Genomic DNA, 115,343 nt, shown 5'->3' with positions numbered 1-115,343 from the left:
ACGACGCGAGGCATGAACTTTACCGTCCGCGCACAACATGAACCGAGCGGTTCGTGGGGCTATGGACCAGGCCAACCGGGTGACACAACGATTACGGGTTGGCAGGTATTGTCCTTGATCGCGACTCGCCGCAACAAGATTCCTTTGCCCTACTACACGCTTCGCAACGCTCATCGATTTCTATTGAAAATGGCACGTGAAGGAACGTACGAATTTGGCTACCGCTCTCCGTCCCCCGAACCGACGATGACGGCGATTGGTGTGACGATGATGTTGTATTTGGGGCATTCGCCATACGAAATTGCGATGCAAAACGCACTCGATGGGATTGCGGCCCGCGGCCCATTGCCGAACAACTTGTACCACAACTATTACGCCACGCTTGCTTTGCATCATTCTCGTCACCATGGTTGGAATGCATGGAACACACGGCTTCGCGACGGATTGGTGGCTACCCAAGCGACGAACGGTCATGAAGCCGGCAGTTGGCATTTCAAGGATCGCTATGGTGATCAGGGTGGCCGACTCTACTCGACGGCGATGGCCGCGATGATTTTGGAAGTCTATTACCGCTACATGCCGTTATACGGTGAAGTCGAACAATTTCCTTTGTAACGCGACGTTGTCCGAAGGTGGTGACTCGTTTGGCCGGCATCTCCAAGGGATCACGCTCTGATGAGAGTTTGCCTTGGACGATTTCAACGGCCTGTGATCCAACGGCCAGTGATCCAACAACCAGTGATCCAACAACCTGTGATCCAACGGCCAGTGATCCAACAACCTGTGATCGACAAACCTATCCGATCTGTCCTCGGTCGGCAGTGACTGCTGCAGCGATATCCGCCGAATAGCATTCGATCAATGTCGCCTGATTCGCGCTGCGATCGACTTCTCGAAGTGCTCGGATTGATCGATCCAAGCGGTTCATGGATCGTGCCGCCAATTGTCGGTCGAGCAATTCGGTCTTCAATTGCTTCCGGTAGAATTGAATCGCAAACGAAAACACATCTCGCATTGCCGCTCGTCGCTTGGACGCATCTTTGCCCGACTGTTCCACATGCGAATTGATAATCCGGCCAAGCGCGACTGGGTCCGGATTCTTGGCTCCAAATTCAGACTGTAACGCATTGCTGAGTTCATCCGCTTCGCCACTTAGAAGGTGAACTGCAACGTGCATGTCACCGCCGGCGACCTCGACCGCTTGGGCAATTTTTTCATCCGTCGCCTCGACTTCGTGAACCTCGCGAATCAATCTTGCTGCATCCGCGGGGGAAAGCGATTGAAAACGCATCGTTTGGCACCGCGATCGAATGGTCGGCAATTGTTTTTGCTCACTCGTTGCGATCAAGATAAGTACCGCCCCCGAAGGTGGTTCTTCGAGTGTCTTGAGCAGACAATTTGCACCTTCTTCATTCAAGAAGTCCGCATCTTCGATGATGCCGACGCGTCGTCGTCCGCGGAAGGGACGCATTCGAATATCGCGACAAAATCCCTCTTGCATTCGCGATTCCGGTGGACCAATCAACAATTCAAGCGGAATCAACGACTTGTCATTTGGTTTTCCGACTCGGGTCACATCGGGATGCGTCCTTGCAGTTACCTGCAAGCATGCTTCGCAAGCCCCACAGGGAGCCATTTCCGATGGATCGTTTTTTTCGCACAACAGCGTTTGAGCGAGCAACAGCGCGGTGGTCCGTTTGCCGATTCCGTTTTGGCCAACGAAAAGAAAACTACCTCCAAGTCGCTGTTTGCGGATCGCCACTTCGAACCATTTTTCAATCCGAGAGTGTCCGATCAGAGATTGCCAAGATGTCGATGTTTTAGCCATCGGCTTTACGATCCGAAGGAGTCCGTTGGATGGTGGTTAGACTAAGATTTTTCGCAAGGAGGATCATGACGCAGATTTGATTTTTCGATCTCGCAGATCTTGCTGACCCGACTGCCGTGCCGACCACCATCAAATTCGGTCCTCAACCATAACAAGACGATCTCGTCGACCGGGCGATCGCCGATCGCATCCCCTGGGAGACAGAGGACGTTCACGTCATTGTGACGACGACTCATTTCCACCATCACTTCCCCCAAACAGGAAGCCGCACGCACGCCAGGGAACTTGTTTGCCGTGATCGCCATTCCGATGCCCGTTCCACAAATCAGGATGCCACGATCTGCTTCACCGCAACTGACTTTGCGTGCCACTTTTTTTGCGAAATCCGGATAGTCAACTGCCGTTTCGCCATCGGTTCCTTCGTCGAAAACCGTGAACCCAGCCGCTTTGAGCGACTGAACGAGCCGTGATTTTATTTGAACACCGCGGTGATCACTTGCAATGCATACTCTAAACATTCCATTATCTCCGTTATTCCGATACTGATTCGCACTCAGGGAAAAAGTCATCGCCGAGAGAGTCCAACCATTTTCCTAATTCGGCATCAATCTGGTCGGCGCAAGCTTGGTAAACCTCGATTGTCATTCCCACCGGATCCGAAATGTCTCCTCCGTCGCGACGAAGTGTAAAAACGCGATCGTGCATTTCGGGCCATGCGGCAAGAATAGCAGCGCGGTGGCCAGCCGTCATGGTTAAGACCAAATCGGCGACATTCATCACGGATTCGTCGAGGGGACGACTACTGTGCCCGGTCAGATCCAGTCCGCGCCGCCCCATCACCGCGACGGCTTGTGGGCTCGCTCCGGATCCGGCACCCGCTGCGACCCCCGCCGATACAACGCGAACAGCGTCCTCGCTGCCGGTTCGTTTCCGCAGTGCTTCCCTCAGTAACGCCTCGCCCATTGGGCTTCGGCACGTATTTCCAGTGCAAACCAATGCGATAACTGGCTTCACAAATTGATTCATCGCTGCCCGCTCAATCACGCCTTCTCGGACTAATTTCCATCGGTGGCCATTCACTCGGGCCACCGTCGTCCTACCACCATAACGAGTTGGGCCGTTGTCGAGCAGCAGTGGTAATTTGTCTTGGTACTGAGAAAGGACCGAATCGGCCGTCGCAACCACCTCATTGGTCGCTCCCCCAGGGGGATTGAGCAAAACCAAAGGTGCCGATAAGTAGCGGTGAATTTGGTCCAAAATGTCGTTATTGACCACGCGAAACCGAAACCAATGATGGTCCGAGGCCAAATTGTCGTCGGATCCGCTACACAGCAGCTTCTGGACGGCCTGAGGTAGTTGGCTGAGTGCGGAAAATGGCTGATCACAGCGGGTTTCCATCGTCAACGGACCCGGCCAACATCGCTGGGCCAATCGTCGAGCGGTATCGCAGTTGTTACCCAAAAAATCAAATGCAGCTTCGCGACTGCGTAGCGAAAGTTCGAATGTCGCGATTTCCCTCGAGTCTGACTCCGTGTGGTTCACGGTTGGCTCGGCTAGTTCGTACAATTGGGCTACCGAGGCTTCGCATAGAGCGTGCGCAGCCAAAACGTAGCTTGTTTCCGTAGGAACGCCAACGACTTGGCCTTCGACCAACGCTTGGACCGTTCGATGCACGATATCACGCGAATCTTCGGCGGCTTGCAGGTCTATTATTTTCAACATGAAATCGGTGGCCCAGCAGTCTAGGTACTGTCCCGGAAATATCAGACGCAACGCGTTCGCGTCTGGTTTTCTTCGCGAAACGTGTGAAAACCGCCAGCTAACGCCCAACGGCTGACAAAATGTTCGTCAAAATTTGAATGGCGGGATGGTGACTCGTTCCATTTTTCAATCAAGCCAACTCAATCGGCTCGGTTGTCGATCCCAATCCCCCAATTGTACGGTCTGTTAAAACGACTTCACAAGTCCGCCATTTTCGTGTTTCCATTTTGTTTTCCTCTCTACAAATCTTATCAATGCCAAACACAGGTTGCGAAGTTACAAACACCGAGCGAAGCATGAACCGGCGGTCTTGGATGACTAGAACGCTTACCTCGTCGCTATCATTTGCGATCGCCACCGCATCGGGATGCGTGTCGTCCGTGGCGGCGAGCGAGCCTGAGTTAGTGTGGGGGCGACGTGGTTTCAGCGATGGACGCTTTTTGAAACCAAGAGCAATCACAATCGATGACGATGACCAACTTTACATTGTGGACACCACCGGACGCATCCAAGTGTTCAATAGTGACGGCGTCTTCCTTCGGGGATGGAGCACGCCGCAAACCGCAAACGGACGTCCAACTGGTTTGGCGATTCGCAGAGCCAACACGCCAGTTCCTCCTAACGCAGCCCAAATCCCTGACCTAGCCCAGCTTCCTAACGCAGCCCAGCTTCAAGAGCCAATCTTATTGGTGGCCGATACGCATTACTATCGCATGCTTGTCTACACGCTTGACGGCACGCTTTGCGATGACCAACAAATTGGTGGCACGGCGGGCCACTCCCCGGGCGAGTTTGCGTTTGTGACCGACGCGGTTTGTGACAATGAGGGTTGTTATTACATTGGTGAATACGGCGACTCGGATAGAATTCAAAAGTTCGATCCGGAAGGCAAGTTCATGACCCAGTGGGGTGGAACGGGAAGCGAGCGTGGTCAATTCGTTCGCCCCCAAAGCTTAGTCGTTCAAGGAGACGTTCTATGGGTCGTCGATGCGTGCAATCATCGAATTCAACGGTTTGATTTGTCGACGAAAACACCGTCACTGATCGAAGTGATCGGAAAAGAAGGTGTCGGAGAAGGTGAATTTTACTATCCGTACGACATGGCATTTACGGCCGACGGAACGATGATTGTTTGTGAATATGGCAACCAACGACTTCAACATCTTGCAGCCGACGGTCGGTGGATCGCAACATGGGGCGGCCCCGGATTTCAGCCCGGTCAATTGTACCAACCATGGGGCGTCGTCGTGGACACCATGAACCGCGTGCATGTTTTAGACAGCAACAACCACCGCGTGCAGCGGTTAATAATCTAGCGAACGAGTGAACTTCATTCGCTGACCCCGCCTAAGTTTCGCCACTTTGGGTTGCAGCACAACACAATAGGCCCCACTATTCGCGGGGCATAGCATTGTACGGGGCTTTTTGCTTTCGTCCCGCGTTTCTGGTTTTCTTAAAACGTCACTCCCGCATACCCGACCACGCGTGTTCGGTCCCCCGAGACGTCCGCTGAAGTCGCATAGTTAATTTCGTTGTAGTGAAGTTCTCGGTTCATAGCCTTGAGTGTGAGCAACACCAATGCCGCCGGAACTTGGCCGCACATGCTGATGTTGTTTTCCGCGCAGACGTCTAGTAGGCGTAGGGCATCGAGTCGGGCCAGCGTATCAAGTGCAATTCGGTCGCGGCGGCGGGTTTCGTCGTCGTCCGCAAAGTGGTTCATATCGCTACTGATCACTAGCAGAGGCGGATTCACAAGCTCCATTAAGCACGTTGCCAACTGCTTCGCAGCCGCTTCGATCTCTTCATAGTTTGCCCTGCCCATCGCGATTGCAGCAACATTTGTTTTCGGTGCAATTCGATGCAACAGTGGCAATTGAACCTCGATGCCATGTTCACGCCGATGGGCAACCGAATCGAGTTGCATTCCGCTGACCGATTTCGCGATTCGCTGCGCCAAATCAATGTTTCCTTCCATGGACACGGACGGCGAAATTCGCCATTGGTTATGCGGGGCCACGGCCCAATCCATTCCGTCGCCGGTATGTTTTGGGCCAATGATCAATACGGATTCTGGAATTTCAATCCGCCGCCAAACGTCTGCGGCCACGCGGCCCGAAAAACGCAAACCAGCGTGCGGTACCATCGCGGCTGCGACGGTTTGTTTCTCTACTGAATCGAAGCCATCAATAAGCTCATCGACAAGCGATTCACGCTCGACATCATCAGCAGGATAAAACGAACCTGCCACCGCCGGGGGACGAACCGAGACGACGTCGATCGCCTGTGGGCCCATTGATGCCGCCAATTTTTTTTCGGTTGAGTCACACAACACACTGTAAACCTGAGCGGCACCCGTTCGAAACGATTGACCTTTCATGGTTTCCGCAAGCAATTCTGTAGGGTTGGCGGTTCGCCGATAGGCAAGTGACCATCGGTTGCCTTGGATCACAATGAGTGCGCGATGTCGGCAATTGAGTCCATCAAGATCTGCGTCCACGTCGGTTCCATGATGGACAGGGGCAGTCAATATTGCCAAACGAACTTCCGTTGACTCGGCGTGCACCTTGGGGGCCAAAGCTGTCGCAGCGTTTTGTGTCATTTGGTACAGCGTTGACTGCATCGGTACGCCATCCCGAAGGGAGAATTGCGCAAAACTTTTTGGCATTTGCGCCGAATTTTCCTCGGCGAGCTGGAACACGATGCCAACCACGGCTCGATCGTTCACGCTGGCGACATAATAGTGCGGCGTCGCGCCAGATTGGATTGCCGTCAAATTGGTTTTGACCCAGTGAGCCAGTTGAACGAGATCGTGTTCGCCGTACGCAGGTGATTCATGTTGGGGCCGCGGCGTTCCTTCGGAAAACGGTGCGCCATACTCGATTCCATCGAACGTTTCGACGATCGCGTCACGATTTTGCCATACGGTCGGTGCCAAACCTGCTTTCGTGCAAACTGCCTCGAGGAATTGACGTGCATCCCAACCACGGTCTGTCGCGACCGTGGGAAGGAGTAACCCGGCAAATCCTTGCGCACGAATCCTCAGTCCATGTTTGCCAATTTCTACGGCACCGACGCGATCTTCGCCTTTTGCGTCAATCGGATGTGGTGGCCCTAGAATCGAAAAGGACACTTTCAAGTATGGCAACTCAACATCCGCCACCGGTGTCATACGCGGATCATGCCGCGCCGCACGATCAGCGGCTTCGGCCAATGTTTTCCCAAGCGGACCAGATTGGCCGATGGAACCGCAGCAACCGCGAAGTGTGTCGCGCCGACGCAGCGTCACGAAGACGCCTGCGACCGTACGATTCTCCAAATCGCCAAGCATTTCAGTAACATCGCAAGGTTCTTGACGCACTGCTGCGGAAACCAACCGGCATGCCGAACGGTGGATTCGATGCAGTTCATCAGTGGTAAACGCCAAATCATCCACGCTATGAATTTCCTTCGTTTGCATCGGAGCTACCTCATTGAGGTCAGGAGTTAGAACGGGAGGTTCGATAGGAATTTGAATGGGTAATCGGCGATTGCCCCACGATCCTGGTTTCGGCTCAAAGTGGCCGGCGATCGAATGTTGGCATTGTGGGCATTGATTGCCACTTAGGTGGTAACGCTCAATTTGGTGCCAATCCCTTTGGATCAGCAGTTCACCGCACATCGGGCAATAGGTACTTTGCCTCGCTACGTCGTGGACATTGCCAACATAAACGTAGCGAAGACCGGTCGCACACGCCGTTTCGTAGGCCCGGGCAAGAGTATCAGGCGAGGTGCGGTCGCGATTCGTCAGCCGAAAATCAGGATGGAATGCCGTAAAGTGAATCGGCACATTGTCGCCAACATTTTGGAGAATCCAATCGCACATCCGCCGTATTTCGTCTTGCGAATCATTTGCATGGGGAATGATCAGGTTCGTCAATTCGACCCAGCAATCGGTTTCGTTGCAGACGTATCGAATCGTATCGAGAACGGGATCGAGGTGGGAACCGGTCATCCGGAAGTAGAATTCTTCGCTGAATCCTTTTAGGTCGATGTTCGCCGCATCCATCGCTTGGAAGAACTCGCCACGTGCTTCGGCGGTGATATAGCCCGCTGTGACGGCGACGGTTTTGAGCCCATGTTCGTGGCAAGCCGCTGCGGTATCGATCGCGTACTCTGCCCAAATAACGGGATCGTTGTAGGTGAACGCGACGCTGCGGCATCCGTGTCTGGCGGCTGCCAAAGCGATCGCCCTTGGTGTCGCGTTTGCGCTTGCGCGATCCACTTCACGACTTTTGGAACTGTCCCAGTTTTGACAGAACTTGCAACCAAGATTGCAGCCGGCGGTTCCAAAACTTAGAACCGGTGTGCCCGGCAGGAAATGATTGAGTGGTTTCTTTTCAATCGGATCGATACAGAAGCCAGTGCTACGACCGTAAGTGTCGAGGACCATTTCCCCGTGATCGTTTCTGCGAACGAAACAAAATCCCCGGTCACCGGGTTTCAAGCAGCAAGCACGTGGACACAAGTTGCATCGAATTCGCCCGTCTGGTTGGTCGGACCACCAACGAGCCCCCTTTGCTTCAATCCGCAAACGGGGATCGGACGCATTCACGACAGGTAATCCAGTGCCCATGATGACGCTTCGGCAAATACAAGTTTGTGTGCCAATTATCATTGTAGCAATTGGCAGAGACGCAACGGAAAATTTCCGATGAAACTAGCGCAAATTCAGCACCAGGCGAATGCGAGCATTGACCACGGGATCACGTTCTTGATCGAGTCGTTCCCGCAATCGATTGGACATTTCGGCGTCGTTCATCGTTGCGATGACTGAAATCGTCCGTAGACGAACGGCGCGATTGGCATCATCGAGCAGCATTACGAGCCAGGCACGAGGATTCTCGATGCGCGATCGAGCGATTGCGTCGACCAACGCGAGCCGTGACGCAGGATCTGGTGATGAAATTTGGATTCCCAAGGCAATTTGTTGCTGCGAAAATCCTCTTTTGGCCAATTCAGTCTTCGCTCGTTCACGTAGTGCGGATTCCTCGCTGCCAAGCCAGTGAATTACTGATGGTGTGTCGTACGTTTCGAGCGGCGAATCGGTCAAATAGCTTGTTGGGACAACCTCTTGGCGGTTGGGCTTCGCCTGAGAGACGCGGATATCGCTTAACACCACCGCTTCGTCGGGTGCGACCGGGGTCAAACGAATGGCCGAAGAACGATACACCGAGGGGCTTTGCTCCACCGATTCGGTTGGCGGTGTCTCGGGCATTGGGCTGTACGTCGATTCGCGATAAGACGATTCGCGGAAGTTTTCTTGGTCGGTTGGTGTATCCGATTGTGGCAAAGGCCAATCGGTCCACGCGTCGAGCGCATCGGCTTCGGTGACTGGCAATGGTTTGGAACGCACCGCCAAACGTACAGGTGCCTGATTGTCGAGTGGTTCGGAGTTGAGGATGCTCGGCCCGGCACTTTCGGTTAGCGACATTCGTGACAGTGTGCTTGTTGCCAATTTGTAAAGCTCATTCGATTCTTGGTCTTGCTTCTGAACCGATTCCATAATCGTTTGTTGTACTAGGCTCGTCGTCCACCCCGTGCGGTCGTCGGGAACAGCACTTGCGATGTTGGCCATCGCCGTAACCATTGCATGATGATGTTTGCGGGCCTCATTCCAATCAAGCGACGTCCAAGTGTTCTGGGATTCACGTAGCAATTCGTAAGCGGTTCGAGCGACTTCGTTTTCTTTGTCGATTAGTCTACCTACCAGTGGCTCAATCGCAGGCAAGCCAAGTTCGGCAATTTGGGCAAGCCGCTGTTGTTTCTCAGGGACGTGCATCTGCTCAAAGTCGCTCATCAGATGACCGACGATCCATTGTCGACTATAGCTGCCGATCGAGACGGTCGCGACGAATAGGAATGCCACCAATATGAAGAATTTGGTAGCCGTTTTAAACGAATTACGCGATTTTCGATTGCCATCAACGTGGAGGGCAAAGGGGTTGGGTTGGTCGTTGGGGTCGCCTAGATACATTTTCAATCAAGCCAAAATCAAAGGACGTCGCGGCAGCGGATTGTCGCAAGAGACTTCGATCGAGGACAAGACCGATTTTGACCGTTATCCACATCGTTCGTGCTAGCTCCAAGAGTTTCACGAGGCGTACGAGTTCAAGGATGAATCGTACCCATTTGGGTGCGACCGAAACGTCGAAACCTAACGCCCACGATTGACCTCGCATTTGCGTGCTGTTCCCATGATGAAAATGTTCTAACGGAGTCGCAAAGTGGCGTTTCTAGTCGATCGTTGATCCCGGGCTTAGCCGCACGAGGATGTTCAATTTGCCCGACGTGGGTGCGATTGCCTCCGCGGCAATCATCCGAGTTCCTCGGTTAGCAGAATCCCACTCGTTGCGAGGTTTTTCCGTGTCAATGACCTGCCACTCGACCGATGAGGGGCTTTCCAATTTCAATCGAAATTGCTTGTCGTTTTGAAGCAAGACCATCGACTGCGAAGGGCTCTTCGGGGCCGGTGTTCCGGTCGTGATCATCCCCCATCGGACGGTTGCACCGGGATTTAACCCTTGGATCTCGTCTTGGATGGTGACTTCGCCACTGGGCAGCATTCGAAAGGTGCGAACGGCCGATTTGACTTGATCTTTGTAGACATCCGTCAAATCAATGACGGTGTACGGATCATTGAGATCGTCTGAAAAATCAACAACTTTTGCGTAACCCGACGCCCGCTGCAATTTACCATTGATCACAAGCGTGTTGTGACTTTCGTTGCTTTGTCGAAAAATCTTCCAGCGATCGGAATCTTGTCTTCGGTTCCATAGATCCATACCACGTGACTCGATGCCGTGATAACCTTCCGCCCCAAGATCAGATGCCCAGCGGACTCCGTCTGCGTCGAGGACAAACGAACCGGCGTCCATGTTGCCATGATTTGCCGACGGTGATCCTGCTTTTGTCCCTAAGAAAGTGGCTGGGGCTTGGTCCCAATCACTTCGGTGGATCGTGATCGGGACAGTGCCTCCGCTGCTAAAGTGCAACGGCATTTTGTTTTGAGCCACGTTCGCACTCTCGTCACTTGCTGAATTGCCCATCCAAAGTAACGCCAGTGGCAACAAGCGATTTCCACCCCGTCCCGCTGTTTTGGGCCCCGCATCGGATCTGAATTTTTCGAACCTCGCTGTTTCACCGCGTAGCCATCCGGGCATGTTGTACCTATTGGCGAACCAGAACAGCGAAGATTGCGGAGATCGCCCCGATCCGCCATCGGCATAATTGAACGTCAAGCCTGATGGTCCTGTGACCATCGCCAAATAGCCGCCCGTCTGGGAAAAACCAGGTGCCGCCGATAACCCGAAATCCGTTCCTAACGTCGTTTCGATTGCATCGACTAACACGACGTTAAAACCTGTGCCGTAGGACCAATAGCCAGGGCCTTCGGGGTAACTTCCCTGGGGTGCAAAAGCTTTCATGGAACGGGGGACATTGGTGATCGCGTTATGGATAGTCTTGGCAGCCAACTCCGGTTCAAAATCCATCACCGCAATCGCACCAGCCGTTAAACCGGCATGACAAACTTGTCCCCAATTGTTCTCCGCCCGAACCCATCCCTTGTGCCTTGTTTCCCAAGGCAGCGAGACACCCTTTTTGACAATTGCTTCCGCAATCGTTTCGCGTGATTCGGGTGCCAATTGGTGATAGAGCCAATCGTAGCCAATTGCCAACGCCAGGGTCATTTCGCCGACATCCAAGAAATGACTCGGATTCCAATCCTCGAACGCAGCAGCGGCTAACATCTCCCTTTCACAACGACGCACAAATCGCTCGTCATCCGTCAAGTAGAAAGCCGTCGATAGCGTAAGGACTCGTTCGAGGCAGCGGCGTGACTGAGATAGCAATCGCCGACCTTCCAATTTGCGTTCCACAGGCGGAATGTCCTGCAATGCTTCGGCATTCTTGATGACGCCATCGGCGATCCTCTTTTTTAATGCGGATTGCTTGACCGATTCGCGAAGCTGGTGGAGTGTCTCACCATCGGCAAACAATCGTGGATGGTCTTTCGACGCTGATGTGATTTTTTCAGCAACTTCTTCGATCGACACCTTAGGCGGGTACGCGTACCTTGTCGAATCCGCTGTGAGTTCCGATTGAATCAGGTTTAATCCGACAAGAAACAGCGAAACGAAGAACCATCGAACGTTCATGGGTAGAGTTCTCAAGCGGAGGTGGGGTAGGTAGGCGGGTCGCGAATCTTTGCGATTTCGCTTAGTCGCTACGTTAGGGCTACTCACTTGGGTTGTCAAGCAAATTGCCGCCATCGGCCTCAAACCGATAAACATTTCCGCCCGACGCCTTTAATTGCATCGTGGCGCCGACGCTAACGGTTTCGGATCGATCAAGCAGCACCTCGACGGTTTGTGAACCACAGCGAAGTTGCATTTGCCGCATTCCCTGAAACACGCTTGTCCAACAGCACTCGCCGGTTAGTCGCAATTGTCTGGCCGTTGTACGAGGTGCTTCCCGATCGATTTGAAACGATTCGGGTCGGATTCCGACGATGATATCGAGTTCGTTTTCAGTCTTCACACCCGGCAAATGAAGTGGCTCAATGCCCGCTAAATCAAACCGGACCCTATCGCCAATTTGTTTTGCCCGGAACAAGTTAATCGGAGGCGATCCGACGGCTTTTGCAACGGACACGTTTGCAGGTGACCAGTAGATGTTCTCTGGTGTATCGATTTGTGCAATAACACCACGATCTAAAACGGCAATCCGATCCCCCATTCGCATCGCTTCGTTTCCATCATGGGTGACATGAATCGTCAAAGCGGGGAATTGGCGATGAATGCGAACTAGGTCATGCTGGAATTGATGTCGCAGTGATGCGTCGAGAGCCGAAAGCGGTTCATCGAGCAATCGTACCGAAGCTTGTCGGATGACCGATTTCGCGAGTGAGACGCGGCGAAGTTCGCCTCCGGAAAGCCGTTCGGGAATACGCCGCAAAAAAGGTTCGATGTCGAGAACGCCAGCGATTTGCTCGATCCGCGACAACTGACCTGCCCGATTCAGTTTGCCTCTGAGTGGAAAGCGAAGGTTTTCTTCTACGGTCAAATGCGGGTATAGGCCATCGTGCTGGAACATCAAGGACACGTCGCGATGCCGCGCGGCAACTTGTTTGACATCAACATCGTCAAAATAGATTCCGCCTTGGTCCGGCTTTTCTAAGCCAGCAATGATCCTTAATGTGGTCGTCTTTCCAGACCCGCTCTGACCAAGCAATACCAAATATTCATTGGGGCGGGTCTCTAGATTCAGCCCACACAGAAGCGGGCGTGCCTGAAACGACTTTTCGATTTTTTGTAGAGTGACCTTTGGCATGAATTAACGACGTTGGTGCTAGGAGAAAGGTCTTGTGAGCACTACGTCACTTGCGGAGTCAACGAATCCGTAATGTGGTTTATCACACTGGCGATGCTACCATCAATTAGCGAACTCGCAGCACGTTCGAATTGGCAGCGTTCGAATGACAGCGGCAAGGCCAATTGGCTTGCTTGCTCGGACATGTGGTCGAGCAACCACGGTAATTCTTCGAATAATCGTCCGTTGACGTAGAGCCGATGGGGATTAAGCAAATTGACAACGTTTGCGATTACCATTGCCAAGTATTGCGACGCTTCCGACAGAGCTTCCATCACGAAAGGGTCTTCGGAAAGCGCCAATGAAATGTATTCTTCAATATCCACATCACGCCCAAAATGGGTCGACGCCTGTTCCAGCAGTGCCAATTCGCTCGCGACCGTTTCCAAGCATCCACTTCGGCCACAGGAACAGGGTCTACCGTTCTCGATCATCGGTGTGTGCCCGATTTCCCCAGCGAATCCGTCACATCCGCTTAAGAATGCGCCGTCGATCATCACGCCTAATCCAATTCCGGCGCGGTGCGCCAACATCACGAAACTTGGTTTTGCGGACATGTCTTTACCGTACATGCTCTCGGCCATGCAGAGAGCATGTGTGTCGTGGACCATTTGGCAATGGACGTTCACGATCGTGCTAATGTCTTTACCGATCGGCCTATTATTCAATATGGGCAGATTCGCTGAAAGACACACTTGTTCTTTGCGATAATCGACCAAACCGGGAATCGTTAAACCGATACCAAGGGTGATCGATTCGGTTTGTGTGATCAAATGATTGACGTGTTTCCCAATCTCACTAAGTAGCGATTCGTAGTCATTGGGTGTTCGAAAGGAGACGAGTGTTTCCGGGCGTGTGTGACCGTCGAATCCCGCTGCCACGATTTTGCAATCGGGATGGTCAAGTTCGATACCGATCACCTGTGATTTGGTTCGCGCCAATCGAACTCGCTTCGCGGGGCGACCACGCAAATTTTGCTCGTCGTCGTATTCTTCAAGCAACTTCGCTTCAAGCAGAGACGCGATCGCTTTCGCCGTCGTAGGGAATGTTACGCCTAATCGACCAGTGATTTCGGCACGCGTTGACGGTCCGCAGCGACGAACGGAATCAAGCACCATCGATTGGCTTAATTGGCTCAGCAGTTGCGGTTTGACATGAAATGTCTTGCTCATGTTCGCGAGTGTATCCTTTTTGCGGCAGTTCGTCCAAGTGGAGTTTCAGAATTCGCACTAGTTCGCCGTGGGCGACTCGAGAGGTTTGAATGCCGGTGTGGGTTGCGTTTATCAATGTTGTCGTTTCATCTTGCTCCCGCAATGCACTCGTTACTGGGACGACGCTATCGGATGGCTCTAAAAAGGGCAAGTAGCATCGGTTGCCAATCAACGAATTTGTTTTTGCATGAGGGGCTGGGGCGATCATTGACAACGATTGTATCAATCGACTGGTGGGACGTAGGAAATCGAGACTAGTCGGTAACGACTCCGCTATCTTTTCCGAAAACGCATCGGGATTATTTGCCACCAATTGTTCAAATTCTTTTAGTTGAGGCTGTTGGCGCCGCGCCAATTTGGCTCCGAGACGCCCCACGCACGCTGACGCCCAAGGCGATCCTTGGTGAGGCGTTGCGACGTAAACGATCCGCCCGATATGCGGGTTTGATTGGAAATAGAATGCCCGACGCAATTCATCGATTGTTTCTTTAGGTGCGTTGATTTGCTCGATGGGCACGTTGGATACCGATCGCCAAAGTGAATCGTCGCTGTCGATTACTTGTAGCTTCGCAACCAATCCCCCCATGCTATGCCCTACGATTACGGCATTGGAAGGTGCGTGGCATTCGTTGGTCGAGTTGACGGCGGTTGACTGTGCAAATGCGATTGCTAGGTCTTCACGCAGCGTTGCGGCGGATCGCAGGAATTCCTCGCCGGTTGGGTAGCGGTATGCCCAAATTTGGTACCGCGTTCGTAACCGGTGGTCAGCCCTTACCGCATTGGCCATTGCCACAAATGTATTAGGGTCCGACAATAAACCATGCACAAAGATCAAAGGGATCTTGTCCTGTTGATATGGTTCCAAGAACCATAGCCCTGCTTCATCGATTCCGTTGTCACCATAGAGAAAAGCAGAGATCGGACTGTATTTGCTCTCTTGGCGTGAGTAGGCCAATGCCATGGCGGGGCTTTGCGCCATGGGAATGCCTGCGTTTGCAATCGATCCATCGTCGCGCGGCTTCGGGGCAACCATGAGTGGATTGACGAACACAACCGATGCAGGGCCGAGTGACTCGGTAGCTACGTCGGAAAACAGCGTGATCGGAAAATAGACAAGGGCAGTCGCCGCAAATTCACTTCTCGGCAGAACAAACGAGTCGGTTCGCGTTGGACGCCCGTCCTCAATGTTCTCAACCTTGTCGGTAAGTACGACGACGGGGATGCCATAGCCATCAACGTTCCCTGCGGCTTCGGTCCCCGATGGTGCCAATCCAGTCCACTCCTGCGGTGGCTCAAACACCTCAATATCCTGGAATTGGCTCGCGTCCCAGACAAATCCGTTGTGGTGAACTGGCACGACCGTGGATTCCATCAGTCCGTTTACATAGAGAACTGCGGTTGGGTCCAAGCGTCCGTATTTTTCAGCTGTCGATAGGATTCGAATCGTTGCGCTGCGGTGCACCTGAATCGATCGCAGGACGTTTTCAACGTCATCGTGGTCCCTCTTTCGCAAAGTTGCAGCGAAGTCCTCGAAAGCGATCGTCCGGGCCCAATAATCGACTGCTCGATCGTCATTGAGTGCATGGAGTTGCTCGCCGATTGCGTAAGACGCTTCGGCTAACCGAGTTACATTCCCGGCCGTCGGTTGAATCTCCATCTGGCATCGATCTTCTTCCAGATTCGCAATTTTCGCTTCCACATTGGGCAGCGCCGCAGTGCACCAGTCTTCGAGAGAATACGCTTGGATCGGAGCGACCACCATCGCAGGTGTCATTCGCGGTATGCTACCGCAGCAGCAACCGGTTGCCGTGACAAGCAGCACGGCAAATAGCGTTTCGCAGCGACGTCGAAGCCGGGTCATGAAGGTGCTACAGGTCAATCTTAGGGGAGAGGATCAGATCACTACGATCCTCCCTGATCGGTAGCCACACTCGGTGAATCATCGACGTGCGACGTTGGCAACGCTGAGGCGGAGTAAAAAAATGCCGGTCAAACAAGCTGTAGGGAATGTTCGGGACACCCGGTCACGATCCTGCGTTGCTCGATCCTGCGTTGATTGCTTCAACCAAACCGGCAACTTGCTTCATCGTTGACCGTGGCAATGTATCGTTGTGGCCAACTCCGTCCATTTCGATCCAGGTTTTGTTTTGGCTAGCGGAGGAGTCAAAGAGGTTTCTCGCATTTTCGATCGGTATCAAGCGGTCTGTGTCGCCGTGGATTTGAATCAATGGGCCATGGTAATTGGCGATTCGAGCGACGGAGTCAAAGCGATTCCGCATGATCAAACGAGTGGGGATAAACGGATACATCTCTGCGGCAATGTCGACAAGTCGATCAAAGGTTCGTTCCAGAATCAGGACCTTTGCGCCGCCATCTACTGCCAACGCTGTAGCGCATCCACCGCCTAGGGATTGGCCATACAGAATGATTTGGTTTGGCGTTAGGTCGTAACGGCGACAGAAAAAATCGCGAGCGCCAAAACAATCGGCGATCAGCCCTGTTTCATTGGGCGTATTGGAATCATCTGCGAAACCACGAAATTCGGCTGCCAACACAGTCGCGTCGAGTTCATGACTGAGACGCCGCATCCAATCGTCTAGCCAAGCCACCTTTGTGCCATTGCCGTGAAGGAACAGGACATAATTTGTTGGTCCCTCTTTCTCGAATAGCCTGCCACCGGCTTCGACTCCATCGGACGCCATGTAGCGAATCGCTTCGATCGCCGCGTTCGGTTTGGCCACCGCACGATGGTCGTCTTCCATGTAGGCACCGGGAAAGACCAATCGACTTTCCATGGCGACCAGTACGATCAAAAGGCCGGCGTAGGAAAGCAAGGTGACTCGAATTGTTGAAAAAAGTAGCCGCTGCCATCGTGGAAGGTTTTTCGATGCCTTTTTATTTTCCAATTGTAGGGTGCTCCTATTGCATAGTGACGGCTTATCGGTTGCGTTCCTATTGTAGCCGGTGGTTGAACTTATGTGGTTTTCCGGTGGCAGCGCTAAGGAAGCTACTGCGGATGCGTTAACCATATTTTTTGGGAGCAGTCGACACCGATTATGGTTATGATGAAGGCCGTCTAAATTTAAGTTTCACTGCTCGCGTATTATTGTGAGACCCTACAAATGCGTCATGTTTGGTTTTTCGTGTGTGTGGCCATATTTTGCTCATTCACTGTGGTTGGAGCGGAGGAAACGATCGGTCGGATCGAATCGCTCGATTCGGGATTTGCGGAATTGGTTCCTGCCACCGCAAAGATCGAAGTCCTGGCGGAGGGTTTTTCTTGGATTGAAGGCCCCGTTTGGGTACCGGACGAAACCGGCGGCCATTTGTTGTTTTCCGATATTCCACAAAATTCGATCTTCCGATGGAGCAAAGCGTCGGGTGCGACGCTGTATATGAAACCGAGCGGATTCACTGGGCTCGATTCCTATGGCCGCGAACCTGGAAGCAACGGATTGGCTTTAGATGGCGAAGGACGTCTGATTGCCTGTGAACACGGCGACCGACGTGTTTCGCAATTGACTGAGGGTGGCGGGAAAATCACGCTAGCGGATCGCTATAAGGGAAATCGATTAAACAGCCCAAATGATCTTGCCATTGATTCCACCGGAGTGATCTATTTTACCGATCCCCCTTACGGGCTTCCGAAACAGATGAATGACCCGCGCTGTGAACTCGATTTTTGCGGTGTCTATCGATTGGATGTTGATCGAACGTTGACGCTGTTGACAAAGCAATTCACGCGGCCAAATGGTATCGGTTTGTCGCCGGATGAGAAAACACTCTACGTGGCACAAAGCGATTCGAAACAGCCTGTCTGGATGGCCTTTTCGATTGGCCCCAATAAGACCATCAATGAGGGGGCGGTTTTGTATGACGCAACCGACGCGGCCAAAACGGCGCCGGGAATGCCGGACGGTATGGCGGTTCATAGCGGCGGCGCAATCTTTGGTAGCGGCCCCGGGGGCGTTTATGTGATTTCGCCCAGCGGCAAGTTGTTGGGGCGGATTTTCACGGGCGGGCGGGTCAGCAATTGCACTTTCAATGACGATGAATCGGTGCTCTACCTGACTGCCGACCACCAACTTTGCTGTGTCAGACTGAAATAGGGCGTCGACTTTTTTGGGGCCTATTTCTCTTGGACTCGGAACAACTCGCTGATCGATTGGTCATGATGGATCCGCTTGATCGCCTCGGCCAACAGCGGCGCCACACTTAACTGTACCAAGTTCGGCAGCTGTTTTTCTTGGGGAATGGGAATCGAATCCGTTACCACGATCGAATCGATAGGTGCGTTGCGCAGTCGCTCGATTGCGGGGCCACAGAACACACCGTGCGTACAAGCAATGTGGATCGCTTTGGCACCCGCATCGTGAACCAATTGAGCGGCTCCACAAATCGAACCAGCGGTGCTGATCATGTCGTCAAACATCAACGCGACTTTTCCTTCAAGCGGACCGCCAATAATTGTACTTTGCCGAACCTCCGTCGCACTCATTCGTCGCTTGTCGACGATCGCAAGTGAACCGCCGAGGCGTTTGCCGTGGCCGACCGCTCGTTTAATGCTCCCTTCATCGGGGCTGACCACGACGATCTCGTCATCGGTCAAGCCGAGGTCGATGAAATGTTCGTTTAGCACAGGGGCAGCGTACAAGTGGTCGACCGGAACATCAAAGAAGCCTTGGATTTGTGCGGCATGCAAATCCATCGTCAAGACGCGGTCAGCACCAGCTCGCGTGATAATGTTCGCAGCTAATTTTGCCGTAATCGGAACTCGGCCTTCGTCTTTACGGTCCTGGCGCGCGTAGCCAAAGTAGGGGATCACAGCGGTGATCCGCTCGGCACTAGCCCGCTTGCAACAATCGATCATGATCAACAACTCCATTAAGGTATCGTTGACCGGTGGCGAAGTGGGTTGAACGAGAAAGACATCGCGTCCACGCACATCCTCGTCCAACTTGCAGTAGTTCTCACCGTCTGGGAATTTACCGAGCGTGATTTTGGCCTGTTCCAAATGGAGGTGCCGACACATTTTGTCGGTTAGGTCAGGGTTCGCTCGTCCGGAAAAAATTTTTAATTCACGCATGGCTATTTAGTATCCCATCGATCGCATCGTTTGATCGACCAGTTCAAGTTCGGCGGGATTGTTGATTGATAGTGACTCACAAGACTGCAAAACCGCAATCGCTTCGACGTCGCGGCCCGACTCTCGCAACAGCCTTGGACAGTCCGTCAGATAGTACTCGCTTTGGGTGTTGTCGTTACTGAGTTTGGAAAGCGAGTCGAGCAAATCAGGAGTGTTGAACAGATACGTACTCATATTGACTTCGCAAATCTTCCGCTGTTCTTCGGTTGCATCCTTGTGCTCGACAATCCCGAGAAAACTTCCGTTCGAGTCGCGAACGATGCGGCCTAGCCCTTCGGGGTTCTCTTTTTTCAGCGTTCCGAGCAACAGCGCCGGCTTCGTTTTGGCAAAATGGTCCAGCAATTTTTTCAGGCTGGTCGGTTGAATTAACGGTGAATCGCCTGCGACGACAATTGTTGGACCGAGTTGGGAAGCAAGTGCCGATTGTGCCATTTGGACTGCGTGCCCGGTGCCGAGTTGTTCCTCTTGCAAGACAAACTCGATGTCACCCCCGCGGCTAGCCAGTTCCTGTTTGACAGCGTCAGCTTCATAGCCAACGACGATGATTTGCCGACGAATGCCCGCGTTTTCCAAAGCATCGAGGACAAAATGGATCATCGGTCGGTCGACGACGGGGCAGAGGACTTTTGGCAAATCACTCTTCATTCGTGTTCCCTTGCCAGCGGCGAGGACAACGGCACACGGTTCAGTTCGGTTGGGCATCAGTTTTGTTTTAGGTGTCTTTTGGGGAGGGGGTGTGTTGTTTTGTACCCTAGTTTGCCGCTTTTTCCGAATTTCACTCCGGCTCACGGCGGCCCCTATCGTCGCAAGTCACTGCCAACCCGACAACCACCGGCTTTACAGGGTATTGGACATCGTCACAACCGTCAAAACGGGCCACCGTGGGGCGGAGTATCGGCATCGATGCCGATACTGAATCGATATTGGCCGGTTTTTCGGTATTCAATCCAGTACTCGATTTTGTCGCAGCGAGAAAACGTATGTCCACATCCACGGCTATGTTCAACGAAGTTGGACTTAAAAAGGCTGCAGTGCTGTTGATGTCGATGCCGACCAAGACAGCCGCTCGTGTGCTTGGCCAATTGCCCCCCCGGGCAATTGAAGCAATCAGTATCATGATTGCCCAAACCGATTCGGTCGGCGGTGCAGAGCAGGAAGTCGTGATCGCAGAATTTCTGACCAGTAAGGCGAGCTCGATCTACGCCAGCCCCGGCGGACTCGAGCGAGCAACGGAACTGATCAAAGAAGCACTCGGGCGCGACGCGTCCGAAATGATCGGAAATCTGCAGCAAACGATTGAGTCGATGCCGTTCGGCTTTATCAAAAAGGTCGATGCCCAAACACTGCTCCAATTTATTGGCGAGGAGCATCCTCAAACGATTGCATTGTTGTTGAGTCACGTTCCAGCCAACTACGCCTCGGAAGTGATGAGCGGATTGTCGCCGGATAAACAACTTGAAGTGATTCGACGGATTGCATCGATGGGCCGATGTAGTCCCGACGCTGTTGCCGAATTAGAGTTTGGGTTGGAAATGCGTCTTAGTAGCATGGTCAACCAGCAGCACAGCAATACCGGTGGCGTCGAAAGTGTTGCAGAGATTTTGAATGTCGTCGAACGCTCGGTCGAGCGAACAATCATGGAAGCCCTCGGAAATGACGACCCTGAATTGTCGGATGAGATTCGTCGTTTGATGTTCGTCTTTGAAGATATTTGCAAATTGGGCGATCGCGATATCCAGTCGCTGCTAAAAAATGTCGAGACAGCGCAATGGGCGATGGCTTTGAAGGGAGCCAGTCAGCCGTTGCAGGACAAGATCATGCGCAACATGAGTTCACGAGCGGCGGACAATCTGCGAGAGGAAATGGAGTACCTCGGCAGCGTCCGGGTGAGCGAGGTGGAAGGGGTGCAACAGAAGATCGTCGACATCGTTCGTCATCTCGAAGACACCGGAGAAATCTCGCGACCTACGGGCGAGGAAGAAGAAGAGTACGTCAACTAGGATCGGTGTCGGTGGGAACCGGCCCTGAGGCCCATATCGATTTGAAAAAACGGTAAGTCAACACAGACGCTTGGTACGGGGATATCCGCCAGCTTGATCGCATGAGTTGTCGTGAGAGTTAGGCCCATCCATTATCCACGTACCACCTCGCGTCCTTCTTGAGATTCTCTATGAGAGTTTGTCGTGGTTGCAACGCTAATTGCTCTCGTGCTTTTTGGCTTGAAGAAGCCCAGGAACGTACGGTAGCCTCTTTTACTTTATCAATGTTGATAATACTACTTTTACCACGCATTTGCGCGACAGTGCCGACCGAGAGTCCGGCAATATGTCCAACCCAACGCCAAATCGGCCATACCAACACGCTAACTTCAAGCGCCTCGGCGATCTGCTTTCCGAATTGTCGATAATTAGGAAATTGGCGATCATCACAAACAAAGTAAATGCCCTGTGACTCATCGGTGTTCGATTTAGGCTGAGCTTTCGCATTGCGGAGCGTTTCACCATCGTGAACCGCTCGCAGCAGGACCTGAACCAGATCGTCAACATGGACTAACGATAGAGGCGGTGTCTTGAAGCCAACCGTAATGTGCAGCCGATAGCGGTAAATAGTCCGAACCATTTCTGCGATGTTGCGGTCGCCTGGTCCGTAGACAATGCCTGGTCTCAGTATCGTGATTGGCAATTGGTCTGCTCGCTTTAACCATTCTTTTTCGCCAGCAAGTTTGCTTTTCCCGTATAGGGATACAGGAGTCGGTGGGTCCAGTTCATCGCGAATTGATTTCTGACGCAACACGGGGCCAGCTGCAGCGAGCGACGAGACCGAAACGATTCGTGGTTTGTGGTCTCGTGAAGCCAGTGTGTCGGCAAAAAAACCGCAAGCGCGCGCGTTGACGCGAAACAGTGCGTCTTTGTCGATCGCATGGGTTTGCCCTGCCAAATGGATTACGCCATCAACGTGTTCCAGCGCGTGCGCGTAGGTCTCAGGACGAAATAAATCGCCACGAATGAGTTCAACCGAGTCGCAAGGTAGGCAATCGGTTTTCGAACCTTCTCGGACGAGGCAACGGCAGTGGTATTGATTCCGAATCGCTTCGCGAACCAAGTGCGACCCAATAAAACCAGTCGCTCCGGTGATAAAGAGTGTTTCCATTCAACTGAGATGGGTTGAAGTTTATGAGTTAACAAAGATCCTTTTTAGTGCATGATCAGTATACTTTTGGAGCGTCGAATGCAAATGGTGAACCACATCCGTTTCCAACAAATGACCGATCGAGCCAGTAAAGGATGCGAATCAAATCCGTCATGACGGTCATTGTCATGCTGTGACTATCATTTGAATCGCGTCAGTTAGCTGTCGTATACGAAACTTCAACACAAAAAAATAGGCCAGCCGCCCTAATTTATCTAGGACAACTGGCCACAAATTTTGCTTTGCTAAAGCACTTGATTACTTCATCTTGCAACTATGCAGCACATTGTGCGCAATCACACGCTTCGCAGTCGCACACTTCGCAGTCACATACTTCGCAGTCACATACTTCGCAGTCACATACTTCGCAGTCACACGCTTCGCAGTCGCACGCTTCGCAGTCACACGCTTCGCAGTCGCACGCTTCGCAGTCGCACGCTTCGCAGTCGCACGCTTCGCAGTCGCACGCTTCGCAGTCACACGCTTCGCAATCACACGCTTCGCAATCACACGCTTCGCAGACGCTTGCTTCGCAGATGACACTGTCGCTTTCCGCACAACAGCCGCGATTGGCGTCGCACTGACCGCAAGCGAACGTTTCGTCAGATGCTTCGTTTGCAACACTTGTACTGTTGCGATACATCGCCGTTGCAACTGTAGTGATCACTAAAGCAGCAAACAAAATACCTAGAACTCGTAACATTTGTTTCTCCAAAATAGAATATCGTTGTTTGAACATAATGGCCGTCTCGGATGAGCCGAGATGTACAGACCGTTACTTCAACCAGCGAGACAAACGCGCGCAGCGATCCTGCGCTAGGAGAAAGTTGTGCCGGTGTTCGGGCCGGTCAACCAAACCCGAGTGCCGGGGATCTGAGAAATGATCTTCGACGATCATCAAGTCGACCGCGACGGGCACGCCCATTCGGGACTCAGAGAAATTCACTACAAGGGCGTCGAAATAGTAATCGTCGCATGGGCAATTGTCGCAACGGCACTCGCGCACTTGTTTTTCGGTCGATGTTTTTGGCAATTCTGGTTGTTGGCAACATCCGTTACAGCAAGCGTGTACAGCCACTTCGCTAAAGGCAATCGCTTCACCGCACGGCGATTCGTTATGGCAACGACACATGCTATGTGGCAATATCGGCAAAACCACAAATGCCAAAACCGTTGGGAGAAGGAAGGCGTTATTGAAAATGCGTTTCGATTTGCGGTAAAAGTGCATTCGATTTCAGAATGGGGAAGTGCAGTCTGTTCTTATGCTACACACCGTCACGAAATGTGTCATCCCGAATTTTCGGGGCGCAACTATGGGGAAAACGGTAGTGTACATCGCAAACCATTCGGAAAATCAGCGTCGATCAAGGCGTTTTTCAACAATTTGGCTAGCAGAATGGATTCGTTGTTCACGCATCACTGGTCAAAAATGCGATCAGATCCCGGAGTTCCGCGATGGTCATCGTCTCTTCCAAACCCGCCGGCATGATGGACTGACTTACAGGATCTTGTCGTTCAATATCTTCTAATAGCACGTCGAAGACCAAACCATCAGCACCTTGAAATCGCAGGGATTCTCCGATTCCCGAATTCCCAAGCTTTAAACCTGTTAAGACATGGCCATCGACAGTCAGGACCCGCCAGGGAACATACATTGGCCCCACTTCACGGCTTGGTTCTAGAATTGACTCTAGAACTCGAGTGCTTGTCATTCGACCCGCGAGGGAAGTCAAGTCAGGTCCCGTCGTCGCACCTCGACCACCGTGCGCGTGACAATTGACGCACGTGGAACGAAAGAAAACACGGCGGCCTGCATCGACATCGCCCCCCCTGCCAACGAAGGTGTTCCAGGCTTCCGCGTCTTTTCCAGGTGGACGCTCCGATGCGTGGTATTGCCAATCGCGTTTGAGCACCCGGCCTGCTTCGGTACGGATTACGTCGGTTTGTTTCGGAATCGCCAATGGATTGAGCACCTTTGCATAAGTCCCGGCGTTACGTGACAAACCCGCGATCGCATCCGCGCGCGTTTGATCATCAATCGAGGTATCCGCAGCAATGATTGCTAATTGGTCGAGCGAAGCCGATGTCGCTCGCGCCGACAACAGCCGAATCACGTCGATCGCGAGAGCACGTTCGGTGTTTTGGGTGATCCAACCGCGAAGCCGCTCGTCGGTGGGTACGCGAGATTCGCTTGGCAACATTCGGACTGCCATCGAACGCAGCTTTGAACTGCGCTTCGGATCCGACGCAACGGCTAGCAGCAGTGCATCGATTGCCGGGTCGCTGCCGCGTTGAACTGTCGTTCCGTTTTCGAGATATGCGACTGCTGAAACGGTTGCCGCAAATAGCTCTGGTGTCAAATTTTGTCGGGTTAGCAACGATCGGGTCACCGGCAAAAATGTCTTATCGCTGGTTTCCGTTGCCCATCGAACTGCGGTCAAAACAACCGTGCTTGACGAATCGGCGAGCCCCCACTCGATCCAATGTCGTCGGTCGTCCTTAGAGAGTTTCTCTGGTTGCGTGACCGAGATCCATCGCCAGGCGGTCAAAACACCAACACGTTGCGCGGCCGTATCAAGTTGGGTTTTCTCGCACGAGGCGATTTGCCCTGTGTTGATCAGGCCTGCGAGCGTCGCTTGACGCAGGAAAGGATCGTCAAGGTCGAAAGCCGCCAATCTCTCCTGGGCCGATAGGTCCGGCGACCGCAATAGCTTCGCAAAGGTACTCTCAATGTTATTCGGCTCGGGCAACTTCTTATTGAATTCGTCTGTGTGTGTCTGACGGCTTAGACGCCACAAACGTCCTTTCCCATGCACCGGATAACTTCGGTCTACCCAATCGGTAACATAGATCGCTCCATCCGCGTCGACCGCCATGTCAACAGGCCGGAAATTCGCATTGCCTTGCACAATCACCTCGGCTTCACTTTGCCACGACGCGCCACGTGGTCGTATTTTGTAGCGTTCCATTCGATTGTCGCCCCAAGACGTTACCCACAAATGCTCGCCATGACCGAGCACCGCACAGGGAGCTTCGCCTACTGCGGCAACCATCGGCAGCGTCCCAGGCAACTCACCATTCCAAGCTTGTAAGGGATGTGTGCCAGCACGACCAAAACGAAACTGAAAGCCGTAATCCGCATAGGGAATCACTTCTAATAGCCGGCACGGGGGCATTGCATCAGGGTCATTGCCGACGGCCCATAACCTACCAGCGTGATCGAACCACAGACCGAACGGATTCCAAAAACCGGTTGCATGGCGACGTAGACCACGGCCATCTGGGGCGATCGAAAAGACGTTCCCCCCTTCACCGCCCCCGATTTGTTTTGTTCCATCTCGCGCCACCAAGGTGTACGGTTCGCCTAGGTTCTCGCCCTGGCCGACATACAAACGCCCATCAGGTCCAACGGCCAAACCCGTCAACCCATTATGCGGATAGGTAGATTCGGTTTGTAAAGTTAGCAACACCTCACGTTCATCCGCGACGTCGTCGTCATTGGTGTCGCGAATGCGATAAACTTCGCTGCGAGTCGACACGGCGATCCAGCCATCGGGCAGAGATCGGATCGACATTGTTGCCGTGCCCCCCTCGTAATACAAACGCTGGCGGTCCACCTTACCATCATCATTGGTGTCGTCGAAAATGAAGATTTGGTCCGACTTTGGACCGTCGTAATCATCGGGCGGAAAATGCGTGTGCGACTCAACGACCAACAGTCGTCCTTGGCTATCAAAACAGCAACCGACCGGTGTGACTAAGTCAGGTTCGGAGGCGACCAGTTCGATCTGCCAATTATCGTCGAGCAGGCGAGGAGGCTCGACGCCGCGACAGGCATCGGGAAAGAAAATCAAAGTTAAGAGTGTCGTAGTTGCAATAGGAATGATACGGTTCATAAGTACCTTCGCGGATGTTGAATCGTCTAACCCTGAATCGATGGTCGAAGGCGAGTCGACCGGACATTTTCTACGGTTTGCGATGAGGCCATGAAACGCCAAGCAGCGACGTTTAACAATCGCCAGCTATCTCCTCCTGACTGGCCGCCTCCTGACTGGCCGCCTGCTGACTGGCCGCTATCGTGACTGGCCGCTATCGATAAGCAGTATAGACGATCGCCCGCCATGCATCTGGCTTTCGTTGATCGGCGAGAGTATTCGCGTCATTCCACAAGACGGTGCAACAGCGAATGATGACATCCCGGCGGAAGCTGGCTCTTGTGCTGCGCAAGAATCGATAGCACATCTGTTGACGCTGCGAACCAGCGGGTTTGGCGTCCGAGCGTGCGTTAGGTGGCCAAAACGAAAAGCACGGAGTCAACCGGACTCCAAAAGCACGTGCGAGTTGATGCCGAAGCGTCCTCAACGCCAACCATGGCGACATGTTGTTTAAAGTCGCAGATCGCTATTGATGGCCTTGTTCAGAAATGGGAGCCGATAAATTGGTTTTAGCGAACTCTTCAAATTCGAATTTTGATCCAACGTGATAGCCAACGCATTGATCAGGCATCGCGCACCAAATTGCTCCCGTTGCTGCGTCGCCGGTACAGTGAGCGGGACCAACGATTTTTGGTTGAAGCGATTGCAATGCCTTGACGGTCGCTTCGATCCTTTGCTTGCTCGCGTTAATCAAGTGCATCCCGCCAAACACAGCTGCGATGGGCCGATGTTCGGTTAGCTTTTGGATGTAGCGCAGCGTATTGATCACGCCTGCATGTGCGCATCCGAGCAGAACAACAACCCCCTCGGTTGTGTCAAAGAACATCGATTGGTCGTCCACCAACGGATCACGACATTGGCAATCTTTGTCCAGATAGAATGACTCTGCTTCATTCTCAAAATCGGTGACTTTCGGAACGGTACCGGTCACCATCAACCCACCATAAACTCGTGTCGGTTGTGCAGTCGCTACGTAGGGTCTTCGCAATCGGTTTAACGCCAATGTCCCCTCTTTGGGAATTCCGACATCGCGGGCCGAACTGTTACCTTTTTGACTAAACTTTTGATGAAACGATTGTGGGTGTGCGAACAGTTGAAGGCTTGTATTTTGTTCAATCACATCCGCCAAACCACCGGTATGGTCATAGTGACCGTGGCTGAGAACCACCGCGTCTGTCTTCGACAATGGCAAGCCGAGTTTACGCGCGTTACTCGCTAGAACTTTTCCCTGTCCGGTATCAAATAGAACGTGTTTTTCACCATAATCGATCCATACCGCCAATCCGTGTTCGCCCAGCAAGCTAACGCCCCGAGCAGTGTTTTCAACAATGACAGTCAGCTTGATTTTCATCGTTCACCTAGTTGCCCATTTGCTCGAGGCCCATTGAGTAGACGCCCATTGGGGAGACGCCCATTGGCTCGAGGTTTGACTAATTGGTTTGCTACGCTTCTTTTGACGAACCGTGCTGATCCCTTCGCTTTGACGATGCCATCTTGTAGGATTTCGGACGAGACCTTGTAAAGTGGGTCTTGCGAAGTTTCGATCCCAGCCCGCACGGTCAGCATGCCGTGCGTCTCGATGGGTTTAAGGAAACGAATATTCATGTCGCCCGTCACAGCCACAATGCCACTGCTGAACAGACAATTTGTCATCCCAGCGTCGAGCAGCATGCAGATCACCCCACCATGCATCACTTCGGGATAACCTTCAAAATAGCGATGGCACTCCAACGTCCCTTCGACGGCACCACTCTCGCGGACGCGAAACCGAACCCCCAAACCATCATGTAATCCGTTACCACACACGAAACATGTCGGATGCTCGGATTGACGGACTTCTTCGTAACACATCTGATCCGTTGTTGAGGTGGTAATCATGACAAAAAAGAAGTTGGAATGGAATCGGAGAAAGAATACCACTACGCTTTAGGCAAAAGATTTTGCGGTCTGTTCAAGAACGTAACTTGACCGTAGAAATCTCGCAGGGCGAATGGCGATAAAGATAAAAGGTGCCAGCGCCGACGGAGTGCCCTAACAACCCGTCGACGCTACACCCACGCGGCAAACACTGCCAAACACTTGTTGGGGTGGCGAAAAAAGTCCGTTTTGTCAATTCACTTGATGCAGCTCACCCATCATTAAAGACGCCAAAATTGTTTCAATGTCGCCCGCTAGCCATGAGTAAAGGCAAACGCCCGCGGACGCCAACGCGTCGGCCGACGCGTTATCGATTCCGCCGCAAACCACACAATCGATGTCCATTGCGATCAGCCACCGCACTCGATCCCGCGCACTGCGAAGCGAAGCATCATGTAGACAACGCTCTACAATTTCTTGCTCCTCCATGGCGAGAACCAAGAAGGTTTCCGCGTAATCAAACCGGGGCGAGACTCGCGCTCCGAAGGTTGGTATTGCCACTTTCATCCAAAACGCCTTCTATGCTATCTGTTTGACACTAAGCACAAGCAGATAGAGTGCCAAACCACGAATGGCGTTTCGGATTACGCTGTAAAGCGTTACGCTTCCAAGGTTTATTGCGAGAAGGATGGCGAACGAGAGCTGTAATGCAAGCTTGCAATATTGCAAGGGATTGCATTGCAGCATTGCAAAAGGGCAACGCTAGATCGCTTGTAACAAACGAACCCAACGGAGCAATTTGCCGTGTTCAACCTCGCCACCTCTTTGAACGGGATAGCCCGATTTGGTCAAAGTCGGTACCCATGTAGGAAGATCGTCGTTGCGGCCGATCGGCAAAAGTAGTTGCAGCGACGACTCGGCGTCGTTTTCTCGCAACCGAACTGCCGGCGGGCGTGTTTCGGCCGAGATCGCTACGCCGCTGAACGTTCGGCTTGCCGACATCGCTACCGCCAGCGCCATCGAATCAGCGGCACCAGCTTTGGACCCCGTCAAGGCGCCTGAAGCGGCAATCGCCACGGCCGACGAGGCAATCGGTTGCGTCTTCTCAATTGAAGCGACGAAACGAGCGACGGTGTCAATTTCTTTCGGTTGCCATCGCTCGTTTGATTCGGGCGCGACCGCACAAACGACGACGCCTGCACGACCGGCTGCTTCCTTCCATTTCACCAAGACGTCCTTCGGTGCGCCTTTGCCAGGATTGAGCACCAGAACCAACAATCCCAATCGGCTACGATCGTCTTCGTCCGACGGAACCAGCACACCGGCAGCATTCGCAGCATCGGGAAGCCGCAATTCTTCAATCGTCCATGCAGCATCTTTGTTGGCAAATTCAGTTGGCAGTTCTGCTATCTCGCTATCCGCTACCGAAGCGGGCGTAACATCAACGACCGATTCTTCGCCATCACGCCGAATTTGGATGTCAAGCGATGTTCCGGGCTCAGCTGAAATCATTTGTCGGCGTAACGAATTGACTTCGTCCAATTCCACTTGGCCAAGTTTGAGCAGCACATCACCAATCTCGAGTTTTCCATCTGCGGGAGTCCCCTCGATGATTTGCTTAACGACTACCTCTTTTGCATCGGTTGGTTCGTCGCCCGGTTCCTTGGAGTTTTGGTTAGTGACGACGACTCCAAGCCGTTGTGGGTTTAGTGGTGGGATCGATTCAGTCAGGGTCAATTCGACCCTGATAGGATTTCCGTCACGTTCCACTTGTACGGCGATGGTGTCGCCAGCGTCAAAACGGCCCAGGACTTGTCGGATTTCTTGTTGCCGACGAACCTTTTCGTCGGCAACCGAGATGACTTGATCGCCCGCCTCTAAACCCGCCAATTCGGCCGGCGAGCGTAGGCGAATTGCAGCGATTTCCGTGTTGTTCTCATAGGGGTCCTTCGATTTCGCGACGATCCCCAGTAGTCCCTTCTTAATGGCCTCGCCCGCTCGCATCCGATCGAGGTTTTTTCGGATTGCATTGGTTGGGATTGCGAACGCGATTCCTGAGTCGTACCAACTAGTGTCATCCTCAGCACCACCTTCGGCAACCGCAGCAATCAAGACGCCGAGCGGGTTGCCATAAAGATCGAGTAACAATCCGCCGTACAACGAAGGCGACACACGCGCGTCACTTTGCAAGGCAATCCCGTCAAGTCGGTCACGTCCACTAAGAACACCATGGCTAACGATTGGCGAAGCCTCGCTGCCATACCGGCCAACCGCTACTGTGGTTTGACCAATTTTTAGGTCAACGGATTCAGGCAACTCGATTGGGGCGAGCGGTCTATCGGTTTCAATCTTCAGTAGCACCAAGTCGCGATGGAAATCTTGCGAAACCACTTTGGCCGCATGTCGCGAACCGTCCGCCAAGACCACCAAAATACTCGCCGATGGTCGTCGAACCACGATTCGAGACGCAATGATATGTCCATCTGAATCGACAATCACGCCGCTCGTTGGAGCGTCTTGTTCCACTTCCCCGTTCGCTATCCCCGATCCACCAACGATTTCAATGGCGACGATCGATGGTAATGCTCGACTCGCTGTGGCACGGACTGCTTTGGCCATTGCCGACCGGAAAGCAACGTCTTGGCCCAATGCTATTATCGGCTCAAGTGTGGAGGCAAACAAAGCCAGGAAACAGACAAGAAAACAGCGTTTCACAAATACTCCAAGCGTGCGTTTGGGGGCGCGGCATGTTGATCGCATCGTTATTCGACTCGCAATGAAACTGGCAAAATTTCGGAATCCCGCTGGATCGTCAACTCGACCTGATCACGTCGGTCGATCGTACGAAGCGTATCGCGAAGGGAGCGTTGGCCGTCTATGCGGCGTCCATTGACAAGTAAAATCAAGTCATCTGGTCGCAAATTTGCACGCTCGGCTGGACTTCCGACAATCACTTCGTCCACGTACGCAGGGGTCGACTCCAATACATCGGGAACCATTACAACCCCAATGGTCACTAAGGAATGGGCCTTATCACGGGCCAACTTTGGCTCGTTCGAATTGACCGCTTGTGGCACTCGGCCAGCGAGAATATCGCCGATGGTTGTACGAAGCGCCGAAGCAGGGAGGGCATAATTGAGCCAAACGCCCGTTGAAGCGTCGCGAAGCTCTTTACCTAACATCCCGACAAGATTTCCATTCACGTCGACTACCGCGCCACCAGCAGCTCCGGGGTTGTTGGCAATCAGATCCAGTATCAGCACAGAACCTCGGTAGGGCGTTTTAAACGTACCGCGACGTGCATCAAGTTTCGTTACCGCTGCGATACAACCTTGCATGACGCTCGCCGGTTCGCGCCCGGTCGCGATGCCGAATAGGTTACTGACGGCCAAAATCGGGTCGCCCCATTGGGCACTGGCCTTTTCTTCGACGCGAAAAAACGGCAACTCTGACGCTTCTATTTTTAACACTGCAAGTGCAAGCGAAGGCTCAAACCCGACAATTTTGGCATCAAAGCGACGGCCATCATCAAGGACGACGGTTGGGTCGACATCCAAGACGTAACTCCATGCCGTCGCGACATGCCCCTCGGGCGAGACCAAAAAACCACTTTGGTATGCTTCAAGTCCCGATATGCCTCCTGCACCATAAATCTTTACAACTCGGCTCTGTGCGTGCTCGGCAGCGGATTCAAGCGAGGGTTGAGCATTTGCAAACGATAGTCCACCAAAAAGGGTACCCAGTATCACGCAGCAGACGGTGATGGATCGGCGAGTCATTCGGCATTCTCCGGTTCAAGATCGGCCTGTTTGCTATGTTGTTCCTCCGTCGGTTGTTCGTCCGCACTCGTTTGCCAGGAATCGATATCGATCCGTAACAGGGATTCTGTTCCATATCGCAAATCGATCGCGGAAGGCCCTGCATCGGTCGCGTTAGGCCTTCGAATCAGCCAAAGTTCGGCGGGGTCCCTATCACGATCGGCAAAAACTTCGATCGCTTCGACGAGGTGGCTTTGCGGGTGGGACAAAAACCGCACTTCCAATTCACCGTCATTGGCGATGATGCAATCGCGAAGTGGTCGCTCACCACCAAGTGGCATGGTGCCAAGATAACTCGTTTCACCGAACTGCTTTGGCCCCTGAGCGAGCATCCGACGCCAAGCATCGAGTGCCGGTAACAGCCCCGCAATCGTTTCATCATCGATGTTGTCGTATAAATCGGCGTTTGTTTCTGGCTCGACGGTAATCGCGCCGGCGACCATCGATAATCTCTCATCCGAAACTCGGATCGCAACGTCTTGTCCGTCAGCGGTTTTTCCTTTGATCGTCCATGTAACGGGCCCCGGTGAGTCTTGCGATGGAAACTGTTGGCGAAGTGAATCGATGAAATTGGATTGCGCCAGCTCGTTGAAATGGTAATTGGAAAATCCGCGGCGTGCTTCGTGCAACGCTTTGACGGAATTTGGTACTTCCTTAGATGCGTCTTGTTGTGGCACTGAATCACCGCCCTCTGATTCTTCTTTGTCGCGATCTTCGTCGTCCTCGTCTTGCGGGTCCTTCATCTCACGCGGTGGCGGTGGTGGCATTGCGCCGGCCATTTTTTCGAGCAGTTCATCTTGGCGGTGGACACTCATTAAACGGACCAGTGTTTCGACCGTTTCGCCTTCGTTTCGGTAAACCAACTTCACTCGCCAACCACTCGGCAGTGTGGCGATAATGTTTTGCACGTCATTGGCCGTGTGGACGATCCTGCCATCAATTTCCAATATCTCCGCGGAATAGGTGAGTCCTCGGCGGAATGCATCACTGGTTTCTAAAATATTGGATACTCGTACGCCTCCCTCGGGTGCTGTTGCAACGGTCGCTCCCAACGTCGCATGGTCGACAATGCGGCCGGAGTGCAAGTAGCCCAAAAAGTTTTTCGCTTGATTAATGCTAATTGCATACCCAACACCAACATTCACACGTCCTCGTTTTTCAAACGAGGCTCGGCCAACGACTCCTAACAATCGCCCTTGGGCATCGTAGATTGGCCCCCCAGAGTTGCCTGGATTAATCGACGCATCGGTTTGCAAACAATCGGCATATTCAAGCAGCGTCCCGGACGGGTATTGGTAGCGACCGACGCCACTGAGGATTCCCCAAGTGACAGTTGGTTTTAAATTTGACGCCAATAAAAATGGGTTGCCAATCACCATGCACCAATCACCTGCGGCCGCCAAGCGGCTATCGGCCAATTCGGCGTATGGGAAATCATCACGGCCGAGCAACTTGATCAACGCCAAGTCGCCAACCGGGTCGACGCCCACGATCACGGCGTCGTAAATGTTTCCGTCACTCAAGCCACATCGCATGAAACTGCCAGCGGGACTGCTGACGTGGAAATTTGTTAGCGCGTATCCGTCCGGAGATATCAATACGCCACTGCCACCGCCGGCTCCCCCAGGGACAAACACCATCACCGTTGACGGCATAGCATGTTCAATCGCGGCAATGCGATCTTGTTCGACGCTTGCCACGATCGGTTCAAGTTTCAACGGGCCATCGGCAGCAACCCAATTGTTTGCAAACAGCCCCAAAGCGATAGCGGCGCAAAGCCAGCGAACGGGAAATTCTCTGCTCATCGAAAAAACCTCGGTCGCAAGAAACGAATCGTGTCACCCAAATCCCCGTCGCTACCACAATCCACTTCGATTCTCATTCGTCGTCCATTACTAAGCGGGATTTGCAAGCCACGGACGGTGCCATCTCGTAACGTTTCTTCCCATACTTTTTTCTCATCAACGATCACTCGTACGACCGCTTCGGTTGCCTTGTGCACGCTTTCGTCGCGGCGGACGCCGGAGGCGAAAGTGGTAAATCCGTCTTCGATGCGGTATTCGATCGTCGAGTCTCCATAGAGAATCAAATCTTGTCCACCGTCGCTGGCGGGGCCGAACCATGCATCCAACGTCGATTTAGGGATCTTTGTTTCAACGTACTCCGTGTGTGACTTCGACGCTGGCGATAGTGACGCCAACATCGAGATGCCTCCGGTCCACCGGATTGACGCGATCTGCTCAAGCGGCAATCGATGGGTTAGGGCGCGATGTAGGTTCAGCACTAAGGGACCTGATTCAGGCGATGTGCCAATACCGGTTGCATACCAACGAGAACCATAGACATCAACGATTTGGATGTCGGTCGTACTAGCGGTGGTCTGCTTGCCACCAAAGATAATCCCTTCAAGACGGGAGATTGGTGCATCGATAGCGTCGCCGTCCATTTCGATAGTGACGGTGTCTGCGGAAATGGCTGTGACGAGGCCCTCGATAAAGTCGAGTCGATCACCCTCGCGGCGGATCGCTAAGGTGTCGCCTCGCCGTTCTTCTTCGATCTTGGCTAGCCATGTTGGGTCGACGGTGGGCATGGCTGCATTGAAGCGGATCGAGCGGACTTCTTCGATAGGAACGCTCAATGTGTCTTGCCGTCGCGGCTCGACAGTTACCTTGTCGTTTTTTAGTGCCACCGTTTGAGCGGCAATAATGGTGCCTGAGCCCAAAGTGACTCGCATCATTGGCCCTTGTCCATTGGGCGGCGTGATCGGTTCGAGTGACGAAAGTTCGCTGAATGGAATCGATTTCGGGTTGTCTTCAGCGACATTCAGAAGCAGTTGAGAGTCCTTGACGCCAGCGAATTGTCCTTCGGTTTTTTCGCCGTTGATGTCCAAAACGCGAACCGGCGTAACGGCTATTAACGCCAGTAGAATCCATTGAATCAGCATGGGGGCAGCGTTCTTTGAAGATCGAGAAAGGGAAGTGAGTCGCCTTTGCTCGTGTAATTCGCGCAAGAAAGGCTTCGCACGCTATTCTAGCGCAAAAAGCAGGGGTTGTCTGCTGGATTGGACATTGTTCGCCGAAACGGTCTAGCGAATCTAATGCATTGACGCCGATGCCATTTGGGTTGAAATCGGGGTCGACGTGGCCGATGGTAAGCTAGGGCCCGCTTTTTCAAGCGCATCGAGCACCGCGGATTGTGACACCAAATCTCGCAATACGATTGGTTGATTTGGCCTCGCACCGGGATAGATCGCTAATACCGGAATCGAACGGCTTTGCAATTCTTCTAGTTTTGACTTGATCTCTTCGTTTTTGTTCGTCCAATCCGCGAGCATCGGAACGGCGTCTAACTCCTCAATCATTTTCCGTGTTGCATCGGTGTTGAGCGCCACGTTGTAATTCACAATGCAATTGACGCACCACTTCGCGGTAAAGTCGACCAGCACCGTTCGTCCTTCGGCTTGGTACTGCTGAAGTTTTGCTTCGTCATACTCTTGCCAAGCGATCAATTTTTCTCCATCCGCCGGTGGTGGAGCTTCGCCTAGAAAACTAAACGCCATCACTCCGATCGCCGTTGCAATTCCGACGCCACCGGCCCAGGCTGTTACACGTTTGCCAAGGTCCGCCCAATTGGGGACCTTGCCGATGATCCAGCACCCGAACCAAACGCCAATCAAGGTTACAAAGACGGGCAACTTATCGGCGTCGTCAAAGACGCTAAAGAAGAACGCAACGGTTGCCAAGAATAAAAACGCCAAAAACTCTTTGAGCGTTTCCATCCAATCACCCGGTTTCGGTAGCCACGACACGAGGACTGGCCATATACCGATCATCACATAGGGGAATGCCATGCCAAGCCCGATGGTCATCAAAATTGCGGTGGTTTCGAGCGGCGAAAGTGCGATGGTCAATCCGAGAATCACGCCCAAGAACGGGCCGCTACAGGGCGTTGATAGAACGGTCGCGAAAGCACCTTTGAAAAACGCGCCTGACAATCCTTCGCGTTGCTGTAAATCCTGCGAAGCTTTCCCTGATGCCATCCCTGGGACCGGAATTTCCCATACCCCTAAGTAGCTCAGGGCCATCGCGAACATCAATACCGTCAATCCAATTCGCACGGGGAAGTAAGTGAATTGTTCGCCCCACGAAAATGACAACATGACAATCATCGCGGTTAACACAGCAAACACCGCCATGATCCCGGCGGCGTAGAAAAAGTTCAGCAGAAACGCCCGTTTTCGATCCGCACCGGCTTGCTGAACAAAACTCATCACTTTCAATCCAACCACTGGCAAAACACACGGCATGAAGTTCAGAATCACTCCACCCAAAAACGCGAACAACAACACGACCGAAAAGGATCGCTTGGCACCACGACCGCTATCAATCACGATCGGCGCCACTGCATCAACCGGCGTCGACTTCGAAAGCTTGTCAGCAGGTTTTGTTTTTTGAGGCTTCACATCGGAATCGACCCATTTGGTCGTCGCCGCCAAGTCCAGCACGTCGGACCGCTTGGCCGCCGCAATCGTTACTGGGCCAGGTTTCGTTGGGCCAGGTTTCGTTGGGCCAGGTTTCGTTGGGCTCGCTGTTGTTGGGGACCCACCAAGTTTGTTAACCCGCAATGTGGTCACGAACTGCAGTGCCGCAGGTTGTTGACAACTCGATTCGGTGCACGCTTGGTAGGCAATTGCACCTTTAATCTTATGTTCGCCCTCGGTCGCGTCCTGTGGAACTTGGACGGGAATGGTCCAAATCACGTCGCCTTCGTGATAGAAAATCCCTTCGAGTAGTTCACTCTCATGTGCATCGGAGTTCGCTTGCGGGCTGCCCAGTCGCATCTTGGATTTGTCGATGATGACAAAGTTGGTCGAGCTATCCGCATCGTCCACTGCCGCGCGATAAACGTGAAATCCAGAGTCTGGTTTCGCCGTGAATCTCAATTCGGCTCGGCCGCCTGCTTCGACTTTTGCGGGGACCAATTCGGCCGACCATTGGACTTGATAGTCTTCGTCACGAAAGGTCCGTTGCGACGACTCCGCCGGTTGTTCGGCTTGTCCAGTGGTTGCCGTGGAAGCCGAAGTTGGATCGGTTTGAGCGACGGCGGATGGTGCGTTGATCGTGCCCGCAAAGGTGGCGGTTAAGGTCTCTTCGATCGGAACGCAGGAACCGTCGGTCTTGCAAATTTGGGCTTCAACGCCGATGGAAATTGGTTCCCGAAATCCTTCGGGGACGATGATCGGAGCGGACCAAACCACCGTGCCGTCGTGTTCTTCAATCGTGACACCTTTGAAGATTGGCGAAACGCTTTTCAGTGGTGGTTCGGCTGGTGTGAAAGCCCCTGCCAATTTCACCGATTTGGGTGATTCAATTGAGATCTCCGTTGGAAGCGGTCCCCCCGATGGCTGTGTGACCGAGTAGATGTGCCAACCGCGAGCAACCTTGACTTCAACGTCCAAGCGACCCTTGGTATCACTCTGGTTCAAGAAGTATTTCGCGTTCCATTTGGCCGACTCTCCGGTTGCCCCGTCGAAACCGCCAAGTGAAAAGTTTGGAAACAAACCCGTCTCGTCACCGAAACCGGAGGGCATATTTCCTTGTGCGAACACAGGCGAAGTGAGCGTCGTTGATGTGAACAACGCTGAGACCGCAGCCACCCAAAAGAGCAATCCCAAGCTAGCCACCGATTGGCTGTATCGAGTAGCCCGATATTGAGTAGCCCGATATTGAGTAGCCCGATATTGAGTAGCCCGTGAGGTCGCGAAACCGTTGCGAGTCGAATCTGTCATTTCGGATTAATGCTCTGTGCGTGTCGTTGTTTGTTCTTCGTGCCTTTAAAAGCGTTTCCGGTGGAAAAAACGCTCAACCGATCGAATCGACGATGCGAACGCATTGTTCGATACGCTCCGCGATTGCCAGGTCTTCAACAGGAAAGCTTCTCCGTTGAAGTACGAGCCAGATCGCCCAATTTGCTAAGCTAATCCATGCCGTAGCGGGAATCAGCCCGCGAAACAACGCTTCCTGTTGCACATTCAATGAAGATTGTAACCGATAACCCGCCAAAGCCGCATCCCATAAATGCTGTACGGATGACCCGTTCCCCAGGAAGCTGCTCGTCCAACGTGCCAAATCCGTTGCGGGCGAATCGACGCGAACGGCATCGAAATCGATAATACCGCTAACGACGGGCAGGAGAAGTCCGTTTTGGGGATTTGAGGCAAAGAAAATGTGTTGGTGGTGGATGTCTCTCATTACATAGCTACAAGGCTGTGGAATTTTCGCTTGAATGTCGAGTGACCGAGCGAGGGAACCGGAGGCATTTCTCCATTTCGCTCGCAAACGCTCGACACATTTCCCGAGCGATCGGCGCAGATCCGGATTCGCAATTTGATTCAAGTTGGCGCCAAATAGCGAAGCGATGTCACCGTCGATCTCCTTGATTCGATGGATTCGTGCTGCAATGCATGGTGCAGGTTGGCAGGCCCCGAATGGCCCAGATCCGCCCAGTCCTCGCAGGGCATCGTGAAACCGGGCGATCGCCGTCGCTCCTTTGGATACCGCGTCCCGAATTGCTTTGGAGTCGTCAAATTGGTTAAACGGGTGACCCTCGACCCAGCGAGTGAGTTCCCAACATCGGTCGCCAAACACACAGATGGTGGGGTGAGTTTGAGATTGCGATCGAGTGCGTCGAGGAACAAGCTCCGCAACCAAATCGCATCCGTTGTTGCGAGCGGTTTGCATGACACTATGAATTTCGGTGACTCGATCGACGGTGGTCCCGATGGAATAGCCCTTTAGTGCAAGCGTGTCACCGGAAGACGTCGTTACCCGAAAGACTAACGAGCCGCTCATCCCAGGTCGGTTTCGATTGACGGAAATGACAGTGTCACCGATAGCTGTATTTAGTGCCCTAACGTCACCGAAAGCCCTGACGTCACCGAAAGCCCTGACGTCACCGAACCACTCGCCCAGGACTCGCTGGGCTATCTGAAATCGATGGTCTTCACGCTCATCGCAATCGCGACTCAACGCATCCACCCGCGTTCATCACAGGCTTGGCGCAACAATTCAATTGAATCATTCATCGTTGCATCGCTGGACCGTATTTCAAGCGTGCGCCATTCATCCACGGCCTCCAATTTCATCTCGATCCATACGGTTTCTACTGGCATCACGTCGCGAACCAAGTCCGCCCATTCCACGATTGTCCAAGCGTCAGTGTCGTCAAACAGTTCTTCGACACCCAATTCAAAAAACTCATCTTCGTCGGCAATACGGTACGCGTCGAGATGGTGTAGGGTTCGTGGTTCGCCGGTATCGCCAACGAGACCCGAGTGAGATTGCAGCAAAGTGAACGTTGGGCTCGTTACTTCACTGACGTCGACGCGAAGCGCTTCGGCAATTCCTTGGACCAAACGTGTTTTGCCAGCACCAAGGGTGCCGACAAGTCCGAACGTGGTTCCACCCGGAAATCGGTCAACGAAAACAGACGCCAGCGACACGAGTCGCTCGACGTCAACGTGTTCAAGAAGCAGGTTCAAAGCAAATTACCGGTCTACTTTTGGCTGGGCCAGAAAATCGCTAACCGTTGCAATCCTTTCGGTGTCCTCGTCTTGGCGAGGTCCGAACAGCGAACCGAAGAAACTAGGCGATTGAGAAGTGGTTGCAGGTGCTGCGGCCGGCTCTTTGGCTGCAAACAGGTTTGCGGGTGACAAACGGGCTGGATTGAATATCTCTTTTGTCTTTTCCCAACTCTTTGCCGCGGTTTGGGTGACATCACTCACCAAGCCGTCCTTCTTCTTTACAATTCTCGCCTTGTCTTCTTGCCCTGGTAGCATGCTCTTGAATGACGGCATTTTCCAATTCACCGGATTCAATCCGCTAAAGAATTGTCCCATTGGCGTCGGTTCAGCGGGCGGCGAATCGGCATTGGCGACGTTTTCCATGGACGCCATCACGAGCGCTATCGCACACGCGGCGATGGCAGTGGTTGCCTTCTTCATCCCTAAATTCTCCTGGTGCTAACTTCCCAACCAACTCTTCAAACGGACCAGCTCGCTGCCAGTCGCGGGGGGTTGGGTCTGTAATGAAAGTATCGACTGTGCCTATCGCATTTCAGTAGCTTTCGTGGCAAGAGCAATCATTTTTCTTCAAGTTCCAAAGCGAGCCGATGTTTCTGTGATCGATACGCTCTATCGTTGGGAAAATGGCCGCAAGGTAAAGGAAAAGTTCTTTATTTGCAGAATGCGGGCTTGTTGCGCACCCTTGGTGTGTATAATTCAAATGCGACTTGGGCAGAAAGCAAACATCGGCTCGGTTATTCGCCTTCTCTCCAAACGCCACGGCTTCGGCGTGCTTCGGTTTGAATCCCGCTGGGCTGCGGTTGATTATTCTCCCGATTATTTGGCTACTCACGTTCTTAGACTGACCCGGAGCCGACAGTTCACTTTGTGTCTGTGTGTTCGTCTCCTGACTTCTTCAAGGAGTCCCTTATGGGTCATTTTGTGGAATCAAATCTAGCGTTCCCCTTGATCGGATCGCAACACGTTGGGCCGCAACACGTTGGGCCGCAAAGCATTGGGCCGCAAAGCATTGGGCCGCAAAGCATTGGGCCAAGTGGGATTAACCATTACAAAGGATTGCCAGCGTATGCATTGCTTCGTCATGCCGCTGAAACGATTCCTGATCGCACTGCGGTCATTTATGGAAATCAGCGGTGGACTTACGAGCAACTCAACCACGACGCGGTGCGAGCGGCCGCAATGCTACAAAGGCTTGGTCTTCGCAAAGGCGACCGTGTCGGCGTGCTACTTCCCAATGTGCCTGAGTTTCTAATTGCAACCAATGGAGTTTGGCGTGCAGGTGGAATGGTTGTAGCCTTAAGCCCCTTGATGGTGCCTGAAGAAGTCAAGGCGATGATCAAGTCGACTAAGTGTCGCATTGTGATCACTCTCGACATGCTCGCACACTTGCTCGGCGAATGTGAATCCGAACTCGAAAAGACCCTCTATGTTTCGATTCGCGAGCATTTGCCTTCGCTGAAACAGATCGGCTACTTGTGGATACGCATGCAACGCACAGGCGTCTTGTCGTTGCCGAGTGATGGGACTCATTCATGGTTCTGGTCGGAAATTGAATCGGCACGCCGTGAATGGCAACCGGTTAGCATTAACGGGGCTACCGACGCGGCCTATATTTTGCCGACCGGTGGCACGACGGGCGCGTCCAAGTCGGTGACACTGAGCCACGAGAACATGGTTGCCAACGCGTGGCAACAATTCGAATCGACGCAACGTTCTTTTGGAACCGAAACGATGATGGCGGTGTTACCGTTCTTTCATAGTTACGGTGTATCCGCAATCGCACTCAGTGGTGCTGCGATGGGGGCGACGCTGATTTTGCATCATCGGTTTAATGCCCGCCAAGTGATTCAATTAATTCGAGAGCATCGGCCAACGGTTCTTCATGCGGTTCCCGCGATGTTGGTTGCAATGAACGAACGATTGCGAGAATACCCGTCGGATCTAAGCTCCTTGAAGTGGGTGATTTCGGGTGGAGCGCCACTGGAAGCTGCAATTGCCGAAGAGTTCACCAAGTACTCGAGTGCAATCGTTGTGGAAGGATTTGGGCTGTCCGAAGCGTCTCCTGTGACCCACGTGGGTGACCTGTTTGGCGGTCCACGCTATGGCACAATTGGGTTCCCGTTGCCGGAAACACGTTGCCGGATTGTCGACGAACAAGCCGACGTCGGTTCCCCAGACGCGCATAGCGATATCGGCAACGAGAAAGTCGGTGAACTGATCATTCGCGGCCCGCAAGTGATGCTGGGTTATTGGCAAGATGAGCAAGCGACGTTCGAAGCGATTCGCGATGGATGGTTGCACACCGGCGATTTAGCGGTCCGCAGCGCCGACGGAATTTTTCAAATTGTAGGCCGCAAAAAGGACTTAATCATCACGTCGGGGTTCAATGTGTATCCGGCGGAAGTCGAAGCAGCTCTGAGAAATGCCAACGGCGTCGCTGATGCAGCCGTGGTCGCAGTGCCCGACGTCAAACGTGGTGAAATCGTCAAGGCGTTTGTCGTCATGAAAAATGGCGCGACGTGGGACGAAGAATCGCTTTGCCAACATTGCCGTGATCACCTTTCTAAACACAAGCAACCGCGAATCTACGAGCAATGCATCGGCGATTTGCCAAGAAACTTTTTGGGAAAAGTGATTCGACGAAAACTGCGAGAGGAGTAATCAAAGATGAACATTACTAAACCGATTGCGATCGTCGACGGAGTTCGTACACCATTTGCTAAGGCATTCGGAGCACTCGGTAGGGTACCGGCAGTGGAGCTCGGTCGGATTGCTGTGTCTGATTCGATTCGTCGTTGCGGATTGACCCCCGATGCGATTGACGAAGTGATTATCGGAAATGTCGCCGGTCCTGCCGATTCGACAAACATCGCGCGTGTGATAGCACTCAAATCCGGGATTCCCGACGATCGAATTGCTCATACGGTAAATCGGAACTGTGCGTCCGGGATGGAATCGATCCTGCAAGCATGCAACCGCATTGCACGTGGTGACGCGGTGACGGTCGTGGCAGGCGGAGCGGAATCGATGTCCCAAATTCCCATGCTGTTTAGCCAAGAAACAACTGAAATTTGGATGCGTTTGGCTCGCGCAAAAACGATCTCACAGCGACTTCGTGTCTTGGCATCCATGCGACCACGGCATTTCAAACCGATTGTTGGGATTGAGTTGGGGCTGACCGATCCTGTGTCGGGACTCAACATGGGGGAAACGGCCGAAGTGTTAGCGAAAGAGTTTGCGATTTCGCGATCGGACCAGGACGCATTCGCATTGACGAGCCATCAAAAAGCCAGTGCGGCGCGAGAACGATGTTTCCTGTCGGGTGAAATCGTAGGCGTTCCATTTGGTCACGAATCGTCGTTTGACAAAGACGATGGTCCGCGAGCGGGACAAACGACTGAGCAATTGGCTCGGCTTCGTCCGCTTTTTGAAAAGAGCGGAACCGTCACGGCTGGCAACAGTTGCCCGCTCACCGACGGTGCAGCGGCGGTTGTATTGTCGGATCCAGACAAGCTTGATCGATTTTCGCGTCCGCCGCTTGGTTATGTCACCGCTGCGACGGTCGCGGGCTGCGACCCGCGACGGATGGGACTTGGACCCGTTTATGCGACGGCGAAACTGCTTCGCCAAACCGGATGGACGCTCAACGAATTTGATTTGATCGAAATCAATGAAGCTTTTGCTGCGCAGGTGATCGCGTGCGAGCGGGCAATGAAGTCGCATTCGTTCGCTGAGAAAGAGCTTTCTCAGTCGACACCGGTCGGATCTCTACCGATGGATCGCACCAATATTCACGGTGGAGCTATCGCATTGGGGCATCCGGTTGGGACGACGGGAACGCGATTAGTTCTCACCTTGTTGCGATCACTTCGGGAAGCGGGAAAGCAAAAGGGGCTCGCAACCTTGTGTGTTGGCGGTGGCCAAGGGGTTGCGATTGCGGTGGAAACAAAAATGTGAGTCGCCCAAAAAAAGAAAAACATAACGCAGGAAACAAACCATGAACGCGCAAACCTACGAATCATTCGATGTTCGAACCGATCGCCGAGGTGTTACGACCATAACGCTCGATGTTCCTGGTCGGCCAATGAATGTCTTTGATGGTTCGGTGATGAAGGAATTGAACGACATTGTTCGGCGCCTGCAAACGGATTTGGATTGCAAAGCGGTCGTCTTCCGCAGCGGAAAAGAGAGCGGATTTCTTGCCGGTGCCGATGTGAACGCAATCGCCGCAATCAGTTCACCCGTCGAAGCGGCAAAACTGATTGACGAAGGGCAACGGCTATTTAACACCATCGATTGGCTAACTATTCCTACGATCGCCGTTATCCACGGTCCATGTTTGGGGGGCGGATTGGAATGGGCGTTGGCGTGTGACTACCGAATCGCTCGCGACAATAGCAGCACGAAAATTGGCTTGCCTGAGATCAAACTTGGATTGATTCCTGGTTGGGGCGGCACGCAACGATTGCCGAAACTTGTTGGGTTGAAGAATGCCCTGACAATGATTCTGAAGGGAACACACTTGTCCGCCGGTGAAGCCTACAAAATCGGTTTGGTTGACCAAGCGATCTCGCCCGATGATTGGGACGACGCCGTTGACGAATTTGTCGAAAAGATTTTGATTTCGCCTCACTCGGTGAGAAGTGGTTCCAAGAGACCGGTGATTCAACGGATTATCGAGGCGACTCAGGTCGGTCGCTCGATGATTATTGCTGCAACGAAGCGGCGAATCGACTCGAAGTCAAAGCAGTATCCCGCTTTGGGTGCGGCGCTGCGATCGGTTCGGAGTAGTTATGGGATCCGTCCCAAAGGGTTTATGACCGAACGGAATGAGTTCATCGACTTGTTGGCGACACCAACATGCCGTCACTTGTTGCAGCTGTTCTTTGATCGTGAGTCGGCACGATCACTCCGAACTTGGACCGACCAAACTTCGATCATTCATGAAGAGCCCATTCGCAAAGTTGGCATTATCGGTGCTGGGGCGATGGGGGCTGGAATCGCTCAATTAGTCGGCTATCGCGGCTACGATGTGGTGATCAAGGAAATCAACGAAGCTGCCGCGGAAGCAGGTCGAACGCGAGTTAACGATTTGGTCAATCAATTGGCCCGACACAAGAAGATGAACGAATCGACTCGCGAGCAGCTGCTTGGGCGAATTCGTATCGTTACCGAAGACGAGCCGCTGTCGGATGCCGATTTGGTGATTGAAGCGATCGTTGAGAAGTTGGACGTTAAGCGAAGCGTGTTCCGTGCGCTCGACCGAATCACCACCCCGGAAACGATTTTTGCGTCGAACACCTCGTCGTTGTCGGTTACAGACATGGCGACGGCGACCCAACGTGGAAACTTGGTAGCCGGTCTGCATTTCTTTAACCCTGTCCACAAAATGGAGTTGGTCGAGGTGGTTCGCGCGAAGGAAACCAATGATGTCACGATCGCTCGGTTGGTTGGCTTCGTACGAGGCCTCGGGAAAACTCCGATTGTGACCGCTGATACACCTGGTTTCCTCGTTAATCGCGTGTTGTTCCCCTATTTGGGAGAAGCGGTTTTGATGGTCGCCGAAGGTCACTCGGTCGCCAACATTGATAAAGAAGTTCGGCGATTTGGGATGCCGATGGGTCCATTGGAACTTCTCGACCAAGTTGGTTTGGACGTTGCACTGCATGTCTCACGTTCACTCGAAAGTGTTCTGTCGGGACTTTGTCCGGTCGTCGATCAATTGGCGATCATGGTCGAAGACGGTTTGATCGGAAAGAAAGCGTCGGCTGGCTTCTATTGGTACCTGAATGGGAAAAAGAAAGGGGTGTCAAAGATCTCGCAGTCGATGAGGGGCGCCCCGGACGCTGGTATCGGCGATCAATACGAAGCTCGATTCGTCAATGAAGGTTTGACCCCCGTACAGCGGCGGTTGATCTATCCAATGTTGGCCGAATCGATTCGTGCGAAGCAAGAAGGAGTCGTCCAAGAGAACTGGGCGATCGACTTGGCGATGGTGCTCGGGACCGGTTTTGCGCCTCATCGAGGTGGCCCGTTGCATACGGTCGATTCGTTTAGTGAGCACGTCGTCCACGCGAACCTGAATCAGTTGCAGGAAGTCTTCGGTGATCGTTTTGTGCCGCCGCGGCTCTTGGTTGATATGGCGAAACAGAACTTGACGTTCTTTCCAAAATCGAATCCACAATCCAACGATCGCGCAGTTTCGAGAGGTTAGATCCGGAGTAACGTGATTGCCACCCGCGGTCGACCGAGCGGTGGCAATCTTTCATTCGTTCTACATCCGTTGCCGCGTAAATTGATGTTTCTATGACATGATTCCAGCGCCTAACGGGAGCGGGAGAACGTGATTCGAGCGGTAGCTCGCTTCGCTTGCGGTCGTACGGCACTACGTTATTGCATTCCTTCGTTCACGAATTTAAGGAGCTCGATGATGGCTACTCTCAAACCCGAAAAAGGAAACGAATCGTTCGCAGAGGTCGCGCTTCGGCTCGGCGGAGCTTCACGGGACGAAGCCCATCGTACCGGCGTGGTTGATTCGGCCGATGATCAAGTGGAAGCGATGTTCGATGCGAAGTACCAGACGATTAACAGTCCGGTTCACTGCGCGGTTTGGGAAAAGCGAATTCGAACCGAGTCATTCGAAGTCCAACCAATGCCGCAAAACGAATCAGTATCCCGAGTCGTTGCGCAGTCACTTGAAATTGTCCGCAAACATCGCGACGAAGGAACGCTGCTAGGAACCGACGGCAAAATCGCTGGCACCGTCTTGGCGGAACTCGGTTCGGTTGGCTATTGGGGATTGTTGGTCGAGCCGACTTTTGGCGGAAGCGGTGCCTCGATGCGGGCGTTTGCGGAAATGATCACGCAGATGGCCACCATCGATCCAACGGTGGCTGGATTGGCTTCCGTCCATGGTTGCATCGGGGCCGTCGATCCGGTGCAGTCGTTTGGGAGTGTCGAGCAGAAGGTAAGGTTTTTGCCAAAACTTGCCGATGGTCGTCGGTTGTCCGCTTTTGCGCTGACGGAACCGAATGCCGGAAGCGACTTGACTGCGCTTCGCACTCATGCGGAACTCGATATGGACGAGTATGTCGTCAACGGTGAAAAACTATTCATCACAAATGCGGCGCCCGGGCGGACGATAGGGTTGGTTTGCCTAATTGATGGTAAACCGAGTGTGTTGGTGGTCGATTTGCCAAAGCAAACCAATGACCATTTCCAAATCAAACAGTACGGGATCTATGCGCTGCGACGGGCTCACAACGTCGGCTTGGTGTTCAAGGATTTCCGTGTACCGGTCGAGAACTTGCTGCGACCGGGGGACCAGCGCGATGGTCTGACGATTGCCTACCATGGTTTGAATCTGGGCCGCGTGTCTTTGTGTGCGAACGCGGCGGGCGCAATGCGATGGATGCTTGCGGAAATGTTGCCTTGGGGTGAATACCGTCAAACTTACGGCCAAGCAATCGACCGGCGTGAATTGGTGCGTCGCCGAATCGGACGGATGGCTGGTTTGATTGTTGCCTGCGATGCCTTGACCGCGTGGTGTGCAGGCTTGCTAGATCAAGGTTATCGAGGCGAAATGGAATGCATTATTGCCAAGATCTTTGGAAGCGAATCTCAAAAGGAAGCGGCGATTGAGCTATTGATGAAAACTCACGGTGGACGATCCTTCCTCGAGGGCCACTTGTTTGGTGACAACGTTCACGACTTCTTGGCACCTTGTATCTACGAAGGTGAAGGCGAAATGTTGGGGATGGCATTCCTCAAATCGCTGATCAAGCAACATGGAAAGGACTATTTTGAGCCCATCGGTCGAACGCTCGGCGAGTTGGGCGTTCAGAAACCGAATCCGCTGAATCCACGTCATGCCTGGGCGCTTCGGTCGCCACTAAGCCGTTATGCTTGGTGGAACGTTCGTCAGCGGGTGACACCCGCGCGGTGGACACCGTACCGATCAAAGCATCGTAATTTGAATCGACACGTGCACTATGCCCAAAATGCTTTGTCGCGATGTGGGATGTCCATCAGTTCCAAAATGACCAAATACCAATTGACATTGGCTGATCGTCAATGTCGCATGTCAGCGATGTCGGCGGAGGTGCAGAACGCGGTTGTCATGTTGGTTACGGGGTTGTACGCCAGTCGATCAAGCGACGACGTGACCAAAGCAGCTGCGGACGCGATGTGCAGAGAACTACGACGACGCATCGAAGGAAGCAAACCCTCGGATGACGATTTCCGTCAAGTGACGCACTTAGGCGAACAGATCAGTCAAAGTGGTTGGCGCGAGTTAACAGGTGTGACGGCGGGGGGAATCTTGATGCGCTATTAAGGTTTTTGATGCAAGAAACAAGAAAAGAGGTGCCACGATGAAATTGATAGACCTATTCGGCTTTCGATCGGCCGAAATTGTCGAACCGGTTCGCAGTCGGTCGGCGGTGATTGCGCTCGGTGGCGGCGGTGCTCGTGGCCTTTCGCATTTGGGAGCAATTGAAGCTGTCGGTGAGGCAGGAATTCATACCGAGCGATTCGTTGGGGTCAGTATCGGGGCAATGGTCGGCGCGATGGCTGCCATCGATCCGGACATTCGCCGCGTACAAGCTCGAACGATCGAATTTCTGTCCTCGCCGACCTTCGCACGCGATCAACGTTTGCTATTCGGTTCGACCAACGCTCGCCTCGACGATAGTGAAAGTGGAATACTGGCGTGGTATAACCGCGTCAAACATCTCTATTCCGCACACCGCCGATTGACGCGAGCGGTCACGGCTATGTCACTGATGCCATCGGGTATCTTGGCGGACGCGATTGACGCGCTGGTCCCGGATGTCTCGTTTGATGATCTGGTCACGCCGCTCAGTGTTGTGACGGCGGATTTGCGAAGTGGGCATCGCGTGGTGCTTGAATCAGGTTCGGTTCGCAAAGCGATTAAGGCATCGATGGCGATCCCAGGAATTTTCCCGCCGGTACCGTGGGACGGGATGCTACTTTGCGATATTGGTGTTGTCGATTCGTTGCCATTGGCAGTTGCCAGAACCTACACGTCCGATTTAACGATTGCGGTTGATGTTGGCCAATACCAAAGTCATGTGGATGATTTTGCATCGGCGCTTGATGTGATGATGCGAATGCAAGACATCGGTGAACAATTGATGCGACGAGAAAAGTCTCCCGTTGCCGACATCGTGATTCGGCCACATGTTGATGCAATGCAGTGGTTTGATTTTCAAGAACCAGAGCAAATCATCGAACTCGGGCGCGACGCAGCTCGCAAGATGCTCAAGACGTTGCGAAAGAAAAGGGCAGGTTAGTCGCGCCCGCAGCTAAGTCGCCCCGTGTGGAGGGTTGCTGAATGCTTGCAGCGCGGTCGTTCGCGACCGGGTACATTTTGGTGTACCCGGCCCGTGAGGTGCGTGATGAATTAAGCGGCTCATGCCAGTTAAAACATCGACGATTGATCAGCCCGTGGCCGCAAGCTGATGGTCGTTGACCCCACGCGAGGCGAACTCGCGGAAGATGCGTAATAGCAAATCGGTTGTCCTTCGTATCGCCTATCAATCCAGTTTGCCGCATACTGCGACGAACTGCTAGGTGATCTCTGTAAGTCAAGTAATGACAAACGTTTAGAACAATTGGTTTAGTGGACATTTGTGCCGTGTTGGCCAACGAATTGACTTCCGCTGCACAAACTCTCTACAGCCTTAGGTTACGCCGTTCGCGTTGTTGGTCAACTGCAGTTTTTCCAATTTCTTGGTCCAATCGACCTACCAAAAGCTGTAAAGTGTTGGGCGTGGCGGAGTTAAAAATTCTGGATGGTTTTTTCCGATCCGGACAACCCGATTGGCAACGCCAGTTTGGCTCGATCGATCTGGCCAATACCCGTTTGTCTTGGTCGCTCAAACTGCCTAGCGTTCCCCTCATTCGGGTGGCTCGGGTTTCTTAGGGCAAGCGTCCCGATTTGCTCCTCTTTCGTGTCCGATCGGATACCGGTTTTGCTGGAAATCCCATGTATTGCTTGCAAATGCGCAGGAGTGAATCGGAGGTGAAGACGTGAATGCGGATCGTCTGCTTCAAGGTCCCGCACCGAAGTCGCTCTGTGTATGATGGGGCTCCAACTGTACGCCCTGCCGCCCACCGGAATCCAGAAATGAGACTTCGTCTTCCGCGTTCCCTGACTCATATCGGGTTTCTTCTCTTTGCATGTTTGCTTCTTGCGACGCGACCGGCGTTTGCGGAGGTGGAAGTTGAGTTAGTTGAGAAGCCGATGAACATCCTCGTCTTGTATGCGGATGATTGGCGGCACGACACACTTGGGATCGCCGGGAACAAGATTGTTCAAACACCGAATCTGGATCGAGTGGCTCGGCAAGGAATGCGATTTACGCACAACTGTGTCACCACGTCGATTTGTGGCGTCAGTCGAGCGACGCTATTTACGGGCCAGTGGATGTCGCGTCACGGCAATACTGCGTTCAAGCCGTTCAATACACCTTGGTCGGAAACGTACCCTGGACTGCTTCGCCAAAAAGGTTACTTCGTCGGTCACGTTGGCAAATGGCACAACGGGAAATTTCCTGCTGAACATTTTGACTTCGGCCGATCGTACTTTGGTACCCATTGGGTGACGCAAGCGGATGGATCCAAGATCCATGTGACTCAGAAGAATGAAATCGACGCGCTCGATTTTCTCCGTGCTCGGCCGGCTGACAAACCGTTTTGTTTGACGGTCGCTTTCTTTGCCACGCATGCCGAAGATCGAAACCCACTGCAATTTCTGCCGCAACCCCAAAGCATGGAACTCTATCAGGACGTGACCATTCCGGTGGCGCCCAACGCAACGGACGAGTCATTTCATCGACTTCCTGAGTTCATCGCGAACGAAAAGAATGAGGGACGAAATCGTTGGCATTGGCGGTTTGATACGCCCGAAAAATATCAGACGATGATGAAGAATTACTATCGGCTTGCAAGCGAGGTCGATTCGACCTGTGGGCGAGTTTTGCATGAACTCGACACGCAAGGGGTTCTCGACAATACGCTTGTTATCTTCACGACTGATAATGGTTATTATCACGCTGAGCATGGTTTGGCCGATAAATGGTATCCGCATCAGGAGAGCATTCGCGTGCCGTTAATCATCCGTGACCCACGGATGGAAGCCTCGAAGTTGGGCCATACCAACGACGACTTGACCCTCAATGTCGACTTGGCGCCAACCATCTTGCAAGCGGCGGGTATCCGTCCGCCGAAAACGATGCAAGGACGCGATATCAGCCCGCTGTATTTGGCCGATTCGAAGCCGCAGTGGCGAGATGAGTTCTTTTACGAGCACGCGATGCTGCGTAGCAAAGACTTCATCCCGGCGTCCGAGGCGCTTGTGAGAAAGGATTGGAAATACTTTTATTGGCCCGAATTTGATCGCGAACAGCTGTTCGATCTACAAACTGATCCAATGGAAGAAAACGATCTTGTCGCTGACCCGACCCAATCGAAGCGATTGACTGAAATGCGTGCGCGATTTGCAGAATTGAAAGCAGAAGCACGATAATTCGAATCGCACCCAGTCGAGGTTTCGAGAAACAGGCTTCTCGCTAAAGACCAGTGAGGGTACCTTCAAGAGACTGCGATCAAGCATCATGCAACGAGAGCATGGGCTTGGCGTACGCGGCCTAATGTTTAAGGGCCTGCTTGAAAGGGCTCTGCTTGAAAGGGCTCTGCGAATTAGAACCATCAATTTGGAATCGGACGCGGCCAGATGTCGCTGGTCGATTGGTGAGTGGACTACTTGTCCGACTCCATTTTTTCTTTGATCAAGCGGACGGCGGTTTGGTATTGCTCGGTTTCGGGTTCAAGGTCAGCGGCCTTTTGCAAATGCTCGAGCGCGGCATCCATGTCTCCGCTCAAATACAGGGACAAGCCGTACCGGTATTGAACGAATGCATTGTTCGGAGCCACTTTTGCATCACGGGCGAACAGCGGCAATTCTTCTCGACGCAATTGTTCCGCTCGCATCATCATTTGCATGCCTTTTTCGCCCGGCGATCGCGGAGCCAAACCTTCTAATAACGCTGCCAAATTGGATCGTGCACCGGTCGCAAGAGGCTCAACGCGAATTGCGGTTTCATAGGCTTCGACCGCTTCGTCGGTGCGTCCCTGTTGTTCCAATAGGATCGCCCATCCCATGTGGGCTCCGCCTCGATCCGCCGCAACCATCATCGAATCACGCACCTGTTCGCTAGCCAATTCAACTTGCGTTCGACGTGATCCCGCTAATTCACGAAATGCTCCCGACGAGATGATGACACGAATCGTTTCGGTCCGAATTAGTCTGGTTGGATGGTCGATCAACGGGAACAAATCTTGAATCACTTGCTGGGGTCGCGCGACTTCGTAGATACCAATCGCGGCAGCGAGAACCAAAGGATGCACCGAGTTGGTTTGGGCTCGTTCGGCGGTGACGATCTGGTTTGCTTTACCGAGCGCCTCAGGAACACCCGCTTGTCCCAGTTCCGCTAGCGCCGTTGCTCGAGCGATTTCGGGTGCTAATTCATTCGATTGCCCAATCAAACGCACCATTGCTTTGACCGAATCAGGCTCACCACGCCGGAACGCTGCGATGGTCTCTCCAAAATGGGGTGGAGTCAAACGCTCTTTTCCGTACCATTCCACGCAGGCATCGTCACACCACTTATCGGTTTCAGCGATAAGTTTGGCGACGGTTTCGTTGCCTTCGCTAGCGGTCAATATCCAATCCGCATACTCGTCGAACGTTGCTTGTAGCTCCTCGGGCAGTTTCTCTTTGCGATCTTCGACATGGCATCCGCTACACGAATTGGGCGTGCCAATTTTGACCGACAAATCGGGTCTGGGGACTCGCATGCTATGGTCACGCCGCGGGTCGATCGCCATGTACCGCGTTTCGGGCATATGGCAATCAACGCACATTGCACCAGGCGTCCCCGGTTCGTGATGATGGTGCGACGGCACATCGTATTTGCCGGCGGCATGTTGGTGACACGAGGTGCAAGTCTCGTTGCCGGAGTGCTTTAGTTTAAGCGAGTGCGGGTCGTGGCAATCGGTGCAACGAACCGCTTGGTGATACATTTTGCTTTGGATGAACGAACCGTATACGTAGACTTCGTCTTTGATTTGTCCATCGTCGTAGTAGGTTGATGGTTGCAGTCGTTCGAGGTTAAAGAAGTCGTGGTAATTGTCGCCGGGTCGAAAACGTTCGTCCAGGACACCTCGCCGGCTGTGGCATGGCGCACAGGTTTGTATTTGGGGTTGGGTGCTCTCGACCTTTAGCTTGACAAGCCCATAACCGTAGTTTCGGTCCCAGAATATCGAATTCCGATTCGCTAAATCCACATGCAAACTGCCGGGACCGTGGCAGGCTTCGCAGCTGACGTCAATTTCGGAATAGGTAGTGTGATAGTGAGCGGTTGAGGGATCAAATTTTTCTTGCAAATTTGTCGAATGACATTCAGCACACATTGTCTGCCATCGTTGAGCAATTCCGGTCCAATGTAACGGGTCGTTAGGCTCTAGCTTTTCAGGGACATCCGGCGGACGGAGATAGAACCATTCTTTGTTTTCGGTGTCCCAGGTGATCCGCAGTACTTGGACGCGAGCGACTTCGTCTTCACTTTGCCCTTCTTCGCGGTCGAATTCGACCATGTAGTTTTGCAGTGGCCGGATTCCGAACACGTACTTGACGTGGAAGTCATGCATTTCGCCATCTTCGCCTTCGGTTCGCACCATAAAGCGGTCACCGTCGCGGAACAGGCGATTGACAAGCCCATCATGTTCAAACGTCACGTCGTTGAAATCGCCGAGGACCGTTTCTTCGGTAGCGAGGTCCATTGCCAAGTCGTGGTCCGAGCCGGCGTAAAGTTCCGACTCCTCTTGGTGGCAATCGATACAAGCGGCACGACCGACATAGCTGGGCTCAATCCCCAGTGGTTCAGCCGACCAGTAATCGCCAAAAACCAAGGCACCAACAAGAACGGTAATGCCAGCGACGACAAGGCGGGCGATTGGTAGCGATTTCTTTGCGTGAGGGGGGTTCTTGGACAACAGAATATTCGGCGGGAAACCGGCTAAAGGGGAGGGGAATCGAAAGACCATGACCACAGTCGTCGAGCAAGCCCGATTATACATCGGAACAACCACTAGCGGAACGGCGCAAGATGTCCGTTCAGGGCAATTCTGTTTTTCAAACCACGAAGTCTGCAAATGGGGCAGCGCGCCGGGTTACTAAGAGTCCCCAATCCAAACATTTTACTTGCCCTGGATGTCCGCTTCTGCTTCCAAACAACAAGACAAGTTAAAGAATAACAACACAGGTCAAAAAACAACAAGACTGGCCGGAGACCGTTCGCCGTGGCGGTGAGCCATGTTTGACGGTGTCTACTTTACGGCGAGGTCTCGTTTACGGACGGGGTGCCGCATTCGCCAGCGTTTCCAGATCATCACGGCCGACGCGTGCACAGAAATCGCCCAATGATTCGTCTGCTTCCCGATTGGCTTTGAACGCGGCAAAGATGGCAATCAATTCGTCTACAACAACATCATCGGGTACGGCGTCCTTGTAGATGAATGCGAGCCGGTGCCCTAGAAATCCACCGCCCGCAAATAGCGTGTACTTGCCGACTGCTTTACCGACCAAGGCTAAGTCGGCGTTGTAAGGTCGGGCGCACCCGTTGGGGCATCCGGTCATCCGCAACGTGAACCGCTCTTTGTCCAACCCGAGTTTCGCAAGTGGCTGTTCCAATTCGTCGATAATCGACGGCAACCGGCGCTCGCTTTCGGTAATCGCCAAGCCGCAGGTCGGCAGCGCGACGCAAGCCATCGACCAACGCCGCACGGTGCTGGTTTCTTCGGTAGTCGGTGTGTGATTTTGCTTGATCAACGAGATCAGCTTCTCTTTGTCACCTGCTTCGATATCCGTCACAATAATGCTTTGGTGGCCGGTCATGCGAAGTTCTGTCTTGAACTCGTTGCATACCGCTCGAAGGGCTGCTTTTAGTTGGTGGTTCTCGTTGTCATAGAGTCGGCCGTTTTCAATGTTCAGTCCGTAGGACCATTTTCCATCACCTTGTTCCTGCCAACCCATGTGGTCATCGAACCCGTGTACGTCGTCTTCGGTACAATCGGCGAGCGGTTCACCGAAGTATTCTTCCACTGCGCGACGAAACTTGGTGATACCCCAATTTGCAATCAGGTATTTCATCCGAGCGACTTTGCGGTCTTGGCGATTTCCGTAATCCCTTTGCACCTTCAAAACTGCTTTCGCCACTTCGATTGCTTGATCGGGGCGAGCGAACGCCATCCGTTTCGCTAACGCTGGGAATGTCTTTTTCGCAGAAGGGGTGGTTCCCATACCGCCACCGACCAAGACGTTATACCCAATCACCTTTCCATCGCGGACAACAGCCAAAAAGCCCAGATCTTGGGTGTAGATGTCGATGCAGTTGTCTTCGGGTAGAGCGATACCGACTTTGAATTTTCGAGGCAAGTAGCGTGGCCCGTACAGAGGCTCGACCACTGGCCCGCCCCCTTCGAGTGTCTTTTCACCTGAATCGGGATCGGCCACCCATAGTTCGTGATAGGCAGGTGTGGCAGGAGCCAAGGCGACCGTTAACTCATCGGTCAGTTTTTCAAGTTCCGCGTGAACGCCGTCGACACGTTTGGCAGGGCAGCACATGATGTTTCGGTTTACATCGCCGCACGCCGCCAATGTTGACAACTGGACTTCGTTGATGCGGTGGATTGCTTGACGCAAATCGTCCTTCTTGATCGCATGCAATTGCAACGTTTGCCGCGTGGTGATCTTCAAAGTCGCGTTGCCCAGTTCGTCGCATAGATCCAATTGCGAGAGCAGTTGGTCCGACGTGATTCGACCACCCGGAATTCGACAGCGAACCATCATCGAATACGCTTTTCCGCCGCCTGTTTTTTTGTTGGCAACACGGACGTCACGGTCGTCTTGTTGGTAGGTTCCGTGGAACTTCAATAGTTGCAGGTTGCCTTTGTTGAATTGGTCGGTCGGTTCGGCCAATTCTTCTTTGATGGTTCCTCGGAGAAAGCGGCTTTCCTCTTTGAGGGCTTCATTGGCATGTAATTTAGGTGTATCGGTAGACATCGAGACACAAATCCTGTGTGATTTCGTGTAGCGTAATTTGAGGATGGACCAGAGTTGGTAGAATCCCAGAGTTGGTAGAATCCCAGTGTGCAACTAGCCCCGAATACTTTCGGGCACGTATTTACTATAACAATCAAGCTGAATTGCCACTATGGCGTTCTAATTGAAGCCGCATTAGCCTGATCGAGACGACAAGCCGGAGCTAAAATGACCGCAAAATTACTGGACGGAAAACGAATCGCCGCAGAAATCCGCGAGGAAGTCGCTCAAGATGTCAAGGCGACGGCTGTTTCGACGGGCCAACCGTTTCGACCGTGCCTAGTGGCCGTTTTAGTAGGCGAAGATCCAGCCAGCAAAGTCTATGTGCGAAACAAGCAGCGAGCTTGTGAAAAGGCGGGAATCGAGGGCCGGACCCACCGACTACCAGCCGAATCGACCCAGAAAGATCTGATGGATTTGGTTGCCCAGTTAAACGAGGACCCGTCGGTCAATGGGATTTTGGTCCAATTACCGTTGCCGAAAAATGGCAACGCAGGAGCCGGGTTTAACGAACGTGCCGTCCTCGATGCGATTGATCCGTTAAAGGATGTCGACTGTTTTTCGCCTGTCAACGTGGGGCTATTGATGCAAGGCCGGCCACGATTTTTGCCCTGCACCCCGCATGGAATTATCCAACTTTTACATCGCGAGAATATTTCGGTGGCGGGCAAGAACGTGGTCGTTGTCGGTCGTAGCGACATCGTGGGCAAGCCAATGGCGATGATGTTGGCTCAACGCGATGGCAGCTGCGGACGCGATGTCGCCAACGCAACGGTAACCATCGCCCATAGCCGTACGGATGATTTGGCGGGCGTTTGTCGAACCGCTGATTGCTTGATCGCAGCAGTCGGAGTTCCGGAAATGGTCAAAGGCAATATGATCAAACCGGGCGCGGTGGTAATCGATGTCGGTATTAATCGCGTTGGCGACCGGTTGGTTGGCGATGTCGCATTCGACGAAGCGAGCGAAGTCGCATCCGCGATTACGCCGGTCCCGGGTGGTGTCGGTCCGCTGACGATTGCGATGCTGCTGCACAACACGGTGATGGCTGCGAAATTGCAAAGCGAATAGTCGCCGCTGGAAATCGCTTTTTGCGGAGCCGAAGGCGACAATGAACTCAAACCACTGAAAACGAACGAGATCAGACGAATGGAAATTCTTGGAGGCCCCCTGTTCGGCGTCGCCGGCGCTGGCGAATCGCATGGCCCCGCCGTGACGACCATCGTGTTCGGATGTCCGCCGGGCCAACTCATTCGACGCGCCGATGTGCAACGCTTTCTCGACCGGCGTCGACCGGGAGGTAACCGCCATGGCACACCGCGAAACGAGAAAGACAAAGTCGTCTTCTTGTCCGGACTGTACCAAGACGACACCGATCAGTTGTTGAGCGGAGCCAAGGTGACGGTCAACGTCGACGATGCGAGCTTTGAGAGTGAAGGGTACGAAGTCGGCTTTACCACCGGCGAACCGATCGCAGCGATCGTTTTATCGACTTCCAAAAAATCCGGGGACTATACTCAGTTAACAGGGGCCGCCGGCGAAGTACGCCCCGGACATACGGATTTAGTAAAATTTCATCAGTCGAAGGGGTTTGTAGATGTCCGAGGCGGTGGTCGATCGAGTTACCGGGTGACAATCTCGGATGTGATCGGTGGCTCGATCGCGCGGGCGGTCCTGAACGAGAATTTTGGGACCGTGATTTTGAGCTCGATCTCGCAGGTAGGCTCACTGAAGGCAAAGCAGTCGCTTGCGTCACGACTTGCGGGCGTCACCGACAAGGAAAGTTTGAAGGAAATCGAGGCTGCGTTGGCGGATGCGACGATCCAATCGATTGACGAGGAATTTGCCGAAGAAGCGGCGGAGTTGATCAAACAAACCCGGATGAAAGGGGATTCGGTCGGGGCACTCGTTGAAGTGGTCGCAGTGAATGTACCGCCGCTTGTTGGTGATCCGCTCTACCAGAGTTTGAAGCTTCGGTTGATGGGTTCACTAGGTGGCTTGAACGCCGCCGAATCGGTGGAGGTGGGCGCGGGGCGTGATGTGGTTGAGCGGTTTGGCAGCGAAAATAACGATCCCATTCGAAAGACCGGATACGTTCGCAACAGTCACGGAGGAATGATCGGCGGGATTACCACGGGGATGCCGATCGTGATTCACGTCGGCTTCAAACCAACGTCGACGATCAATTTGCCGCAAAAATCCGTTCGGAAAAATCTAGAAGAAATCGACTTTGAATTACAAAAGGGGCGTCACGATCCATGCGTCGGTGTTCGAGCCGGAGTGACGCTTGAATCACGTTTGGCGATCGAGCTACTGAACGCGGCTTTGACGCACCAAACGCGGACGTTGTCCCCCGATTTGTCGAAGCTATGGTAAACTAGCGGGAGCATGTTGGTGTGTGGCCGATAGACGTTCAAACGAGTTTGGCGGCCTGCGCCTGTGCACCAACGTATGTCGTTCGCGCCCGATCCCCTCAACCAAATTGAAACCATGAGTAAAGCGGTTGCAGATCCTGATCATCTTCGTCAATTCGCGGCCCATTTGCATCGCTTCGCGGAAGAAATGAAGCAAAATTCCGCGTCGCTTGCCTCGCAAATGAATCAACTTGAACAGACGTGGCGTGACGAACAACAGCGAAAATTTGCGGACGAGTTTACGGTGCAGTTACGTCAGTTTTCGAAGTTGATTAAGGCAACCGAAGAGCACGTTCCCTACTTAATGCGAAAAGCGGAACAACTTGACGCGTACTTAGGCCGTTAACGGTTCGAGTGGATTTGGCAAAATGGCTACTAGCAATGTGCGGAACATCGATTCCTTAGTCGCTTTACATTCGGGCGTCGTCCGTTTTGCAGCAGACATGGATAAGACGCTGCAAGAAATTCGGTCTTACGTTCATCGGACACAAGAGTACTTCACTAGCACACAGCCCGCGTATTGGCGACATGAAAGCGAATTGGCCGAGCGGGAACTCAACGAGGCGCGAGACAATTTGGCAAATAAGCGAGCAGCCGTTCGCGCGGCAGATCGACCCGCCGCGACCGAAGCGGCCGCGCGAGTCAAAAAAGCCGAACGTCGTGTCCGGCTTTGTGATGAAAAACGCCGAGCGATCCGATCCGTCGCAGCCGAAGTGAGTAAGGCATGCGACGATCTTTTCGGTCCGTTAGCGGATGTCGGAAACCATAGTGAAACGGTCTTGCCCGAAGCCGCTCGTGAATTGAGCTCGCTAATTCATCAACTGCGTTTGTACGCCGAAGAAGCGAAACAGAGCGATTAGACGGCTACACCAATTTCTTCAACGCATCAAGTGCGGCGGCATAGTTCGGTTCGTCCGTCACTTCGGGAACGATTTCCTTGTAGCTGACCACACCATCCTTATCTAACACGATCACGGCTCGGGTTAGTAGCTTCAGTTCTTCGATCGTGACTCCGTAATCTGTGCCGAAAGCGTGCGTTTGGTAATCGCTCGCCGCTCGCATCTTGACGTCCTCGGCACCACAAAACCGTGCTTGCGCAAACGGTAGGTCGCGGCTAATCGTCACGGCATTGATTTTGTCCCCCATGACGCCAAGCTCTTCATTGAACCGCTTGGTTTGAATTGCACAAACCGCTGTGTCCAAGCTTGGCACGACGCTGATGATCGAAGGTTTGCCCTTTAAGTCGTTGAGTGTCAGCGTTTGAATGCCGGCTTCGGCGTAATGAACCGTGAACGCTGGCGCAGTGGATCCGACTGCCAAATCGGCTCCTTCCAAATGCATTGGATTGCCCTTAAACGTGATAACACCTGATCTACCCATGGTCGCTTCCCTATTGAAAATGGTTTATAAACTGTGTCTCGCCCGGTCATTATGATACTGACTCGACAACCCGTGAACCCGTCCTAAGCCGATGCTCACCTCTCCTTTCCTTCGATGCTTTTTTCCGTCCCGTTCTGTTTCTTGCAGCAAGCGACGATTCCCGGCTAAAAAGTTGCCATTTGTTATCTTTCAAAGCGTTGCATTTGTGTGCGTCGCGGTTGGGATTTCGACCGATGGTGATGCAGCCGACAGCCGTTTTTCGCGTGCAGACAGCGACACACGGATGATGCACCATATTGATTTGTATGACTACGACAATAAAAAGATCACCGCGGAATCGGAAACCCCCTATTCACCGTTGATGACGTGCGGTCGGTGTCATGATTACGAAACGATTTCGCACGGTTGGCATTTCAACGCGTTTTTGCCTGGTACGAATGACGGACGGCGCGGCGAACCTTGGATTTGGACCGAACCACGAACGGGAACCCAATTGCCGCTTTCCTACCGAGATTCGAAGGGTTTGTTTAATCCGAACGATCTTGGTGTTTCGCCGTGGGAAATGACTCACCAATTCGGCGGGCGTATCCCAGGTGGTGGTGTTGCTGCTAATCAAACTCCGGCGGTGGGCGAAGAAGACAATGGCGAAGAAGACAATGGCGAAGAGAATAACGAAGAATCGGTTGCCGCTGTTGATGATCCGCGCTCGGAACGATGGAAATTGAGTGGCGTGCTACAGATCGATTGCATGGTTTGTCATGCCAGCCCGAGTGTGTATGACTTCAACGCTCGTCGCGACGCGATCGACGACGAGAACTTCGCGTGGTCTGCGACCGCAGGATTGCGACTGGGGACGATCGATGGCAATGTGTCGAGGATCAAGGATGGGTCCGACCCCGATGATGAAGCGATTCAAGCGAAGCTGCCAAAAGTCACATACGACGCTCGGCGGTTTTCGCCGGACGGAACCGTGTTTATGGATTTGATACGTCATCCGTCCAACAACGCCTGTTTCCAATGTCACAGTCAAAGGACCGTCGATGAGCATGGCATCGAGTCTCGATGGATTCATGATCAAGACGTCCACTTGCGTGCGGGGATGCAATGTTCCGATTGTCATCGCAATGGAATCGATCACAATATCGTCCGCGGGTTTGAAGGAGAAAGCGACCAATACGACGATCCATCGGTGCGTGTCGCTATGGACACATTGACTTGCGTCGGTTGTCACATTGGCCCTGAACACATTGGCCCTGAACACATTGGCCCGGAACACATTGGCCCTGAACACATTGGAAACGACCAAGAAGTCGAATTGTCCATTCGAGAAACGGCGATTCCATCGCGAGCGGGCCGACTCGGTTCGCCAATGCCCGAGCATGCGGGGCTTCCTGCGGTGCATTTCGAGCGACTCGCTTGTACCGCTTGCCACAGCGGCCCCATTTCACGTGGCGAAGCGATTGGAATGATGACCAGTTTTGCCCATGGACTCGGTGTCAAAGAACATCGTAGTGGCCAGGAGTTGCCTCGCATAATCGCGCCCGTCTATGGGCTCGACGATGACGGGAAAATATACCCGCAACGAGCGGTATGGCCAGCATTTTGGGGAACCGTTGTGGACGGCGCTCTGACGCCGATTGATCCATCAATGATCTACGATCTGACCCGCAAATCGCTTCGGGTCCGCAAAGGGTTTGTCGAAGAACTCGTAACACCGCAACTGAGTCGAACGGAGCTAAAGGAAGTACTTGGCGAAGAGCGATCATCCGTTCGCGAACACGAATGGACCGATGAGGAAGCGACGAAAGTGGCAGCTGCGCAAAAAGTGGCTGGCGAAAAATTGTTCAACGAAAAAGTGGCAGCAACGCTAGTGGGACTGCAAGACACCCTCGAGGCCGAGCAAGCGGTCTATGTTTCAAGCGGGTTTATCTATCGGCTAGCTGCCGATGGTGAATCCCTGGAAAAAATGGACGCCAACGAGCTCAAAAATTCTGAAGCGGTCGAAATGGTTAGTTGGCCTCTTGCTCACAGCGTCCGTCCGGCTGGATGGTCGCTTGGCGTTGGCGGATGTTTAGAATGTCACAGCGATGGATCGGTGATTTTCGATTCGACGTTGCAATCCGTTGGTCCGGGGCCCGACCAAACGCCAGCGATCACGATGGCAGAGGTTCGTGGAACTTCCGCGAATCAAGTGTTGCTATGGAACCAACTTTTTGGCGGTCGAAAGTTGTTTAAATTCTTGATCGCAGGATCAATTGGTGTGCTCTGTGTCACCTTGTTGATTGGAATCGGCACACTTGCATCCAATTTGGTCAATCGTCGCAATAACGTTACGTAGGCTTTGAAAATGTGGTTGAGCCTTTGTAAACCACTGCCATGTTTTTCAGATAAACGAATCGCAGCTAGCGATCTGGTTTTTGAAATTTGCTCAGTAGAAGGTCAGCATCTTTCTAATTAATCGCATTGATAGAGAATCCTCATGATAAAACTCGCCGAACGAATTTGCCTGCTTGGTCTGGTGGCCAGTGTTGCTGTTCTAACATTAACGGCGCTGCCGGTCCTGTGGGGCTCTCATTTGATGGGGAACACGTTGTTGGTCCATATGATGGCCAGTGGCGTTTTGGTATTTGTGCTTCCGGCGTTAGCCGTGCTGTGGCTGATGCGAACGTTTTGCATCGGTGAGGCTGTCGGCTCGGCCAGCCAATTAGAAAATATCGGCTTCTGGGCGACGGTCGTAACCGGTTTGTTGGCGATTGTGACCGTATTCGTTTGTATGTTGCCCGTCGCATCAACCGAATCGATGCATTTGCTCGTTTCGATCCATGCCTACGCTGGGTTTGCAATGGTTCCCGCTGTGCTACTATTTATTTTTGGTGCAATCCGATTGCGACGCACAAAGTCAATGCGATCCACGACGCCCGGGTGAAGCCACGTACGACGCCGTGTTTCCGGATGATCGGCCGTGACGCGAAGTAAGGCATCACTGAGTGCTCGTGACGCGGCATCATAATCGGAGGGAACGTCCTCGACGAGATGCGCAATTTGTTCTGCCAAGCGGCACGCTTGAACATCGGCGTCGAACTCGGTCCGATAGGCCACAAGACGCAATATTGCCATGGTTAGCACGATCCCGGCAATACTGCCAGCAGTTGTTCCCCAAGACGCATTGCCAGCGGCGTAAGTGATGAGAGTGCCGATGCCCCAAGCCGGTAGGATTGCAACCATTCGAATGGGCATGTGACGGCGACGCAAATGAGCAGCCTCGTGTAGCACCACCATTGCAATTTGTTCGCGTGGCAATTCGTCCAGCAATCGATCGGACAACAACAATGTGCGGATTGGCGGAACAAAACCCGTGATCAGAGCATTGAACGCGTTGCCACCGGTTTGCCAGCGAGCGATTTTTGTTCGACGAAGGCCTGTCGCGGTCAGCAGCGAGTGGATCCACGTTTGTGACGCTGGGTCCATTGGCGATGTTTTGAATACACGTGAAATCAGCCAAGGCAAACCGGCGCAAACGAACAGAAGCGAAAGAACGACCATGGTGATTGCCGCCTGGGTTTCGCTCAGTGGCAATTGTGTGATCCCATCAGCTAGTCCTAGTAGTACCAGGATCGGCACAATTAGCCATGCCATGGAACCGCGAAACGATTGCACGATTGAAGCAAGGTGGTTCTTGACGCCATGATCGACATAGCCCATCAAAACGCCGTAGCGATGTTCGGCCGACCAACTTGCCGCTGATAACGCGACGGCCGGAAGCAGTAATACGAACGATTGCAAGAACATCGACTTCTGAATGATGCTGCCCAACGGACCTGTGGCGGTATCAAGATTGGCGGCCAAACCAAATCCGCCTAAACACATCACAACGACACCGATCGCGAGCCAACGAAAAATTTCGAGTTGTTTTTCGAGCCAGCGTGCTCCGTCGATAGGATCAATTCGATCGGCTGCTACTTGGCGAGCGGTCGTCCGCGCAGCGACGTGACACAGAATCCACCAAGCAGTTACCATTCCGACCGTGGCAAGAATCGACCGCGGAAATGGCACTTCGCCCGGTGGAAGAGAGCCACAGCTAAGCGAAACGATAACGAGTAGAAAAGATTGTAGGTGCATTCAATATTCAAGAATAGTCGCGGATCGTTCTGGATCTTGAACAGAAGAACCAGAGCAACTCCGCCCAGTGTAGCATCCGAAATGCCGAACCCGAGTCAACATTGCGAATTCCTGCAAATGGAAACGCAACGAACTTGACGAACAGGGCCATTATAGCGGTTATGCAGCCCACACCAAAAGCATTGCTTCGAAACGGCGATAAGGTTCGACAGCCATCAATGTCACGAATTGAGCTGCTGTTCTCGGTATGACGCGTTTATCGCATCGCGTGCTTCGAGCGTTTCAATAACAGCACATCCGCACGAATCGCTCCATACATTCACCGCTGTACGGGCCATGTCGAGGACGCGGTCGACGGCTAAAATCACTCCCTGCATTTCGATCGGAAGCCCAACGGCGTGCAAAATGATCGACATCATTACAAGCCCTGCATGGGGAATGCCTGCCGCTCCGACACTGGCTAGCAATGCGGTCAACGCCACGATGATCTGCTGGCTGAAGGGCAAATTGAATCCAAAATGCAGTTGGGCGATAAACAACACCGCGACTGCTTCGTAGAGTGCCGTGCCGTCCATATTGATCGTCGCCCCGAGGGGTAAAACGAATGAGCCGGTTCGATTGCTAATCCCGGCACGTTCTTCGACACTGGACATGGTCAGCGGCAACGTGCCATTGCTGCTGGCGCTACTAAACGCGGTTAATAACGCCGGCGACATTTGTTTGGCAAATTCCAACGGGCTTCGCTTGGCGACGAATCTCAAAATCAATGGCAGCGTCACGCAGGCATGGCATCCAAGTGCTAACGAAACGGCCACGACGTACCATGCCAATGAACCGAACACACCGACCCCTTGAGTTGCCGTTACTGCGGCGATCAAGAAAAACACCCCAATTGGCGCCAATCGAATGATCGCCATCGTCATCGCCATCATCACTTCAAAGCCGGCGGTCGCTAAATCGCCAACAAATTCTTTGGTGCGTCCACCAACCGAAATCGAGAACAACGCAAACGCAATCGTAAACGCGATGATCGAAAGGTAATTCGGCGAAACGAAAGCACCAAGCGGGTTGGCCGGAATCATCGCTTCAAGTTGATGGAACAGTACGTCGACAAGCGATTCGGATTCAGTTGAAGGGACATTGACGTTCTCGACCTGCCCGACTCGAAGTCCAGGCCGAACGAGGTTGACCGCAAGCAAACCGGTACCAATCGCCAACATACTTGTGGCTAAATAGTAAAGAACGGTACGGCGGAACATGCGGCCAATTCCTTCGGACGATCCAAGGCCAATGACGCCCGTGGTCAACGATGTGACAATCAACGGGACTGCAACCATTTGTAACATCCGTAGAAACAAACCGCCGAGTCTTGCAAACCAATCACCAATTCGTTTTGCCGTGCTCTTGCCGTGCGTTAAATAAATCCTAACGGCAACAGGGTCCGCGGTCTCCAACGTGTCGATCGATGCAAAAACACCTTCGGCTTGTGAAACCGGGTCAACCGTTCGCTCGGTCGTCGTACCGTCCTTGTCGGTATAGCGAATGATTGTCGACGAACTCGAATCGATCACTTCGGCCGTGGATACGCCCGTTGGCAAACCATCTTCGGCAGTCAATTGGACGGTTTTACTAGAGCAGGTTGCATTAAGTGAAATGCCGATAATCGAACCAACCAACATCCCAATCAGAATTTGCCAGTGCAGTGCTAGGCGAAGCATAAAGCGTCAATCCATTTCATCCGAGGCGATCACGTAAGCAGTCGCGTGAGTACGGCATGCTCCGAGTGATATGTGTATTTTTTCGATTCCGCGGTGTTCAGCCCAAAGCGATGCAGCACCTGATAGTGAGATCGAAGGTCCTTCGGCCGCCGAAACGTTGATTTCAATGTCTGTCCATCGAACGCCCTGATGACGGCACCGCAGAGCTTTCATCGTCGCTTCTTTTGCCGCCCAACGAGTGGCGAAGTGCTGGGTCGTGTCCGCGGTTTTTACACAGTATTCGATTTCGTTTGGCGTGTAGGCTCGTTCCAGAAACTGCTCGCCATGCGTCTCGATCATCTTTGCGATGCGAACACATTCGACAATTTCGGTACCGATTCCAAGGATCGCCATACGTTTGTTATCACCAGAAGGAAGTTTCAGGAGACAGTACTAGTGCTTCGTCAACTCATCACTTTAGGGTAGCGAAACTCGTCAATCGTTTCGGCCTGCTCAGAGAATCAGCGAACGTCTTGACGACGATTGCTGCGTCCTCAATTCCTAAATTCAATTTCGACGAACACGCCATCAACCATTGCATGCGAGCCCGCGATTTCAACAGGTTCCGCGCAGGAAACCGGACGCTAACATGGCGCGGTCAATCATAGCGTGACCACTTCTAGTTTACCGCAAACCACAGGCGGTTTGGGCGCGACGGAGCACTTTCGCTGCGACTTCTCTCGCTCGAACGGCACCGTCACGCAGCACTTCGTGGACATAATCCAGATTCGCTTCGAGTTCTTCACGGCGACTTCGCGCCTCGGCAAAGTAAGTTTCGCTCGCCTCAGCGACTGCCTTCTTCACTTCGCCATATCCAAATCCGCCGCGTCGGTACATTGCTGCCATCTTGTCGACGTCGTCCTTGCTGGAGAACAAACGATAAAGCTGGAACAAATGATCCTGCTCGGGTTCTTTGGGATCTTCCATCGCGCGGCTATCGGTTGTGATTCGCATGATTTGTTTGCGAATTTGCTTCACATTTCCAAACAAGGGAAGCGTATTGTCATAGCTTTTGCTCATCTTTTCGCCGTCCGTCCCGGGGACTTTGGCACCATGATCGAGCGTCTTAGCGTTGGGCAGGACAAACGTCTCTCCGAACGTGTGGTTGAAGCTGCCCGCCAAATCGCGGCAGACTTCAATATGCTGAACTTGGTCTTGGCCAACGGGCACGATCTCGGAATCATACGCCAAAATATCGGATGCCATTAACACTGGATACGTGAATAGCCCAGCATCCGCCGTCATCCCCTTGGCTTTCTTTTCTTTGTATGCATGGCATCGTTCGAGCAATCCCATTGGTGTCCCGGTCATCAGTAGCCAAGTCAATTCGCTCACCTCGGGGACATGCGATTGAACAAACAAAGTCGCCTTCTTTGGATCGAGCCCCAGAGCCAATAGATCAAGCGCGGCGTTGAGCGTGTTTTGGCGCAGTTCCGCTGCTTCGCGTACGGTTGTCAACGCATGTAGATCGGCGATGAAATAGAAACCGTCGTTCTCTTCTTGTAAATCAATGTATTGATGGATTGCACCAAAAAAGTTTCCCCAATGGGGGCGACCGGTCGGTTGGATACCGGAAAGAACACGCATGGACGGGAACCTAGATCAAGAGGTTGTTCGGGAGTGATTGTTGAGTCGTCGTTCGCTCAGCGAAAGGCGATATTGTGAACCATTAGTGATTCGGGGTACAGACCATAGAAAACGGCATCACCTTCAATTTGCCGGTTTCTCTGGGACTTCCAAATCGAGCTGTTTTGCTGCGGATCGCCACATGGAAACACCCTCGACCACCATCCATGCTTGTAGCCCCAAAATCCCAAAACCAAACAGGATCAATGTCCAACTCCGGTCGGGGATCCAATTAAAAATCAAATCGTAAGTCATTGCCCAAGCAGGCATGACCAACATGAATATCATCGGAATCGCCACAAAGGCGAGCGGTTTGCGAAGTCGAACCAAGTAGAACAACGCCACCATTAACGCCAACCCAGCGAGCAATTGATTGGTCGCGCCAAACAGAGGCCAAAGTACCATCCCGCCGGTACCGGGTTTGTCCCCCACTCCGAGTGCGACCGTGCCGGCGACGGCGACTGCGAAACCGGTTGCCACATATTTGTTGGTCATCGGCCGGATGTGCAGCGAATGGCCGAGTTCTTGCAACACGTAACGTTGGAGCCTGGTCGCAGTGTCGAGCGTAGTCGCGGCGAAGCAAGCAACCAGTACTGCCATGATTGCAATCGCAAACTTCAATGGTAAACCGAGGATCGACAAAAAGTTAGCGCCGCCGTCAATGAACGCCGCCAACTTTTGCGGCAATTTGTGATCCCTCCATCCTCCTGGGGTTCCGTCAGCTCGCGTCGATCGGTAATAGGTTCGCCAAGCTGCGTTCCCCGTGATCGCTTCGCCGTTCTGGCCGACCACATTGGCATACTCGCCAACTCCGTCGACGGTGGTTCGTTTGACGGGGCCCATGCCGACTCCGGCGCAACACGCCAAGATGACCAATACGGCCAATGCCCCTTCGAGCAACATTGCACCATAGCCGACCGCTTGTGCATCGGTTTCACAATCGATTTGTTTGCTCGTCGTACCGCTGCTGACCAAGCAATGGAATCCGCTGCAAGCGCCGCAGGCAATCGTGATGAACAAGAAAGGCAAGATCGGTGGTGCGTCTGCTGGCACGCTCGCCGCGTCTGCGATAGCGGGTGCGGAAGCGACGAGGTCGGCTTTGCCGGTCACCGACGCGACCATAAGTCCGATGATCAATAGCCCCAATGCGATATAAAGTTGGTGGCTGTTGATATAGTCGCGTGGTTGCAGCAGTAACCACACGGGTAACACCGACGCGGCGAAGGCATAGACCAAGAGCAAGAGCGTCCAAACCACGACCGGCGTAAAGAAACCCGATTCGTTTGCCGCCAATTCGATTGGGAATAGATAGGCTCCTACGTAGACGGCACCATATAAAACCAACAATCCGATCAAGCTTGGGACGAGCAAATGTCCGCCCTGTTGATAGACCCAAATGCCAATTCCGATTGCTACCGGCATCGCAATCCAAACGCTCAACACCGACTCGGGGTAAATCGCAAAGATGATCGCGATCACAAGACCAAAAACCGCGAGGACAATCGAAAGGGCCAACGCCAACACGGTTAAAAATAGTATTTTGGCGCGGGGGGAAACCAAGCGTCCTGCGGTTTCGCCAATCGTTTGGCCACGATTGCGTAGCGAGATCACCAATGCGGCCATGTCATGCACTCCGCCGATCAAAATCGAACCAAACACTACCCACAATAGTGCCGGTAGCCACCCCCAGAAAACGGCTAATGCGGGACCGACGATCGGCCCAGTTCCTGCGATGCTGGTGAAATGGTGTCCGAAAATGACGGAGCGACGTGTCGGGATAAAGTCCACATCGTCCCGCAAAGCGTGACTCGGGACGATGGCGTCTTTGCTGAGCCCGAAAAGACGGGTCGCAAGCCAACGGCCGTAGGTGTTGTAGGCAACCACAAAGCCGATCAGCGAGGCGAGTGCAACAAATAGAGTGCTCATGAATTCAGGGATTGCCTGTAGTAGTAGAAGAATGGTACCGTCCTATAATACCGAAAAATAGTTTAACACATACTGCGAATTGCTAAGTGTGAAACGGCTTCAATAACGAACGAAAGTAGGATTTTGACGTGGGCGATAATATCGAAAAAACGGTTATCATTGGCAGTGGACCAGCAGGTTGGTCAGCAGCGATCTATGCGGCTCGCGCCAATTTGGACCCTGTGGTGTATGAAGGAACCGTTCGCCCAGAGATGATCCCACTAGGCCAATTGGCATTCACGACCGAAGTAGAAAATTACGCCGGTTTTCCAGCGGGCAATATTCGAGCGTTTGTCGAGTCCGCTGTGGACAAAGATCGCCATTGGAATTTGCCGATGGTTCCTCAGGGACACGAAAAAGAGGGCCAACCGCACTATGCCGTTCAAGGGGTGGAGTTGATGGAGTTGATGAAACAGCAAGCCCTCAACTTCGGCACCCGAGTGGTCAGTGACGATATCGTCAGTGTTGACTTCTCAGGCAAACATCATGTGCTCCATAGCGGTAGCGGCGACTCGGTCCAGACGCAAACTGTCATTATCGCTACCGGCGCACGTGCAAATTATCTCGGGCTCGAAAGCGAAGAAGCGTACAAGAATAAGGGCGTCAGTGCGTGTGCGGTTTGTGATGGAGCGCTGCCGATTTACCGCGGCAAACCGTTGGCGGTGATTGGCGGGGGTGACTCGGCGGTGGAAGAGGCAACCTATCTAGCGAATTTGAAAAACGCGGCGACGATCTACATGATTCTCCGCCGCGATCAAATGCGTGCTTCTCAGGTGATGCAGGACCGTGCCTTGAATCATCCCAAAATCGAAGTGCTTTGGAATACGGTCGTCGATGAGGTTCTTGGAGACGACAAAATGGTCAATTCGCTGCGATTGAAGAGCACGGTGGATGGATCGAAACGCGAGTTGGCTGTCGGCGGCATGTTCGTCGCCATTGGGCACACGCCCAACACTCGGTTCCTCGATGACGCCGTCGAGATGAACGAAGAAGGCTACATCCAATGGAGCAAATCGTTCCGCACCAACACAAGCGTAAAGGGCGTGTTTGCAGCAGGCGATGTCGCAGACGATTATTATCGCCAAGCGATTACCTCATCCGGGACCGGATGCATGGCCGCGTTGGATGCTGAGCGGTACCTCGCCGAAATGGAAGGGTAAGCGAGTCAGCTGGATGACCATGGAATGGTCATCTGAATTTCACTCTTCGCCGTCCTCGTCCTTCTTGTATTGGTCGAGACGGCGGTAGAGGGTGCGGGCTCCGATGTCGAGCACTTCGGCAGCTTGTTCGCGGTTGCCACCGGTAAGTTTGAGCGTTTCTTCGATCGCCCAACGCTCGATTACGCTCAATGGTTTGCCAACCAAGTTGGACGGCCCACCAATATCGCCAACGATCTTTTCTGCTTCTTCGGACGCCGTTTCGTCGAGCAATTCGGGTGGCAAATCATCGATGTCGAGCGAGCCATCGGTATCGAGCACGACCATCGTTTCGACAAAGTTGCGAAGTTGACGGACGTTTCCTGGCCAATCATAAGCATAAAATCGCTTCGTCACCGCGGGGGTGAAATGAGCGTTTGCTTTGTCATGTCGTCGTAAAAATATCTTGCGGAAGTGATCCATCAATGCGATCACATCGTCGCGTCGTTCTCGCAAAGGAGGCAATTCAACCGTGACGACTTTGAGTCGAAAATATAGGTCGTTGCGAAACGTTCCAGCCGCGATCATTTCTTCGAGCGGGCGGTTGGTGGCCGATATCAAGCGGACATTCACCTTGATTGGTTTGTTGTCGCCAACACGAGTGATTTGACTCTCTTCGAGCACTCGCAGCAATTTAATCTGAGTGCTCATCGGCATGTCGCCGACTTCGTCCAAAAATAACGTTCCACCGTTAGCATATTGGAAGGCGCCGATACGGTCAGCGACGGCGTCGGTGAACGAACCTTTCACGTGACCAAATAATTCGCTTTCTACCAAATTTTCAGACACTGCCCGAGTGTTCAGAGCAACGATGCGTTTGTTTCGTCTTGGGCTGTTTTGGTGAATGGCTTGGGCGAACATCTCTTTGCCGGTACCACTTTCGCCAGTGATCAAGACGGTCGCATCGGTCGCTGCGATTCGTCGCAATCGATCAATCACCTTCTGCATCGTATCACTGGTGTAGATGATCCCTTCAAAGCCAAACCGCTCATCGAGCCGTTGCATCAATTCGGTGTTTTGACGCCGTAGCGAGACCGCGTCCGCTGCCTTTTCAACAATCGCTCGGAGTCGATTGGGAGTGATCGGTTTTTCGAGAAAGTTAAAGGCACCAAGTTGCATCGCTTCGACGGCGATGGGGACCGTTGCGTGTCCGGTTACCATCACGACCTCGCAATCGGGCAATTGCTTATTGGCAAGCTCCAAGATCTTCATGCCATCGACGTCATTCATCACCATGTCGGTGATGATGATGTCAAACGTATCGCGTTCGATCTTCTTGGCTGCTTCCGGACCGCTTGTGGCGACATCACATTGGTAGCCAACCTTCTCTAAGCTTTCGGACATCGCCCGCGCGTGAGCCGCTTCGTTGTCGACGACGAGCAATTTAAAATCCGCTGGCCCGTATGTAAACTTATCTACCGCGTCGTTGGAAGCGGGATTTTCATTGGCTCCCGATTCGGAAACCGAAGGTTCGTCGGACATTCGTATTTTCTCTATTGGGATTTCATGATGTCGCCTTTAGCCCCACGCCAGGCAACCATTCGCAAACCTACCATCCGCAAAGCTTACGAATTTGCGTAACGGTTTTGCAGCGATTCGACTTGTAGCGGTCCTTCTCGCATCGCCTCCATTGCGCGGGCTGCCGCTTCGGCTGCTGCGACGGTTGTGATACAAGGCACGCCGCACTGGACCGCCGCGGCGCGAATTTTGCCCTCGTCGGTTCGTGCACCTTTGCCGCTTGGCGTGTTGACGATCAATTGCACTTCGCCGTTCTTCAAATGGTCAATCAAGTTCGGATGCCCCTCGGCAATCTTCTTCACTTGAGTCACCGCTACACCAGCATCCCTCAATTTCTGTGCGGTACCGCTGGTGGCCAACAATTGGAATCCAAGATCCGCGAGGCTGCGACCGAGCGAGGCCACCGAATCCTTGTGCCGCGGTGCAAGGCTGATGAAAACGTTGCCTGATTCTGGCAATACGGTGCCGGCCGCGAGTTGGCTTTTGGCGAAAGCGACCGAGAACTTTTCGCTGATACCCATCACCTCGCCAGTGCTCCGCATTTCGGGTCCGAGAACGATGTCGACACCAGCGAATTTGCGGAATGGGAAGACACTTTCTTTGATGGAAACGTGACGCGGAATCGGTTCCGTTGTGACGCCCATCTCCTTTAACGTCATGCCTGTCATCACTTTTGTCGCGATATTGGCGACCGCTACGCCCGTTGCCTTAGCCACAAAGGGAACGGTTCGGCTAGCCCGAGGATTGACTTCCAGGATGTATAAGGTCGGGATACCTTCCACCAACTTGATGGCATATTGGATGTTCATCAAGCCGATTACCTGTAAACGGTCGGCTAGCTTTTTGGTCGCTTCGCGGATCTCGGCCAAAATCGGTTGCGTCAAACTGAAGGGCGGTATCGCACACGCGGAGTCACCGGAGTGGACGCCAGCTTCTTCGATATGTTCCATGATGCCCATAATCACGCAATCGGTACCATCGGCGACTGCGTCAACGTCGACCTCGGTGGCATCTTCAAGGAAGTGGTCGATCAAGACCGGTTGTCCATCGGCGACGATGAACGCTTCCGCCACGTAGCGATCGAATTGGGATTGGTCGTAGCAAATTTCCATGGCCCGGCCACCGAGCACAAAGCTTGGCCGGACCAATGCGGGGTAACCAATCTTCTGCACTTCTCGGCGTGCTTCGTCCATGTTACGCGCAATTCCGCTGGGCGGTTGGCGTAGGCCAAGTTCTTCGATCAATTGTTGGAACAATTCACGGTCTTCGGCCGCCTCGATCGTCTCGACACTCGTTCCGATGATCGGCACGCCGGCGTCTTTGAGTCCGCGAGCCAGATTCAATGGCGTTTGGCCTCCAAATTGAGCGATCACACCATCGGGCTTGATTGCATCACAGATGTTAAGCACATCTTCGATCGTCAAAGGTTCAAAGAACAGCAGGTCCGACGTGTCATAGTCGGTACTGACCGTTTCCGGGTTGCTATTGACCATCACACTTTCAACTCCGATTTCGCGAAGAGCGAAACTGGCGTGACAACAACAATAGTCGAACTCGATGCCTTGTCCGATTCGGTTTGGTCCGCCGCCCAGAATGATGATCCGCTTCTTGTCCGTCTTTGTTGGCAGTTCGTCTTCTTGTTCGTAAGTGCTGTAGTAGTAGGGCGTATAGGCTTCGAATTCGGCCGCACAGGTATCCACACTCTTGTAGACCGGCTTGATGCCCATTTCCAATCGTGTTGCCCGGACCTTCAATTCGGTCGATGACGTGATTTTGGCAAGTTGGCGATCCGAGAAACCGTTGCGTTTGGCTTCCCACATTTGCTTATGAGTCAGGTTGGCGAGCGAGCCGAGTTTCAGAAGTTCGTTTTCCTGCTCGACGATTTGGATCAATTGGTCAAGGAACCATCGGTCGATGCGGGTCAATTCGAATATTTCGTCAATCGACATTCCCGCTTTCATCGCGTAGCGAATATAGAAAATGCGTTCGGCGCCGGGGGTGCTGAGTTTCGCGCGGATGGTGTGGTCATCGGGTTGGGCGTCGGTGCCCCATGCGTCGCGGTTATCACTACCGAAACCAAAAGCGCCGACTTCCAAACCTCGCATCGCTTTTTGCATCGACTCTTTAAACGTTCGCCCGATCGCCATCGTCTCACCAACGCTCTTCATTTGCGTCGTCAAAGTCGCGTCGGCTTCGGGGAATTTTTCAAACGCGAACCGAGGCATTTTGGTTACGACGTAGTCGATAGTCGGTTCGAAACAGGCTTTGGTTTTTTGGGTGATGTCGTTTGGCAATTCCCAGAGCAGGTAGCCAACGGCAAGTTTGGCAGCGATCTTTGCAATGGGGAATCCAGTTGCCTTACTCGCCAACGCACTTGAGCGGCTGACCCGCGGGTTCATTTCGATCACGATCATGCGACCGGTGTTCGGTTCGATTGCAAATTGGATGTTACTGCCGCCGGTTTCGACGCCAATTTCGCGGATTACCGCGAGCGACGCGTCTCGCATCCGTTGGTATTCTTTGTCCGTTAACGTTTGAGCGGGTGCGACCGTGATGGAGTCACCGGTGTGGACGCCCATCGCATCAAAATTTTCGATGCTACAAATGATCACGCAGTTGTCTTCGCGATCACGGACCACTTCCATCTCATACTCTTTCCATCCGATGATCGATTCTTCGATCAACACTTCGGTCACGGGCGATTGGTCGAGCCCGTTTTGGACGAGACCATCGAACTCGTTTCGGTTGTAAGCGATTGCTGATCCCGAACCGCCCATCGTAAAACTGGGACGCACGACGGCTGGCAAGCCAACTTCGCTAAGAACGCTTCGTGCTTGTTCGAGCGTCTTGACGGTGCGGCCTTTGCAGACGTCCAAGCCAATTTTTTCCATAGCCTCTTTGAATTGTTCACGCTCCTCTGCCTTGGCTATCACCTTGGCGTTGGCGGCAATCATTTCGACGCCGTATTTTTCCAGTACCCCGTTGGCTTGGAGGTCCATTGCAACGTTAAGGCCGGTTTGCCCACCCAGAGTTGGCAGTAGGGCGTCGGGGCGTTCCTTTTCGATGATTTTTTCGACCATTTGCCAGGTCAACGGTTCGATGTAAGTTCCATCGGCCGTATTCGGATCGGTCATGATCGTGGCTGGATTGCTGTTCACCAACACGACCTCGTAGCCCTCTTCTCGTAGCGCTTTACAGGCCTGAGTCCCTGAGTAATCGAATTCGCAAGCTTGGCCAATAATAATGGGGCCGCTTCCGATTAGCAGAATTTTCTTGATATCGTCTCGACGGGGCACGGAGGCAATTCCGGGTTAGTGAGGGAGAAACAGGTGTTTAGGAGCGTCTTCCTTGGCGATCAAGCATTCCTTGGCGATCAAGCAAGAAAAGGACTGACCGGTTCCAAATTCCTGAAAAGGATAGCAGACAACGCTCGTGAATCGAAGTGGTCACAATGCTTTCGTTTTGCGTTTGTTCTGAGAATCCAGCCGATAACCCCTGGGCGGGTTTGCGTGTCTTGTCGACAATACTCGGTAGATCTGTCTCTTCGGTTTTCCCTTTTGGCGTCGCAACTATGAGTCAACCTTTCAATTCGGATACGCCTAACATCGATGCTCCGGCAATCGATCCGCTGACGACTGACCCGGTTCCGAAGCCGTTCGAGATCAAATTTGCTTCGCGTGTCGACCGCTTACCGCCCTATATGTTTGGGCGGATCAACAACTCGCTTTATCAAAAACGTCGAGCCGGAGACGACGTGATCGACTTGGGGATGGGGAATCCATCGGACCCACCTGATCCGAGCGTGATTCAAAAGCTCGCCGACGCTGCGGCTGACCCGAGCAACCATGGCTATAGCAAATCCAACGGAATCTCCAATCTACGCCGCGAAGTCGCAAGTAAATACTACCGCCAATACGGTGTGCGGCTCGATCCGGAACTCGAAGTGATGGCATGTCTGGGAAGCAAGGAGGGGTTTTCGCACATGTGTTTGGCACTGATGGGGCCAGGTGATACGGCGATCATCCCAGCCCCCTATTTTCCGGTTCACATGTATGGCGTGATTTTGGCTAGCGGCAACGTGGTCGCGCTCGATGTTGCTGACTCCGAGCGTTTTCTGCAAAACGTCGCCTACACCTGCGAGCACATGGCACCAACGCCCAAAGTTTTGATCGTGAACTATCCGCACAACCCATCTTCGGCGGTGGTCGAGCCCGACTTCTTTGTCGAAGTGGTCCGGTTAGCGAAGAAATACGGGTTTATGGTGATTCACGATTTTGCCTATGCCGACGTTGCGTTCGACGGATATCACCCCCCCAGTTTCCTGGCGGCACCCGGCGCGAAAGACGTTGGCGTTGAATTTACGACGATGAGCAAAGGCTACAACATGGCGGGATGGCGAGTCGGTTTTTGTGCAGGGAACTCGGAAATGATTCGCGCCCTCGGTACCGTCAAAGGCTATTACGACTACGGAATGTTTCAGGCGATCCAAATCGCTTCGATCGTGGCCTTGCGCGATACCGAAGCGAGTGTTGCAAGACAATCGCGGATCTATCAAAGCCGACGCGACGTTTTGGTTACCAGTCTGAAACGATTGGGTTGGAAGGTGACACCGCCCAAAGCGGGCATGTTTGTCTGGGCAGAAATTCCTGAGCCTTGGAAATCGTCGATGGGGACGATGGACTTTGCCCTGAAACTCTTAGAAGAGGGCAACGTCGCGGTGAGTCCCGGCAGCGGTTTCGGTCAAGCAGGTGAAGGGTTTCTCCGGATGTCGTTAGTCGAAAACGAGCAACGACTCCGACAAGCGGTTCGCCAAATCGGCAAGTGTTTGTCACCGACAACAGCACCGACGTCCGCGTAACGCCCTGTGCTGAGTTGGCTGGCCGAAAGCGGGCGGCTGGTGGGCGTGTTTTGGGCGAACAGGTTGGCTGGTGATGGACCGCCCCGCAGCGAGCATTCGCCCACCAAGTTCTTGACACCAAGCTTATGCCACCGGGCTTTTGCCGCCAAGCTTATGCCACCAAGCTTATGCCACCGGGCTTTTGCCACGGGGGGTTGCTGTGAACGCCCCGGGGCTACTCTTTGCGGTCCGCGATTGGGACCGTGATCCACCGCGATTAAAACGGTTCGCGTTGGCTCACGTAAACCTTGAGCGAATGACAGGGTACGTCCACTAACCGACTGCTCGGGGGCATCGGGCCATCGAGATCCGGATAGATATCCTCGGGCGATTCACCAGCCGTGTTGATGAACAAGTTCCATTTGATTCCACGACCCATTTCCGGCATCATGAACTCTCGATCTTGTCCGGTGCTGTTGAACATCATCACCATGTCGCGGCCGAGACCTTCGGGATCGTCCACTCGGCTTGGGGCTGCGATGTACGCTACCATCGACAACGCGTGTTGTCCCCAATCCAAGGGCGTTCCAGCAGGCGAATACCAGGAAACGTCGGGGATTTTTCGGCCATCCACTGGTTTCCCGGTTAGGAAATGCTCTCGCCTTACCGTCGGTTGTTCACGCCGGAACGCGATCAACGCTTGGACAAAGCGAAACATGTCGGAATTCTTTTCGACCAATCGCCAATCGAACCAACTGATGTCGCTGTCTTGGCAATAGGCATTGTTGTTACCGCGCTGAGTCCGGCGAATTTCGTCACCCGAGACAAGCATCGGAACGCCTTGGCTTAACAGCAGCGTCGACATCATGTTGCGGACTTGACGATTTCTTACCGTGCGAACGGCTTTTTTTCTTGTCGGGCCTTCCGCTCCATAGTTGTCACTAATGTTGTGGTTGTCGCCGTCACAATTATTCTCGCCGTTGGCAAGGTTTCGTTTGTCTTTGTACGAGACCAGATCGTTCATCGTAAAGCCGTCGTGGCTGGTGATGAAGTTGATGCTGCAGTGTGGCGGACGTCCGGCGTGCTCGTAAAGGTCGCTACTGCCGGCAAGCCGCGTCGCCAATGCTCCTAATGTACCGCCATCGCCACGCCAAAAACCTCGGACATCGTCACGATAACGACCGTTCCACTCCGCCCAGCGATGGTTTCCGAAGGAACCGACTTGGTATGCACCAGCGGCGTCCCATGCTTCGGCGATGATTTTCGTGTTCGCGAGCAACGGGTCTTCGGCAATCAATTCGACCATCGGTGGGTTCGGAATCAAATTTCCCGATCGGTCGCGACTGAGGATACTGGCCAAGTCGAAACGGAACCCATCGACATGGTAGTTGTAGACCCAGTGTCGCAAGCAGTGGAAAATCATCTCGCGGACGACCGGATGGTTGCCATTGAGAGTGTTGCCGCAACCCGAGTAGTTGCAGTAATGTTTGCCCTCGCTAAGGATGTAGTAAATTTGGTTCTCAAGCCCTTTGAACGACAACGTTGGGCCGTTCTCGTTTCCTTCGCACGTGTGGTTAAAGACAACATCGAGGATGACTTCGATGCCTGCTTGATGCAGTGCTTTGACCATTTGTTTGAATTCATTGACTTGCGAACCTGGCTTTTTACCGTGAGCGTAGCCACGATGTGGCGCGAAGAACGCCATCGGGTCGTAGCCCCAGTAATTGGGCCGATCCAATTTTTCGCCCAATGGGTTGCGAATTGGAAATTCATTCACCGGCATTAGCTCGACTGCCGTAATGCCAAGCGATTTTAGGTAAGGAATCTTCTCGATCACACCGAGGTAGCTGCCCGATGCCTTCACCTTGGCCGTTCGGCTCTTGGTGAATCCACGCACATGCATCTCGTAGATGACCGATTCGCTGACATCGTGACGCAGATGCCGATCCCCTTCCCAATCAAATGTGTCATCGATAACGACACATTTGGGCGGTCGAACGACGCCGTCGGTACTCTTTTGAAAGGTACCCGCGAGCGCTTGTGCGTAGGGATCGATCAAACGCGCTGCGGCGTCAAAACGGTGCCCATGATCGGGGTCCCAAGGGCCGCTGGCCTGGTAATGGTAAAGTTGCCCATGAGCGAGCCCCGGTACGTGCATACTCCACACGTCGCCGCGGCGATGGTCATTGGGGTCGAATTCGATGACTTCGGACGGTTCTAAGTCGTTCATCTTGTTGTATAACAACAGCCGCATGCTCGTCGCGGAACGACTAAAAACGGAAAACTGAACGCCAGTGTCCTGCAGCGCAGAGCCATAAGGCATCTGATAGGTAAAGTGCAGATCGGGGCACGGCTGTTTCATGAGCATGTTGCAGGTTCCTCTTCGTGAGTGCCAGACGCCTTCAATGGCAAGTGAACGCCTCAGCCGTGATCGACCGTCGACTTGCCGTCCCCAATGACGCCTGTGAATCAGGATGGGTGACAAACCGAGTTATCGGCAGTTGCGTTGGATGCGGGTTAAAGCGTTTTCGAGTATTGGGTTGTAGTAGGAGATGACACTGCAATGGAAAGATTGCGGCCTGAATTTCACCTCCAACGAAACAAACCTACCACTCGGTTTGGTCGATGCCCGCTAAAGCCCTGGGTCCGCCGATTTTTCTGAGGCTTGAAGCGTGCGCCGCAACGTCTAGCGACTTGGTAACAGAGAAACCTCCCAGGAGATTTGGTGAAAAGGTTAGGATTAAACAACCTAAAGCATAGCGAACTCATCGGTGGGCGAGCAGCGCCAGAAACCGGCTGTGACAGACAAGGCGAAGATTCTGCCATTAATTGCTGATTTTGTGTAAAACATGCACCGCTACCCACGGAGGGGTCTCCGCGTCATGATAAAAACGCAATGATAGTGCCTGCACAGCGCGTCAAAAACGTGTCAAAGTACAAAATGCCCTTTGCACGCCTCCATTTGAATTACATCACTTCTTTTTCTCGATAAACCCCCTTCATCCTACTGATGGCTGCTACTTACAAAGATGCTGGCGTCGACCTTGACGTTTATGCTGAATCGATGCGTCGATTGCCACGATTGATGCATCGCACGTTTAGTCCCCGTGTAATCCCCAGTGACGGAGGGTTTGCAGGGCTTTTCCAATTGGATTTTGCCGGCAAGCTTTTTGCCCGCAATTACCAAGAACCGGTTCTAATCAGCGGCACCGACGGCGTTGGCACAAAATTGAAAATCGCCCAGCAAACCGAGCGGCACGATACGGTTGGCATCGATTTAGTCGCAATGTGCGTCAACGATTTGATTTGCACCGGTGGTGAACCCTTGTTTTTTCTCGATTATGTGGCGATGGGCAGAGACGACCCAGCCCGACTAGAACGAATCGTGCAAGGAATTAGTGATGGTTGCGTCCAAGGCGATATGGCGCTACTTGGTGGCGAAACCGCGATCATGCCCGACATGTATGCGATCGACGACTATGACTTGGCCGGTTTCGCCGTCGGGGTGGTCGAGAAAAAGAAACTGATCGATGGCCATTTGATTGCCCAAGGGGACGTCGTTCTCGGGCTCACGTCGAGTGGATTGCACAGCAACGGCTTTTCACTTGTTCGTAAAGTGATCTCCGATGCAGGGATGAGTTGGGACGATGCGCCCAGCGAATTTGATGGACGAACCTTGGGAGATGTCTGTCTTCAACCCACGCAAATCTACGTTCGAGCGATTCGGTCCGTCCAAACGCACTATCGAGTGAAACAAGTTTTGCATGGCATCGCCCACATCACTGGTGGTGGAATCGAAGAGAACTTGGATCGCATTTTGCCTAACTCCGTCGATGCGGTGATTGATTCAACGAGTTGGGAATTGCCGACGATCTACAAATGGCTTCAATCGACCGGTAAAATTGAAGCGTCCGAAATGCGTCGCGTTTTCAACATGGGCATCGGAATGGCGCTAGTGGTTAGTGAGTTTTATGCCGACAGCATTTGTGCCAAGATCGAATCCAGTGGCATCGGCTGTCAACCCATCGGCAAAATCGCTGCGGGTACCGGAAAAGTTCGCTACGAAAGCTGAGTAGTCGTTCAACGCTCGGGCTGCGTCAGAGCAGCGGTTGGCCTGATACTCGGCGCCGAATTGCCGCGAGTCGTTTGAATTGCCGCGAGCCGTTTGTTGACGGTATTTAAAGCAAACGGTCGAGCCATTGCCTGCTGTCTTCATCAATCCATGATGAATCAGCGACAGTTTTAGTGCGGCGCGACAATTGTTGTGCTGTGTGCGAAGAAATATCAGCCCCATGGTTCGACTTCGCGATGGCAATGGCAACAAAATAGACGATCGCGTAGAAGCCGATTGGATAGAGGAACTCTTCCGGAGATTGCAAATCGGTTCGACGTCCAAGTTGTTTCGATCGCTTATGAAGTTCGGAGAGTTGTTTCAGACGCAAGGCGGGATTTTTCAGCAGCGAGGCGAATGTCAAATGGTTCCAAGGCTTCGCATCAAGCCCTAGTGATTCACTCAAGGGTTGACCAAGAAAGTCACGCCACCCGAATTCGAAATCTCGACGAGTCCGAAACAGATGACTTGCGGAAAACTGCGATGTTTTGGCCGAAGACGGACTTGGTTCGGAATCAAGTTCCCAATCTTCGGTGTAAAGCCACAGGCGTCCGGACGAACTGAGTTCGAACAGCATCGATTTGACTTCCTGTTTCGCATCGGAAATGCTTTCTTCGACGGAATTCGCTGGCAAATAGTCTCGAACCACACTGTTGAAATTACGCACGAACATTCGTTTTACGGTGATCCATGCGTTCCCGATCTCTTTCGTGCTGCGAATCCCAAACTGTCCGGCCAAGTCCGAGTAAGTTTGACGTGGCTCATCGGGCGATTTTGGACTGAGAAAGAGCCTCAAAAAGATTTTCCATTTCAAGTCATGCCCATTAAGGAGGCATTCTTTCCTGACCTTCCAAAGCACATTTTCGAGCAGGTAATTCGCCCATACGAAGTCGAACGATTGGTGGTCCGTTACGCCAATCGCTCGGTCAAGATCATTCGCATCGAGTCGCTGTATCGGCTGTTGTTCCTTGGCCGCATGTGACGGCTGGTAGCCATCGACGTCGTTTGTCAAGGATTCGCAGAGGTAGGCTCGAAATGATGCCTGAGGGTCGTTTTGGCGAACCGTAAGGTATTTGGCAACCAACGTTTGGTCCGGAGCCGGTTCAATCATTTTATGGAGCCAGAAATCTTGAACCAAATCCTCTGCCATCTCACTTGAACAGAGCTCATTCACCGTCAGGAAGGTGACTAACGGCTTAGAGTAAGTTTCGCAAAATTGCTGCAAATAGACGTGTCGTTGTTCGGGGCAACCTTCATGGGTTACGCCAAGCAGGACTGACAATGCAGTCGATTGAAGATGGTCGTCAGACACGCTTGCCCCTTAAAAAACCTTGTTGCTCGAATCGCTTGCCACGCTGAGTCGTCGACTGCGGAACGCTCGCCTAGCACTTCCACGCGATTCAATACTTCACGCAAGTAAAAATAAAAAACTTGTTCGAACTTTTATGATCGGTCGCTCCATTCGCAGGACAATCGATTTCTAACTCCTTTGTCTTTTCTGTCATAAAAGTGGTTCGTTGCAACGAGTTAACTCGATTCAGGCAAAAGCCCGATCGACGGTTAACGCTGCGTTTGCATCGTCTACCGCTTGTTCATACTCCCGGTTAAGCTCGTCCCAGGAGTCGTTGAAACGATCCGCGTCTGCCGAGTAATCGCTCGTTAAGATGTGGCCTGTATAGACAACATCGCCTGTTTCGGTGGCGCGATATTCAACGATCCATCTTCGATCCCGGAGCACGATCTGATAGCCAAGTGCGGACTCCGCTTCGTCAACGCTACGCAAATCAAATTGATTGTTTGTCCCTTCGACGGCTTGCCACGACTCCGGCCCGATTTCGCTCACCGCAGGAGTGGGGATGAAAAGATCCGGGACTAGCGTCAACGAATCTTCGGTCACTTCCGCAAATCGTTCCGCATCGAGGAACAGATCGATCTCTGCATTGGCCACTGTTTGATCCAACTCATTGATCACCATCAAAGCATCGCTAGCGGTGTTCCGCCCGTCACGATTCGCGTCCATTCGCACTTCAAATGGTGCGTCGGTCGTCGACAAATGGTTGATGATGATTAACGCATCCGCTGCCGTCACACTACCATCTTGGTTCGTATCGCAGCGGGCATCCAGATCAGGATCTGGCGTTTCGTTAAGCTGCGACCAGTGGTCAGCAACGATAGCCAATTTGACATTCTCCGATCCCACGACGACGCGGCCGCGATCGGCATAGCGCTCACCCGCTTTGTCGATGGCCACGATCGTGTAGAAGTCTTCAGGGACACGAAGCGCATAGCCGCCAGTATCTCCCGTCATGATCCAGTACGTTTGCCCTCGGTCGTTACTCGCTTCGATGCGGACTCCTAAATGACCTTCACCGATTGAATAGAAGTTGTCGTCGATGACCGAATCGGTATAAACCACACCCGTGATTGCGGGCGTAGAACGAGCGGAGCCGAACATTTGCGTCGTTAGCACAGATCGCCACGCAGGAAAGTCATTGTCGGCGACACTGTTTTGTTCGATCCCAACGCCGACTTCCGCAGCCCGGTCGACCATCAAATTTGCACGGTGCCCAGCACTGCGAAAAAGCATGTCGTGGGCCTGTTGGACGACCGCTTGGACGTCACCGTCGCTAAGCCAATTCAACGCAATGTTCTCAGCGATGGCACGTTCGTATCCTTGCGATTCCGCCCGATCCCAAGGAGTGATATTGTCGGGAGTGATATGATCATAGTCGTCACGCAAAATCATGCTTTGTGAATGCAATTCCGCTGCACGCCCAAGCGAGGCGTCGGGCGCAAGGGGTTGTTTTGGCACACTCGAAATTTGGTTGGGATCCAAGTCATCATTGAGAGCAATATCGAGTCGCTCCGCCTCACTCAGAGGGCTGGCTCGTGCTTGGTTCACCAATTCAATCATCAATTGTTCTGCTGGCGAAACCTCGATCGCAGCCTGTTTCAACTCGTAATCGGCCGCCAAAAAACGACGCGGCTCGAGTGGTTCGATTTGCAGCCGTCCGCGAGTTCGCGTGAGCCTGTGTGTTGGAAACACCGTATTGACCATAGGTTTACTCGCTTCCCCAAAGCGTGATGAACCAATATAAACACCGACCATTGTTTTTTGAGCCGCTATGCGACGAAGCCCAAGTAACTTGGCATAGCAAAAAAGCAAAACTCAAGTGGCTTGATTGCTTATTCAACATCTTACGACATGATGTTGGGTGTACTGCCAGATGGAGTGAACGTCTATCGCTCGTTGCGGGTCTGACTATTAACAAACTTAGCGACCAAAGCAGTGGTAGTCACTTGCAATCGAGGCGATTCTTATCGCTGCGTCAAAGTGTCGTGATAAATTTTGTTGGTCATAAAAAGTTTAAGAAAAATTCCCACTTTTTGCGCAACAGAAAAGGCGCAGCGCGCTTTCAAAGTGTAGTGGATACCGCTTCGCAATCGCAATCCAACACGCATCGCGTTCGCGTGATGACCTGTGTTGTCTCGCCCATATCGGCTGTAATCATTTGCAAACGAATGTACGGGCACAAAGCAATGGAACCGTTCGGTACTTTTTAAGTTGCGGGAAGACGACGGAGCTAAGCGTTCGGTGCTTGACCGTATCGGAAACCATGTAACGTTTCCCAGCACCCGAGCCACGCCCAATTTGGGTTGGGAGTAGTCAAAAACGATGTCGAATCCGGTGACTTCTTCATGCAACCGAAGGTTACAAATCGATAGCGAAGGACACCTTTGTGTGCAGGCGTAGCAAGTCCTCAAAGGTCCACAAAGAATCGCAACATGCAAAACGTATCAAACAAGACTTTGGGAGAGGAAATTCCAGTGGGATGCAATCCGGCTATCCCAAGCCCATCGCGAGAAGGCCAAGTCCGATCCGCCCGACAATGCCAATGAGGAGCATAAAGAACGGAATCTTTAACTCGTGGAAGTTCAGGAAACCATAGATGAGGCATAGCGGGGAAATGATCAGGCAGCCCACTCCCCAAAGCGTTTCGCCTTCGCTAAAGGCCATGACGGTGATCCAGAGCCAACCGACAATGCCGGCGCCAATGACGGCCATCGCCAAAATTCCAAGGAGCATGTCCATCTTTCTTACCGCTTTCCGTTCGAGTAAATGGTTTGATACTTTAGAAAGAGAATGTGATCAATCACCAGGCAGCCACACGCGATCATACTGCTGAAACCTCCGGATTGCCCCGTTGAAAAGAAATGAGTGTTAGTTACGATTCCTACGGTTTTTCATCGGGTTTCGACGGCGACGAGATATTCAATGTTGCAAGGCCAATAAAGACCACTCCGGATGCTAATGTATAGGCCATCAGGATACTCGAGAGTGTTTCTCCGGTTAAGCATTGTACCTCATCTGTAAACGTTGAGGAAATGAGGAGTGCCGTCCCAAAGCAAATTCGTCCTGCAAAACTTTGAAGTGACAGAAACGTTGCTCGTAGCCCGCTGTTGAGACGCGGGTGCACCGTCGCATTGATGATTGGCGTCATGAGTGCTCGGGGTATGCTTCGGAAAAGCAACAAGGCAGCGACCACGGGGTGAACGATCCAGCTCATTAAGCCCATTAGTATTGCCTGTAGTAACAGTGTCGCTAACAGCGCCCCTTTTACGCCTAGTTTTTGTTGCAACAGGATCGCTCGTCGGCTTCCCCATCCAGCGACCATCATTGTCAAAGCGACGTGCAAGCTTGTAACGACCGGTGTTATTTCGTATCCATGGTTTGAGCCAAGGCCCGTTTGCTGCATGACAAGATCGAGGTAAGGTTGGAAGAACTCATAAGGAACATGATTGAAAACGGTGATACTAAGGACGAACATAAATATCCAAAGCAGCGTCCGATTTTTGAGCCGTTTGACGCAATGCAACAATTGGTTTGCGAAGCCCATCTCGCTCTCTTTGTGCGGACGCGGAGGCTCGGTCATCCGCCATGCAATTCGAACCGCGAGAATACTGCCGATTGCGGAGAGTCCATACGCGAAACGCAGGTCGATTCCTGACAGAATTCCTCCTGTTAACGCCGCAAACGCGGTTGCATAGAAACCATAGCTTTGCCCGAGAGCTTCGAAGAAGCCAATTTCTTCTACTCGGTCTGCTGCTTTCAACGAGTCATAGAGGAGCGAAGAATCCGTACCTGATCGGAATGCCATTCCAACCGCAAGCAAGATTTGGGCAATCGCGAAAGATGTGAATGTCTGGCTCGATGCGAATAGCAGGTACGCGACCGTCCAAGCTGCGCCCGCAATCAGAAGTGTGGGCCGCCGTCCGATCCGGTCGGAAAAGTATCCTGACGGGACTTCAAGCGTCACCACGGCCCAGTAGTAAATAGCCTCAAGTACCAGCACTTCTCGCACAGACAAGATTGAGACAAAATACAGAAAAAAGACCGGCAGCCAAAAGTGCAGGGAAGCACAGGCTTGGAAGTACGGATAGAGCTTGAGGTTTTGATTCACGGCGGTTCAAACGCTTCGCTATCGTTTGCAAGTTTTGACAAACACGGCAAACAGCGTGTTGCCAGTTTGCCGTGTCAAGCAACGTTTGCGTTAGTGTTCGTGCCCTACGTGTGCTTGTTCGGCGAATTCACCCGTGTAAGGTGTGCCGTCGACGACGCCGGTCAATGTTCCAGCGTATTCTTGAACAACCCCGAGTTTCTGATGCGTTCCCACAAAACGCGATGCTTTGCCGTCGGTATCGCCTTCTTGTGAATCTGCTTTCAAGACAACTTGCATTTCGGGGTTTGTGATGCTGAGCTCAATTTCTTCAGCGTCAATCGACACTGCCGTCTTTTGGTCGGCTCCGAGGATGTACACGGTTGCTTGTTGTTTGTCGTGATCGACAGTGAATTCGACGTGGAATTTTCCGCCACCCCAATCGGCAACGGTTCCATCGTGAGGTCCGGCTCCGTGTGCCGCGTGCGAATGCCCTCCTTCGCCATCCGCGTGATCATGCCCATGGTCATTTGCAGTCGTGGTGTTCGGACTGGTTGATGTGACAGATTCTTGTTTGCAACCGGTAAAGCTGATGAAAGTGACGGTTGCCACAAGAGCGAAGATTGCTTTTGTGAATTTCATTGGTTTCCTTTTGAAGGCTAGGCGTAAAGAATGTGAAGAGCGGAATTCAATCCGCTTTCGAGGTAATGTGTAAAGGTCTGTTAACGCATATCGTATCGTTCTGCTGAAGCGACTACATGCCGTTCTCCGAGTCGGTTAATTGTGTTAGGTGGGCGGCGTCCTTTCCACTGAATCTCCAAAACAGTCCAGGGTGAATGAGGAACTCACAGAACGTTGATGTAATCAACCCACCGAGTATGACTGTGGCGACGGGGTAAAGAATTTCTCGTCCTGGCTCTTGGCCACCAAGGACCAACGGCAACAGGCCCATTCCTGCAGTAATCGCTGTCATCAACACCGGCGCAAGTCGTTCGAGACTGCCGCGTAAGATCATCGCTTGCGAATACTCCTCGCCCTCCTTTTTCATCAAATGAAAGTAATGTGTCACCAATAAAATACCATTTCGTACTGCGATACCGCCGAGTGAAATGAAACCAACAAGACTAGCCACGGTTAAGCTTTGTTGGGTAATCACCAACGCGACCACGCCACCGATAAATGCGGTCGGTAAGGCATTGAGGATTTGTAGAACGATTCGGAACGACGGAAAGATCAGCATGAGCACCAAGAACATTCCCATAACCGAAACGGCTGCTAAGATCATGATCAGTCTTGTCGCTCGCTGCTGGCTCTCAAATTGACCGCCGTACTCGATGAAGTATCCAACCGGCATCGTGACTTGTTGGTCGAGTTTCTGTTTGATTTCCTCGACCGCGCTGGCCAAATCCCGGCTATCCGTGTTGCAGCGTATCACAATTCGACGTCGCGCATTTTCACGATTCACCGCATTCGGTCCAGTGCCTTCGCTAATATCGGCAACTTCCCGCAGTTCAATTTGCCCGCGACTTTTATGGTCATCGTCGCTTGGCAAGTCGATTCGCAGTCGGCCGAGATTCTTGTAGTCCGTGCGATATTCTTCTTCTAAGCGAATCAGAAGATCAAATCGGCGTTGACCTTCGAGAACCTGCGAGACGACTTCGCCTTGTAGCGCAGTTTGCAAGATATTGGCAACGTAGGCGCGGGTAAGCCCATAGAACGCCAAATCGTCTGATCGGAGCTGGATATGCAATTCCGCGGTTTGCCGGATTGGTTCGACCACGGGAGGCGTAATTCCAGGAACTTCCTGGATCGTCGCCTTCGCCTGCTCGGCAAGTTGTTGAAGCGTGTTAAGGTCATCGCCGTAGATTTTGATGGCAATTTGGGCATAGACGCCCGAGACCATGTGGCTGATCAGGTGCGCGAGCGGTTGTTGGACTTCGATGTCCACACCGGGGGCCTCGTTTCGGAGTCGATTCAGAAGTCCCGAGATGACTTGCTCGCGATTTCGTTTGAGTGCCGGATTCATGCTTAAAATGTATTCACCAACATTCACGGGCGAAGCATGTTCGTCCATTTCGGCTCGACCGGTCCGTCGCACGAAGTGCAGGATATCGCCGTTAGGGTTCGACGCACTTACCCGCTTTTCTCGAAAGACGGCGTCAATGGCGCCGCATACTTGGTTGGAAGCATCGAGCGAAGAACCCGGCGGCAACGTCACGTTGACCTGGACACTGCCTTCATCAAATGGCGGTAAGAAGTCCCGGCCTAGCCCAGCCAATTGCCACGCCGCAATGGCGACGCCGAGCCACGAAATGAGTAGCAACGATTGTGGTATGGCCATACTGATTCGGATCAGGACAGATGCCGTCCGCTTGAGAATCCGTAGAAGCCAACCGTCGCGTTCGCGATGCGCTGCTTGCGATTGGGGCAACAGATAGTAGGACAGCACGGGGGTCACGGTCATTGACACTAAGAAAGACGCCAAAATCGAAACGATGTAAGCCAATCCGAGTGGTGAAAACAATCGGCCTTCGACGCCAGTCAGGGCAAACAGAGGTAAGAATGCCAAGATGACCACGGCAGTTCCAAACAAAATGGAACTGCGAATCTCCATGCTTGCCTCGTAGACAATCACAAGGGGCGTTTTTCGTTTCTCGGCCGGCAACCGATTGTTTTCTTGTAGGCGTCGAAAAATATTTTCAACGTCCACAATCGCATCGTCAACCAATTCACCCATCGCTACCGCGATGCCGCCGAGCGTCATTACATTGATCGAGAGCTCACTGCCGGTAAACCAGCCCATTAGCCGAAAGACGATCGTGGTTAAGACCAGTGAGAGGGGGATTGCAGTCAACGTGATGAACGTCGTGCGAAAATTGAGTAGGAATAAAAACAACACGATCACGACCAAAACGGCCCCGATGGCGATCGCTTCGGCAACATTGTAGATTCCACGATCAATGAAATTACGGAGCTGGAAAAGTTCAGCATTAACGACCACGTCAGCGGGAAGGGACGCTTCGACTTCCGCGAATGCATCGACAACTCGATTTGTTAAGTCGCGAGTGTCCACGTGCGGTTGCTTGACGACCGTGAACACGATTCCCATGCGGCCATTGACGCTGCCATCGCCGCGTTTGAATTGCGACCCTTCGGTGACGCGAGCCACTTGTTCTAGTAGAACCGGACGGCGAGGATGATTGCGAACGGGAATCTTTCTCAGATCATCTAGGACCACGCGCGCGTCTGGTCCGAGTCGCCCAAGAATCCGGATCGGTCGCTCCGTTTCGCCAGTGACGGCAAAGCCTCCGCTGGTGTTGATGTTGCTCTCACCCAGTGCGCGCTCGACATCCTGTAGAGTGACGTTGTACTCTAGCAGTGCGGTTGGGTTAATCAGGATTTGATATTGTTTACGGTCGCCGCCTTGCATGAAGACTTCTGCAATACCCGTTGTCTTTAGCAGTCGAGGACGAATGACCCAATCGGTGACCGTTCGCAATTCGCGGTTCTGGCGATCCTGCGAGAGGAACGTTGCGGCATAGTCGGTACCGCCGATGATCAAGTTCGCATTCGCAGATTCGGCAATCGAGTTACACGAAATGGGCGCGGTGCCGCTGTTCCACTGCAACTCATCGACCTCCACCGGTTTCCATGTCTGGGGCGCATGGCGGTCAGTTACCTTCCAGGCGAGTACTTGCGAGATACCATTTTCATCGCAGACAAGTTCGGCCATCATCGGCGTTTTTTTGATTGGAGCTAATTGGCCGCCCGTGGGACCGGTTTGACGATAGATCCCTGCAACGACAATTTGTCCCATGATCGAGGCAGGCGGTGTCATCTGAGGCCGGATGTTCGCGGGGAAAACTCCTTCGAGTGTTGCCAATCGTTCTTGGACGGTTTGCCTGGCAGCGCGAATTTCGGTTGACCAGTCGAACTCGATGTAGATAACGTTCAAACCAGCGGTTGTCTGGCTTCGTACCGCCTGGACGCCGTTTGCACCCAACAGCGCAATTTCAATCGGCTGTGTGACAAGCGTTTCGACCTCCTCGGTTGCCAACCCAGGACACTCGGTGATCAAGACAACTCGCGGTCGGTCAAGGTCCGGAAAGACGTCGATAGGAAGTTCTGTTGCCAGGTAGCTGCCGTAGACGAGTACCATCAAGCTGACCACGACGACAAGCATGCGGTAGCGAAGCGATAAACGAATGATGGAATTTAGCATTGTGAATTGTTGGCTATGGATTTTCGATTGAAGATATGCGATTTGACCTGCAATGGAGCATGATTAATCTCCATTTTTCGATCAGATTGGCTTGCTTAGGTCCGCTTTGTTTATCCATTGCCTTCCGACAAGGAGTACAGATTCTTCGAATCGTTAATCTAGTCTGGGTTAGTGAGCCGCATGGCTAGTCCCGTCGGCATGAACGTGAACCCCAGGCTGTTGGCCGCTCGCGGATTGGGCTTTTAATACGCGGTTAAGCGATGCGGCGGCACTCTGTGCCAAATAGCTTCCCACGGCGATGCTGCCATCGTTGTGGATCACTGCGGATTGACGATCTTCGTACAACACATGCACCGGCAATCGTTTGAACAAGTCACCGTTTTGGCGAAACACGTACGCCTCAGGCCCTTCATGAACGACCGCCTCGGCCGGCAAAACAAACACATCCTCGTACAACTCGACCGGCACGTGCAATCGCGTTCGTTGGCCGGGTCGGAATCGCCACACAAGGAAGGTTTCATCGCCTTGTTGGTATGTTCGACTTTGATTGACTAATGGGATAAAAAAGTCAAACGTGCGGCTCGTCGAATCAATCGAGTTTGCCATGTGACGTAAATGAAGTGCTTGATCCATCTCAGGCCAATGCTCGTCCTGATCTTCAGCAAATTCGACGTTGATCGTGCGTCGTTCCTGCGCCGCCAATTCTAAGAAGGGAGCTTCACGTTTGAATGCATGGCCAACAATGTAAAGTGCCCGGTGGTTCGATAGCTTTCCGAGCAATTGCCCCGCCTGAACTTGTTGGCCCAATTCGACATTGAGTTCCTGGACTTCATACGCGATGCCGTTTTCGGCGCCGCCTATCGTGTTATCGGCGACAGTCGCTTGTTGCGGCAATGCAGGTGGGGCCTTGACCTTGATCGTAGAGACGAAGTGTCCGCCAGCAACTTGTTGAATTTGCTCGGGAGTGAGTCCGCGTGTTAACAAATCTTGCCGGTGAGATTGAATCAATGTTGTTTGACGGGCCAGTTGATTTCGTAGCTCGATCAACCGGCTCTCTGCGACGGCCCCGCGAATTGCCGCATCCGAGAGTCGGGCGATCTGTTGCTGGACCAGTTCGGCTTCGCGAGTCGCTTGAAAGAACTCCGACTGAGTGTTTTGCAAGTATTCACTAAACAGTTTAAGCGTGAAGATTGGTTCGGCTGGCTGCAGCGTGTCGCCGGGGAACGCGTGGATTTGGGTAACGATTCCCACTGCGGGCGAGGTCACACCACGGTCGGACAAACCCGGCCGATCGGCAATTTCACCGGGAATCAAGACGGTTCGCCAGAATGATTGGGGGCGAGCAGGCTTGGCAACCAGACCAAGGTTTTTTCGTGCTTGAGCGGTGATCTCCAAGATGGCCTGCTTTTCTGTAAGGCCGTTGCTTTGGCTCAGCGAGGCATTCGGTGGGGACTGTTCGTGACGAGGAAACAACGGATTCCGAAATTGCCAAATCGCGGCCAGAACAAGGAGCACCACAACAGGGCCGATGAGACTTTTCAATCCAGGTTTCATGGGTCGCATTTTTTGATAAGTTGGGACAGAGCGTGGCCCGCTTTGCTTGGATTCCGAACACACAGAATGTCTGGAAAATCCACCACGAAGGCGGCGCAGGACAAATCTTGCAGAAATGTTGGAAAGAACTCCAACCCGTGGGCTACAGACGCAAAGAGGCGGTGAGAAGATAGACCGGTAGCGCAGAGTACCGATCAGGCGGATCGCTTATCCGCGAACAACAGCAGAGATCGCTAACGGTCACGATAGAAGGCGACAAAGCAGAAGGGGGCGACAGTGCCAACATCCTTAACCAATCCGATTGCGATGCCACAAGGACTCGGTTGGTTGAAACGGCCGAAGTCGCGAAATAGACGGCGTCGTCATCGTGGTTAGCGAAAGGAGACAGATCCCCAAAACCGCCTACGGAAAACTCCTCCGCATCGTGCTGATGCCCATGTTCGTGACCGCCATGATGGTCATGATGCGAATGAGTGATGTGAACATGGGGGCGCAATGAATGATCGTCCGGTTCGCGCACGTTGCTCCCCGCATGCGAATGAGGCAAGGTTTGCCCCAGCATGAACATCGGAAGCAGAAGTAGCGAGACGAAACGGTTCATTGTTTCCTTGGAAAATATTCCTGGTCAAATATTCCTGGTCAAATATTCCTCAAAAGATTTGCTCTACTATATGCGAGAGATTACGAGTCGAATAGATCAATCGATTTGATTGAACGAAATCGGCAGCAGGGCAAATCCGTTTTCAATCTGCACGGTTGGTCGTTGTGGGCGGTACGGCGCCAGCGGGCCAAGTTTTGCAGCACGAATTGGCGGCTACCGCCGTGCCGCTGATCCCCCACGTTGCAAGAGTGATTTGCCATCTCCAATTTTGTGTTGCTTTACGGACATCGCGGTTTTTGGTCAAATAGCGATCTGTGTTATGAAGTTGGTCTTGCCAATGAATCTACACTCTTACTGACTAACGCACGTATGAAATCGCAGGGCAAGGAACGATGAGAATCTTAAAATCGGATGCGTTCATTGTCCTTTTGATTGTGGTATGGGGTTCCGGTGTAATCGGCTGTAAGTCGTCGGAAAATGACTATGTGCCGCCACCACCGCCGGACGTGACGGTGTCTCAGCCCCTTCAGCGATTGATCACGCCATTTTTGGAGGAAAACGGTGTCATCGAAGCGGTAGATGAAGCTGACGTTCGGGCTCGCGTTCGGGGATTTGTCGAATCGGTTGAATTTAAAGCTGGACAAGAAGTCACCAGGGGTGATGTTCTGTACAAAATCGAATCGACTCAGTACCAAGCGTCGGTGAACTCAGCTACGGCGGAAGTTGCCGCTGCCGAAGCCGCTATCAGCGTTGCCAACGCAGTGGTGAAAACGGCGGAGGCGAAAGCGAGAAAGACGGATAAGGATTTTGAACGCGCGAAGCAGCTTCTCAGCCAGAATGCTGGTTCGCAGGCAGAGTTTGATACCGCGACTGCCGAAAATGAAGCTGCTTTGGCTGCCTTGGAATCTGCGAAAGCGAACGTAGAAGCAGCGCTCGCGGCGAAGGGACAGAGCGTTGCGAGTCTCGCCCAAGCACAATTGGATCTAGACTACACGACCGTCCAAGCGCCGATTCGTGGTCGGATCTCGCCAACGGATATCAAGCAAGGCAATCTTGTCGAAGACGGTGCAAAATTGGCGGCGGTCGTCAATCGGAGCCAAGTGTTCGCGAACTTCAGCATCAGTGATCGTGACTTGCTTCGATTCATGAAAGAGAAAAAAGCGGATTTACAGGCTGGCGAGAAGCCCGCCGAAACCGATTGGGGCACAACGAAGGTTTTTCTGCAACGCGAATTCGATGCAGGCTTCCCCTTCGAAGGGGTGCTGGAATATGTCGACCAGCAAGGAGTGGATGCGGGTACAGGAACCCTTCGACTACGTGCCCAATTTGACAACCGTGACGACTCGCTTCTGCCGGGATTGTTTGTGATGGTTCGTATGCCGGGTGGCAATTCGGTCGAGTCGATGCTGATTCCAGAGTACGCCGTACTTCGCGACCAACAAGGCCACTACGTGTTGGTTGTGAATGCCAAGCGAAAAGTGGAACGTGTTGGCGTCACGGTTGGCGAAACAATCAGTGGTTGGACCGTGATTGAAAAGGGGCTCGCCCTTGAATCCCGCGTTGTCGTCGATGGAATCCAACGAGCAAGACCTGGCTTGGAAGTCAATCCGATCGACAAGAAACTTGAGGTTGACGAGCAAACACTGCTGCGAGGATTCTCGCCTGCTGATGATCTGCCTGACGTTGCTACTGACGTCAGTGCGACGAGTCCTTCCGAAGTCGACTGAATCGAAAGAATGCAATCACCTGATGTCACGCTTCTTTATTTATCGCCCGATTTTCGCCTCGGTAATCTCCATCATTATTGTGATCGCGGGGATCGTGTCGTTCGGATCGTTGCCGGTTGCCAAATTCCCGCCGATTGCGCCACCAACCGTTAGCGTCTCGGCAGTCTATCCGGGCGGGGATGCTCGCACGATCGCCGATACGGTTGCGACGCCGATCGAACAACAAGTCAACGGCGTCGAAGGCATGATCTACATGTCATCGAACAGCTCGGACGATGGGAGCTACAAGTTAACGGTGACATTCGAAGTGGGGACGGATACCGACATCGCGTCCGTACTGGTCCAGAACCGAGTCGCCATTGCTGAATCCCAATTGCCCTCCGAGGTTCGTTCTCAGGGAATTACGACAAAGAAACAATCGACGCAAATTCTTCAATTCATTGCCTTGACTTCACCCGAGGGCGACTATGACGACCTCTTCCTGAGCAACTACGCGCTAACGGTCAAGGACGAACTTAGCCGCGTGGGTGGAGTCGGCGAGGTTCAAGTGTTTGGTACCGGTGACTACAGCATGCGAATCTGGCTGGACCCGCGCAAGCTCAAACAACGGAGTTTGACGACCGCCGACGTTGTTGCCGCCATCCGTGAACAGAACGTGCAAGTCGCCGCCGGCCAAGTCGGCGGACCGCCTGCGCCCGAGGGAACCGCTTATCAGTTGACTGTCAGTGCACGCGGGCGATTAGCGACCAAAGAGGAGTTCGAAGACATTATCATCACTACGGCCAGTGATGGACGCGCGTTGCGAGTGAAGGATGTTGCACGTGTCGAGTTGGGGGGGAAAGATTATACGTTTGATTCGCGATTCAATGGGCAACCTTCCGCATCCATCGCGATCTACCAGCTTCCCGATGCCAACGCGATCACGACCGCGGAATTGGTACGAGAAAAAATGAAGCAGCTCAGCGCGAGCAACAATTGGCCGGACGGACTGCAGTACGTGGTTGGGTTCGACACAACGCTTTTTGTGGAAGCATCCATAGCAGAAGTCTACAACACGCTCATGATCGCAGTGTTGTTGGTGGTTCTAGTGATCTACGTCTTCCTGCAAGATTGGCGGGCGACAATCATTCCCGTTGTGGCGATCCCCGTTTCGTTGATTGGTACCTTTGCGATCATGAATATGATCGGCTTTTCAATCAACATGCTGTCGCTCTTCGCGATCGTTTTGGCAATCGGGATTGTTGTGGATGATGCGATTGTTGTTGTCGAGAATACGACGCGGCATCTTGCTAATGGCCTGAGTCCGAAAGACGCGGCTGTCAAAGCGATGTCGGAAATCACGGGGCCGGTGATTGCAACGACACTCGTTTTGCTTGCTGTGTTTGTTCCCAGCGCATTCATGGGGGGAATTACTGGCCAACTTTTCCGTCAATTTGCGTTGACGATCTCAGGTGCCGTTCTGATCAGCACACTCAACGCGCTGACGCTTAGCCCCGCGTTGTGTGGACTGATTCTGCGAGCCCCCAAAGAGTCGTCCTTCATTGGTTTTCGTTGGTTCAACCGAGGATTTGACGCATCGACTACGGCGTACGGGTTCGTGATCCGATGGTTCGTGCGTTTGGTGCTAATGGTGATGGTGGCTTACGTGGCTTTGGTTGGCAGCACGGGCGTCGGTTTTTCCTCACTGCCAACCGGATTTGTGCCGGATGAAGATCAGGGATACTTGTTCGTTAACGTGCAAATGCCTGATTCTGCTTCCGCCGAACGGACGCGAGCCGTGATGCGGCAATTGGAAGAGGTTTATAGCGAAGTCCCAGGAATTTCGAACAACCTATCGATTGCCGGATACTCATTGCTGGGTGGCTATGCTGGATCGAACCTAGGTTTGTCGATCATCATCTTGGAGCCGTGGGACGAACGAACCGATTCGGATAAAAGTCTGGCTGCGATCCAGGCAAACTTACAGCAGCGATTCAGTAAGATCCAAAGCGGGGTGGTGTTTGCGTTTGCGCCCCCGGCGATCGACGGCCTCGGAGCGGCTGGCGGTTTTCAATTGGAGGTACTCGACCAAGGTGGCGGGGGATACGCATCATTGCAGGCAACGGCGGACGATCTTGCCAACGCCGGGAATGCTCAAAGTCGTTTATCGGGATTGAACTCTGCGTTTCGGGCCAACGCGCCGCAGTTGTTCGCGGATGTCGATCGTGTGAAGGCAAAGAACATGAACGTGCCTTTGGAAACCGTGTTTGGCACGCTGCAAGCTTACCTTGGCTCGGCGTACGTTAACGACTTCACCTACAACAATCGCTCCTACCAAGTTCGCGTTCAATCGGAGGCCGAGTTCCGCGCCTCAGCGGATGACATTGCGGATTTGGATGTGCGTGATAATACGGGACAGATGGTTCCACTAGGTGCGATCGTTGACGTAAAAGAAAACTTCGGACCTTCGGTGGTACGGCGATACAACTTGTATCCCAGTGCCGCGATCAATGGCGCGGCTGCACCAGGCACAAGTTCCGGAGAAGCATTAAATCTGATGGAGCAAATGGCTGATTCGCGGATGTCGCCCGGATTCGGTCACGCCTGGACAGGGATCTCGTTTCAAGAAAAACTGGCGGGTAGCGGTCAAGCGACCGTGTTCTTGTTAGCGGTCGTCGCGGTATTCCTCGTTCTAGCCGCGCAATACGAAAGCTGGACTAGCCCCGCTGCGGTGATCGCCGTCGTGCCGTTGGCGGTGCTCGGCGTTGTCCTTGCACTCGTGGTTCGTGGCATGCCAAACGACACTTACACGCAGATCGGAATCGTGCTGTTGGTCGCATTGGCCAGTAAAAATGCAATTTTGATCGTGGAGTTTGCCAGCGAAGAGAGACGCAAGGGCGTTTCCATCGGCGATGCGGCATTCAACGCTGCGACGATGCGTTTTCGTGCCATTCTTATGACCGCATTCTCGTCTATTCTTGGCTTCCTTCCACTTCTAATTGCAACCGGTGCGGGAGCAGCGAGTCGCCAATCCGTCGGCAACGCCGTTGTCGGTGGGATGATTGCAGCAACGGTCTTCTCACTCTTGTTCGTCCCTTCTTTCTTCGTTGTCTTCCAACGACTCGCCGAGTGGCGAAAGGAAAAGCCAGCCGTTTCAGCTGCGGCGGAGACTCCATCCCCGCTGGAAACAGGTGACGTTAAGGATGAGTCGGCCGAGTAGGACGTGTTTCGTTTTCCAATTTCAAAAACATCTGACGAATTTCCAAAGCAGCCGACGTGTTTTTCCAAGGCGAGAATGATGTTGACAATGGGACTGTGTTAAAGAGTGACCAATGATTACGGATTCCTCTAGGTTGGTTTGGCGAGTGATAGGGGAAGTCAGGCTGCCTATGCTGCCCATTCTTGGGTATGTGTTGCTTGTTTCATGGGTCGACCTGCGTTACCACCTCGAAGCATTTGATTTTCCAATAGCGATCTTGTCCGTACTGGGTACTGTGATCGGTTTGTTATTAGCCTTTCGCACAAACTCGAGTTACGACCGATGGTGGGAAGCGAGAACCTTGTGGGGTGCGATCGTGAACGATTCACGCACGTGGGTTCGCCAACTCAGTGCGTTTTCCAAGTCGGGCGATGATCCGAATGCATACCAAGCAAAGCTACAACGGATGGCCCTTCGCCAGTCTGCGTGGTGTTATGCATTGAGTCGCGATCTGCGAGGACAAGATCCGATCGCGGGGCTGCATGATTTGATCGACCTTGTAGAAATCGATGGTTATCGTCTCAGCCACAATGTCCCCAACGATCTTTTGCAACGCCAAGCGATGGAGTTACGCGAACTGTCCGACAGTCATCAGCTTGATCCCTATCAGTTCGTCGAGCTTGAAAGAACTTTGACTCGTCTAACGAATGCGATGGGCGGTTGCGAGCGGATCAACAATACTCCGTTTCCCGCATCGTATGGCCGTATGGTTCACGGCCTTATCTATGGCTTTGTCATGTTTTTGCCATTCGGACTTGTGCACGTTCCCGCGCCTGTACTGATTTTTCTATCTCTTTCGCTGTCGTTTGGATTCCTTCTAATCGATCAGGTTGCCAAATATTTGCAGGATCCCTTCAGCAATCGGCCATCGGATACACCGACGCTGGCCTTATCGAGAACCGTCGAAATCAATATTCGGCAAATGCTGGGCGAGACCGAGTTACCAGAGAAGATCGAACCGGTTGACGGTGTATTACGCTAACAGAATCTGCGTTTCCAATTTTCCATTTCTAGCGACATTCGTAGGCGTCTGCGATCGACTTTATTGATGCGAATCGTCTCGGCCAACCCCCATGTCGATGTAGGAACCGTCAATGCGATCCTTTGCTACGGCTGACCCGTTTAGCGAAGCAAGCGCGAAGACGACTCAATTACTTGGACCACGATGGCTATTGGATTGAATATTGTTGATGCAATGTCACTATTTTTTCAGGTCGAATCCAGATTCTTTCAGCTGTTTTTGAACAGCGGCAGAGACTGCGTCTCCCAAAGTGGTTGCCCCGGATTCTTTTGCTAACTTGGCTTTCTCGGCATCGATATAGGCTTGACGCTCTTTGGCAACCATTGCCATTTTGGACTTGATTTCTGCCCGACGTTTTGACATCGCTTTGATTTTCTTTAGTCGTTCGTCAGCAGACAGGTTGTGCATTTCTTCGGGCAAGTCGGCATCCTTCAGTTCTAAGATTGACTCTTTGTTTTCATCATACGTATCGACTAGGTCGCGACCGACATTGCGATAGAGGGCGCCGGACTTGGTTGCGGCGCGACTGCTGAGCCCGCCGAAGCTGCTGGCATTCGAATCTTGAACGGCTTGATTCGTTGCGTAGGCTTCTCGAGTTGACTTTGAACCGTACCAGAGATAGGTCTTGTTCAACTCGGTATTCAATTCAATGATTACTTTGTCTTGAGGGCACTTGATGTGAACGACCGTTTTGTCTTGATCGATGTTCAGGTACTCACCCTCTGCTAAATCGGCACCTTCTTTCCATTTGCCTTTGACGCCTTGCCGATAGTCACCACAATGAATGGTATTCACCACGATGCCAGCACCGATGGCTTTTTTGCAAGCCGATCGGTAGTCGATAGATCCTTGAGTGAAAGGTTCGTTGCCTGCGATGAATATTGCTTTATAAGCATTCGGTTCGTTGCTCCAATCGAGCCGTTTGACGGCTTCATGGATCACCGCGCCGCAGTATTCGTCGCCGCCGTTGGTGCTTAAAGAAAAAAGTGTCTCAGAGACTTTGTCGAGATCATCGGTAAGCTGCACCACTTGGCGGATATAGCCTTCGCGGGCGGGCAAGCCGGAGTTTCCATATTCAAATACCGAGACACGAAAAAGAGGAGTCTTGCCCTTCCTCTTCGCCTTGGAAAACTCCTGCACGATATTCCAGAGCTGACTCTTGGCTTGGTCGATCAATCCGTCCATCGAATTGGACGTATCAAGTAAAATGGCCACATCGACGGAAGGACGCTTGCCTGAAAAAACGGGTTTGCGAGTGGAATTAGATTCCTTCTTAGCGCCTTTCTCAATCGTAATTGTTAGATCTTGAGTATTGCCAATGTTTTCGGTCCGTTGATTTACGGTGACAAAAACTGTCACAATGAGAAGAAGTTTCAGAGCGCGTTTCATCAGATCTCTCGGCGAAAAGGTGGTAGTGCACGGGCTAGATGGTTCGAAGTTGAGCGGTACCAACTTCTCCATTTGACGCAAAAAATTTTGCTGACATTTCTCGAACGGCTTTGGTTTAATTGTACCCATTGCTAACCACCGAAGTGTTTGAATTTCGGATTGACTGAGGCAGATATGTTGCGATCGCTCGACAATTACGCCACTTGTCTTTGGTTGTTTTCGCACCTAGTCGCAAAACGTGGGCCGTTATGAAACGCTTTTGGCGCAGCGGATCGATGCGAGCTAGTCCAATAGTGGCAATTTCCCGTTGGCTTTTGTGGTGTTTCTAGTTGCGGAGTCGACTATTTAGCTTAATATTGGCTAAACCTTAAAACCTAGGAGACTTCAAAATGGTGAAGATTGTTCTTTTCGCAGTTATCGCAATCGCGGCTTCCCTTTCGTTTTCGGCAGACCATGCTGACGCTTTCGGTGGTCGTGGCTACGCTCGACGCCAAGCACGTCGCGCATATTACGCTCCCGCCCCGGTCGTTGTACAACGCGTTTACGTCGCGCCGGTCATGAGTTACTACCACGCTCCGGTTTATTATCCAGCACCGGTATCGGTTAACGTTGGTACACATGGCAGCTATTATCGATCAAGCTATCGCGGCTATGGATACCCGTCGTACGGTGGTGTTTCGGTCCAAATTGGCTGGTGAGTCTTCTGGCTCGAGCTGTTTGATCAGGTCGATGACGCTTAGCCGGCCCGTGTTTAGCCGGCCCGTGTTTAGCCGGCCCGTGTTTAGCCGGCCCGTGTTTAGCCGGCCCGTGTTTAGCCGGCCCGTGTTTTGTCTTTGGATTCCGTAGCGAACCTGCCATTAATGGCAGGTCTTTGTTGTAGGTGTGAAGCCAGGACCGATTTATGGATTCCGGGTGGACGGAGCAAAGGAGCCAGCAAGCGGACTGCGATTTGACAACCAGAAAGATCTGCTAGATCCATACGGATGTGGCGTGGTTATGGCCAAGGGTTATGACGCGATGCTGCTAGTCGCAGTGGTGATGATACCGCCTCTGCGATGAAGAGCGTTGTTGTTGACTCGCTTGCCTACCATTGGGAAGGCGACGGGGTGTTGCGACGTCCTTCGGCAAGAAACATCATTTGTGAAATGCACGTCTGAGGGTTTGGGAAACACCCCAATTCTGGCGTTGCCGAGGATACTCGCGGCACGTATTCGGGACCCAGCGAAAAAGTTCCTTACCTACAAAAGTTGGGAATCTATGCCGTCGAGTTGCTGGCAGTGTTTGCTTACGACCCGCAAGATTGTCCATCCGGGGGAAACAACGATTGGGGCTATGCACCGGTTTCATTCGTCTCACCGCACCTTGCTTATCGTTCACATCCAGATCCGCTAGGACCGATTGACGATTTTCGCGATAGGGTGAAGACGCCGTCTATTCAGGCGTAGGTTGTCGACAGTAACAACATTCTAGCGAGTTGAAATTTTAGGGTGGACAACGCCCTGTGAACCAAGCGTTTGATCTGCAACCGAAAAACGGAGCCATTTGAGTTTGAAAATGGGAGTAGCTCATTCCCCAAAAGACAACATTCATCGCTGTGCGCCAAATTTTAGTTCACGCAACAGAACCTTTTGGTTGTGTTTGGTTTCTGAAATTCTGCTAAAACCCGTGAAGCCGTCAACATCGAAAACGTAATCGCAAAGGAAGTGACTCGTGAATTACATGAATACATTGTTGTCAATCACTATTTTACTGATGGCCGGAGGAGTGTTGGCGGCCGAGGATGTGGCGGTCCGGAACCCAGCGTTGCCAGGATTCCATGCGGACCCATCAGTTATCGTTCACGATGGCCGAATCTACGCGTACGCGACCAAAGATCCTTGGGGAGGTGAAGACCTTGGCTGCTTTTCCACGGTCGACTTCAAAACGTGGCAGTCGCACAAATTGAATTGGCCCACGCTTGCTGCTTGCGTTAGTCCGACTAAAAGTTCCGCCAAAGTGTGGGCACCTGAAGTCATCCGCGGTCCAGACGGACGGTTTTACATGTACGTATCGGTCGGCTCGGAGATCTACGCGGGCGTCGCGTCTAAACCCACTGGGCCTTGGCAGAACATCACCGGGGGTAAAGGACCGATGGTGTTCACGCAAGCCGACGAGGGGGTCCACACAATTGATGCTTCTCCATTTATCGATGAGGACGGTCGAATCTTTTTGTATTGGGGGTCTGGATTGGAGTGGGTCAATGGTCATTGCCTCGTTGTTGAACTTGAGAAAGACATGCATACATTCATTGGAGAACCCAAAGACATTACGCCACCGAACTACTTTGAAGGGCCGCATATGATTAAACGGCGAGGAAAGTATTACCTCATGTATTCGGACGGCAAAGCGATCGATAAGACTTACAAGGTTCGTTACTCGATCAGCGATGCGCCGTTCGGCCCATTCACTGAAGGCAAGAACAGTCCCATTCTTTCGACTGATGAGAATCTTGGTGTCTATGGCCCCGGACATCACTGCGTCTTCACGTTAAAGGGCCAGGATTACATCGCCTACCACCGGCTCGATTCCCCGGACAATTCCGATGGCGTCCTACGCGAGGTTTGCTTCCAAAAATTGATAATGGACAAAGATGGATGGTTTGAGGAAATCGTTCTCACTGATGGCACGTTTGAAGTCGCTGAGGATGTGTTGTCGAATTTGAGTCGTTAGGAAGCTCGATAGACCGCATCTTCGAACCAATGATTTGCGACCCATTGTTAAGTTTGAAGCGTTACAGGTTGGGGTAGCATCGGTGGCGTGAAAACGATTTCGACGCCGTGAGCCTGACCCCCGAGCTCGATGTTTAGGGGCATGCCGTGATGCCAGTCGTTCCTATACCGTTTGTTACGAATGATCTGGTGGGGGCGATTGTTGAGCCAACGCTTTAGTCGCAGTGCATTCACGTTCGATGAAGTCTCAATACGGCCGACAAGGATGTCGCTGCAATTAACGAAGGATGGAATCGAATAGAATGACAGCTTCTGGCTGGAGAAACGGACGTTCTACGGCAACAGCACTTGCTCTTGGGTTTTTGTTGATTGTTACTGTATGCACGAATTTAAACGCCCAGTCCAATTTTGAAGCTCCGGTTCAAAGCAATCTGCATGTCGAAAAACATGTCAATACGAGCGTTTTAGGCGATCCCGCTATCTCGTGGGAAGAAGTTTTGGCGTTTGAAAGCTCTCAAAGTTTTGCCCCGTCTGACCAAATTCTTCATAGCTCGGTAGATCTGGGTTTGTTGGATCGGGAAGACGGTTTCAGTACCCTAAATCTTCCCGATGGGATAGTGGTTCCACCTTCGCCCGCAGTGGACGCAGCGAATCGTAGTGTTCGCGCGAATGGAACATGCGAGGGGCAATCGTGGATGAGGGACTTTCAATCACGGGTCGAATCTGATCAGACGCCGCGATGGTGGGTGAGTGACACGAGTGCAGGTTTATTGGCCTCCGATAGGCCATGGTGGGACGAGCAGGTCCGGCATCCGTTAGGACCAAGCAGCGAGCCACTACATGTTGGCATTGCTGCTTTGACTACCAACGCGCTGCGGTATTCATCATACGTTCGTGTTGTCTCGGCGGACCCTGCAATTCGCCAATCGGAACTTGTCAAAGAGTCTGCAGCCTTTGATTGGCAGGCATTTCTTGAAACGACTTACGACGATGTGAACGATCCGATTGGAAGCACGTTGACAACCGGCACGGATGCTTCGCGATATCGTAACCGAGGCTGGTCCGTCGAGGCTGGTCTACGTCGCAAGAACACGTTTGGCGGAAATCTCGAAGCTTACCAGCGTTTAGGACGCGAGGAAGACAATTCTCGTTTCTTGGTTCCGAATCCACAACGAGCAACCCGTTTGGAACTACAGTACACGCAGCCCTTACTTCGTGGAGCTGGTCGAGCCTATAACGAGAGCCAAATCGTCTCCGCTCGGATTCAACGGAACCGAAGCAGTGATGCTGTCGCAGGCGAATTGCAAGAACATTTGGTGCAAGTGACGGAAGCCTATTGGGAGTTGTACCAAACACGCGCTAAATTTCTTCAACGCAAAAAGCTCCTTGATTCTGCCAGAAGCATACTGGCCAATCTCGAAGGACGCCGCGATATCGATGCTGTCGAGCGTCAAGTGCTGCGGGCAAAAACGGCCGTCGCAACGAGAGAATCAGAGATGCTGCGGGCGGAAACGCGTATTCGTAATTGGCAATCCCAACTACGACTACTCGTAAACGATCCTGCGTTAGTGCACATGGGGCACCGAGAACTCATGCCGATCGAGTCGCCACTGTATTGGCAAGTTCAGCTGTCAATGTCTGACTCATTGCACACGGCGTTACAAAATCGTCCCGATATTTCGCAGGCGATTCGTGATGCTAAGAACGCTTCGGTTAAGCTTGGCGTGGCCCAGAAAGACATCTTGCCCAAGCTTGATTTGGTAGCCAGTACCTATGTTGCTGGGCTTGCCGCCGCATCGGACCATGGGCGAGCTTACGAAAATCAGTTCTCGGATGGCCGGCCCTCCTATTCGGTTGGACTGCAGTTTGAAATCCCAATTGGCAATCGAGCGTCGAAAGCACAGGCAAACCGACGTCAATGGGAACTCAATCAAGCGATGAGTCAATTTAGCTTGACGGTGGAGGAAGCGTTAACAAGTGTCGAAGTGGCCGTCCGAGAAGTCCAAACCAGTTACCTTGAAGTCGTGGCGAAACATCGATCAATGCAGGCAGCCCAGAATGAGGCCAACTACCTTAACGATCGATGGAGAGTGCTTCCGAACGAAAACGATTCAGCCGCTCAGCTATTAGAGAATCTGCTTGATGCCCAGGAACGCGTCGCCGACGATGAACAAGGTATGGTTACCGCGCAGGTCAGTTACGCTTTGGCACTCGTCCGACTCAAACGCGAAATGGGGACTCTTTTGCGAGTGAGTTGCGAATGAACCAATTCCTTTCTCGCATCAGCGGAAACATCTTTCCTTTTGCTGGTTTGACGCGGAAAACAGACATCGTTGCTGCCATCCGCGAAGTAGAAACGCGACTAAAAGGTCTGTCGATTGAACAGTTGCGTGAACAATCCGAACAGCTTCGATCGCGAGTCAAGATCGAATCGGTCGATACCGAGGCGGTGCGGCGCGAGGCGTTTGCAATTGCGAGCGAAGCACTGCGCCGCACGCGAGGCATTCACCTTTATGATGTGCAAATGCTCGCAGCAATGGCTTTGGCGAAAGGTGCCGTGGCCGAGATGCAGACCGGCGAAGGAAAGACCTTTGCGTGTGCACCCGCAGCTTTTCTGCACGCGTTAACTGGACGCGGTGTTCACGTTGCGACGACCAATCAATACCTAGCGGAACGTGACTTTGAGATCTTACAACCCGCTTATGAAATGCTTGGCATTCGTATTGGGCTCCTGCCGAATAATCAGGGGTCGCCGGCATCCAAACGTGCAGCCTATCGGTGTGATATCACCTATGGAACTGGCTTTGAGTTCGGATTCGACTATTTGCGAGATCAGCTTACGCTGCGACAAGGTGCGACTTGCAAATTGGGAGACGCGACTCTCGAGTCGCTCATTGGCAACTCACCAAGTGCCGGGGCAATGATCCAGCGAGAGTTGTACTACTCCATCGTTGACGAAGCTGACAATGTGCTGCTTGACGATGCGGCCTCGCCGTTGATTCTCAGCGGGAACGCAGAGGGCGAAGCGGACGACGCCGAGGTGCACCGTGCTGCGCTAGAAGCGGTCAATCGTCTAACAACCGGTGAACATTTTCGACCCGCCGCAGCAACGGGGCGTATTGAGTTAACCGAATCCGGGAGAGCTTGGATCCACCGCGGTGAGAGTCGCATTCCGATTGAACAACTTCGGCGTACTTGGACCGAGTATGTTGAACATGCTTTACACGCCATGAGTTTGCATCGTGACGTTTCCTATGTCGTCACGGATGAGGGTGAAGTCCAGATTGTAGATCCCAGCACGGGCCGCATCTTCAGCGATCGGAACTGGCGCGAAGGCCTTCATCAAGCGATTGAGGCCAAAGAAGGCGTGAGGATTACACCGGAAAAGAGCTCACTCGCTCAAATCACTCGCCAACGATTTTCGCGTCTCTACGAACGACTAGCGGGAATGACGGGAACAGCAACCGGATGCGAGCGAGAAATGCGGCAAGTCTATGACCTTCGCGTTGTACCGATTCGACTTCGGACACCTTCGCGGCGAGAGTATTGGCCAACAAGGTTCTTTGCCACCTTGTCAACGAAGTGGAATGCGATTGCCGATAGCGTCGAGCGAATTCACTCCCAAGAACGCCCCATCTTAATTGGTACGACCAGTATCGCCGACAGTGAGCGTCTGGCAGATTTGTTGAGCGAACGCGGTTTGAATTTTCAAATTCTCAATGGCCGACAAGATGCTGAAGAAGCCGATGTTATTGGTCGAGCGGGTTCTCGTGGTGCCGTTACGATTGCTACCAGCCTCGCAGGTCGCGGGACCGACATCAAACTTGGTCCGGACGCACTGCCTCTGGGGGGGTTGCATGTCGTTGTTTGCGAGTGCAGTGAATCCGGACGCGTTGATAGACAACTCATCGGTCGATGTGCTAGGCAGGGCGACCCGGGGTCCACGCAAGTCTTCGTTTCTGCGGAGGATCCGTTGATCAAAATTTATGGATCGTGGCTGATTTCTTCGATTCAGCGCCATGCGGGTTCCGATGGTGAGGCAGAAATTGATTTTGCAGGCCAAGTACGCCGCATTCAGCGGTCCGCTGAGCGTGTCGCCTATTCTTCTCGGTGCGGTTTACTCCGAAGTGACCTGTCACGTGATTCACTATTTTCTTCTCAAATGACTGATTCGTAAGCTAGCTTTCAGCAGTAGTTTATGTAATCGAGCAAGAAATGAATTGTTTGTGAATCACACCACCTGCGTCCACATGTTGTCAGATGGCAACTGATGACGATGCGACGTGCACATCAAATCTGCCCCCGAATCATTAAGCCAAAGTTACCACTCGCTGCTATGGTGCAGTCAAGAAGTTCGTTCACGTTCTACGACGATACAATCTAAACTTAAGATGAGTTCCACGCTTTCAATTCGATGCCTCGTTCGCCGGACTTTCGTCTGCGCGACAATGGTTTGTTGGGTGTCATGCTCGCCAGCGACTGAAATCCAAGGGTTCACGGAACCCTATCAAGATATTGACGTCGCGGCTTCCGAAATGGGGATTGTCGAAGCAATCCACATTAAAGAAGGTGACCGTGTTACCGAGAATCAGCTATTGGTTCAGATGGATGACTCGGTACTCGAAGTGACACTTGAGATCGCGAAAAGTATCAAGCAATCCCGTGGTCGGCTAGAGTCTGCGATGGAGGATTTGCACCAGCAAACCATCACTGTTAAGAAACTTAACGAGTTGATCGCACGAAAACATGCTAGCTCGCAAGAACTCGATCGAGCGGAATCGAAGAGACGAATCGCCCAAGCCAACTTAAAAGCGATCCAAGAAGAGCTTCAAGTAAAGACACTTGAGTATGAACGCACACTCGTCCAACTTGAGAAACGCTGCCTTCGTTCGCCCATCGACGGAGTGGTTACGCGGGTACTCAGAGATTGTGGCGAGTCGGTTTTGCCGAGTGATCCAGTGATCGTCCGCGTTGTCCAGCTTGACCCGTTGTTGGTCATCTTTTTGGTTCCCGCTGACTTAGCGAGAGAGCTTTCGGTCGGGAGGGCGGTTAACGTACGCTTTATGGACCCAACTCATATGGCCTCCGGTTCGATTGAGTTCGTGTCGCCAACGATCGATCCGCAAAGTGGTACAACACGTGTGCGAGTCCGATTGCCAAATCCTGACGAGCGACTTCACTGCGGTACGACCTGTTATCTAGACTTCGCTGATACATACTCACCTCTAGCTGCAAAACATCCGTAGTGCCCCGTCGAGATGACAATGGAGGATGGACATGACGGTCGAGTATGCTCCGAATCAACCTGCCAATGCAGTACCGCTAGTCACTCCGCAACGTGAACATCGCGCCTTGTCAGAGACCACGCAGCTTCGCGAGCAACTCAGGCAGATGGCCGCCTTGAGCGAGTTAATTGCTCGAATGGAATCCAGCGAAGACTTACATGCCTCGTGTCAAGTTCTTGCCGATCAATTACAAGGCTTTCTAGCAACCGAACAAGTCCTTGTTGGCTTGTGTCGCGATGCATCGATTGAATGTCGGCTCACCGCCGTCTCAGGCGTTGCGACATTTGATCAACAGGGCGAAATAGCCCGGTCTGCTCAGGCCTGTCTGCAGGAATGTATCGCTTTTGGCGGATCCATCGGTTGGCCGAGCCACGACGAAATCTATGCGGGTGGGCAACTTGCGCACCGGCAATTTGCAAAGCTTGCCAACGTGGAGGCAATTGTCAGTGCGCCGCTACGTGATGCAAGCGGGCAATTGCGAGGTGCCTGGTTGGTGACTGGCAATGCAAAAGGGGTTCACGCTACAACGGTTACCAAATTTTTAGAAACAGCGGGGCCTTCCGTTGCATCGGCACTAAAATTGATGACTCGCTCCGAAAAGGGTTCGGTTGAGAAGACGATCAAGAGTGCTCGAGAATGGGTTAAGAAAAAGGGCCGGCTATCATTGTTGGCTGCGATTTTATTTGTCACTGTGATCCTATGCCTTCCGTTGCACTATCAGGCAAAGTGCGATTGCACGGTCGAACCCGTCTTGCGGAGATTCGTGGCGGCACCCTTTGCCGGTTCTTTGGCTAAATCGCTCGTCGAACCAGGAGATATTGTCGAGCAGGGGCAATTGTTGGCACAGATGGACGGCCGTGAGGTAAGGATGGAGTTGTCAGGAATTCGAGCGGATTTGCACCGTGCCAGTAAGGAACGGGCCGGACACTTAGCCACGCAGAAATCGGGTGAGGCAGAGGTCGCACGGTATGAGGTTGACCGTTTGCAAAAGCGTACTGAATTGCTTGAGTACCGCGAACACAACGTTGACATCCGAAGTCCGATCGCCGGTGTGGTGGTCAGTGGAGATTTGAAAGATGCCGAGGGTATGCCGCTGGAAGTTGGGAAAACGCTATTTGAAATAGCCCCGCTTGATGAGATGGTTGTCGAGGTCGGTATCGTCGAAGACGAGTTTGCCTATGTCCGTGCGGGAATGGCGGTCACCGTACGACTTGATGCGTATCCGCTTAGCCGTTTTGATGCATCGATCGAGCGAGTTCATCCACGCGCCGAGGTGCGCGACGACCAGAACGTGTTTGTCGCGGAAGTCCGACTGCAAGATTCCAAAATGGACCTTCGGCCTGGTATGAAGGGAACGGCGCGGATTGAAGCGGATCGTTATCCACTGATTTGGAACGTATTTCGTCGACCGATGACGGCCGCCATTGCGTGGCTGGGTTGGTGATAATATGACCATCGTCCCAGACTTAACGACACGTGATTTAAGCGGCTCAAAAATCAGGTTGGCGTGTGAATTGACCTTTGTGCCACAAGTTCATGGCCAGGAAACTTACTATCACATCGAAGTGCCGGCGGCGGGAAAGTTCTTTCGAATTGGCTATCCCGAGTACGTGTTTATCTCGATGCTCGATGGGACCAGGACCGTTGCTCAGGCTTTGACGATCACTGCCCGCACATTAGGCGCAGAAGCACTCACGCAATCGCAGGGCCTTCAAGTGGCGACCTGGGTGATTGAAAACGATATCGCCGAACTCGCGGATCAAGAATCCGTGTGGTCGCCTCGCCGACAAATGAACAACAATCAACGCGGCGGATTGACGAATCGAGTCAACCCTTTCTGGATGAAGATCCCGCTGGGATCGCCGGACCAATTACTGGCGGCTTTGCTTCCATCATTCGGCTGGTTATTGTCGCCCGTAGCGTCAATGGTGGGAATCATTGTGATTCTGTTCGGTGTTGGTTGCGCCGCCACAAACTGGACGAAATTTATCGCTAGCTCCGCTGGCGTGCTGGCACCTAACAATTGGCTGTGGATGCTGCTTGCTTGGGCGGTTTTGAAGGTTGTTCACGAGTTGGCGCATGGATTAGCCTGCAAATATCACCGGGGCGAAGTACGTGAGACCGGAGTCATTTTTATTCTGCTTGCGCCGATGGCGTATGTCGACGTTACCTCTTGTTGGCGTTTCCCGTCAAAGTGGCAACGAATTCATGTTGCCATTTCAGGCATGTATGCTGAACTGGTTCTTGCGGCGGTCGCCGCGATCACTTGGGCGAACGTCGACTCGTCGTTGACTCATCACCTGCTATTTAACGTGATCGTGATGGCTAGTCTGTCCACGTTGCTGTTCAATGCCAATCCGTTGATGCGTTTTGATGGGTACTACATACTTGCTGATCTACTGAATGTCCCCAATTTAGCCACGGACGCCAATCGTTTTGTAAAGGGTACCGCATCGCGTCTATTTTTCGGCGAGAGACATCGTCCATTGCAAATACTTGGTTTTCGGCGTTGGTTCGTTTGCAGTTATGGAGTGGCCAGTACCGTATGGCGGTTGCTGGTTTGTGTTTCTTTAGTCTCTGCCGCATCGGTTCTGATGCACGGCGCAGGATTACTGTTGGCGATCATTGGGGTCTTCAGTTGGTTTGCTGTGCCGTTATGGAAAGTCGTTGTCGACTTTCAGCGGCGGTTTCATGAAAAACGACCTTCGTTTATTCGCGCACTGGTTTGCAGCGTATCAATCGTCGTCGTGATAGGTGCGGCCTCGCTGTGGCTACCATGGCCGGGAGCGATGGATGCGCCCGTCGTCGTTGACTACTCGGATCAGTCGGTTGTTCGTAGCAGTGTCAATGGTTTTGTCGATCATGTCCATGTCATGGATGGTGAAATGGTTGAGGCCGGACAACTGCTGGTCGAGTTGCACAACGACGAACTTGAGGCCCAATTGCACTCGCTTCAACTTGAATATCAGCAGGGCGAAGTTCAGGTTCGTATGGCGATCGACAGACACAATGCTGCGGCGGCCCAGATCGCCAGAAGGAATTTGCAATCGATCGAAGAACGACTGAACATCATTCGACGCCAATCCGCAGGACTACGGGTACATGCGCCGGTCGCGGGTCGAATTGTTGCACGGAACCTTCATCAATCGACGGGCATGTACATCAAAGAGGGATCCGAGATATTGACCGTAGCGAATGAAACGCGAAAGGAACTCGTCCTGTCCGTTGGTCAAGAGGAGATTGATGCGATAAAAATTGGCGATCAGACACGGTTTCGTATCAAAGGTCGACTCGCACGGGTAGGAAGAATGGAACGACTGGATCCGCGAGCCTCAACCGCACTACCGCACCCCGCGATGAGTTCAAGCCTGGGAGGACCATTAGCCGTGACTGAAAAGGAAGATTCCGATCAGCCAAGTATGCGTTTGGTTGAACCACGATTTCGGGGCGTGATCACACTGTCGGCCGAGGCCTGTCAAGACTTAGGTGCAGGAGAACAAGGCTACGCGATATTGGGGCTACGGCAAGTGAGTATTGGCGAATTCGCCTGGGTGCGAATGCATCGGTGGTATGAGTCGTTGCTGCGGCCAAGTCAGGGCTAATCGGTGTGATCCCTTCGGGACACGTTTATCCCGAAGGAATGGAAGCCATTAGCCGGTGATGAACGCAGCGTCATCGCCGGATTCCAACCGCCTATTGCGGTAGTAACGGCTGTTGCCAGCCGCCCCCGCACAGATCCGTACTTGAAGAATTACCTCTTGCGGCTCCGGCCTTGCGTCGATCGCGAAATCGTTGGTCCAACCTTGAATCACCCGCGACAACCATGGACCTATCAAACTCAGAGCAACTCACTGTTCGATTTTGGGTTGTCGGAAGCCTAGGATTGGTAAGTCGCATTAACGGAGTGCATTTAACCTTCAGTCCAGCAGCCGACTCGGTGGCTTTCTTGACTGGCCAGGCTTTGCCCAAGCGATTCGCAACGAGCGAACGCGGATCATTGGCGATGAGCCGGTCAAGGAAGTCTCGCACGCGATCACCAGCCTGGGACCCGATCGAGCCAATGCGAAGCACTTTCTGGATTTCAATCGAGGCCACTGGGGCGTCGAGCATCGTCTGCACTGGGTTCGCGATGTGACGACGGGCGAAGACAAGTGTCGGGCTCGCACCGGATATGGTTCGGTAAGTCGGGCATCCCTTCGCAACGCCAGCCTGACGGTTCTTCGCGACGCGGGACACAATGGGATCGCCTCCGCCTTTTGAGCCTTCGCCACCAAGCCAACCGGTCTACTAAAGCTCTCATCTAGATTCAAAAACTGAGTTGCCCTGGGATGGCCCCTTCTGGCCTTATCGCCTGGGATGGCCCTTTCTGGCCCTCTCCAAATGATGGCATCAACTGCAATCGCAATTTAAGGTACAACGCACATTGAAGTTTAAGATGCTCTAGTCACGGTTCGAGTTCGGCACCGTCCATCAATTTCACGGCAAAATGAAACGCCGATGGCTCGGGAGTGAGCCATCGGCGTTGTCGAATTTAATCGTTAGGCAGAAGGAGAATTATAGCTCCTCCTCGATAATCTCCTTCGAAGCTCGCGTCGAAAGCGCTCCCCACAAGCCGTAAGGGCTAATGCTACCGGGGGAGGCGAACGTGTTGAACGCCGGTGGAGATGATCCGTTCCAGCGGACCATGCCATTGGCAGGGTTGCCAGCCTCGATCGATTCGGTGATGAATTTCACCGCGCCGTCACCCATCAAGATATGGGCTCCGCCTTGGTGGCGGCTGCTGGTGCCCCAAATTCCGGGGCGCCATGTTGCAGGAGATGCATTGCTAATCCCACAGGCACGACCGTTGGGGGGAAAGATGTTCACAACCCCCGAGTCGATGGGATAGGCACTCGCCCACTTGTACCCGCGACGAGACTGCGAGCCGGCAATCAGTGTGACCGCCGAAGCATCCCAGAATATTGGCCGCAGTGGATCACCCGTTGGGCACGCCTCTCCGGGCATCTGATAAATGTTTCCAGTGGCCATCGCGGTTGCGGTTCGGGTATCATTGTCGCCTAGGTCTGTCATGAGCTCACCCATCATCATCGTGTTGGATAGTCCATCAAGTACGTCACGAAATTTGGTGACTTGTCGTGGGACAAACATTCCACGGCAAACGCTTCGCGCCTGCGGAAACTGGGTCGGGTGCTTAACACCAAATGCACTGACACCACCGTTGTTGATACGGAATATATCATCGCCCAAACAGGCGCCGTAGTTGGTACGACCTTGCGACGGGAGACCAATTCCCGGATCGCTCGGGCAACGCAGCGTTGGGACATTCGTTAGCCAAGGATCGTACTGGTTCTCGGCATGCCGCCCGAGCCCCATCGCAGGCACAGGGCCCATCGGTGCGAAGATCAGCCCGGCACCGGGTTGGCCCGCAGGGATTGAGTAGGGATTTGCAATCTGCTCCCACAATCCCTGACCTTCAAAAAACGGCAACAGCGGCACCAGGATGCTCAGTTGCAGGCCGTCGTTGCCACCACCAGAAGAACCGGCAATGGCCGTGGTTCGGTAGCTGTTCGGCGCTCCGGCCAGGCGAGCGGTACCGCCCTTGAACATGGGCAAGCTATTATAAGCTGAATGGTAGTTGTGTATCGCCAACCCCAACTGCTTGAAGTTGTTACTACAGCTCATCCGCCGTGCCGCCTCACGCGCCGCTTGCACCGCTGGCAGCAGCAGCCCAACGAGCACGCCAATGATGGCAATCACCACCAATAATTCGACCAGTGTGAAACCTGGTTTCGATCGAGTCTTCCTCATATCGTCCTCACTCCAATAAGAAAATGAAAGTCAAAAATACCGTGTTCAAGATGCTACTCGTCCATCTCTGCGTCATCCGCAGCATCAAGATTTTCTTCCGCCAATACGTCGGGATTTTCAGCCAAGTATTGACTGATTGTCGAGCCCTCAGGCGCCTTCTGCACCGAGGTTTCACCACCACATCCGCTGAATAGAACTAGACATGCGACAACGCAGCAGAGATGCGTTAATGAATTGAATCGCCCCATGGGCGTAACCCCTTTCTCTAGAATTTTGAATTCGGCTCTGAATGGCCAACCGACAACCACCGGTCGTAACGACCGCGGCATTTCAGCACACCGAGACACCTCCTCTCGATCCAATGAAAAATGCATGGCCTTAAAGTAGCATTAACAGCGACACAATTAACCTTAGCGATTTCCACCGAGGATCCAATGCGTATTTTGCAAAAAGTTCTATTTTTAATGAAATAAAACGAAACTTTCGTTTTATTTCGTTGTTGGGCTACCATTTGTGCCCGGACATCAACTGCGAAACCTTGTGTCAACTCGCCATCGTGTTGGCCTTTCAATCAACTGAAAAAGAAAGAGCAGAAAGAAGGGGCCATCGAAAAGAAGCGAAAGAAGAGCGAAAGAAGAGCGAAAGAAGAGCGAAAGAAGAGCGAAAGAAGAGCGAAAGAAGAGCGAAAGAAGAGCGAAGAAAGACAAAGAAGGGGCCATCCAAACGCTATTGCCTTACAGGAAAGAAGAAGAGCGAAAGAAGGGGGGCGAAAGAAGGTGCCATGGCGAAAGAAGGTGCCATCCAAAAACATAGAAAAGAAGAGGGGAAAAAGGCACCATCCATTTAGAGGGAGAAACAAGGGGCCATGGAGAAATAGGGAGCCATCCATTTTTAATTGTCTTACTGCTGGGATTTGCTCGTGCTAGAATTCTCGCTCATCAAGTCTTGTCCAGGAGGTCGTTATGCCGCGCAAACCACGCTATGAAGTCGCTGATCCCGCAGAAGTTCAGGTATTCCACGCAGTTCAACGCTGTGTAAGACGTGCATTCTTGTGTGGCGAAGACCCGTTTTCCGGTCAATCCTATGAGCATCGCCGTGGCTGGATTCGTGATCGATTGGAGTTTCTGGCGGGGATTTTCGCAGTCGATTGCCTGACCTATACGGTGCTCAGCAATCATCTGCACCTCGTTTTGCGTAGTCGGCCTGATGTGGTTGCTCAGTGGAGTGATCAAGAGGTGGCGAGGCGATGGCTGAGGCTGTTTCCTCATCGACGCAAGAAAGATGGGTCGCCCGAGGAACCGACGAAGCCGGAAATTGACATGATCGTCAATCAAGCCGAAGTGTTGGACGAACGACGGCGGCGACTCAGTGACATCAGTTGGTGGATGCGATGTACGGCAGAGAACATTGCTCGACGAGCAAATCGTGAAGACGAGTGTACCGGGCGCTTTTGGGAAGGCCGATTCAAATTGCAAACTCTGTTGGACGAAGCGAGTTTGCTGGCATGC

At 52.8% G+C, this 115,343-nt stretch carries 82 protein-coding genes (1 of these 82 only partly in view); 33 read left to right on the top strand and 49 right to left on the bottom strand.

Features of this window, described 5'->3' with window-relative positions; genetic code table 11:
* Positions 1-615: the end of a prenyltransferase/squalene oxidase repeat-containing protein gene (locus CA13_RS01815; protein ID WP_146394254.1), read on the top strand. It extends 1,041 nt beyond the left edge of the window; the window shows 615 of its 1,656 coding nt (coding positions 1,042-1,656); its start codon lies off the left edge, out of view; it ends in the stop codon at positions 613-615.
* Positions 616-796: 181 nt separating this feature from the next.
* On the opposite strand, the gene CA13_RS01810 is transcribed toward CA13_RS01815, so the two are convergent.
* From CA13_RS01810 to CA13_RS01800, 3 genes are read right to left on the bottom strand one after another with little or no spacing between them, the layout of a single operon-like run.
* The gene (locus tag CA13_RS01810; protein WP_146394253.1) at positions 797-1,828 is read right to left on the bottom strand and encodes an AAA family ATPase; all 1,032 of its coding nucleotides are present in this window, start codon (positions 1,826-1,828) and stop codon (positions 797-799) included.
* Between the two features lie 41 nt (positions 1,829-1,869).
* Complete coding sequence (gene rpiB / locus CA13_RS01805; RefSeq protein ID WP_146394252.1) at positions 1,870-2,346, bottom strand: ribose 5-phosphate isomerase B; 477 nt, start codon at positions 2,344-2,346, stop codon at positions 1,870-1,872.
* Between the two features lie 13 nt (positions 2,347-2,359).
* Positions 2,360-3,550: an arsenate reductase/protein-tyrosine-phosphatase family protein gene (locus tag CA13_RS01800; RefSeq protein ID WP_146394251.1), complete on the bottom strand. Its 1,191-nt coding sequence runs from the start codon at positions 3,548-3,550 to the stop codon at positions 2,360-2,362.
* Between the two features lie 353 nt (positions 3,551-3,903).
* On the opposite strand from CA13_RS01800, the gene CA13_RS01795 reads away from it, so the two are divergent.
* On the top strand, positions 3,904-4,905 hold the full coding sequence (locus CA13_RS01795; RefSeq protein ID WP_419193829.1) for an NHL repeat-containing protein: 1,002 nt from the start codon (positions 3,904-3,906) through the stop codon (positions 4,903-4,905).
* A 137-nt stretch (positions 4,906-5,042) separates the two neighbouring features.
* Here CA13_RS01795 and amrS read toward each other — a convergent pair whose 3' ends face one another.
* The 7 genes from amrS to CA13_RS01760 form a co-directional block, all read right to left on the bottom strand.
* Positions 5,043-8,201 (bottom strand): AmmeMemoRadiSam system radical SAM enzyme, encoded by a 3,159-nt coding sequence (gene amrS, locus CA13_RS36105; RefSeq protein WP_146394247.1) that lies wholly within the window; start codon positions 8,199-8,201, stop codon positions 5,043-5,045.
* A gap of 84 nt (positions 8,202-8,285) precedes the next feature.
* The gene (locus CA13_RS01785; protein WP_419193828.1) at positions 8,286-9,494 is read right to left on the bottom strand and encodes a HEAT repeat domain-containing protein; all 1,209 of its coding nucleotides are present in this window, start codon (positions 9,492-9,494) and stop codon (positions 8,286-8,288) included.
* A gap of 367 nt (positions 9,495-9,861) precedes the next feature.
* Positions 9,862-11,784 carry a heparinase II/III domain-containing protein gene (locus CA13_RS01780; protein ID WP_419193827.1) on the bottom strand — a complete coding sequence of 641 codons (1,923 nt, stop codon included), beginning with the start codon at positions 11,782-11,784 and terminating at the stop codon, positions 9,862-9,864.
* Between the two features lie 79 nt (positions 11,785-11,863).
* Complete coding sequence (locus tag CA13_RS01775) at positions 11,864-12,958, bottom strand: ABC transporter ATP-binding protein (RefSeq protein WP_146394241.1); 1,095 nt, start codon at positions 12,956-12,958, stop codon at positions 11,864-11,866.
* 41 nt (positions 12,959-12,999) lie between these two features.
* Entirely contained in the window at positions 13,000-14,169 is a 1,170-nt protein-coding gene (locus CA13_RS01770) for an ROK family transcriptional regulator (protein WP_146394239.1), read from the bottom strand.
* Positions 14,105-16,069, bottom strand: a complete 1,965-nt coding sequence (locus tag CA13_RS01765) for an esterase/lipase family protein (protein WP_146394237.1) — start codon at positions 16,067-16,069, stop codon at positions 14,105-14,107. The genes CA13_RS01770 and CA13_RS01765 overlap by 65 nt, the downstream gene beginning before the upstream one ends.
* Positions 16,070-16,232: 163 nt before the next feature.
* Positions 16,233-17,042: an alpha/beta hydrolase gene (locus tag CA13_RS01760; protein ID WP_419193826.1), complete on the bottom strand. Its 810-nt coding sequence runs from the start codon at positions 17,040-17,042 to the stop codon at positions 16,233-16,235.
* A 288-nt stretch (positions 17,043-17,330) separates the two neighbouring features.
* Between CA13_RS01760 and CA13_RS01755 the strand changes: the two genes are divergently transcribed.
* Positions 17,331-18,317, top strand: coding sequence for an SMP-30/gluconolactonase/LRE family protein (locus CA13_RS01755; RefSeq protein ID WP_146394233.1), 987 nt, complete (start codon positions 17,331-17,333; stop codon positions 18,315-18,317).
* 20 nt (positions 18,318-18,337) lie between these two features.
* Here the strand turns inward: CA13_RS01755 and CA13_RS01750 are convergent, their stop codons facing one another.
* Positions 18,338-19,294 carry a ribose-phosphate diphosphokinase gene (locus tag CA13_RS01750; RefSeq protein WP_146394231.1) on the bottom strand — a complete coding sequence of 319 codons (957 nt, stop codon included), beginning with the start codon at positions 19,292-19,294 and terminating at the stop codon, positions 18,338-18,340.
* A gap of 6 nt (positions 19,295-19,300) precedes the next feature.
* Complete coding sequence (locus tag CA13_RS01745; RefSeq protein ID WP_146394229.1) at positions 19,301-20,056, bottom strand: sugar phosphate nucleotidyltransferase; 756 nt, start codon at positions 20,054-20,056, stop codon at positions 19,301-19,303.
* A 278-nt stretch (positions 20,057-20,334) separates the two neighbouring features.
* Between CA13_RS01745 and fliG the strand changes: the two genes are divergently transcribed.
* Entirely contained in the window at positions 20,335-21,354 is a 1,020-nt protein-coding gene (gene fliG, locus CA13_RS01740; RefSeq protein WP_146403306.1) for a flagellar motor switch protein FliG, read from the top strand.
* A 118-nt stretch (positions 21,355-21,472) separates the two neighbouring features.
* On the opposite strand, the gene CA13_RS01735 is transcribed toward fliG, so the two are convergent.
* The 14 genes from CA13_RS01735 to CA13_RS01670 all read right to left on the bottom strand — a co-directional run bounded on the left by CA13_RS01735 (position 21,473) and on the right by CA13_RS01670 (position 40,155).
* The gene (locus CA13_RS01735) at positions 21,473-22,504 is read right to left on the bottom strand and encodes an NAD-dependent epimerase/dehydratase family protein (RefSeq protein ID WP_146394227.1); all 1,032 of its coding nucleotides are present in this window, start codon (positions 22,502-22,504) and stop codon (positions 21,473-21,475) included.
* 297 nt (positions 22,505-22,801) lie between these two features.
* Complete coding sequence (locus tag CA13_RS01730; RefSeq protein ID WP_146394225.1) at positions 22,802-23,086, bottom strand: hypothetical protein; 285 nt, start codon at positions 23,084-23,086, stop codon at positions 22,802-22,804.
* 866 nt (positions 23,087-23,952) lie between these two features.
* A complete protein-coding gene (locus CA13_RS01725) occupies positions 23,953-26,439 on the bottom strand; it encodes a PVC-type heme-binding CxxCH protein (protein WP_146394223.1) in 2,487 nt (828 codons plus the stop codon).
* A gap of 505 nt (positions 26,440-26,944) precedes the next feature.
* Positions 26,945-27,829 carry an MBL fold metallo-hydrolase gene (locus CA13_RS01720; protein WP_146394221.1) on the bottom strand — a complete coding sequence of 295 codons (885 nt, stop codon included), beginning with the start codon at positions 27,827-27,829 and terminating at the stop codon, positions 26,945-26,947.
* Complete coding sequence (locus CA13_RS01715; RefSeq protein WP_146394219.1) at positions 27,826-28,356, bottom strand: PaaI family thioesterase; 531 nt, start codon at positions 28,354-28,356, stop codon at positions 27,826-27,828. The genes CA13_RS01720 and CA13_RS01715 overlap by 4 nt, the downstream gene beginning before the upstream one ends.
* Positions 28,357-28,587: 231 nt before the next feature.
* Complete coding sequence (locus CA13_RS01710; RefSeq protein ID WP_146394217.1) at positions 28,588-28,902, bottom strand: NifB/NifX family molybdenum-iron cluster-binding protein; 315 nt, start codon at positions 28,900-28,902, stop codon at positions 28,588-28,590.
* Between the two features lie 195 nt (positions 28,903-29,097).
* The gene (locus CA13_RS01705) at positions 29,098-31,095 is read right to left on the bottom strand and encodes a PDZ domain-containing protein (RefSeq protein WP_146394215.1); all 1,998 of its coding nucleotides are present in this window, start codon (positions 31,093-31,095) and stop codon (positions 29,098-29,100) included.
* A 2-nt stretch (positions 31,096-31,097) separates the two neighbouring features.
* Positions 31,098-32,114, bottom strand: a complete 1,017-nt coding sequence (locus tag CA13_RS01700; RefSeq protein ID WP_146394213.1) for a S1C family serine protease — start codon at positions 32,112-32,114, stop codon at positions 31,098-31,100.
* Positions 32,111-33,958, bottom strand: coding sequence for a S1C family serine protease (locus CA13_RS01695; protein WP_146394211.1), 1,848 nt, complete (start codon positions 33,956-33,958; stop codon positions 32,111-32,113). The genes CA13_RS01700 and CA13_RS01695 overlap by 4 nt, the downstream gene beginning before the upstream one ends.
* Positions 33,955-35,097: an NPCBM/NEW2 domain-containing protein gene (locus CA13_RS01690; RefSeq protein WP_146394209.1), complete on the bottom strand. Its 1,143-nt coding sequence runs from the start codon at positions 35,095-35,097 to the stop codon at positions 33,955-33,957. The genes CA13_RS01695 and CA13_RS01690 overlap by 4 nt, the downstream gene beginning before the upstream one ends.
* A gap of 150 nt (positions 35,098-35,247) precedes the next feature.
* Positions 35,248-37,941, bottom strand: coding sequence for a protein-disulfide reductase DsbD family protein (locus CA13_RS01685; protein WP_419193825.1), 2,694 nt, complete (start codon positions 37,939-37,941; stop codon positions 35,248-35,250).
* Positions 37,942-38,014: 73 nt separating this feature from the next.
* The gene (locus tag CA13_RS01680) at positions 38,015-39,004 is read right to left on the bottom strand and encodes a phosphotransferase enzyme family protein (protein WP_146394207.1); all 990 of its coding nucleotides are present in this window, start codon (positions 39,002-39,004) and stop codon (positions 38,015-38,017) included.
* Between the two features lie 173 nt (positions 39,005-39,177).
* Positions 39,178-39,693 carry a tRNA (adenosine(37)-N6)-threonylcarbamoyltransferase complex ATPase subunit type 1 TsaE gene (gene tsaE, locus CA13_RS01675; protein WP_146394205.1) on the bottom strand — a complete coding sequence of 172 codons (516 nt, stop codon included), beginning with the start codon at positions 39,691-39,693 and terminating at the stop codon, positions 39,178-39,180.
* Between the two features lie 6 nt (positions 39,694-39,699).
* Positions 39,700-40,155 (bottom strand): hypothetical protein, encoded by a 456-nt coding sequence (locus CA13_RS01670; RefSeq protein WP_419193824.1) that lies wholly within the window; start codon positions 40,153-40,155, stop codon positions 39,700-39,702.
* 489 nt (positions 40,156-40,644) lie between these two features.
* Between CA13_RS01670 and CA13_RS01665 the strand changes: the two genes are divergently transcribed.
* From CA13_RS01665 to CA13_RS01640, 6 genes are all read left to right on the top strand, one after another.
* Positions 40,645-42,396 carry an AMP-binding protein gene (locus CA13_RS01665; RefSeq protein ID WP_146394202.1) on the top strand — a complete coding sequence of 584 codons (1,752 nt, stop codon included), beginning with the start codon at positions 40,645-40,647 and terminating at the stop codon, positions 42,394-42,396.
* 6 nt (positions 42,397-42,402) lie between these two features.
* Positions 42,403-43,692, top strand: a complete 1,290-nt coding sequence (locus tag CA13_RS01660) for a thiolase family protein (protein ID WP_146394200.1) — start codon at positions 42,403-42,405, stop codon at positions 43,690-43,692.
* Positions 43,693-43,732: 40 nt separating this feature from the next.
* Positions 43,733-45,949, top strand: a complete 2,217-nt coding sequence (locus tag CA13_RS01655; protein WP_146394198.1) for a 3-hydroxyacyl-CoA dehydrogenase NAD-binding domain-containing protein — start codon at positions 43,733-43,735, stop codon at positions 45,947-45,949.
* Between the two features lie 216 nt (positions 45,950-46,165).
* Entirely contained in the window at positions 46,166-48,070 is a 1,905-nt protein-coding gene (locus tag CA13_RS01650) for an acyl-CoA dehydrogenase family protein (protein ID WP_146394196.1), read from the top strand.
* 37 nt (positions 48,071-48,107) lie between these two features.
* Positions 48,108-49,049, top strand: coding sequence for a patatin-like phospholipase family protein (locus CA13_RS01645; protein ID WP_146394194.1), 942 nt, complete (start codon positions 48,108-48,110; stop codon positions 49,047-49,049).
* A gap of 836 nt (positions 49,050-49,885) precedes the next feature.
* A complete protein-coding gene (locus CA13_RS01640) occupies positions 49,886-51,286 on the top strand; it encodes a sulfatase family protein (RefSeq protein ID WP_146394192.1) in 1,401 nt (466 codons plus the stop codon).
* A 233-nt stretch (positions 51,287-51,519) separates the two neighbouring features.
* On the opposite strand, the gene CA13_RS01635 is transcribed toward CA13_RS01640, so the two are convergent.
* On the bottom strand, positions 51,520-53,814 hold the full coding sequence (locus CA13_RS01635) for an ammonia-forming cytochrome c nitrite reductase subunit c552 (protein WP_419193823.1): 2,295 nt from the start codon (positions 53,812-53,814) through the stop codon (positions 51,520-51,522).
* A gap of 355 nt (positions 53,815-54,169) precedes the next feature.
* Positions 54,170-55,882 (bottom strand): NADPH-dependent assimilatory sulfite reductase hemoprotein subunit, encoded by a 1,713-nt coding sequence (locus CA13_RS01630; RefSeq protein ID WP_146394188.1) that lies wholly within the window; start codon positions 55,880-55,882, stop codon positions 54,170-54,172.
* A gap of 207 nt (positions 55,883-56,089) precedes the next feature.
* Between CA13_RS01630 and folD the strand changes: the two genes are divergently transcribed.
* From folD to CA13_RS01610, 4 genes are all read left to right on the top strand, one after another.
* Positions 56,090-56,992: a bifunctional methylenetetrahydrofolate dehydrogenase/methenyltetrahydrofolate cyclohydrolase FolD gene (gene folD / locus CA13_RS01625; RefSeq protein WP_146394186.1), complete on the top strand. Its 903-nt coding sequence runs from the start codon at positions 56,090-56,092 to the stop codon at positions 56,990-56,992.
* 78 nt (positions 56,993-57,070) lie between these two features.
* On the top strand, positions 57,071-58,297 hold the full coding sequence (locus tag CA13_RS01620; RefSeq protein WP_146394184.1) for a chorismate synthase: 1,227 nt from the start codon (positions 57,071-57,073) through the stop codon (positions 58,295-58,297).
* Positions 58,298-58,411: 114 nt separating this feature from the next.
* Positions 58,412-58,681 (top strand): WXG100 family type VII secretion target, encoded by a 270-nt coding sequence (locus tag CA13_RS01615; protein WP_146394182.1) that lies wholly within the window; start codon positions 58,412-58,414, stop codon positions 58,679-58,681.
* A 22-nt stretch (positions 58,682-58,703) separates the two neighbouring features.
* Complete coding sequence (locus CA13_RS01610; protein ID WP_146394180.1) at positions 58,704-59,195, top strand: hypothetical protein; 492 nt, start codon at positions 58,704-58,706, stop codon at positions 59,193-59,195.
* Positions 59,196-59,199: 4 nt separating this feature from the next.
* Here the strand turns inward: CA13_RS01610 and tpx are convergent, their stop codons facing one another.
* Positions 59,200-59,715: a thiol peroxidase gene (gene tpx / locus CA13_RS01605; protein WP_146394178.1), complete on the bottom strand. Its 516-nt coding sequence runs from the start codon at positions 59,713-59,715 to the stop codon at positions 59,200-59,202.
* Between the two features lie 172 nt (positions 59,716-59,887).
* On the opposite strand from tpx, the gene CA13_RS01600 reads away from it, so the two are divergent.
* Together CA13_RS01600 and CA13_RS01595 are read left to right on the top strand one after the other, a co-directional pair.
* Positions 59,888-62,053: a hypothetical protein gene (locus tag CA13_RS01600; protein ID WP_146394176.1), complete on the top strand. Its 2,166-nt coding sequence runs from the start codon at positions 59,888-59,890 to the stop codon at positions 62,051-62,053.
* Positions 62,054-62,194: 141 nt separating this feature from the next.
* Entirely contained in the window at positions 62,195-62,641 is a 447-nt protein-coding gene (locus tag CA13_RS01595) for a hypothetical protein (protein WP_419193822.1), read from the top strand.
* On the opposite strand, the gene CA13_RS01590 is transcribed toward CA13_RS01595, so the two are convergent.
* The 5 genes from CA13_RS01590 to CA13_RS01570 form a co-directional block, all read right to left on the bottom strand.
* The gene (locus tag CA13_RS01590; protein WP_146394174.1) at positions 62,542-63,834 is read right to left on the bottom strand and encodes a M48 family metalloprotease; all 1,293 of its coding nucleotides are present in this window, start codon (positions 63,832-63,834) and stop codon (positions 62,542-62,544) included. The two genes, CA13_RS01595 and CA13_RS01590, sit on opposite strands and share 100 nt — an antisense overlap.
* A 221-nt stretch (positions 63,835-64,055) precedes the next feature.
* The gene (locus CA13_RS01585) at positions 64,056-65,552 is read right to left on the bottom strand and encodes a dicarboxylate/amino acid:cation symporter (protein WP_146394172.1); all 1,497 of its coding nucleotides are present in this window, start codon (positions 65,550-65,552) and stop codon (positions 64,056-64,058) included.
* 6 nt (positions 65,553-65,558) lie between these two features.
* Entirely contained in the window at positions 65,559-65,945 is a 387-nt protein-coding gene (gene acpS / locus CA13_RS01580) for a holo-ACP synthase (protein ID WP_146394170.1), read from the bottom strand.
* 270 nt (positions 65,946-66,215) lie between these two features.
* The gene (gene trpS, locus CA13_RS01575; protein ID WP_146394168.1) at positions 66,216-67,178 is read right to left on the bottom strand and encodes a tryptophan--tRNA ligase; all 963 of its coding nucleotides are present in this window, start codon (positions 67,176-67,178) and stop codon (positions 66,216-66,218) included.
* A 123-nt stretch (positions 67,179-67,301) separates the two neighbouring features.
* Positions 67,302-69,143, bottom strand: a complete 1,842-nt coding sequence (locus tag CA13_RS01570; protein WP_146394166.1) for a carbon starvation CstA family protein — start codon at positions 69,141-69,143, stop codon at positions 67,302-67,304.
* Positions 69,144-69,271: 128 nt separating this feature from the next.
* On the opposite strand from CA13_RS01570, the gene CA13_RS01565 reads away from it, so the two are divergent.
* Positions 69,272-70,342 (top strand): NAD(P)/FAD-dependent oxidoreductase, encoded by a 1,071-nt coding sequence (locus CA13_RS01565; protein ID WP_146394164.1) that lies wholly within the window; start codon positions 69,272-69,274, stop codon positions 70,340-70,342.
* A 39-nt stretch (positions 70,343-70,381) separates the two neighbouring features.
* On the opposite strand, the gene CA13_RS01560 is transcribed toward CA13_RS01565, so the two are convergent.
* Both CA13_RS01560 and carB read right to left on the bottom strand, forming a co-directional pair.
* The gene (locus tag CA13_RS01560; protein ID WP_146394162.1) at positions 70,382-71,860 is read right to left on the bottom strand and encodes a sigma-54-dependent transcriptional regulator; all 1,479 of its coding nucleotides are present in this window, start codon (positions 71,858-71,860) and stop codon (positions 70,382-70,384) included.
* Between the two features lie 83 nt (positions 71,861-71,943).
* Positions 71,944-75,192, bottom strand: a complete 3,249-nt coding sequence (gene carB / locus CA13_RS01555) for a carbamoyl-phosphate synthase large subunit (protein ID WP_146394160.1) — start codon at positions 75,190-75,192, stop codon at positions 71,944-71,946.
* A 275-nt stretch (positions 75,193-75,467) separates the two neighbouring features.
* On the opposite strand from carB, the gene CA13_RS01550 reads away from it, so the two are divergent.
* Entirely contained in the window at positions 75,468-76,754 is a 1,287-nt protein-coding gene (locus tag CA13_RS01550; protein WP_146394158.1) for an aminotransferase class I/II-fold pyridoxal phosphate-dependent enzyme, read from the top strand.
* Between the two features lie 256 nt (positions 76,755-77,010).
* On the opposite strand, the gene glgX is transcribed toward CA13_RS01550, so the two are convergent.
* Positions 77,011-79,101, bottom strand: a complete 2,091-nt coding sequence (gene glgX / locus CA13_RS01545) for a glycogen debranching protein GlgX (protein ID WP_419193821.1) — start codon at positions 79,099-79,101, stop codon at positions 77,011-77,013.
* 642 nt (positions 79,102-79,743) lie between these two features.
* On the opposite strand from glgX, the gene purM reads away from it, so the two are divergent.
* Positions 79,744-80,805 (top strand): phosphoribosylformylglycinamidine cyclo-ligase, encoded by a 1,062-nt coding sequence (gene purM / locus CA13_RS01540; protein ID WP_146394156.1) that lies wholly within the window; start codon positions 79,744-79,746, stop codon positions 80,803-80,805.
* Between the two features lie 106 nt (positions 80,806-80,911).
* Here the strand turns inward: purM and CA13_RS01535 are convergent, their stop codons facing one another.
* The 8 genes from CA13_RS01535 to CA13_RS01500 form a co-directional block, all read right to left on the bottom strand.
* Positions 80,912-82,156: a hypothetical protein gene (locus tag CA13_RS01535; RefSeq protein ID WP_146394154.1), complete on the bottom strand. Its 1,245-nt coding sequence runs from the start codon at positions 82,154-82,156 to the stop codon at positions 80,912-80,914.
* A gap of 225 nt (positions 82,157-82,381) precedes the next feature.
* A complete protein-coding gene (locus CA13_RS01530; protein ID WP_419193820.1) occupies positions 82,382-83,890 on the bottom strand; it encodes a dockerin type I domain-containing protein in 1,509 nt (502 codons plus the stop codon).
* Positions 83,891-84,688: 798 nt separating this feature from the next.
* Entirely contained in the window at positions 84,689-84,937 is a 249-nt protein-coding gene (locus tag CA13_RS01525; protein WP_146394151.1) for a hypothetical protein, read from the bottom strand.
* Positions 84,938-85,079: 142 nt separating this feature from the next.
* A complete protein-coding gene (locus CA13_RS01520) occupies positions 85,080-86,306 on the bottom strand; it encodes an MFS transporter (RefSeq protein WP_146394149.1) in 1,227 nt (408 codons plus the stop codon).
* Between the two features lie 90 nt (positions 86,307-86,396).
* Complete coding sequence (locus CA13_RS01515; RefSeq protein ID WP_146394147.1) at positions 86,397-86,924, bottom strand: hypothetical protein; 528 nt, start codon at positions 86,922-86,924, stop codon at positions 86,397-86,399.
* A 112-nt stretch (positions 86,925-87,036) separates the two neighbouring features.
* Positions 87,037-90,504 (bottom strand): efflux RND transporter permease subunit, encoded by a 3,468-nt coding sequence (locus CA13_RS01510; RefSeq protein WP_146394144.1) that lies wholly within the window; start codon positions 90,502-90,504, stop codon positions 87,037-87,039.
* 168 nt (positions 90,505-90,672) lie between these two features.
* On the bottom strand, positions 90,673-92,058 hold the full coding sequence (locus CA13_RS01505) for an efflux RND transporter periplasmic adaptor subunit (RefSeq protein ID WP_419193819.1): 1,386 nt from the start codon (positions 92,056-92,058) through the stop codon (positions 90,673-90,675).
* Positions 92,059-92,200: 142 nt separating this feature from the next.
* Complete coding sequence (locus CA13_RS01500) at positions 92,201-92,659, bottom strand: hypothetical protein (RefSeq protein ID WP_146394140.1); 459 nt, start codon at positions 92,657-92,659, stop codon at positions 92,201-92,203.
* Positions 92,660-93,051: 392 nt separating this feature from the next.
* Here CA13_RS01500 and CA13_RS01495 point away from each other — a divergent pair, with 392 nt between their 5' ends.
* The 3 genes from CA13_RS01495 (at position 93,052) to CA13_RS01485 (ending at position 98,606) form a co-directional block, all read left to right on the top strand.
* Complete coding sequence (locus CA13_RS01495) at positions 93,052-94,386, top strand: efflux RND transporter periplasmic adaptor subunit (protein ID WP_146394138.1); 1,335 nt, start codon at positions 93,052-93,054, stop codon at positions 94,384-94,386.
* Positions 94,387-94,408: 22 nt separating this feature from the next.
* A complete protein-coding gene (locus CA13_RS01490) occupies positions 94,409-97,585 on the top strand; it encodes an efflux RND transporter permease subunit (RefSeq protein ID WP_146394136.1) in 3,177 nt (1,058 codons plus the stop codon).
* A 112-nt stretch (positions 97,586-97,697) separates the two neighbouring features.
* The gene (locus CA13_RS01485) at positions 97,698-98,606 is read left to right on the top strand and encodes a bestrophin family protein (RefSeq protein WP_419193818.1); all 909 of its coding nucleotides are present in this window, start codon (positions 97,698-97,700) and stop codon (positions 98,604-98,606) included.
* A 219-nt stretch (positions 98,607-98,825) separates the two neighbouring features.
* Here the strand turns inward: CA13_RS01485 and CA13_RS01480 are convergent, their stop codons facing one another.
* Complete coding sequence (locus CA13_RS01480) at positions 98,826-100,034, bottom strand: vWA domain-containing protein (RefSeq protein WP_146394134.1); 1,209 nt, start codon at positions 100,032-100,034, stop codon at positions 98,826-98,828.
* A gap of 389 nt (positions 100,035-100,423) precedes the next feature.
* Between CA13_RS01480 and CA13_RS01475 the strand changes: the two genes are divergently transcribed.
* Positions 100,424-100,732: a hypothetical protein gene (locus CA13_RS01475; RefSeq protein WP_146394132.1), complete on the top strand. Its 309-nt coding sequence runs from the start codon at positions 100,424-100,426 to the stop codon at positions 100,730-100,732.
* Here CA13_RS01475 and CA13_RS01470 read toward each other — a convergent pair.
* On the bottom strand, positions 100,670-100,873 hold the full coding sequence (locus CA13_RS01470) for a hypothetical protein (RefSeq protein ID WP_146403296.1): 204 nt from the start codon (positions 100,871-100,873) through the stop codon (positions 100,670-100,672). The two genes, CA13_RS01475 and CA13_RS01470, sit on opposite strands and share 63 nt — an antisense overlap.
* A 73-nt stretch (positions 100,874-100,946) precedes the next feature.
* Here CA13_RS01470 and CA13_RS34535 point away from each other — a divergent pair, with 73 nt between their 5' ends.
* From CA13_RS34535 to CA13_RS34530, 8 genes are all read left to right on the top strand, one after another.
* Positions 100,947-101,093, top strand: a complete 147-nt coding sequence (locus CA13_RS34535) for an early set domain-containing protein (RefSeq protein ID WP_419193817.1) — start codon at positions 100,947-100,949, stop codon at positions 101,091-101,093.
* 660 nt (positions 101,094-101,753) lie between these two features.
* Complete coding sequence (locus tag CA13_RS01465; RefSeq protein WP_419195075.1) at positions 101,754-102,743, top strand: family 43 glycosylhydrolase; 990 nt, start codon at positions 101,754-101,756, stop codon at positions 102,741-102,743.
* A 301-nt stretch (positions 102,744-103,044) separates the two neighbouring features.
* The gene (locus CA13_RS01460) at positions 103,045-105,006 is read left to right on the top strand and encodes a TolC family protein (RefSeq protein ID WP_419193816.1); all 1,962 of its coding nucleotides are present in this window, start codon (positions 103,045-103,047) and stop codon (positions 105,004-105,006) included.
* Positions 105,003-106,919: a preprotein translocase subunit SecA gene (locus CA13_RS01455; protein WP_146394125.1), complete on the top strand. Its 1,917-nt coding sequence runs from the start codon at positions 105,003-105,005 to the stop codon at positions 106,917-106,919. The genes CA13_RS01460 and CA13_RS01455 overlap by 4 nt, the downstream gene beginning before the upstream one ends.
* A gap of 283 nt (positions 106,920-107,202) precedes the next feature.
* Positions 107,203-107,988 carry an efflux RND transporter periplasmic adaptor subunit gene (locus CA13_RS01450; RefSeq protein WP_419193815.1) on the top strand — a complete coding sequence of 262 codons (786 nt, stop codon included), beginning with the start codon at positions 107,203-107,205 and terminating at the stop codon, positions 107,986-107,988.
* A 31-nt stretch (positions 107,989-108,019) separates the two neighbouring features.
* Positions 108,020-109,471 carry an efflux RND transporter periplasmic adaptor subunit gene (locus CA13_RS01445; protein WP_419193814.1) on the top strand — a complete coding sequence of 484 codons (1,452 nt, stop codon included), beginning with the start codon at positions 108,020-108,022 and terminating at the stop codon, positions 109,469-109,471.
* Positions 109,472-109,475: 4 nt separating this feature from the next.
* Positions 109,476-111,629, top strand: coding sequence for a site-2 protease family protein (locus CA13_RS01440; protein WP_146394119.1), 2,154 nt, complete (start codon positions 109,476-109,478; stop codon positions 111,627-111,629).
* 370 nt (positions 111,630-111,999) lie between these two features.
* Positions 112,000-112,287: a transposase gene (locus tag CA13_RS34530; protein ID WP_419195074.1), complete on the top strand. Its 288-nt coding sequence runs from the start codon at positions 112,000-112,002 to the stop codon at positions 112,285-112,287.
* A gap of 294 nt (positions 112,288-112,581) precedes the next feature.
* Here CA13_RS34530 and CA13_RS01435 read toward each other — a convergent pair whose 3' ends face one another.
* Together CA13_RS01435 and CA13_RS01430 are read right to left on the bottom strand one after the other, a co-directional pair.
* On the bottom strand, positions 112,582-113,835 hold the full coding sequence (locus CA13_RS01435; protein WP_146394117.1) for a DUF1559 domain-containing protein: 1,254 nt from the start codon (positions 113,833-113,835) through the stop codon (positions 112,582-112,584).
* A 53-nt stretch (positions 113,836-113,888) separates the two neighbouring features.
* Positions 113,889-114,209, bottom strand: a complete 321-nt coding sequence (locus CA13_RS01430) for a hypothetical protein (protein ID WP_146394115.1) — start codon at positions 114,207-114,209, stop codon at positions 113,889-113,891.
* A gap of 164 nt (positions 114,210-114,373) precedes the next feature.
* On the opposite strand from CA13_RS01430, the gene CA13_RS01425 reads away from it, so the two are divergent.
* On the top strand, positions 114,374-114,682 hold the full coding sequence (locus tag CA13_RS01425) for a hypothetical protein (protein ID WP_146394113.1): 309 nt from the start codon (positions 114,374-114,376) through the stop codon (positions 114,680-114,682).
* A gap of 115 nt (positions 114,683-114,797) precedes the next feature.
* Positions 114,798-115,343 (top strand): transposase (locus CA13_RS34525; RefSeq protein WP_473087435.1); only part of this gene is annotated, 546 nt, incomplete at its 3' end.

This window comes from Novipirellula herctigrandis, assembly GCA_007859835.1.
Classification (GTDB): domain Bacteria; phylum Planctomycetota; class Planctomycetia; order Pirellulales; family Pirellulaceae; genus Novipirellula_A; species Novipirellula_A herctigrandis.
Note: the sequence above shows the minus strand (reverse complement) of the source record. Positions and strands in the feature narration are given on the sequence as shown.

Coding starts and splice junctions, on each gene's coding strand:
- CA13_RS01810 (WP_146394253.1), bottom strand. CDS start 1,828: ATGGCTAAAACATCGACATCTTGGCAATCTCTGATCGGACACTCTCGG.
- rpiB (WP_146394252.1), bottom strand. CDS start 2,346: ATGTTTAGAGTATGCATTGCAAGTGATCACCGCGGTGTTCAAATAAAA.
- CA13_RS01800 (WP_146394251.1), bottom strand. CDS start 3,550: ATGTTGAAAATAATAGACCTGCAAGCCGCCGAAGATTCGCGTGATATC.
- CA13_RS01795 (WP_419193829.1), top strand. CDS start 3,904: ATGACTAGAACGCTTACCTCGTCGCTATCATTTGCGATCGCCACCGCA.
- amrS (WP_146394247.1), bottom strand. CDS start 8,201: ATGGGCACTGGATTACCTGTCGTGAATGCGTCCGATCCCCGTTTGCGG.
- CA13_RS01780 (WP_419193827.1), bottom strand. CDS start 11,784: ATGAACGTTCGATGGTTCTTCGTTTCGCTGTTTCTTGTCGGATTAAAC.
- CA13_RS01775 (WP_146394241.1), bottom strand. CDS start 12,958: ATGCCAAAGGTCACTCTACAAAAAATCGAAAAGTCGTTTCAGGCACGC.
- CA13_RS01770 (WP_146394239.1), bottom strand. CDS start 14,169: ATGAGCAAGACATTTCATGTCAAACCGCAACTGCTGAGCCAATTAAGC.
- CA13_RS01765 (WP_146394237.1), bottom strand. CDS start 16,069: ATGACCCGGCTTCGACGTCGCTGCGAAACGCTATTTGCCGTGCTGCTT.
- CA13_RS01755 (WP_146394233.1), top strand. CDS start 17,331: ATGCGTCATGTTTGGTTTTTCGTGTGTGTGGCCATATTTTGCTCATTC.
- CA13_RS01750 (WP_146394231.1), bottom strand. CDS start 19,294: ATGCGTGAATTAAAAATTTTTTCCGGACGAGCGAACCCTGACCTAACC.
- CA13_RS01745 (WP_146394229.1), bottom strand. CDS start 20,056: ATGCCCAACCGAACTGAACCGTGTGCCGTTGTCCTCGCCGCTGGCAAG.
- fliG (WP_146403306.1), top strand. CDS start 20,335: ATGTCCACATCCACGGCTATGTTCAACGAAGTTGGACTTAAAAAGGCT.
- CA13_RS01735 (WP_146394227.1), bottom strand. CDS start 22,504: ATGGAAACACTCTTTATCACCGGAGCGACTGGTTTTATTGGGTCGCAC.
- CA13_RS01725 (WP_146394223.1), bottom strand. CDS start 26,439: ATGAACCGTATCATTCCTATTGCAACTACGACACTCTTAACTTTGATT.
- CA13_RS01720 (WP_146394221.1), bottom strand. CDS start 27,829: ATGAAAATCAAGCTGACTGTCATTGTTGAAAACACTGCTCGGGGCGTT.
- CA13_RS01715 (WP_146394219.1), bottom strand. CDS start 28,356: ATGATTACCACCTCAACAACGGATCAGATGTGTTACGAAGAAGTCCGT.
- CA13_RS01710 (WP_146394217.1), bottom strand. CDS start 28,902: ATGAAAGTGGCAATACCAACCTTCGGAGCGCGAGTCTCGCCCCGGTTT.
- CA13_RS01705 (WP_146394215.1), bottom strand. CDS start 31,095: ATGCGATCAACATGCCGCGCCCCCAAACGCACGCTTGGAGTATTTGTG.
- CA13_RS01700 (WP_146394213.1), bottom strand. CDS start 32,114: ATGACTCGCCGATCCATCACCGTCTGCTGCGTGATACTGGGTACCCTT.
- CA13_RS01695 (WP_146394211.1), bottom strand. CDS start 33,958: ATGAGCAGAGAATTTCCCGTTCGCTGGCTTTGCGCCGCTATCGCTTTG.
- CA13_RS01690 (WP_146394209.1), bottom strand. CDS start 35,097: ATGCTGATTCAATGGATTCTACTGGCGTTAATAGCCGTTACGCCGGTT.
- CA13_RS01685 (WP_419193825.1), bottom strand. CDS start 37,941: ATGACAGATTCGACTCGCAACGGTTTCGCGACCTCACGGGCTACTCAA.
- CA13_RS01680 (WP_146394207.1), bottom strand. CDS start 39,004: ATGAGCGGCTCGTTAGTCTTTCGGGTAACGACGTCTTCCGGTGACACG.
- CA13_RS01670 (WP_419193824.1), bottom strand. CDS start 40,155: ATGAAGAAGGCAACCACTGCCATCGCCGCGTGTGCGATAGCGCTCGTG.
- CA13_RS01665 (WP_146394202.1), top strand. CDS start 40,645: ATGGGTCATTTTGTGGAATCAAATCTAGCGTTCCCCTTGATCGGATCG.
- CA13_RS01660 (WP_146394200.1), top strand. CDS start 42,403: ATGAACATTACTAAACCGATTGCGATCGTCGACGGAGTTCGTACACCA.
- CA13_RS01655 (WP_146394198.1), top strand. CDS start 43,733: ATGAACGCGCAAACCTACGAATCATTCGATGTTCGAACCGATCGCCGA.
- CA13_RS01650 (WP_146394196.1), top strand. CDS start 46,166: ATGGCTACTCTCAAACCCGAAAAAGGAAACGAATCGTTCGCAGAGGTC.
- CA13_RS01645 (WP_146394194.1), top strand. CDS start 48,108: ATGAAATTGATAGACCTATTCGGCTTTCGATCGGCCGAAATTGTCGAA.
- CA13_RS01640 (WP_146394192.1), top strand. CDS start 49,886: ATGAGACTTCGTCTTCCGCGTTCCCTGACTCATATCGGGTTTCTTCTC.
- CA13_RS01630 (WP_146394188.1), bottom strand. CDS start 55,882: ATGTCTACCGATACACCTAAATTACATGCCAATGAAGCCCTCAAAGAG.
- folD (WP_146394186.1), top strand. CDS start 56,090: ATGACCGCAAAATTACTGGACGGAAAACGAATCGCCGCAGAAATCCGC.
- CA13_RS01620 (WP_146394184.1), top strand. CDS start 57,071: ATGGAAATTCTTGGAGGCCCCCTGTTCGGCGTCGCCGGCGCTGGCGAA.
- CA13_RS01615 (WP_146394182.1), top strand. CDS start 58,412: ATGAGTAAAGCGGTTGCAGATCCTGATCATCTTCGTCAATTCGCGGCC.
- CA13_RS01610 (WP_146394180.1), top strand. CDS start 58,704: ATGGCTACTAGCAATGTGCGGAACATCGATTCCTTAGTCGCTTTACAT.
- tpx (WP_146394178.1), bottom strand. CDS start 59,715: ATGGGTAGATCAGGTGTTATCACGTTTAAGGGCAATCCAATGCATTTG.
- CA13_RS01595 (WP_419193822.1), top strand. CDS start 62,195: ATGATAAAACTCGCCGAACGAATTTGCCTGCTTGGTCTGGTGGCCAGT.
- CA13_RS01590 (WP_146394174.1), bottom strand. CDS start 63,834: ATGCACCTACAATCTTTTCTACTCGTTATCGTTTCGCTTAGCTGTGGC.
- CA13_RS01585 (WP_146394172.1), bottom strand. CDS start 65,552: ATGCTTCGCCTAGCACTGCACTGGCAAATTCTGATTGGGATGTTGGTT.
- acpS (WP_146394170.1), bottom strand. CDS start 65,945: ATGGCGATCCTTGGAATCGGTACCGAAATTGTCGAATGTGTTCGCATC.
- trpS (WP_146394168.1), bottom strand. CDS start 67,178: ATGCGTGTTCTTTCCGGTATCCAACCGACCGGTCGCCCCCATTGGGGA.
- CA13_RS01570 (WP_146394166.1), bottom strand. CDS start 69,143: ATGAGCACTCTATTTGTTGCACTCGCCTCGCTGATCGGCTTTGTGGTT.
- CA13_RS01560 (WP_146394162.1), bottom strand. CDS start 71,860: ATGTCCGACGAACCTTCGGTTTCCGAATCGGGAGCCAATGAAAATCCC.
- CA13_RS01550 (WP_146394158.1), top strand. CDS start 75,468: ATGAGTCAACCTTTCAATTCGGATACGCCTAACATCGATGCTCCGGCA.
- glgX (WP_419193821.1), bottom strand. CDS start 79,101: ATGCTCATGAAACAGCCGTGCCCCGATCTGCACTTTACCTATCAGATG.
- purM (WP_146394156.1), top strand. CDS start 79,744: ATGGCTGCTACTTACAAAGATGCTGGCGTCGACCTTGACGTTTATGCT.
- CA13_RS01525 (WP_146394151.1), bottom strand. CDS start 84,937: ATGGACATGCTCCTTGGAATTTTGGCGATGGCCGTCATTGGCGCCGGC.
- CA13_RS01515 (WP_146394147.1), bottom strand. CDS start 86,924: ATGAAATTCACAAAAGCAATCTTCGCTCTTGTGGCAACCGTCACTTTC.
- CA13_RS01510 (WP_146394144.1), bottom strand. CDS start 90,504: ATGCTAAATTCCATCATTCGTTTATCGCTTCGCTACCGCATGCTTGTC.
- CA13_RS01505 (WP_419193819.1), bottom strand. CDS start 92,058: ATGAAACCTGGATTGAAAAGTCTCATCGGCCCTGTTGTGGTGCTCCTT.
- CA13_RS01500 (WP_146394140.1), bottom strand. CDS start 92,659: ATGAACCGTTTCGTCTCGCTACTTCTGCTTCCGATGTTCATGCTGGGG.
- CA13_RS01495 (WP_146394138.1), top strand. CDS start 93,052: ATGAGAATCTTAAAATCGGATGCGTTCATTGTCCTTTTGATTGTGGTA.
- CA13_RS01490 (WP_146394136.1), top strand. CDS start 94,409: ATGTCACGCTTCTTTATTTATCGCCCGATTTTCGCCTCGGTAATCTCC.
- CA13_RS01485 (WP_419193818.1), top strand. CDS start 97,698: ATGATTACGGATTCCTCTAGGTTGGTTTGGCGAGTGATAGGGGAAGTC.
- CA13_RS01480 (WP_146394134.1), bottom strand. CDS start 100,034: ATGAAACGCGCTCTGAAACTTCTTCTCATTGTGACAGTTTTTGTCACC.
- CA13_RS01475 (WP_146394132.1), top strand. CDS start 100,424: ATGGTGAAGATTGTTCTTTTCGCAGTTATCGCAATCGCGGCTTCCCTT.
- CA13_RS01465 (WP_419195075.1), top strand. CDS start 101,754: ATGAATACATTGTTGTCAATCACTATTTTACTGATGGCCGGAGGAGTG.
- CA13_RS01460 (WP_419193816.1), top strand. CDS start 103,045: ATGACAGCTTCTGGCTGGAGAAACGGACGTTCTACGGCAACAGCACTT.
- CA13_RS01455 (WP_146394125.1), top strand. CDS start 105,003: ATGAACCAATTCCTTTCTCGCATCAGCGGAAACATCTTTCCTTTTGCT.
- CA13_RS01445 (WP_419193814.1), top strand. CDS start 108,020: ATGACGGTCGAGTATGCTCCGAATCAACCTGCCAATGCAGTACCGCTA.
- CA13_RS01440 (WP_146394119.1), top strand. CDS start 109,476: ATGACCATCGTCCCAGACTTAACGACACGTGATTTAAGCGGCTCAAAA.
- CA13_RS01435 (WP_146394117.1), bottom strand. CDS start 113,835: ATGAGGAAGACTCGATCGAAACCAGGTTTCACACTGGTCGAATTATTG.
- CA13_RS01430 (WP_146394115.1), bottom strand. CDS start 114,209: ATGCATTTTTCATTGGATCGAGAGGAGGTGTCTCGGTGTGCTGAAATG.